Annotated in this window: 83 protein-coding genes, 1 tRNA gene and 7 pseudogenes; 41 read left to right on the forward strand and 50 right to left on the reverse strand. The window is 59.0% G+C overall.

Annotation, left to right across the window (positions count from 1 at the left end; genetic code table 11):
• Nucleotides 1-480: 480 nt before the first annotated feature.
• The gene (locus tag ACZ5IL_RS21080) at nucleotides 481-684 is read right to left on the reverse strand and encodes a cold-shock protein (RefSeq protein WP_464594371.1); all 204 of its coding nucleotides are present in this window, start codon (nucleotides 682-684) and stop codon (nucleotides 481-483) included.
• Between the two features lie 174 nt (nucleotides 685-858).
• On the opposite strand from ACZ5IL_RS21080, the gene ACZ5IL_RS21085 reads away from it, so the two are divergent.
• Nucleotides 859-1,149, forward strand: coding sequence for a hypothetical protein (locus ACZ5IL_RS21085; protein WP_464594372.1), 291 nt, complete (start codon nucleotides 859-861; stop codon nucleotides 1,147-1,149).
• A 239-nt stretch (nucleotides 1,150-1,388) separates the two neighbouring features.
• Here the strand turns inward: ACZ5IL_RS21085 and ACZ5IL_RS21090 are convergent, their stop codons facing one another.
• Entirely contained in the window at nucleotides 1,389-3,008 is a 1,620-nt protein-coding gene (locus tag ACZ5IL_RS21090) for a DUF1254 domain-containing protein (RefSeq protein WP_464594373.1), read from the reverse strand.
• Nucleotides 3,009-3,314: 306 nt separating this feature from the next.
• Here ACZ5IL_RS21090 and ACZ5IL_RS21095 point away from each other — a divergent pair, with 306 nt between their 5' ends.
• The 3 genes from ACZ5IL_RS21095 (at nucleotide 3,315) to ACZ5IL_RS21105 (ending at nucleotide 5,292) form a co-directional block, all read left to right on the forward strand.
• A complete protein-coding gene (locus ACZ5IL_RS21095) occupies nucleotides 3,315-4,055 on the forward strand; it encodes an AraC family transcriptional regulator ligand-binding domain-containing protein (protein WP_464594374.1) in 741 nt (246 codons plus the stop codon).
• Entirely contained in the window at nucleotides 3,938-4,240 is a 303-nt protein-coding gene (locus ACZ5IL_RS21100) for a helix-turn-helix domain-containing protein (RefSeq protein WP_464594375.1), read from the forward strand. The genes ACZ5IL_RS21095 and ACZ5IL_RS21100 overlap by 118 nt, the downstream gene beginning before the upstream one ends.
• 752 nt (nucleotides 4,241-4,992) lie before the next feature.
• Complete coding sequence (locus ACZ5IL_RS21105; protein ID WP_464594376.1) at nucleotides 4,993-5,292, forward strand: hypothetical protein; 300 nt, start codon at nucleotides 4,993-4,995, stop codon at nucleotides 5,290-5,292.
• A gap of 182 nt (nucleotides 5,293-5,474) precedes the next feature.
• Here ACZ5IL_RS21105 and ACZ5IL_RS21110 read toward each other — a convergent pair whose 3' ends face one another.
• The 5 genes and pseudogenes from ACZ5IL_RS21110 to ACZ5IL_RS21130 form a co-directional block, all read right to left on the reverse strand.
• Nucleotides 5,475-5,855, reverse strand: coding sequence for a hypothetical protein (locus ACZ5IL_RS21110; RefSeq protein WP_464594377.1), 381 nt, complete (start codon nucleotides 5,853-5,855; stop codon nucleotides 5,475-5,477).
• A gap of 659 nt (nucleotides 5,856-6,514) precedes the next feature.
• On the reverse strand, nucleotides 6,515-6,736 hold the full coding sequence (locus ACZ5IL_RS21115; protein WP_464594378.1) for a hypothetical protein: 222 nt from the start codon (nucleotides 6,734-6,736) through the stop codon (nucleotides 6,515-6,517).
• A complete protein-coding gene (locus tag ACZ5IL_RS21120) occupies nucleotides 6,717-7,430 on the reverse strand; it encodes a thermonuclease family protein (protein WP_464594379.1) in 714 nt (237 codons plus the stop codon). Before ACZ5IL_RS21120 ends, ACZ5IL_RS21115 begins: the two co-directional genes overlap by 20 nt.
• A 524-nt stretch (nucleotides 7,431-7,954) precedes the next feature.
• Nucleotides 7,955-9,306, reverse strand: a pseudogene (locus ACZ5IL_RS21125) (IS3 family transposase).
• Nucleotides 9,307-9,388: 82 nt separating this feature from the next.
• A pseudogene (locus ACZ5IL_RS21130) lies at nucleotides 9,389-9,673 on the reverse strand (transposase); the annotation flags it as partial.
• 384 nt (nucleotides 9,674-10,057) lie between these two features.
• On the opposite strand from ACZ5IL_RS21130, the gene ACZ5IL_RS21135 reads away from it, so the two are divergent.
• A complete protein-coding gene (locus tag ACZ5IL_RS21135) occupies nucleotides 10,058-11,089 on the forward strand; it encodes a hypothetical protein (protein ID WP_464594380.1) in 1,032 nt (343 codons plus the stop codon).
• A 1,223-nt stretch (nucleotides 11,090-12,312) separates the two neighbouring features.
• On the forward strand, nucleotides 12,313-13,926 hold the full coding sequence (locus ACZ5IL_RS21140; protein WP_464594381.1) for a hypothetical protein: 1,614 nt from the start codon (nucleotides 12,313-12,315) through the stop codon (nucleotides 13,924-13,926).
• A gap of 197 nt (nucleotides 13,927-14,123) precedes the next feature.
• Here ACZ5IL_RS21140 and ACZ5IL_RS21145 read toward each other — a convergent pair whose 3' ends face one another.
• Nucleotides 14,124-14,339: a tyrosine-type recombinase/integrase gene (locus ACZ5IL_RS21145; RefSeq protein ID WP_464596955.1), complete on the reverse strand. Its 216-nt coding sequence runs from the start codon at nucleotides 14,337-14,339 to the stop codon at nucleotides 14,124-14,126.
• Nucleotides 14,340-14,443: 104 nt separating this feature from the next.
• Between ACZ5IL_RS21145 and ACZ5IL_RS21150 the strand changes: the two genes are divergently transcribed.
• Together ACZ5IL_RS21150 and ACZ5IL_RS21155 are read left to right on the forward strand one after the other, a co-directional pair.
• A complete protein-coding gene (locus ACZ5IL_RS21150) occupies nucleotides 14,444-14,845 on the forward strand; it encodes a hypothetical protein (protein ID WP_464594382.1) in 402 nt (133 codons plus the stop codon).
• 173 nt (nucleotides 14,846-15,018) lie between these two features.
• Nucleotides 15,019-17,766 carry a caspase family protein gene (locus tag ACZ5IL_RS21155; protein WP_464594383.1) on the forward strand — a complete coding sequence of 916 codons (2,748 nt, stop codon included), beginning with the start codon at nucleotides 15,019-15,021 and terminating at the stop codon, nucleotides 17,764-17,766.
• Nucleotides 17,767-18,113: 347 nt separating this feature from the next.
• Here ACZ5IL_RS21155 and ACZ5IL_RS21160 read toward each other — a convergent pair.
• The 5 genes and pseudogenes from ACZ5IL_RS21160 to ACZ5IL_RS21180 all read right to left on the reverse strand — a co-directional run.
• Nucleotides 18,114-18,245: pseudogene (locus ACZ5IL_RS21160) on the reverse strand (IS256 family transposase); the annotation flags it as partial.
• Between the two features lie 920 nt (nucleotides 18,246-19,165).
• Nucleotides 19,166-19,552 carry a hypothetical protein gene (locus tag ACZ5IL_RS21165; RefSeq protein WP_464594384.1) on the reverse strand — a complete coding sequence of 129 codons (387 nt, stop codon included), beginning with the start codon at nucleotides 19,550-19,552 and terminating at the stop codon, nucleotides 19,166-19,168.
• A 2-nt stretch (nucleotides 19,553-19,554) separates the two neighbouring features.
• Nucleotides 19,555-19,909, reverse strand: a pseudogene (locus ACZ5IL_RS21170) (ATP-binding protein); the annotation flags it as partial.
• A gap of 46 nt (nucleotides 19,910-19,955) precedes the next feature.
• Nucleotides 19,956-20,336, reverse strand: a complete 381-nt coding sequence (locus ACZ5IL_RS21175; protein ID WP_464594385.1) for a hypothetical protein — start codon at nucleotides 20,334-20,336, stop codon at nucleotides 19,956-19,958.
• A 399-nt stretch (nucleotides 20,337-20,735) separates the two neighbouring features.
• Complete coding sequence (locus ACZ5IL_RS21180) at nucleotides 20,736-20,876, reverse strand: hypothetical protein (protein ID WP_464594386.1); 141 nt, start codon at nucleotides 20,874-20,876, stop codon at nucleotides 20,736-20,738.
• A 689-nt stretch (nucleotides 20,877-21,565) separates the two neighbouring features.
• Here ACZ5IL_RS21180 and ACZ5IL_RS21185 point away from each other — a divergent pair.
• A complete protein-coding gene (locus ACZ5IL_RS21185; protein WP_425907034.1) occupies nucleotides 21,566-22,006 on the forward strand; it encodes a globin family protein in 441 nt (146 codons plus the stop codon).
• Between the two features lie 97 nt (nucleotides 22,007-22,103).
• Here the strand turns inward: ACZ5IL_RS21185 and ACZ5IL_RS21190 are convergent, their stop codons facing one another.
• On the reverse strand, nucleotides 22,104-24,053 hold the full coding sequence (locus ACZ5IL_RS21190) for a 3-hydroxyacyl-CoA dehydrogenase NAD-binding domain-containing protein (RefSeq protein ID WP_464596956.1): 1,950 nt from the start codon (nucleotides 24,051-24,053) through the stop codon (nucleotides 22,104-22,106).
• Between the two features lie 131 nt (nucleotides 24,054-24,184).
• Between ACZ5IL_RS21190 and paaG the strand changes: the two genes are divergently transcribed.
• The 4 genes from paaG to ACZ5IL_RS21210 all read left to right on the forward strand — a co-directional run bounded on the left by paaG (nucleotide 24,185) and on the right by ACZ5IL_RS21210 (nucleotide 27,579).
• A complete protein-coding gene (paaG, locus tag ACZ5IL_RS21195; RefSeq protein ID WP_464594387.1) occupies nucleotides 24,185-24,979 on the forward strand; it encodes a 2-(1,2-epoxy-1,2-dihydrophenyl)acetyl-CoA isomerase PaaG in 795 nt (264 codons plus the stop codon).
• Complete coding sequence (gene paaI / locus ACZ5IL_RS21200; RefSeq protein WP_464594388.1) at nucleotides 24,976-25,425, forward strand: hydroxyphenylacetyl-CoA thioesterase PaaI; 450 nt, start codon at nucleotides 24,976-24,978, stop codon at nucleotides 25,423-25,425. The genes paaG and paaI overlap by 4 nt, the downstream gene beginning before the upstream one ends.
• A 28-nt stretch (nucleotides 25,426-25,453) precedes the next feature.
• Entirely contained in the window at nucleotides 25,454-26,764 is a 1,311-nt protein-coding gene (gene paaK, locus ACZ5IL_RS21205) for a phenylacetate--CoA ligase PaaK (protein WP_464594389.1), read from the forward strand.
• Between the two features lie 215 nt (nucleotides 26,765-26,979).
• On the forward strand, nucleotides 26,980-27,579 hold the full coding sequence (locus tag ACZ5IL_RS21210) for a TetR/AcrR family transcriptional regulator (protein ID WP_464594390.1): 600 nt from the start codon (nucleotides 26,980-26,982) through the stop codon (nucleotides 27,577-27,579).
• A 65-nt stretch (nucleotides 27,580-27,644) separates the two neighbouring features.
• Here ACZ5IL_RS21210 and paaZ read toward each other — a convergent pair whose 3' ends face one another.
• From paaZ to ACZ5IL_RS21270, 12 genes and pseudogenes are all read right to left on the reverse strand, one after another.
• Nucleotides 27,645-29,720, reverse strand: a complete 2,076-nt coding sequence (gene paaZ, locus ACZ5IL_RS21215; protein WP_464594391.1) for a phenylacetic acid degradation bifunctional protein PaaZ — start codon at nucleotides 29,718-29,720, stop codon at nucleotides 27,645-27,647.
• Between the two features lie 67 nt (nucleotides 29,721-29,787).
• Nucleotides 29,788-30,540, reverse strand: a complete 753-nt coding sequence (locus ACZ5IL_RS21220) for a Phenylacetic acid catabolic protein (RefSeq protein ID WP_464594392.1) — start codon at nucleotides 30,538-30,540, stop codon at nucleotides 29,788-29,790.
• Between the two features lie 18 nt (nucleotides 30,541-30,558).
• Nucleotides 30,559-31,635, reverse strand: coding sequence for a 2Fe-2S iron-sulfur cluster-binding protein (locus ACZ5IL_RS21225; RefSeq protein ID WP_464594393.1), 1,077 nt, complete (start codon nucleotides 31,633-31,635; stop codon nucleotides 30,559-30,561).
• A 17-nt stretch (nucleotides 31,636-31,652) separates the two neighbouring features.
• A complete protein-coding gene (paaD, locus tag ACZ5IL_RS21230) occupies nucleotides 31,653-32,177 on the reverse strand; it encodes a 1,2-phenylacetyl-CoA epoxidase subunit PaaD (RefSeq protein ID WP_464594394.1) in 525 nt (174 codons plus the stop codon).
• 9 nt (nucleotides 32,178-32,186) lie between these two features.
• The gene (gene paaC / locus ACZ5IL_RS21235) at nucleotides 32,187-33,038 is read right to left on the reverse strand and encodes a 1,2-phenylacetyl-CoA epoxidase subunit PaaC (RefSeq protein WP_464594395.1); all 852 of its coding nucleotides are present in this window, start codon (nucleotides 33,036-33,038) and stop codon (nucleotides 32,187-32,189) included.
• A complete protein-coding gene (paaB, locus tag ACZ5IL_RS21240; protein WP_309775800.1) occupies nucleotides 33,038-33,322 on the reverse strand; it encodes a 1,2-phenylacetyl-CoA epoxidase subunit PaaB in 285 nt (94 codons plus the stop codon). Before paaB ends, paaC begins: the two co-directional genes overlap by 1 nt.
• 55 nt (nucleotides 33,323-33,377) lie before the next feature.
• Nucleotides 33,378-34,367, reverse strand: a complete 990-nt coding sequence (gene paaA, locus ACZ5IL_RS21245) for a 1,2-phenylacetyl-CoA epoxidase subunit PaaA (protein ID WP_464594396.1) — start codon at nucleotides 34,365-34,367, stop codon at nucleotides 33,378-33,380.
• 61 nt (nucleotides 34,368-34,428) lie between these two features.
• Nucleotides 34,429-34,587 (reverse strand): annotated as a pseudogene (locus ACZ5IL_RS21250) (3-oxoadipyl-CoA thiolase); the annotation flags it as partial.
• Between the two features lie 1,413 nt (nucleotides 34,588-36,000).
• Nucleotides 36,001-39,195: an efflux RND transporter permease subunit gene (locus ACZ5IL_RS21255; protein WP_464594397.1), complete on the reverse strand. Its 3,195-nt coding sequence runs from the start codon at nucleotides 39,193-39,195 to the stop codon at nucleotides 36,001-36,003.
• A gap of 9 nt (nucleotides 39,196-39,204) precedes the next feature.
• Nucleotides 39,205-40,365: an efflux RND transporter periplasmic adaptor subunit gene (locus ACZ5IL_RS21260; protein WP_464594398.1), complete on the reverse strand. Its 1,161-nt coding sequence runs from the start codon at nucleotides 40,363-40,365 to the stop codon at nucleotides 39,205-39,207.
• A 129-nt stretch (nucleotides 40,366-40,494) separates the two neighbouring features.
• Nucleotides 40,495-40,860, reverse strand: a complete 366-nt coding sequence (locus tag ACZ5IL_RS21265) for a ferrichrome ABC transporter substrate-binding protein (protein ID WP_464594399.1) — start codon at nucleotides 40,858-40,860, stop codon at nucleotides 40,495-40,497.
• Between the two features lie 170 nt (nucleotides 40,861-41,030).
• Complete coding sequence (locus ACZ5IL_RS21270; RefSeq protein WP_464596957.1) at nucleotides 41,031-41,585, reverse strand: flavin reductase family protein; 555 nt, start codon at nucleotides 41,583-41,585, stop codon at nucleotides 41,031-41,033.
• A gap of 605 nt (nucleotides 41,586-42,190) precedes the next feature.
• Here ACZ5IL_RS21270 and ACZ5IL_RS21275 point away from each other — a divergent pair.
• Genes ACZ5IL_RS21275 through ACZ5IL_RS21295 form a run of 5 tightly spaced genes read left to right on the forward strand, consistent with a single transcriptional unit; the run spans nucleotide 42,191 to nucleotide 46,789 of the window.
• Entirely contained in the window at nucleotides 42,191-42,763 is a 573-nt protein-coding gene (locus tag ACZ5IL_RS21275; protein WP_464594400.1) for a carboxymuconolactone decarboxylase family protein, read from the forward strand.
• 17 nt (nucleotides 42,764-42,780) lie between these two features.
• Nucleotides 42,781-43,869, forward strand: coding sequence for an acyl-CoA dehydrogenase family protein (locus ACZ5IL_RS21280; RefSeq protein ID WP_464594401.1), 1,089 nt, complete (start codon nucleotides 42,781-42,783; stop codon nucleotides 43,867-43,869).
• The gene (locus ACZ5IL_RS21285) at nucleotides 43,866-44,678 is read left to right on the forward strand and encodes an ABC transporter ATP-binding protein (RefSeq protein WP_464594402.1); all 813 of its coding nucleotides are present in this window, start codon (nucleotides 43,866-43,868) and stop codon (nucleotides 44,676-44,678) included. The genes ACZ5IL_RS21280 and ACZ5IL_RS21285 overlap by 4 nt, the downstream gene beginning before the upstream one ends.
• A gap of 54 nt (nucleotides 44,679-44,732) precedes the next feature.
• Nucleotides 44,733-45,935 carry an ABC transporter substrate-binding protein gene (locus tag ACZ5IL_RS21290; RefSeq protein WP_464594403.1) on the forward strand — a complete coding sequence of 401 codons (1,203 nt, stop codon included), beginning with the start codon at nucleotides 44,733-44,735 and terminating at the stop codon, nucleotides 45,933-45,935.
• Nucleotides 45,932-46,789, forward strand: a complete 858-nt coding sequence (locus ACZ5IL_RS21295) for an ABC transporter permease (RefSeq protein WP_464594404.1) — start codon at nucleotides 45,932-45,934, stop codon at nucleotides 46,787-46,789. The genes ACZ5IL_RS21290 and ACZ5IL_RS21295 overlap by 4 nt, the downstream gene beginning before the upstream one ends.
• A gap of 145 nt (nucleotides 46,790-46,934) precedes the next feature.
• On the opposite strand, the gene ACZ5IL_RS21300 is transcribed toward ACZ5IL_RS21295, so the two are convergent.
• Nucleotides 46,935-47,234: a hypothetical protein gene (locus tag ACZ5IL_RS21300; RefSeq protein ID WP_464594405.1), complete on the reverse strand. Its 300-nt coding sequence runs from the start codon at nucleotides 47,232-47,234 to the stop codon at nucleotides 46,935-46,937.
• A 125-nt stretch (nucleotides 47,235-47,359) separates the two neighbouring features.
• A complete protein-coding gene (locus ACZ5IL_RS21305; protein ID WP_464594406.1) occupies nucleotides 47,360-47,884 on the reverse strand; it encodes a hypothetical protein in 525 nt (174 codons plus the stop codon).
• A gap of 220 nt (nucleotides 47,885-48,104) precedes the next feature.
• Here ACZ5IL_RS21305 and ACZ5IL_RS21310 point away from each other — a divergent pair, with 220 nt between their 5' ends.
• Nucleotides 48,105-48,392, forward strand: coding sequence for a hypothetical protein (locus ACZ5IL_RS21310; RefSeq protein ID WP_464594407.1), 288 nt, complete (start codon nucleotides 48,105-48,107; stop codon nucleotides 48,390-48,392).
• A 126-nt stretch (nucleotides 48,393-48,518) separates the two neighbouring features.
• Here ACZ5IL_RS21310 and ACZ5IL_RS21315 read toward each other — a convergent pair whose 3' ends face one another.
• Both ACZ5IL_RS21315 and ACZ5IL_RS21320 read right to left on the reverse strand, forming a co-directional pair.
• The gene (locus ACZ5IL_RS21315) at nucleotides 48,519-49,595 is read right to left on the reverse strand and encodes a hypothetical protein (protein WP_464594408.1); all 1,077 of its coding nucleotides are present in this window, start codon (nucleotides 49,593-49,595) and stop codon (nucleotides 48,519-48,521) included.
• Complete coding sequence (locus ACZ5IL_RS21320) at nucleotides 49,492-53,070, reverse strand: SpvB/TcaC N-terminal domain-containing protein (protein WP_464594409.1); 3,579 nt, start codon at nucleotides 53,068-53,070, stop codon at nucleotides 49,492-49,494. The genes ACZ5IL_RS21315 and ACZ5IL_RS21320 overlap by 104 nt, the downstream gene beginning before the upstream one ends.
• Before the next feature lie 279 nt (nucleotides 53,071-53,349).
• Here ACZ5IL_RS21320 and ACZ5IL_RS21325 point away from each other — a divergent pair, with 279 nt between their 5' ends.
• The 4 genes and pseudogenes from ACZ5IL_RS21325 to ACZ5IL_RS21340 all read left to right on the forward strand — a co-directional run bounded on the left by ACZ5IL_RS21325 (nucleotide 53,350) and on the right by ACZ5IL_RS21340 (nucleotide 56,705).
• Nucleotides 53,350-53,634, forward strand: a complete 285-nt coding sequence (locus ACZ5IL_RS21325; protein WP_464594410.1) for a hypothetical protein — start codon at nucleotides 53,350-53,352, stop codon at nucleotides 53,632-53,634.
• Between the two features lie 367 nt (nucleotides 53,635-54,001).
• Complete coding sequence (locus ACZ5IL_RS21330; protein ID WP_464594411.1) at nucleotides 54,002-55,021, forward strand: FecCD family ABC transporter permease; 1,020 nt, start codon at nucleotides 54,002-54,004, stop codon at nucleotides 55,019-55,021.
• A gap of 83 nt (nucleotides 55,022-55,104) precedes the next feature.
• A pseudogene (locus ACZ5IL_RS21335) lies at nucleotides 55,105-55,800 on the forward strand (ABC transporter ATP-binding protein); the annotation flags it as partial.
• Nucleotides 55,785-56,705 carry an ABC transporter substrate-binding protein gene (locus ACZ5IL_RS21340; protein ID WP_464594412.1) on the forward strand — a complete coding sequence of 307 codons (921 nt, stop codon included), beginning with the start codon at nucleotides 55,785-55,787 and terminating at the stop codon, nucleotides 56,703-56,705. The pseudogene ACZ5IL_RS21335 and the gene ACZ5IL_RS21340, both read left to right, overlap by 16 nt.
• A 121-nt stretch (nucleotides 56,706-56,826) precedes the next feature.
• Here the strand turns inward: ACZ5IL_RS21340 and ACZ5IL_RS21345 are convergent, their stop codons facing one another.
• From ACZ5IL_RS21345 to ACZ5IL_RS21355, 3 genes are all read right to left on the reverse strand, one after another.
• Complete coding sequence (locus tag ACZ5IL_RS21345; RefSeq protein ID WP_464594413.1) at nucleotides 56,827-58,074, reverse strand: outer membrane beta-barrel protein; 1,248 nt, start codon at nucleotides 58,072-58,074, stop codon at nucleotides 56,827-56,829.
• A gap of 1,346 nt (nucleotides 58,075-59,420) precedes the next feature.
• The gene (locus tag ACZ5IL_RS21350; RefSeq protein WP_464594414.1) at nucleotides 59,421-60,581 is read right to left on the reverse strand and encodes a PD-(D/E)XK nuclease domain-containing protein; all 1,161 of its coding nucleotides are present in this window, start codon (nucleotides 60,579-60,581) and stop codon (nucleotides 59,421-59,423) included.
• Complete coding sequence (locus tag ACZ5IL_RS21355; protein WP_464594415.1) at nucleotides 60,578-61,759, reverse strand: argonaute/piwi family protein; 1,182 nt, start codon at nucleotides 61,757-61,759, stop codon at nucleotides 60,578-60,580. The genes ACZ5IL_RS21350 and ACZ5IL_RS21355 overlap by 4 nt, the downstream gene beginning before the upstream one ends.
• Before the next feature lie 234 nt (nucleotides 61,760-61,993).
• Between ACZ5IL_RS21355 and ACZ5IL_RS21360 the strand changes: the two genes are divergently transcribed.
• Both ACZ5IL_RS21360 and ACZ5IL_RS21365 read left to right on the forward strand, forming a co-directional pair.
• Complete coding sequence (locus ACZ5IL_RS21360) at nucleotides 61,994-62,815, forward strand: type IV toxin-antitoxin system AbiEi family antitoxin domain-containing protein (protein ID WP_464594416.1); 822 nt, start codon at nucleotides 61,994-61,996, stop codon at nucleotides 62,813-62,815.
• Nucleotides 62,802-63,725, forward strand: a complete 924-nt coding sequence (locus tag ACZ5IL_RS21365; protein WP_464594417.1) for a nucleotidyl transferase AbiEii/AbiGii toxin family protein — start codon at nucleotides 62,802-62,804, stop codon at nucleotides 63,723-63,725. Before ACZ5IL_RS21360 ends, ACZ5IL_RS21365 begins: the two co-directional genes overlap by 14 nt.
• A 163-nt stretch (nucleotides 63,726-63,888) precedes the next feature.
• On the opposite strand, the gene ACZ5IL_RS21370 is transcribed toward ACZ5IL_RS21365, so the two are convergent.
• Entirely contained in the window at nucleotides 63,889-64,479 is a 591-nt protein-coding gene (locus tag ACZ5IL_RS21370; protein ID WP_464594418.1) for a hypothetical protein, read from the reverse strand.
• Between the two features lie 635 nt (nucleotides 64,480-65,114).
• Complete coding sequence (locus ACZ5IL_RS21375) at nucleotides 65,115-65,576, reverse strand: hypothetical protein (RefSeq protein WP_464594419.1); 462 nt, start codon at nucleotides 65,574-65,576, stop codon at nucleotides 65,115-65,117.
• 80 nt (nucleotides 65,577-65,656) lie between these two features.
• Between ACZ5IL_RS21375 and ACZ5IL_RS21380 the strand changes: the two genes are divergently transcribed.
• The 7 genes from ACZ5IL_RS21380 to ACZ5IL_RS21410 all read left to right on the forward strand — a co-directional run bounded on the left by ACZ5IL_RS21380 (nucleotide 65,657) and on the right by ACZ5IL_RS21410 (nucleotide 69,300).
• Nucleotides 65,657-66,247, forward strand: a complete 591-nt coding sequence (locus tag ACZ5IL_RS21380; RefSeq protein WP_464594420.1) for a hypothetical protein — start codon at nucleotides 65,657-65,659, stop codon at nucleotides 66,245-66,247.
• A 190-nt stretch (nucleotides 66,248-66,437) separates the two neighbouring features.
• On the forward strand, nucleotides 66,438-66,980 hold the full coding sequence (locus tag ACZ5IL_RS21385; RefSeq protein ID WP_464594421.1) for a hypothetical protein: 543 nt from the start codon (nucleotides 66,438-66,440) through the stop codon (nucleotides 66,978-66,980).
• The gene (locus ACZ5IL_RS21390) at nucleotides 66,980-67,426 is read left to right on the forward strand and encodes a DUF5681 domain-containing protein (protein ID WP_464594422.1); all 447 of its coding nucleotides are present in this window, start codon (nucleotides 66,980-66,982) and stop codon (nucleotides 67,424-67,426) included. Before ACZ5IL_RS21385 ends, ACZ5IL_RS21390 begins: the two co-directional genes overlap by 1 nt.
• A 33-nt stretch (nucleotides 67,427-67,459) precedes the next feature.
• Nucleotides 67,460-67,648: a hypothetical protein gene (locus ACZ5IL_RS21395; protein WP_464594423.1), complete on the forward strand. Its 189-nt coding sequence runs from the start codon at nucleotides 67,460-67,462 to the stop codon at nucleotides 67,646-67,648.
• The gene (locus tag ACZ5IL_RS21400; protein ID WP_464594424.1) at nucleotides 67,645-67,800 is read left to right on the forward strand and encodes a hypothetical protein; all 156 of its coding nucleotides are present in this window, start codon (nucleotides 67,645-67,647) and stop codon (nucleotides 67,798-67,800) included. Before ACZ5IL_RS21395 ends, ACZ5IL_RS21400 begins: the two co-directional genes overlap by 4 nt.
• Nucleotides 67,801-67,850: 50 nt before the next feature.
• Nucleotides 67,851-69,019 (forward strand): IS3 family transposase gene (locus tag ACZ5IL_RS21405; protein ID WP_464593814.1). Its coding sequence is split into 2 segments (ribosomal slippage): nucleotides 67,851-68,115 and nucleotides 68,115-69,019, totalling 1,170 coding nucleotides; the frame shifts between segments, so codons are not numbered across the junction.
• A gap of 134 nt (nucleotides 69,020-69,153) precedes the next feature.
• A complete protein-coding gene (locus ACZ5IL_RS21410) occupies nucleotides 69,154-69,300 on the forward strand; it encodes a hypothetical protein (RefSeq protein WP_464594425.1) in 147 nt (48 codons plus the stop codon).
• Between the two features lie 634 nt (nucleotides 69,301-69,934).
• On the opposite strand, the gene ACZ5IL_RS21415 is transcribed toward ACZ5IL_RS21410, so the two are convergent.
• The gene (locus tag ACZ5IL_RS21415) at nucleotides 69,935-70,225 is read right to left on the reverse strand and encodes a hypothetical protein (RefSeq protein WP_464594426.1); all 291 of its coding nucleotides are present in this window, start codon (nucleotides 70,223-70,225) and stop codon (nucleotides 69,935-69,937) included.
• Nucleotides 70,226-70,440: 215 nt separating this feature from the next.
• The gene (locus ACZ5IL_RS21420; protein ID WP_464594427.1) at nucleotides 70,441-70,605 is read right to left on the reverse strand and encodes a hypothetical protein; all 165 of its coding nucleotides are present in this window, start codon (nucleotides 70,603-70,605) and stop codon (nucleotides 70,441-70,443) included.
• 157 nt (nucleotides 70,606-70,762) lie between these two features.
• Between ACZ5IL_RS21420 and ACZ5IL_RS21425 the strand changes: the two genes are divergently transcribed.
• Nucleotides 70,763-71,041: a hypothetical protein gene (locus ACZ5IL_RS21425; protein WP_464594428.1), complete on the forward strand. Its 279-nt coding sequence runs from the start codon at nucleotides 70,763-70,765 to the stop codon at nucleotides 71,039-71,041.
• Between the two features lie 133 nt (nucleotides 71,042-71,174).
• On the opposite strand, the gene ACZ5IL_RS21430 is transcribed toward ACZ5IL_RS21425, so the two are convergent.
• Together ACZ5IL_RS21430 and ACZ5IL_RS21435 are read right to left on the reverse strand one after the other, a co-directional pair.
• The gene (locus tag ACZ5IL_RS21430; protein WP_464594429.1) at nucleotides 71,175-71,480 is read right to left on the reverse strand and encodes a hypothetical protein; all 306 of its coding nucleotides are present in this window, start codon (nucleotides 71,478-71,480) and stop codon (nucleotides 71,175-71,177) included.
• Nucleotides 71,477-71,794 (reverse strand): hypothetical protein, encoded by a 318-nt coding sequence (locus ACZ5IL_RS21435; RefSeq protein WP_464594430.1) that lies wholly within the window; start codon nucleotides 71,792-71,794, stop codon nucleotides 71,477-71,479. The genes ACZ5IL_RS21430 and ACZ5IL_RS21435 overlap by 4 nt, the downstream gene beginning before the upstream one ends.
• A gap of 217 nt (nucleotides 71,795-72,011) precedes the next feature.
• On the opposite strand from ACZ5IL_RS21435, the gene ACZ5IL_RS21440 reads away from it, so the two are divergent.
• From ACZ5IL_RS21440 to ACZ5IL_RS21455, 4 genes are all read left to right on the forward strand, one after another.
• Nucleotides 72,012-72,986, forward strand: a complete 975-nt coding sequence (locus ACZ5IL_RS21440; RefSeq protein WP_464594431.1) for a hypothetical protein — start codon at nucleotides 72,012-72,014, stop codon at nucleotides 72,984-72,986.
• Between the two features lie 50 nt (nucleotides 72,987-73,036).
• Nucleotides 73,037-74,205 (forward strand): IS3 family transposase gene (locus tag ACZ5IL_RS21445; RefSeq protein ID WP_464592339.1). Its coding sequence is split into 2 segments (ribosomal slippage): nucleotides 73,037-73,301 and nucleotides 73,301-74,205, totalling 1,170 coding nucleotides; the frame shifts between segments, so codons are not numbered across the junction.
• 76 nt (nucleotides 74,206-74,281) lie between these two features.
• Nucleotides 74,282-75,391 (forward strand): hypothetical protein, encoded by a 1,110-nt coding sequence (locus tag ACZ5IL_RS21450; RefSeq protein ID WP_464594432.1) that lies wholly within the window; start codon nucleotides 74,282-74,284, stop codon nucleotides 75,389-75,391.
• 460 nt (nucleotides 75,392-75,851) lie between these two features.
• Nucleotides 75,852-76,706 carry a hypothetical protein gene (locus ACZ5IL_RS21455; RefSeq protein ID WP_464594433.1) on the forward strand — a complete coding sequence of 285 codons (855 nt, stop codon included), beginning with the start codon at nucleotides 75,852-75,854 and terminating at the stop codon, nucleotides 76,704-76,706.
• A 345-nt stretch (nucleotides 76,707-77,051) separates the two neighbouring features.
• Here ACZ5IL_RS21455 and ACZ5IL_RS21460 read toward each other — a convergent pair.
• The 3 genes from ACZ5IL_RS21460 to ACZ5IL_RS21470 form a co-directional block, all read right to left on the reverse strand.
• Nucleotides 77,052-77,128 (reverse strand) — tRNA-Arg (locus tag ACZ5IL_RS21460).
• Nucleotides 77,129-77,237: 109 nt separating this feature from the next.
• The gene (locus tag ACZ5IL_RS21465; protein WP_464594434.1) at nucleotides 77,238-78,902 is read right to left on the reverse strand and encodes a recombinase family protein; all 1,665 of its coding nucleotides are present in this window, start codon (nucleotides 78,900-78,902) and stop codon (nucleotides 77,238-77,240) included.
• A gap of 75 nt (nucleotides 78,903-78,977) precedes the next feature.
• A complete protein-coding gene (locus ACZ5IL_RS21470) occupies nucleotides 78,978-79,181 on the reverse strand; it encodes a hypothetical protein (protein ID WP_464594435.1) in 204 nt (67 codons plus the stop codon).
• Between the two features lie 182 nt (nucleotides 79,182-79,363).
• On the opposite strand from ACZ5IL_RS21470, the gene ACZ5IL_RS21475 reads away from it, so the two are divergent.
• Nucleotides 79,364-80,149 carry a hypothetical protein gene (locus ACZ5IL_RS21475; RefSeq protein WP_464594436.1) on the forward strand — a complete coding sequence of 262 codons (786 nt, stop codon included), beginning with the start codon at nucleotides 79,364-79,366 and terminating at the stop codon, nucleotides 80,147-80,149.
• On the opposite strand, the gene ACZ5IL_RS21480 is transcribed toward ACZ5IL_RS21475, so the two are convergent.
• Nucleotides 80,130-80,660 carry a type I restriction-modification system subunit M N-terminal domain-containing protein gene (locus tag ACZ5IL_RS21480; RefSeq protein WP_464594437.1) on the reverse strand — a complete coding sequence of 177 codons (531 nt, stop codon included), beginning with the start codon at nucleotides 80,658-80,660 and terminating at the stop codon, nucleotides 80,130-80,132. The genes ACZ5IL_RS21475 and ACZ5IL_RS21480 overlap by 20 nt on opposite strands.
• A 447-nt stretch (nucleotides 80,661-81,107) precedes the next feature.
• Between ACZ5IL_RS21480 and ACZ5IL_RS21485 the strand changes: the two genes are divergently transcribed.
• The gene (locus tag ACZ5IL_RS21485; RefSeq protein WP_464594438.1) at nucleotides 81,108-81,323 is read left to right on the forward strand and encodes a hypothetical protein; all 216 of its coding nucleotides are present in this window, start codon (nucleotides 81,108-81,110) and stop codon (nucleotides 81,321-81,323) included.
• A gap of 1,084 nt (nucleotides 81,324-82,407) precedes the next feature.
• Here ACZ5IL_RS21485 and ACZ5IL_RS21490 read toward each other — a convergent pair.
• The 4 genes and pseudogenes from ACZ5IL_RS21490 to ACZ5IL_RS21505 all read right to left on the reverse strand — a co-directional run.
• Nucleotides 82,408-83,406, reverse strand: a complete 999-nt coding sequence (locus ACZ5IL_RS21490) for a hypothetical protein (protein ID WP_464594439.1) — start codon at nucleotides 83,404-83,406, stop codon at nucleotides 82,408-82,410.
• Nucleotides 83,407-84,151: 745 nt separating this feature from the next.
• Nucleotides 84,152-85,141: a tyrosine-type recombinase/integrase gene (locus ACZ5IL_RS21495; RefSeq protein ID WP_464596958.1), complete on the reverse strand. Its 990-nt coding sequence runs from the start codon at nucleotides 85,139-85,141 to the stop codon at nucleotides 84,152-84,154.
• Nucleotides 85,142-85,727: 586 nt separating this feature from the next.
• Nucleotides 85,728-85,853: a hypothetical protein gene (locus ACZ5IL_RS21500; RefSeq protein WP_464596988.1), complete on the reverse strand. Its 126-nt coding sequence runs from the start codon at nucleotides 85,851-85,853 to the stop codon at nucleotides 85,728-85,730.
• Nucleotides 85,831-86,143 (reverse strand): annotated as a pseudogene (locus tag ACZ5IL_RS21505) (transposase); the annotation flags it as partial. The gene ACZ5IL_RS21500 and the pseudogene ACZ5IL_RS21505, both read right to left, overlap by 23 nt.
• Nucleotides 86,144-86,466: 323 nt before the next feature.
• Between ACZ5IL_RS21505 and ACZ5IL_RS21510 the strand changes: the two are divergent.
• On the forward strand, nucleotides 86,467-87,390 hold the full coding sequence (locus tag ACZ5IL_RS21510) for a hypothetical protein (RefSeq protein WP_464594440.1): 924 nt from the start codon (nucleotides 86,467-86,469) through the stop codon (nucleotides 87,388-87,390).
• An 843-nt stretch (nucleotides 87,391-88,233) separates the two neighbouring features.
• Here the strand turns inward: ACZ5IL_RS21510 and ACZ5IL_RS21515 are convergent.
• The 3 genes from ACZ5IL_RS21515 to ACZ5IL_RS21525 all read right to left on the reverse strand — a co-directional run bounded on the left by ACZ5IL_RS21515 (nucleotide 88,234) and on the right by ACZ5IL_RS21525 (nucleotide 91,125).
• On the reverse strand, nucleotides 88,234-89,325 hold the full coding sequence (locus tag ACZ5IL_RS21515) for an HD-GYP domain-containing protein (RefSeq protein ID WP_464594441.1): 1,092 nt from the start codon (nucleotides 89,323-89,325) through the stop codon (nucleotides 88,234-88,236).
• A 756-nt stretch (nucleotides 89,326-90,081) separates the two neighbouring features.
• Nucleotides 90,082-90,708: a polysaccharide biosynthesis/export family protein gene (locus tag ACZ5IL_RS21520; RefSeq protein WP_464594442.1), complete on the reverse strand. Its 627-nt coding sequence runs from the start codon at nucleotides 90,706-90,708 to the stop codon at nucleotides 90,082-90,084.
• A gap of 102 nt (nucleotides 90,709-90,810) precedes the next feature.
• Nucleotides 90,811-91,125, reverse strand: coding sequence for a hypothetical protein (locus tag ACZ5IL_RS21525; RefSeq protein WP_079445286.1), 315 nt, complete (start codon nucleotides 91,123-91,125; stop codon nucleotides 90,811-90,813).
• Nucleotides 91,126-91,477: 352 nt separating this feature from the next.
• On the opposite strand from ACZ5IL_RS21525, the gene rpsT reads away from it, so the two are divergent.
• Nucleotides 91,478-91,744 carry a 30S ribosomal protein S20 gene (gene rpsT / locus ACZ5IL_RS21530; RefSeq protein ID WP_425909832.1) on the forward strand — a complete coding sequence of 89 codons (267 nt, stop codon included), beginning with the start codon at nucleotides 91,478-91,480 and terminating at the stop codon, nucleotides 91,742-91,744.
• The last annotated feature ends 1,358 nt before the right edge of the window (nucleotides 91,745-93,102 follow it).

Here is a 93,102-nt window from a genome sequence, read left to right on the forward strand (position 1 = left end):
TCTTCGGCTGTTGGCGCTTCCTCGCCTGCCAACAAACGCGACGAAATGGGATTGGCACGATGCAGCATTGTTCGACTCCCAAAACGGAAAGTCTTAGCGGGCTACGAGATGCAAACTCAGCGGGGGTGGTTGCTGAGTTGCCTCCTCGCGGCAATCAAAATTTGCTCGCGGATATCAAGCTCATATTGCACATTGAGACGGCGCTCGTCGAAGGACTCAACTTAAAAGAGCCATAAAAACGACGACCGGTTCACGATCGGGTACTGACCCTATCCAATCTATCGGTCGGAACAGGTCTCATGCCCAACCCATGATCCGTCCCGATCAGGCCCGCTGTGCCACAACCGGCGGGCCTTTTTGCATTTTACGCAGACTTTAAAGCGTCCCGCTCCGAAGAAAGTGCAAATGGCCCGGGCATTGCCGTGGGCCATCCACATCGCGAGCGCGCGTACATCCGGCCCGGCTCACTTAATCCAATCCTCAACCCACGCGCAGGTTCTCCGCGCTTTCCTTGCCGCGATTCTGGACGACTTCGTAGCTCACCTTATCGCCTTCGTTGAGCGAACCGAGGCCAGCCCTCTCTACCGCAGAGATATGGACGAACACGTCCTTGCCGCCGCTCTCGGGCTCGATGAAGCCATAGCCCTTTTGTCCGTTGAACCACTTCACAGTACCAATCGCCACTTCCGTAAACTCCGGTTGGAATGATTAGCTGATATGAGCACACGCAGCGATTGTGGCAAGCCCAATGCCTTCTCATTCCGTTAGCTCGCACAAGCGGTCGTGATCCAAACTTTGGAACGCCGCTCCTAGCGTCGAAATTGCCTTCGCATGCCGTCTCTCTGGAGGGAGACAGCCATGCATCACCGTCGTCCCAGTAGGCACGAGAAAAAGTCTCGAGACCTCTCGGGCAAGGCCGAGGACGAAAAGCCCACGAGTGTTGTTCAATTTTCGGAGCGTCGAAAGGCAGATTCGTCTTCGGATGACTTCTTCGGAATTGAAGAGAGTGAGCTTTCGACTAGTGAGCCAGCGGATCAACCAAAACTAGAGCTCCTGCCGCCCGAAAAAATCCTGCTTGGTTTCGCTTTCGTGGTAGCCGCCATCCTGTTGGTTATGCTGCTACTGCTTCTAATCCCTTGGCCCGCTTAGGAGCAAAGCGCGGCGAGCATGCAGTTGGAACGCTTTCTCGTCAGAACCAATGGGTGCTCAGGACGGGTTTTCCTCCGATGTACCGTCCACTCATGGAACCGGCCGGCGAGCCTCAGCGCCGGCGGGGTTTATTTGTGTCCCGTGGTCCTACGCCGGCGGTTTTATGCGCCGTTACGGTGGGCTGGCGGTGATTCCACCAGCCCCCCTTGGGATACCTACCGCCGTCTCGGCATATCAGTTCACTTGACCGGCTCGACTTGCTCAATCTCGCTCGGACGCCAGCTCTTGTCGAAGAATGACGGAAGGGGGCTGTAGAGGCGCAGGAGTGTGAACCAGCCCTTCTTCGGATCGGTCTGAATCCAGTTGCCGCGAGCGACACCTTTCGGTTGGGTGGGGCTGAAAAAAATCGTCGTGACACCGTCGGTTGCTGCCTCGGCGGCAGGCGAAGGATAGTTTTGGCTGCCGGCACGCGGATATTTCTGCGGTGTCTGCAACATCGAGCGTGTCTGGTTGTCATAGAGCGTGAAGGACCAGAACGCCTCAGCTGGAATGCCCTTAGGCAGGGCCACCTTGTAGGTCTTCGCGCCGTCAAACGGTTTTCCATTGGCGTCGAGGAAACCCATCAGATATTGCGAGCCGACGCCGGGGATACGCATGATCATACCCGGCGAGTCCAACGTATAGCCGTAATAGAAGGCCGTGCGGGAATCCAGAGTGCGGGCGCCGGTCGATGGCAGGAGCTTGAACATGCCCTTCTCGAACAGCGGCGGCGGCGTCTCGAAGGAAGCGCCGCCTTCCCACAGCATGTTGCCCCAATGCGAGCCTTCATAGTAGGCCCACTCCGGATGCTTCATCGCAAAACGCCAGTTGAGCGCCCGGCCCGTCGCCTGTCCGACTGCGGCCGCATCTGACAGAATCTTCTTCATCCGATCGTCCGGCTTGAATGGTTTGCCGTGCACGATCCCGATCGCGGCGAGCTGGCCGGCCAGTTCCACGTCGTAGCTAGTGGCGGGCTCGTTCTGAACGTTCTCGTTAATCAGCTCGAAAAAGCGAAAGTCGCTGGGCGGGATCGTGTTGAACGAGCGGCCGGAAGCCTCGATGAACTTCGTCTCGGGAATTTTCGGCTCGCCAGCAATCCGCACGATCCCTTCGAGGGCCTGGGCGATGCTGGTGCCGAAGGCACCAGGCTGGTAGGGATAGACCTTCATGTTGCGCTTGATGTTTTCGACGGCCGGCTTTGGGTCGTTGTCGACCAGATTCGCACGCGAGGCATACAGTACGAAATTCGTCTTCGCACGAGCGATGAAGTAGCCGCCTTCGGGCAGCGGCCCGTTGTAGTCAGGGCCGACGATAAGATACTTCCCGCCGAGGCCGCGATCCGGCCCGGGCGCCCCGATGTCGATGACCCAGGAGAACCACATGTCGTTGATCGTGCCGATGCCGCCCGACGGCTGCTCGATCACCATTGGGCCTTTGCTCAGATCGAGCCCGGTAAAGTAATAGACCGTGTCGGCATTCGCGGTCAGAAACAGCGAACCGGAGTCCATCAAGTCGGAGAAGATGACGACATCGCCGGGCTTGGCGCCGATGTCTTGAACACCCTTGACGATGGCGAGAGCTGACGCCCCCCGGAAACTGTTGTTGTAGACATTGAGCGCGCGGGTGAAGTCCAGCGTGTCGTAGATCTTCTGCGCGGCTTCCTCTGTCGGCACCCCATCGCGAAACTCGAGCTTTCCTGCACGGGTGTCGATCGTGCTTGGCGCTGACAGCGATTTGACGGTCTCGGTCGAGACGTCAGCAAGGGTAGGACTGACCGCGAGAATGAAGGCAACGCTGCTGATCAAAGTTCGGCGGATCATCATTCGATCCCTTTCATAATTTTGTGGCGATTTGAGTGCATTCAACTACCCTTTGGCGTGCATGTTGGTTGGACGGCTGCTCCCCCACCGCTCCCACAATGTTGATCGAAGATATTCGAGACCCTTATGAGTTTGAATTCGGTTTCTCAACTCGCCACCCATTTTGCGCCAACGGTCGGGATCTTATCATCAGGTACCGGGGGCAACGCCCCGCCGGTGATCTCGGTCATGGCGATGGCCGGTGTATCCGCCTTCGTGCGCGAGGCGTTCGGAGATAGGGTTCTGCGACGGGTCAACCAAGCGACGATGCTCGACATCGAATCGATTGAGCACCTCGACTGCTTCATTCCACAGGCCACGGCGACGACCTTTCTCGACGCCGCCGAACGGGGTGCGGGCGAACCGAACCTCGGACTGCTGTTCGTGCCGGACGTGTCGATGTCCAACCTCGGCCTTTGGGGCGAGTACGTCTTGGCAGCCGATACGCTGCACGCCGCCATCGTCCGCGCTGCATCCACGCCGAATCATCACTGTAGCGGCGACCGGATCGAGCTCTCCATCGCCAGCGGGGTGGCGCAGGTTTGTTATGTCAGCGCCGTGCGCGGACGGCCGGGCTACACCCATCTCGCCGGCGGCATCGCGGCCTCGCTGCTCAGTCTACTCCGTTCCTTCCTCTCGCCCGTCTGGCGACCGCGGATGATCGAACTGGACATTCCGCGCCCGCGCTCCTTGACGCCTTTCGAGGACGCCTTTTCCTGCCCTGTCGCGTTCGACGCTGCCGGCGCTTCGATCCATTTCGACGCGCACCTTCTCGGTCGACCTGCGGTGCGGCCTGCCAACGCGCGGCTGATTACGCTCGAAGATGTCGCCCGCGGCCGACTTGCGCCCGCGAATCTCGACAATTTCCTCGACGTGGTCGTCGCGCAGATATGGGCGCAGGTCTTTACCGGTGTGGCATCGGTCGAGAGCGCAGCACGGGCGCTCGACACCAGCGTCCGGTCGCTACAGCGCGCGCTCAACCGAGAAGTGTCGATTTCCGCACGCTGACGAACGTGATCCGCATTCAACGCGCCCGCGAGTTGCTGGAAGGAACCCGGGCTTCGATCACCGAGATTTCCGCCGCGCTCGGCTATTCGGCCCCGGCCCACTTTGCTCGCACATTTCGGAAGGCGACAGGGGTGGCGCCACAGGAATTCCGACAGCACATCTGGTCGGCTGGCGCAGCCAAATGAGGACGAGGAGCGCGAGGCCGCTAGGACAAAGCAGGACAAGCCTTATCCCTCACAATCACGCGTTGGTACTGCGTGCGCGCACTCGCTCCCTCCAACCGGCGATCACGGGAGGACTACAGCGTAGGAGGACTAATGATATTGTTAATACCGTTAAGTAAATTCGTCGCGGTGAGGCCATAGTCACTCTCCAATGTCATTGTACGAACGTACAAGCCCAAAACGTTGTTTCGTCAAGGTGAGACAGCGAGGGCTACCGTTTCAGGCGATCGCCACGTTCACGGCCGGAGAGGCATTCCTTCGCACCCGAGCTGACCATTCCAAACGATCAAGCTGACGAATGTCTGCGAAGGCAATCGCGAGCGGTTCATCGCTGCCAGGCAGCAGAACACGGCGGACCGTTCGTGTTCATGGCGCGTATCGTCTTTTGCTAGGCCGTGTTTGGCGAGTCACCGCCACGATCGGCAACCCGGTGGTAAGAAGCGCCACCGCTGGGAAAGGCATCCAAGCGAGAGCCATTTTGCCGACGATGAAACCAATTACCTGGTCCCATGAAGTCTATCTGAAACATTGAGCGGCTACGCATCTCTCGAAGTATAGGGAAGCCGTCATGTTGGAAGCCGCAGTCGCCGCACTGCTTTTGGTCAGCACCGTCGTATTCGTTGCTCACGCATACGATGCGATGCGCCCGTATTGACGCGCTGCATCATAGTGATGATCGAAAGCCCGCAATCGACAGGAAAGACAGCAATGTGGTGAACTGGTCCCACCGCTTCGCTGATCCGATTCCTATGCCAGATGGCAGCACGATACGGACGATTGGCGAAGCGGCGGAATATGCGATTAGCCGGCCAAAGAAAGAGCGCAACACCGAGCCATGGCAGCGCGCCGCAAGAGTGCTCCACGAGGCTGCCGAGCACGGCGGCCCCTTCGTATTCATGGCACGGATCAACTTCTATCGGGCCGTCTACGGCGACACTCCACCGCCGATCGGCAATCCGGAAGGAAGGAACGGCCATAGGTGGCAAAACGGAAGCTGGTCAAGGGATGAATGATCTACCGTCCACGAAAATCGTGAGGGGCGAAATGACGCATTTTAGGTTCAATTCAGCTAATTTAATGGAACTAACATAAGGGAACTGAGTTGGAAGCGCGCCGGTCAGGCCGCCCTCTGCTGTCGCCTTTCTACTCAGGATCGATAGCTCTCATGTCCATCGACCAAGCCAGTAAGACCTTGCTACCTTTTGCGGATATAAAAGCTGGCTTTGAAGGCACCCGATGGGGATGGCTTCTGATTGCGATAATCGCCGTTATCGCTGCGGACACCCTGCTCGCGACCGGAGCTTGGGTCGCTGTCGGATACCTCATTGGAAAGTAGATTGGTTGCCGGAGTGAATATCTGGACGATTATATAGGCTGCCTGGTTCACGACCAGACACGCGATTATAGTGGCAATGCCGCTCACGGCCCCGAAATCGTTCTTGTGTAGGACGGCGGCAAAGGCGAGAGCGATCAGTATCGCTATGGGCACAAGAGCGAAGACTTTAAAGCGCGATCCTGCGGCCGCACCTATCAATGCGCTGGTAAATAACAAAACAGGGACGATAACCTGGTCCATTGCTTGATGCTGCTCGCCCGTTGAACTAGAAAATATCTTGATCGGGCTTGCGGCTCTCCTATCCGAAGCGTTGCCAGTAACCTAGTGACGTAAATATTAGGACAACAAGTACGCGAATCCGTACCTTGATTTCGCGGAACCGGATTATACTTTAGCGGCCGCCAGGACTTGCTCGATACTTCGTCTTTTTGATGATCCCTGCCTGCCATTCCTCGCGCGAGGCGCAGGAACCAACCTCTTCCGACCGCATTGAATCATCGGAACGGGCTCCACAGCCCCTGTGATACCCGAACCCAAATTGGTCCGCTGTGACCCTCCGTCCGGCGGGCCTTTTTGCAAGCCTCACAGCGCTCCCGCCTTACCTCGGCCCGCTTCCGTCTCACCGCCGCGAGCATTCAGGCGACATTCAGAAGCCCCGTGCTTTCCTGGCGCGGTTGTAAATCTCACCAACGGGGGGCCGGAAGTGAGCAATGCATGAGTATTCCCTCAACCGACCAAGCACGACAGGCCCTTCTTTCTCTTTCACTCGCCCATCTCGCCATTCAACAGCACGAACTATATCTTGAAATGGCAAATATCCGAGAGATGCGGCTTCAACTCCGCAGCGCGCTCAATGCAGTTCCGAAAAGCGACTTATGCATGACTCGTGCATAGATCACCTAAACCCGCACCGCCCTCAAAAGCTGCGCCGGCAGCGACGCCACGTCCAACCCCGGGACGTATGGCGCGTCATCTTCCGCCTCGTCCATGGCCTCAAGCGCAGCCAGATCTTTTTGATATTCCTCGCGCACCGCGGCAACCGCGCCATCGAGGATCGCAGCTCGCAGCCACGATCGCAGCTCGACCGCGAATACCTGAGGATCAGTCGACGCAGCCGGCACCCTTCTTGAGGGCTTCTCCCTGCTTTAGCGTCCTACAGACGTTTTCGCAGGGTATGCCATCACCATCATTATCGGCGCGGCTGTAGCCGCCGCACCATAGGATTACGGCGTCACGACAGGTATGTGCCGACTTGCAGCTAGTGGCTGACGTCGTCGCTTCCGAAGATTCGGAGGCCGCAGCGGCTCCGGCAATCGCGAACAATTGCCCTGCCTTGGCACTATGCCGCCATGTTGCTGGCTCGTCGAAACGTCCCACCCAAAGTCCTCGCTTCGCAGCCTTAGCTTCCGCCTCATCTTGGGCGTAGCGGCCATCCGAATATTTTCTATACTCGACAGCCCAACCCCTCCTGACCATTTCGCGGTTGATATCGACTGCTCCTACAAAGCAAGCCGCAACAATGCGACCGTAACGATCGTGATCCTTTTCGGTGCAAGAAACCCGACCACTACGACCAACAATCTCCGCCAGCGCCGCGGCAGCGCGAGAGCCGCATAGGTATCGCTTGTTGTCCGCATCATAACAAGGTTGGGTACTCTCGGGCGCATCGATATAAGCTAGACGGATACGCGGCGCCGTCCCTTCAACTGCAATCGTATCTCCGTCGATAACTTGCGCTAGGCCCTCGATGGCAGCCTGCTCGGCAAGCGCTGGCGCGGCCAGTAGGATTAAAGCAATCGCGATCCGCCTAATCATTCCGGCCTCCAATTTTTGCAGATAGGAAGGCCTCTACACTGTCAGGTTGTCAATTTCTCAATCTTCAATTCAATCGTTAAGGTTAGCTAACCGGCGAACGCAGCGTCGATCTCTTTCCGCATAGTGATGGTGCTCGCCATCCACCCCAACAGTATCGTTAGATCCAACCGCGCGCCGGACATCCGCGGTCGCACGATGGTTGGTGATGGTAATGTAATGAGCAATCACATCGTCGTGTGACGATGTGACTCAACCTGTCCGAAGTTTAATTCTATCGACTCATCGTCGTCAGAGTTCCGCAGTACAGCCGTCACCGATGCATGATACAGCGCTGCCAAAACGGAGATTCAACATGTTTGATGCAGAGCTAATTGCGGTTATGCGAGGCGCGCTTGCGCAAGCCACACTCGACGTTCGCCCAGATCCATCAACTCAAGCGTTGATGGCCGATGTCCGTCGTCAGATGATTTGAGACTGATTAGGTGGCTCGCGAAGAGAGGCTCTGGTTCATCTGGGGTTAGAGTTTAAGCGGCCTGCAGTCGATGCTGCAAGCGACGGTTTGCGATGGTGTCGCGCTTGATGCGTTGGCGTTCTGCGAGGATCGTCTCAGCTCTGCCGAAGTAGACGTCAGCCGGGGTCAGATTGTCGATGCTCTCGTGATAGCGGGCATGATTGTAATGTTCGACGAAGGCGGCGATCTGCCGCTCGAGATCGCCAGGCAGGTAATAGTTGTCGAGCAGGATGCGGTTCTTTAAGGTCTGATGCCAGCGCTCGATCTTGCCTTGGGTCTGGGGATGATACGGCGCGCCGCGCACATGTTGCATGTCTTTATGTTCGAGCCACCTGGCCAGGTCGTCCGCGACGTAACTTGATCCCTTGTCACTTAGAAGTCGGGGCCGCTGCTTTACATTGATGTGGTCCAGCCCCGAGGCCGCGAGCGCCTAGTCCAGCGTCGCCGTGACGTCGGAAGCGCACATGGTGGGGCCGAGCCGCCAGGCCACGATGTAGCGCGAGAAGTCGTCCAGCACGGTCGAAAGATAGTACCAACCCCAGCCAGTGATCTTGAGGTAGGTGAAGTCGGTCTGCCAGAGCTGGTTTATGGCGGTTGTCTTGTCCTTGAACTGCTCCGCGGCCTTGATGACCACATAGGCCGGACTGGTAATGAGGTCGTGCGCCTTCAGTAGCCGATAGACCGAAGCTTCGGAGACGAAGTACTTTCTCTCATCGGTAAAGCGCACCGCCAGCTCGCGCGGCGACAGCTCCGGAAGCTCCAGCGCTAGTCCAATGATCTGGCCTCGCACATCGTCGGGGATGCGATTCCAGACCCGGTCCGGCCTCGACCGATGATCGACTAACGCCTCAATGCCGCCCGCGCGATAGCGATCGTACCATCTATAAAACGTGGCTCGCGGGATGCTGAGCTTGTCCAGCGTGCGCTTGGCCGGCAGATGTGACTGCTCGACAAGCTCGATGATTTCGGCCTTCTCGGACGCAGGATACCTCATGCCTCGTCCTCCCCATCTCCGTTCAAACTTTTTTTGAGCAGGCGATTCTCCAGGGTGAGGTCAGCGACCACCTCTTTCAAGGCTGTGGCTTCACGACGGAGATCCTTCACCTCGCCGGACGTTGCAGCACGCGCCGTGTCGCCCGCCAGCCGGCGTTTGCCGGCCTCCAGAAACTCCTTGGACCAGCCGTAATACATCGAGGCAGCGATGCCCTCGCGGCGGCAAAGCTCGGAGATATTCTCCTCGCCGCGCAGTCCCTCTAAAACGATGCGGATCTTCTCTTCAGCCGAATACTGCCGACGGGTTTGGCGCCGAATGTCCTTCAGCACTTGTTCTGCCGGCGCTTTGCCCGGCCCCGATTTCTGCTTCATCTTCGCTCCTTACGGCTACGATGAACCAGAAATCCTCCGTTCGTGAAGGCCCTCAATTTGTCTCAGGGGCGCTGATGGCGAACAATCGGCAGAACCAACGATAGGCGAGGCTCAGGTGGACTTCCTCGCACAAACGCCGCTCCGATCTGATGCCGAAGCAGTAGCCGACAATCAGCATCCGGATTAGCAGCTCCGGATCAATCGAGGGGCGACCCGTCGAACTGTAGAACGCTGCCAAGTGCGCCCGCACACCCTGCAGATCGACGAACCGGTCGATCGCCCGCAGCATGTGGTCCGCCGGCACGTGCCGCTCCAGCGAGAATAGATAGAAAAGCGCCGCTTGATCGATTCGCCGTTCACCCATCATGGCTTCGCCCCAGGCTTGGATGCCTGAGTGAATCAGCGCTTCTGACCGTTCACAACCCGGAGTTTTTCAACACAATCGGCCCATAGCAGACCTTTGCCGCCACGGCTCCGACATCAGCTTGTGACCCAAAGGCGGACATGCCTCGCGCCCATGCCGACCTTGGACAACTACGCTACCTTTCTTCCGCCAGCAGACCAACCGCGGATACGATAGTCCGCGGCCGATCATCTGAACTAAAAGCCGAAAGTCGCCTGATCCCGCTCAGATCGGCACTGGGTGTTGCGAAATCAACGGTAAACGTTCGTTAGGTTTACGGGCAGATGTTTGTGGTGATGGGGCAGCAGGCTTGGCATACGTCACTGGAGCATTTTACCGAGAGCCGGCATGTTCTTGCTCGACGACAGCAACGTCGCGACGCTGTACACGCTCGCCTTCCTTGTCGGCCTCGCGCTGCCGGGCTGGCGTTCGCTTCTAATCACGGGCTTCATCGCCCTCATCGTCGCAGCATACGCGAATGCGAGGGCGGACGGTTCCGCCGGTTCGATCATCGGCCTGCTTTTCATACTGACCGGTATTGGGGGGCTATGCTGCGGACTGCTCACGCGCGCGGCAACGCTCTGGATAGCGCCATTGAGCCGGCACCCTTATCGGTTCATAGTAGTCGCTGTGGTTGGCTATATCTTGCCACCCATCGCCTATTCTGGACCTGCGGAGACGATGGCATGGCTCAAGCGGCCCTCCGATCGGGCTTGCGCCGCAGCCGCTTATCGCGTGACCGCGGCGAACATGACGCTGCATGTAAGGGCGACCCCGGTCTTTGCCGTCGATGTACTGCACAAAATCGGATCAACTCACGTTAGCCATTTCAGTTTCGATAGCGAGCATGGTCTCAAGGAAATGTGCGGGCGGGGGCTCCGAGACAATCAAGTGATCGGGCCGGTCGCTGTGAATCTGTATCCTTGGAAGTTCGGCAGCTCACATGTGGAGAGTTGGACGGCAACGACTTGCGCGTCGGCGCGCGATGAGACGCTTATCCTCGTGTGCCAGCTAGCCGACAAGAAGCATCCAGCACGGAAGATAGAACGCGCCACGATTTACGGTCCCGAGATGGACGGTGCCATCCTGAGCGGCGGCAACTACGCGATAGAAAAGCGGCTGCATCAGCGGTTGATCGAATCCAGAGAACCGTTCGTACTCGTCTGCGACGGCAATGAAGCGTCCACCGCCGATGCCGCGTTGTCCTGCGGCGCGCAAGAAATCGATCCCAGCGGGCTGCGTATCAAGTTTCTATTTCGCACGAACGGCGCCCGGCTAGCGGCAGATACAGTTGCTATCAGGACGTATCTGCGCGAACTGGTCGCGAGCTTTTCCGCGGGCGCGCCCTCATCGCCGGCGTCCCACAAGGTGATCGATTGATGTCGCCTGCTGGTCCTTGTCGGACACAACCGGTTACGAAAATGCACCGCGAAACATTTCCATAATCAGTTGCGGGAGCCCGTTCTAAGCGAGCGGAAGAATTATAATAGCTAGCCAATTGCTTATGAGAACTGATGATAGAATGGACCAAATATCATCAATACTTTGAGTACCATCGCTCTATGTAGACAGCGGACGATCACACCGCTCGGACTGTCGGAATAGTAGACTTTTCTGCCCGCCATCAAGCGACACCGACGAGACATCGGGGTTTGTCGTTAGTGCACGAATGATGGTCTTCAGCTGGTTCTTGGTTGGGCTTTTGTCGGAAAGATTTCCGTCGCCGTCGTTGGTCCAGCAGAGTGCAGCGAAGGAGCCTCCTGCCCGGTGCAGTCATTTATCGGAGGTGTTCCCTCTGGTGGTGGCGTTCTCTGACGCTTTTCCACCTCTCGTGCAGACTTTTTATGCTGACCTCGTCTGCTCTGGCCATTTGTATAAAGCTCGCCAGCTCACCAGTGTCTCAGTCCACCGGATTAATAACCGCATTGCCCCGAACTCTCTTTAGTCCGACGTTACGGGACGCGCACTGAGCGTCGATCCTGAGATTTCAGGAATATTTATAGAACCGTGACAGCTCAATTTGACTCATCGGGAAGGCTTTTTTCCGATCAGCGCAATCTGGCATCAATGGGCTTTATGCCGTTGCATCGTAAAATCCGCACAATCAGCACTTCCCAGATTACCCCATAACCGGACATGTTGTGGACATGCCAAAATCGTCGTGAATGACCCGGAGGGAGAATTAGCGCATGCCAAAGCAAGGAGCCCCTCATGCGGCTTGCAGCTGTCATTAGCCATTCCGGTGCCACACGAAGATTTGTGCAGCACCGTGGCGATATCGCTTTAGCCATACACGAACATCATCCCTCATTCATTGACGCTACAGAAGCTTCATGCTGCTGGTTGGCTTCAGCTTTGTCTTTGTTACGCAGGAGGTTGTCATGAACCGCAGTCCGAGGGCGTCCAGGGTCATTTTACTCTCTTGGCTCTCAACACATGCGCTTGCACGCTCGTGCTCTCCGCAACAGGAGAGACGAGGAGACAGTCTCAAGATCAAAAAAAGAATCACCGGGTTACTGCTTGGGATGGTGTTCGGAGCATCCCAAATCGCGATTGTCCCGGCTCACGCCGATGAAGCACAATTACAGCGACAGATCGACGACATGAAGCGGCAAATGGAAGCAATGCAGCGGGAGCTGGCGCAGAACAGGAAGCAGTTGGCTCAGCAGCGTGTAGGCACGGCGCATCCCCAGGCAGGCGCAGCGCATACGAACGCACGCGCGGCGCCATCGCAGATCGTTACGGCGCGCAATGGCAATGAAATCATTATCCCGCCGCCGCAACCTGTGGCATCGATGCCGATCAAGGGTCTACCTTACTGGTTCGATGGCATTCACGTCTCAATGGCCGGGTCCTTTATCGCGCTCGAAGGAGCGTGGCGCCAACATAACGAAGTATCGAATGGCGCGAGCGATCCGCCGTTCGCAAATCCGGGAATCCCGCTGCAAAATTCGGCGCTCTGGAACCAAAGGGAGTTTCGGATGAGCGCACAGCAGAGTCGGATTGCCCTGAATGTGAATGGCGACATCGATCCGAACCAGCACTTGAAAGCCTACTACGAAATGGATTTTCTCGGCGCCTCAACGGATGCGAACAACCGCGAGAGTAACAGTTTTACTCCCCGCATACGTCAGTTATATGCCCAGTACGACAACGACATTTACCACATTCACGCTGTTGCGGGACAAGCATGGAGTCTCCTGACTCAAAATAAGGTCGGTATGCTTCCGGGCACCGAAAACGCGCCGGTGACCATCAACGCTCAGTACGTCCCGGGCTTCGATTGGTTGCGCACCCCTCAGGTCCGGTTGGTCTACGATTGGGACAATCTTGCCTGGTTCGGTTTGTCGATCGAGGAGCCGGCAATCACGTTCCCGGGTGGCGTCAGCGCCGGGACCGTTGCGCCGCCCGCGCCGATTGTCACAAGCATCAACAACAATTGCAACGGTGCGTCGCATCTCAACGGTACGGCGACCTGCTCGAACGATATCGCGCCTGATGTCATCGAGAAGTTTGCGCTCGATCCGGGCTTCGGTCACTACGAAGTCTTCGGCTTGCAACGGTGGTTCAGCGATCAGGTCGCAATTTCGACCATTCCAAACAGCTGGTCGCAGAAGACCACGTTCGCATGGGGAGTTGGCGGTAGCGTGTTGTTGCCCGTGATTTCGAAGGTTCTCGATCTGCAAGGCAGTGTCATGTACGGTCAGGGCGTCGGCCGTTACATGTCGAGCCAGTTGCCCGACGCCGTTATTGGACCGAACGGGTCGCTGACGCCAGTCACCGGTCTGTCATTCCTCGTGGGGGCGGTAGCCCATCCGATCAAAGGCAATGACATTTATGTCTATTATGGCCAGGACCGGAGCTACGCCAATTCGTGGACCGTCGCGGCCACACAGGGCGGTTGGGGAAATCCGAATTTCATCAACGACGGGTGCTTCAGTCAGAATCTGACTGGCGGCACGCTTGGTACCTTCAACACGCCCATCGCCGGTTTCACCTGTACCTTCCACGTTCAGAAGGCACAGGAGTTCACAATTGGATTCTGGCAGGACCTTTACAAGGGCGATTTGGGGCGCGTCAGGACCGGGCTGCAGTACGAATACGTGAAGTTGACCGCATTCCCGGGGCTCCCTACTGGGACAGGCACGCCAAACGTGGGGCTTACTCCCAGCAACAACATCGCCTTCTTCTCGCTTCGTTATTATCCGTTCAACTGAGCTTGGGCATCTTCAAGGGCACTACCGTCACCGTCGCGACGGTAACCGAGCACGCGTGTCAGTCCCCGATGGCGTGATTGATCATGACCGCTCCTGGCGCTTTTCGGACTTAACGCAATGTCGAGCTTGAGTCCGTATGCACACAATAGCGAAAGATGCGGAGTCGCCCTACCTAGTCAAACCACCGACGCATGAAGTCATATCAGCTCAACGATCTTCCGTTGGGCATCTTGATCGGCATCGATGTATCTCTGTGTAACCCGCAGGCTAGTATGCCCAGCTAACATCTGCACATCCCTGAGAGAGCCACCGACGAGTGAAATCTTTCTCGCTGCATTGGTGATGAACGTGCGTCGCCCGCTGTGGCTTGAACACCCGTCGAAACCGATCTGCTCGTACCATCGGGAAAACATGTTCACGATGACCTGAGGCGATGGTAGCCACCATTTCTCGCGTCTCCTCAGTAACAAAGCCCTCTCTTGTTGAGAGGATGGATCTGTGGTTTTCGAAAAGCCGCGTGATCGATGGTCTTTGGATCGGAAGTGCGTATTCGGATGATCCCGAGCGAGCCTTGCAACGCGTTGAAGCCGCCCTTCGGTTGATCGAACGCTTTTCTCCACTTCACTATCGACGTATCAAGAGTTCTCTTGCTCGAATCTGGGTGCAGTTGGTTCCGCACGGAGCCGGTTGCTATCTGCATTCCTCGAACGCCTGCCTGCTTGACGAGCGGGTCGTCGCTTCTGAAACCACCACGATTGAATGGATCGCATCCGCCATCGTGCATGAAGCGACCCACGCAAGGATCGAGAAGTGGGGCGTCCGCTATGACGAGGCGGTACGCCCCCGAATCGAACGGATAGCCGCACCTCCGCACGTCGGGTTCAACTCCAACAACGGGAGGCCTGATCGTCGCCTTTGACTTGGCTCCTGATCCCTCGGCTACTTTAAAGCTGGAATACCAATTTTCGGATCGGTTGCAGTCCGCACGACAACCAAAACCTCGCCATAATTTAGGGCGATTTCGTTCAGACGCCATTCACGGCATCTTCGATGAAATGCACAATCGGTACGGTCATTGCCGGGGCAACACTCATGCGTTTTTTGGCTTGCATTGCGCTCGCGCTTGTCGCGGTCACATCGCTATCCCCGGTTAACGCGCAACAAGCGGAAAAGCGTATCGCTCTGGTGATCGGCAACGCCGCCTATCAGCCAGAAGCATTACCCACGCCAGCGAACGATGCTGGCCTGATTGCTCAGACATTGCAGGCTGCCGGCTTTGACGTGGTCGGTGCGCGTGATCTCGACCAGGACACGCTGCGCCGTACGTTCCGTGAGTTTCTCGACAAGGTCAGCGCATCGGGACCAGACAGCGTCGCCGTCATCTATCTCGGTGGCTACGGCGTACAACTCGAAGGCGAGAATTACTTCGTACCCGTCGATGCGAAGCTCGCGCACGATACCGATGTGCCGCTCGAAACGCTGCGGCTATCCGACTATATCCGGCCGCTGGCAGCGCTGAAGATCAAAGCGGGTATTGTCATCCTCGATGCGGCACGCGCGAATCCGTTCGCCAGATCGGGCCAGCCGTTGGCCAGCGGCCTCGCGCTGGTGGAGCCCGAACCGCACATGTTGATCGCCTTCAATGCGGCTCCCGGTACGGTGGCGCCGCAGGAGACGGGGCCGTACGGCGCTTATGCGCAGGCGCTCGCCGAAATGATCCGTACCGGCGGCCTGCCGCTCGCCGAGGTGTTCGATCGAACCCGTCTGCGCGTCAATGAAATGACCAAGGGTGGCGAAGTGCCTTGGAGCGCATCGAAGATCGAGGCGCCTTTTATGTTCTTCGACCGCGCGCCTGACGCTCCACCACCGACCGCATCAAATGAACAAATTGCCTCGATGCGTGCGAGACCCATCCGCGATCTCGACGCGCAGGATGCGTATGTCGCTGCGCTGGAACGCGATACGTTACGAGGCTACCTTGATTTTCTCGCCGCCTATCCGAACGATCCGATGGCGAGGCGCGTCCGCGCCATTGTCGCCGCGCGCCGGGAAGCGATCACCTGGCGGCACACACGTAGTGTTGACACACCACAGGCCTACTGGTCGTATCTGCGCCGCTATCCCCACGGGCCGCACGTCGGCGACGCCCATCGCCGCCTCGCCTATCTCGCCGCAGCATTTGAGCCGCCCCCGACGTTCACCGCAATCAGCTACGATATCCCGCCGCCGCCCGAAGACGAGGTCGTATATTTCCGTCAGCCGGTGCTGGTCTTTGACGATCCGGACTATGGATTCGCGCCACCGCCGCCACCGCCGGTGTTCTTCCTGCCACCGCCACCACCAGATTTCGTCGTGCTGGCACCGCCGCCGCCCGTATTCGCGGCGTTCGTGCTGCCGGTCCCCGATTATGTGCCAATGCCCGCATATTACAGCCCGCCGCCCTACGTGGCGCCGCCGCCGCCGAACGTCATCTACAACAACATTCACAATACGGTGGTGATCAACAACACCACCAATATGGTCACGATCACCAGGCCGGGTGGCGAGGCGCAGACGGTGACGCCGGCACAGGCGCTCGCACCGCAACTGGTATCCGCAACTCCGGCAGCAACGCCAAGCGCCACACAGCAACCTGCCGCGCAGCAGCCTGCTACGCCTGCATCGGGCGCGCCTACCACGCCGACCGCTCCCGGTATCGCAGCTACACCGCCGCACGGCGTATCTCCCGGCGTCGCTGCCGCCGGAGCGGCCGTCGCTGGCGCCGCTCTCCTCGCACCGGCATTGCCGAAAACGGTAGCGAAAAAAGCGGCGGTGACCGCGCCGCACCAGGGCCCGCAAGTACCGGTGCAACAGACCAAGCCTCCGGCACCGGAACCACAACCCGCAACCACGCAGCCTGGCCACACGCCTACCGCGCAAGAACAGGCCATGCCCACCTCGCCTGACCGCAAATCGACAACAGCGCCGCTACCGGGCACGCCTGGTGGGCAGCCGCTGCCTTCGGCGAACGGCACGCCGCCGATTTCCGGTCAGCCCCAGCATCCGACCACGCCAGCTTCGCCCACCCCGTCAGGCAAAGCGGCTGTGCAGCCTCTACCAAGTCCCGGCGGTCAGCCGGGTTCACCGACACAGCCTCCGAAGCAGGACGCCGGCGCAAAACCTGCTGTGGTCACCCCGCCGCAGTCACCGGCATCGCCCGGTCAGAAGTCAGCTGTACAACCATTGTCCGGCGTTCCCGGTGCACAATCGCCGCCTTCAGTGAATGGCAAGCCGCCGATTCCTGGTCAGCCCCAACATCCGCAAACGCAGCAACATACGCCGGCGCTACCAGCTGTGTCGCCTGCGCAATCGGGCGGCAAAGCTGCCGTACAGCCGTTGCCGAGCCCACATAACCAAAGCAGTCGGCCGGTTTCACCGGCGCAGGCACCGCAACAAAGGCCGATTATCTCACAGCCTCCGGCACCAGCCGCGTCGCCGCAGATCGCACGCCCGACTCCGCCACCGGCTGCACACTCAGCCCCTCCACCGGCCACACGGCCAGTTCCTCCACCACCTCAAATCGCGCATCCAGCTCCGCCCGCCGCACGCGCTGCCCCACCCTCAGCCGCAGTTGCGCGGCCAGCGCCTCCAGCAATGGCCCGACCTGCTCCTCCGCCACCACCTCAAATGGCGCGGCCTACTCCACCACCCGTTGCGCGCCCTGCCTCACCTCCAGTTACAGCAGCGCGGCCAGCTTCTCCCCCACCAGTTGCTCGTCCGGCTCCGCCACCCGCAGCCCATCCGGCACCGCAAGCTGCCAAACCTTGCGTCCAGCCAAACGGACAGCCCTGTAAAAAGTAGGTCGATTTTCAATCTGATGCGGTAGCGTGAGCTGCTGGTCAGACTCGAAACATATGAGAAGGATCGCATTCACGGTGCAGCCCGCGCCCAAGTGAGCAGACATACGGGCGGTTTTTTGCATCCTGCAACAAATCCATAAACGCTCGCTGGTCCATCAGGGCACAAGCATCCGTACCACATCTGCATCGGGAAGGACTGCGAACGATACCGAAAGCCGGTCCGTCGCAACGACAAATGCTCAAACGGATGATGCGTGCCCCAAGCTCGTCGAACTTGCGAAGGTGCTTGGGGCACGCATCGCGCAGATGGCACACGGAGCTATGCGGGGTTTTGGGTGACGAGGTTGATCAGGCGGCGTGGTGAGCCGTCATTTCAGTGACCTCGATTCCGTTTTTGAATTTGACGCCTTGAACGACCTTTGGCAACTGGTTCTCGCCGTTCAATCGACGCCATGTTTTCGCGGCGGCATTGACGAGTTTGAGTTTCGAAAATGCATTGCTAACAAGAACGACTGCATCGCCCGTACCGACCTTCGTCGTCGGATGCAACTCGCTCAAAGCAGGAGTGAGCTTCCTCCGCTCGACCATCCAATAGCGCTTGCCAACACTGCAGCATGGGTTCGCCCCAGCGGAGTCCCAATACTTTCATTGTGCTCGCTAGGGTCACATGGCCATGGCTGATTAGCCGCTTTGCTGAACGACTCCGCCAGGTCACAATGCTACAAAGACCTGTTCGAACTGCGAAGCCGCTTCGTTCATGGCCGCGCAGGCTTGCGGAGGGTGTCGACAGCCTCGCGGGTGAGCGCGCGCAGCCTCGCGAGCGATGTTGCCCGTGCTTTCGTCAATGTAGCGGTGCAACCTGCTGATACCCGCGCCGTTGTCCTGACCAATCTCCTAGACAAGGGCGTTCGCTTCGATTGATCGCCTCGAAGGGCTATCGCGAGCGTTTTGAATTTGGTGTCGACAAGTCGAAGGATTGATGGTGCTTGTGCGCTTGGATTATTTCCAGCCGCCCCCAACCTTCCGTCGAACGTTTTCGCCCATACTCCGGCCCATATTTCCGCGACGATTGGACGCGAATTAGGACGAACGCGCGGGAGCCCCGGCGCACAGTTCGCGCCTATTGCGCATGTGTTTCTTGAATATCGGCGAACGTGTGCGATTGAGGGCGATATATACAGATTTGGACACTCTCTCCGCCAAAAAATAGCACTTAACTTATTGTTATACTAGAAACTTTTTGAAAGCTGGTTTGCGCCAGCCCTACCATCTACCCGCCCATCGCCAAAGCCTCAGAGTCGGCCGCCGAAGGGACTACCGACCGCCCGGGCCGAAGTGCCGGAGGCGCACAGCGATTTGCGTCGTGCATCGATCACGTCAAACCGTGGTTTCGCAAAGCTTTACCACCACGGAGGCAAGAGGAAAAACGATCCGTGCTTAAGAGTATGCCCTAAGCTTACCGAGCGAACTTGATTGCCAACTATCAACGCGATTAGTCCTGTTGGAATCCATCCCCACAAGAGACCCCAATTCCCCACAACCGCAATGAAGATCAAATCGAGGATAACGAACGTGATCACGGTGACCGCTAGCGCGGAGTATTGCCGAAGGTGTTCTTCTTCATCCGCTGTTGCACTTCGCTTCGCCTCGATCAACTTGCCGTCTTCAAAAATCTCATAGCTGATGACTTTATCCCGAAAGAACGGTTGCCCTTCGGCTGCCCAACGATATGCACTGGCTGAGTCTTCAAACGTTCTTTCATAAGCCGCACCGCCTAACGATCGCATCAAAACTCTGAAGGCCAATATATCCCGCACGTGGTGAGGATGACGGATATGTGCGCTCGTAAAGCCGGCTAATGAGGTGGAGCAGAAGCTGGTCGCCGGATTGAGTGAACGGTAGGCCAATTCGTCGAGAACGATGAAGTCCATCCAAGTTAGATGTTCGGCGAACCTGCCCTGACGTCCGTTGCGGGTCTCGCTTTCGAGACGGTTGACGAGGTCGACCATGTTGTAGACGCGACCGCGCGCGCCGGAGTGGATGCAGCTTCTGGCGATTGCGATGGCCAGATTGGTCTTTCCGGTACCGGTACCGCCGACCAGGACGGCGATGCATTGCTGGGCGATGAAGCCGCCGCCGGATACAATGCAACGTGATCGGAAAATGCTCTAGACGACAGCGTGCTCGCCTTCATTGAGCTTTGCTCCTGTGTTTGCGCTCGGAAACCTCGATGCAGCGCTTGCGGTCCACTATGATGCCAGGAAGCCCATCGAGATAATCCGGCAACCAGCAGCTCCCGGTGCCTCGCCCATGATGGTTCCGAAACAACACGGCGGCGGCATCCGCCTTGCTGTGGCAGTTGGCGATGTCGCGCACCAGAACCTGCACGATCACGCTCGTTGCTTCGTCCACGGCATGCCCGCGCTTTTTCCAGCCGATTAGGAACGGGCGCCTGCGTCGCTCGGTCTCGTCATCCGTCAGCTTCCGTAGAACATCAAGGCGAAGATCAGCGGGAACGCAAGCAAGCGCGGTTTCCATGGCTATGGTCCAAGTGTCGACAGTCTCTGTCATCGAGTCATTCCTCTACATTGCCGGCTGGCTGAGCGGTCGTGAGGGTGGTTCCTCGACCGTCTATAGACGATTGAGGATAGGCGCACGCACCTACGTATGATTACGACGAACCCGTCATACCCGTCAGGTTTAATTTGGACCATTGTGGTAAGCTGATTGACAATTAGACTCGACCGAGGAGCATTCGTATTCCGCCCTATCGCCAAAAGGCGCTGATCTCCGAAACTATTGCCTAATGTCCACCTTCGCAACGCTCCTCCTAGTCTCAGTTTTCGCGAGCAACTTTGCGCCAGCACGTGCCGAGGCGCCTCGTCACTTCAGTATGATTGCAAGAAAAAACCTCTTCCCGCTTGGAGCAATACACTTCTCGCCGAAAGAGCGATGCGTGCTCGCATGGCGTCATGTCTGCGCCTGCAATATCAAGCTCGAAAAAAACTTCTGAGCCTTATCCGCCTTCTTGCATTTGTCTGTGCCATCGTCGGAAAGTAGCATCATATTTGGGCTGTCTGGCATTGCAAACACCGCTTCAATGGTGCGCATGGCAGCCCGTACTCACCTCCGGCGCCTTTACCTACACCGTCCATGGTCGCTTCCACTGCTCCCGCTTGAAAATCCTAACAACCCGCAGCTAGCTGGCGCGCTTGATGGCATCTGCATCTAGCGCGACCGTCACAGTTCGTGGTAAATTTGGTAAGGGGGAGCGCGAGAGCCATCGGCAAGTGCGCGCACCGTCACTCGTCGGACCTCCGCGCTACCCTCGGGCCTTCATTGAGGGAGGCGCCGCGCAATGGCCATCGATTTCAGGCTGACGACAGAACAGCAGAATCTGCGGGAGACCGCGCGTGACTTCGCGCAGAACTTGCTTGCACCGCAAGTTCCCGATGCAGACGCAACGCGAAGCCCGCACGAGGCCTTTGCCAAGATCAAGCCGGTAATGCCGAGTCTTATAAGCTTGAGTTCGCTATGGGCTTCCTCCCCAAGGAGTACGGTAGCGGCAGCAAGTTCGACCTCCAGTTGGCCGCCAAGGAGATTTGCACCGTCGACCCGGACTTCGCGACGAACGGCACAACGTGATGGCCTAGCGTGCGGGCCGGAGCGGGCAGACGATTCGCGGGCGGAGCGAAGGTCGAGGCCCAGCGATGGGCCGTCGCGGCCTCTGACGGCTGCGGGCCGGTGGGTAAGGGGGACTGGCTGCCAAGCCAAAATCCTGAACTGTCTTGGAGCATACAATGTCCCCTGAACAGAAGGCACTCGTGAAAGAAACGTGGCAGAAAGTTGAGCCAATGGCAGACGCGGCGACGCGCCTGTTCTACGACCGGCTTTTTGAGATCGACGCAACAACGCGGCAGCTCTTCAAGACAACCGACCTAACGGAGCAGCGCCGGAAGCTCTTTCAAACCCTCACGATGATCGTAGGGGGGCTCGATCATCTCGAGACGCTTGTTCCTACCATTGAAGATCTGGGCCGCCGCCATGCCCAATTCGGAGTCACCGACGCTCATTACGAAACGGTCGGTGCGGCTCTGTTGTGGACGCTGGAGCAAGGGCTCGGATCGGGGTGGACGCCGGAGGTGAAAGGCGCCTGGTCTAGCGCTTATGCCCTGCTGGCCGATATCATGCGCGCAGCTGCTGCTCGATCCACTGCCTCAACGGCGACAGCAAACACTTAATCGACGTCAGGCTCGATAACAGGTTAGGTTAGGTTAGGTTAGGTCAACATCATCGTCTTCCGAAACCCCGCACGTTTCCTGGGCCGTCCTGCCCAGTTCAAACGTCGTGCTGCCTATGGCTGTGAGCACGCGCAAACATCGGTCCGCCCCTCCAGCGCGGAAAGCCGTAACCGTGGATCTCAACGAGATCAATGTCAGACGGTTGCCCGGCAACGCCCTCGGCTAGAATCGCGTCGCCCTCCGCGGCCATTTCGCCAACCAAGTGGCATGCTATGGTGGAATGCGCCGTCATGCGGGCGATCTTCCCGGCCAACAGCTCCGCTACCACCGCAGACGGCTGCGGCTTGCGGTCCCCGGCATAGTCGTACCAGCCGCCGCCTGTCTTCTGGCCCTTGCGACCGGCGCGCACGAGAATGTCGCCAAGCGTCTCGGGCACATCCTGTCCGTTGGCGCGAGCACCTTCACGCTGCAGGTAGGCGATGTCGAGGCCACCGAGATCCTGTGCTTCGAAGGGTCCCATGGCGAAGCCGAAATCGCGCATGGCCGCATCGATCTCGGCGATGGGCACGCCGTCGTACACCAGTGCCTCGGCTGCGGTGCGGTAGCGCTTGAGGATGCGGTTGCCGATGAACCCTTCGCAGATACCTGCCTGCACCGGGATCTTGTCCAGCGCCCGCGCCAGCGCAAAGCCGGTTGCCAGTGTCCGCGGCGCGGTTTGCGGGATCGGTACGATCTCCAGCAGCCTCATGATGTTTGCCGGACTAAAGAAATGCAGGCCGATGAAGCGCGACGGATCGGGAACACCTTCCGCAATGAGGCGCGGATCGAGATAGGACGTGTTGGTGGCAATGATGGAGTCGGGCCGACAGAGCCTGCCAAGCTGGTTGAATACGGCACGCTTAACGCCGAGTTCCTCGAACACGGCCTCAATCACCATATCGGCGTCGGCGAGAAGACCGCAGTCCGTGGAAGCCGTCACGCCGGCCAGCTTCGCTTCGGCCTGTGACTTGGTCAGCTTGGCGCGCTTCACGCCGCCTTCGAAGATGGTACGGACGTTGGCGAGGCCGCGCGCCACGGCTTCCGCGTCGCGTTCGATCAGCACAACGGGAATGCCGGCGTCCCGCAACGCGGCCGTGATGCCAGCGCCCATCGTGCCGCCGCCCACGACACCCGTTTTACGCAGCGGCAGGGGCTCCACGCCCTTCAGGCCCGCCGGGCGCCGCGCGGCGCGTTCTGCGAAGAACACCGCGCGCAGCGCCGCGGCCTGTTCCGAACCGCGTAGGTCGAGGAAGGTCTTGCGCTCGAAGGCGAGCGCCTCATCGAATGACAACTCCACCGCCATGCGCACGCATTCCAATGCGGCGAGCGGTGCGGTTTCGCCCTTCGCCCGTTTGGCAATCGTCCCCTTCTTGTCCTCCCAAAATGTGGACGCAGGTGCCGCGACCGTGCGCTGCGACAACGGAACGGGCAGCGGCCGGGCCACAGCGTCGCTCGCAAACGCAAGAACGCTTTGTAAAAAGTCGCCTTGCACGACGGCATCGACCAGACCCATGGAGAGTGCTTTGGCTGCCTTCACCGGCTTGCCGCCCGTCACCAGCTCGACCGCCGCCTCGGCACCGACTAGCCGCGGCGTGCGTACGGTTCCCGATGCGCCCGGCACGATGCCGAGCGTCACCTCGGGCAGGCCGATCGCGGCGTCTGGCACAGTAACCCGGAACCGACAGCCCAGCGCGATCTCGAAGCCACCACCCAGCGCTGTTCCATGGATCGCGGCGATCCAGGGTTTTACCGAAGCCTCGATGCGGTTCACGAGATCGGGCAGATGCGGCTCCATCGGCGTCTTGCCGAATTCGGATAGGTCAGTACCGGCGATGAAGGTCCGGCCGGCACAGGCCAACACCACGGCCTTCACTTCGTCGTCGGCGTCCAGTTCGGTGGTCGCATCGAACAAGGCCCGGCGAACAGCCTGGCTGAGTGCATTGACCGGCGGGTTGTCGACGGTGACGACGGCGATCTCGCCCTCGCGGGAGACGGAGACGACGGGCATAGCAGACTCCCTTGCTCCGGCATCCAAATCCTCTCTTCGACTCCTCGCTCTCGTTTATCATTGACCGACCGGACGGTCTATGCGTTTTATATGCTGGACGGAGAAAGCGATCGTCGAGCAAGGAAGAAGAAATGCCGGCTTCCGAAACTGTGCTCTCGGCGCTGTCCGACGGCGTGCTGTCGCTGTCATTAAACCGCCCGGACAAACTGAACTCGTTTAACGGAGAGATGCACCTGGCGCTGCGGGCCGGCATTCAGCGAGCGCATGATGATCCGACTGTCCGCGCCGTCCTGCTGACCGGCTCAGGTCGCGGGTTCTGCGCGGGGCAGGATCTGGGCGATCGGGATCCGCGCAAGGGCGGCCCCGCGCCGGACCTCGGCCATACGCTCGAGACCTACTACAATCCGACGCTGCGTCTGATGCGTTCGCTGGAGAAGCCGATCGTTTGCGCGGTCAACGGCGTGGCGGCCGGTGCTGGCGCCAACATCGCCTTTGCCTGTGACATCGTACTCGCGGCGAAATCCGCCAAGTTCATCCAGGCTTTCGCCAGGATCGGCCTCGTACCCGATGCCGGCGGCACATGGAGTCTCGCCCGCATTATCGGAGAGCCCCGCGCCAAGGCGCTGACCATGACCGCCGAGCCCTTGCCGGCCGAGAGGGCCGCCGAATGGGGGCTGATCTGGAAGGCGGTCGAGGACGCGGATCTCATGAATGAGGCACGGTCGCTCGCCATATCGCTGGCTGCGGGCCCCACACTCGGTCTTGGCCTCACAAAGCGCCTTATTCAGGCGGCTGCGACCAACAGTCTCGACGAACAACTCGACATGGAGCGCGATTGCCAGCGAACCGCCGGCCGCAGCGCCGATTATGCCGAGGGCGTCATCGCCTTCCTGGAAAAGCGCAAGGCGGAGTTCAAGGGCGAATGAAACCCGCTTCCCAGATGACACCTCAGGAACTGGCGGAGGCATCCGCCAGGGCGATGTGGAACGACGATTCCACAAGCCAGCGGCTCGGTATGACGCTCGACCGCATCGCGCCCGGTGAAGCCACACTTTCGATGACGATCCTCGAGGCCATGTCGAACGGACATGGCAACTGCCACGGCGGCTACATATTCACCCTGGCTGACTCCGCCTTTGCCTTCGCATGCAATAGCTACAACCAGTTGGCCGTCGCGCAACATTGCTCGATCACATACCTGATCCCTGGCCGCCTCGGCGACCGCCTGACAGCGACCGCCAGAGAGGTTTCGCGGCACGGCAGGTCTGGCATCTACGACATCCGCGTCACCAATCAGTCGGGCGAGCATGTGGCCGAATTCCGTGGCCACTCGCGCCTAGTGAAAGGCACGCATCTGCCAGTCGAGGATTGAACCGACGGATTTCCGCAGAGAGAACACCGTGGAGAATCTGACGCCCCGCAGAGAAGACCTTGAGCCGATCGAGTATGCCTCGCGCGACGAAATCTCGGCGCTACAACTCAAGCGCATGAAGCAGTCGATCAGGCACGCCTGCGAGAACTCGCCCTTTTTCTGTAAGCTCTTCGACGAAACGGGCATCCATCCGAACGACCTGAACTCGCTTTCCGACCTGTCGAAATTTCCCTTCACCCACAAGCAGGATCTGCGCGACACCTATCCGTTCGGCATGTTCGCCGTCCCGCAGAACAAGCTCGCGCGCATCCATGGCTCCTCGGGTACGACCGGCAAGCCGACGGTCGTGGGCTACACCAAGGGCGATATCGACACTTGGGCGGACCTGATCGCCCGCTCGATACGAGCCGGCGGCGGCCGTCCGGGCGATATCCTGCACAATGCCTATGGCTACGGCCTGTTCACCGGCGGCTTGGGCGCGCACTACGGCGCCGAGCGCTTCGGCTGCACCGTCGTTCCGATTTCCAGCGGCATGATCGAACGCCAGGTCACCCTCATCAACGATTTCAAGCCGTCGATCATCATGGTGACGCCGTCCTACATGCTGTCCATCCTGGACGAATTCAGGCGGCAAGGCCTCGACCCGCGCAAAAGTTCGCTCAAGGTCGGCCTCTTCGGGGCCGAGCCATGGACCAACGCCATGCGCCTCGAAATCGAGGAGGCCTTCGACATGCACGCGGTCGATATCTATGGCCTGTCGGAGATCATGGGGCCGGGTGTTGCGCAGGAGTGCGTCGAGACCAAAGATGGCCTGCACGTCTGGGAAGATCATTTCTATCCGGAAATCATCGACCCGGTCACCGGCGAGGTCCTGCCAGATGGCAAAATGGGCGAGCTTGTTTTCACGACGCTCACCAAGGAAGCGCTGCCGATGGTCCGCTATCGCACGCGCGACCTGACGCGCCTGCTGCCGGGAACGGCGCGCTCGATGCGCCGGATCGAGAAGATCACCGGCCGTTCAGACGACATGATGATTCTGCGCGGCGTCAATGTTTTCCCGACGCAAATTGAGGAGCAGATCCTGAAATGCAAGGGCCTCGCACCCCACTTCTACATCGAAGTGACGCGCGCGGGCCGTATGGACAACATGGCCGTGCATGTCGAATGCACCGAGGACATGACTGACGCCGATGCCCGCGCCGAATCCGCCAAGGAGCTCGCGCACCACATCAAGAGCATTGTCGGTGTCTTGACGAAAATCGAGGTGCGCGATCCGAACTCGGTGGCTCGCTCGGAGGGCAAGGCCAAGCGTGTGGTGGACAACAGGCCGAAGGAATAACGATCAAGAATCGGGAATGTTTCTTCGCCCACGTCCGGTTGCTAGAGCATTTTTGCTTCTGATTGAATCAGAAGCGAAGCTCTAGATTGTTGTTTTGACGCGTTTTCTTCACGCGAACCGGTATCCACTTCGCTCGAAAACGCTATAGAACGTGTCATGTTCAGCTTCTGACGATCACGGATTGATCGCCCGGAGCATCAGAAGGTTGGATTGATATGGCTCGGACGCGAGCGCAGGATTTCGAAGAAAAACAACTCGCCATATTGGACTATGCGGCGAATGTGCTGGCCACGCTGGGAGTCGACAAGGCGTCCATGTCTCAGATCGCCGGTCAGGCGCGGATATCGAAAGCCTTGCTCTATCACTATTACCCAAGCAAGGACGCGCTCGTCTTCGCGATCATCTTCACTCACCTGGAGGAACTCGACTCGGATCTGGAAGCGTCCGACGATCCGGCCATGGAGCCTTCAGTGCGATTGAAGTTTCTCGTGGGCGTCGTGCTCGAGCACTATCGCGGAGCCGGCGACCGGCACAAGGTCCAGTTGAACGCGATGAGCCTGCTGACCGACGAGCAGAAACAGGCGATCACCGAAGTTGAAAGGCGGATCGTGCGCCGGTTCGCGGGCGTCGTGCACCAGATCAGTCCGCGCCTGGACGACCACGAGCGCCCCTTGGTCATGCCGGTGACCATGTCGCTTTTTGGCATGATGAACTGGATGGACATGTGGTTCAAGGACGGCGGCCGCATCAGCCGCGAGGATTATGCCGAGGTTCTCACCACGCTCATCCTCGGAGGCATTAAGGCAGTGCGTTGAGAGAAGGCTGCCACGGCGGTCGAGCCGAACAGACTCCATCTCTCCCGACGCAGCCGTTGGATCTGTCATTCGGCCGCCTCTTGTGTTTGTGCCGGCGGCCAGATCTTTGCCACCATCGTCAGCACATCGTACTGCGCAACGATCTCACCCTTCTGGTTGGTGACTTGGCAATCCCAGCGCACCTCGCCATGGTTGGCGTTTTCGCGCGGGTTGATTTCCTTGCAGGTCAATCGCACCTGCACCGTGTCACCGAAATAAACCGGGGTGAGGAAGCGCATATTGTCCACGCCGTAGTTGGCTAGTACCGGGCCGGGATTGGGCTCAACGAAAAGGCCGGCGGCGAAGGAGGCGATGAGGTAGCCATGGGCCACGCGGTCGTCGAAGAACGGGTTGGCCTTGGCCGCCGCCTCGTCCATGTGGGCGTAGAAAGTATCGCCGGTGAAATGTGCGAAGTGCTCGACATCGTCCAAGGTGATCTGCCGCTTCGCGGTCATTAGCTGATCGCCGATCTTCAGTTCCGCCAGCGACTTGCGGAAGGGATGCTCACCGTGCTGCACGTCAGCGCCCTCGATCCAGCGTCCGGTGACGGCCGACAAGAGACGCGGCGTGCCCTGCACGGCGGTGCGTTGCATGTAATGCTTCACGCCGCGCATACCGCCCATTTCCTCGCCGCCGCCGGCGCGGCCCGGACCGCCATGGACAAGCCCTGCGAGCGGTGAGCCGTGGCCCGTCGATGTCTTGGCGGAGCGGCGGTTGCCGACAAGCACCCGGCCATGGAACGGCGCGACGCCGATGACGACCTGCTCTGCCACCTTCGGGTCGTCGGTGAAGACAGATGAAACCAGCGAACCCTTGCCGAGCCTGGCCAGTTCGACGGCCTCCTCGATCGAGTCATAGGGCAGCACGGTCGAAACCGGACCGAACGCCTCCACATCGTGGATCTTGAAGGCGCCGAAAGGATCGTCGGCATAAAGCAGGACCGGATTGAGGAATGCTCCCTTCTCCGCATCACCGGACGCAACCCGTACGTTATCCGGATTGCCGGCAACGATCTCGGCGTCCGACAGCAGATCCTGAATGCGTTCGCGCACTTCGGCGCGCTGGTGGAGCGACGCAAGCGGCCCCATGCGGGTCGTCTCGTCGTCCGGCAGGCCGAGCGCGGTCTTGCCCAGCATGTCGCCCAGTGCCTTGACCAGCGCATCGACATGGTCGCGCGGTGTGATCACGCGGCGGATCGCGGTGCATTTCTGGCCGGCCTTCACCGTCATCTCGCGCGCCACTTCCTTCACGAACAGGTCGAACTCCGGCGTGCCAGGCGTGGCATCCGGACCGAGGATCGAGGCGTTCAAGCTGTCCGCCTCCATCGTGAAGCGCACCGAATTGGCGATCACGGCCGGATGCGCTTTCAGCTTGCGGCCGGTCCAGGCCGAACCGGTGAAGGTCACCACGTCCTGTCCGGTGACGTGGTCGAGGAGGTCGCCGACCGAACCGGAAATCAGTTGCAGCGCTCCCTCCGGCAGGAGGCCGGTCTCGATGATCCGCCGCACCATCAATTCGGTCAGGTAGGCCGTCTGCGAAGCAGGCTTCACCACCGCCGGCACGCCGGCAAGCAAGGTCGGCGAAATCTTCTCCAGCATACCCCAGATCGGAAAATTGAAAGCGTTGATGTGGACCGCGACGCCCTGCAGCGGCGCGTAGATGTGTTGCGCACTGAAGCTGTTGTCCTTCGACAGCGGCTCCACATTGCCGTCGGTCAGGATACGCGTGTTCGGCAGTTCGCGCCGGCCCTTCGAAGCGAAGGCCAGCATCGTGCCGATACCGCCCTCGATGTCCACCCAACCGTCGGCGCGGGTGGCGCCGGTGCGGAAGCTTTCGGCGTAGAACTCTTCCTTCTTTTCCATCAGCGCAAGACCGAGCGCCTTCAGCATCGCCGCGCGCTCGTGGAACGACATGGCACGCAGCTTCGGGCCCGCGACAGTACGCCCGTAGTGCAGCACTTCCGCGAAATCGAGGCCCTTGGAGTCGATCAGAGCCACCGGCTCGCCGGTGCCTGCGTCGAGCAACGGTAAGCCGTCACCCTTGCCGGCTGTCCACGCCCCATAGACATAGCTCTCCAGTCGACGGGGGGCTGCGCTTGCCATGATGACCTCCTTGATCTGGTGGAACGGACGAGGCGCGAGTGCTGGGCTTGAAGAATATCGACTAGCTCTAGAGACCCAGCACGCCGAGCTTTTCGTCTCTTACGTTTGCCCACTGCGCCAGCAATTCCTCGTTGGAGGTATGGCGCAGGCCGAATTTTCTTAGCGTATCGAAACGGCTCGAGCCCGCGACACCGAAAGTGGTCGCAACGCGCGGGTTCCAGTAGGCGATGGCTTCCCGTGCGGCCTTCTTGCCCTCTGGTGTCGAGGCAATCCGTTGCAGACCCTCGTAGCCCAGTTCGGCATGACGCCGTTCGCGCGGTGCGATCTCGCGGAAGACGTCCGCCAGCGGAACATAAGAGACGCGCGTCAGTTCATTCATCTGGATGCCGGTCGCCAGCCCTTGCAGCACGTTCATCACCACCGCATCGGTCCAGTTCTCGATCGGATAGTGGAAGACGGCGAGTCGCATGTCGTCGCCGAGGCGCGCCGCGCCGAGATCGGTGTTGCGCTCGACCCGCGCGCTCCAGTCGTGCTGCGCCTGGTAGCGGTCGGCATCGGTGCCGAAGTCGCTCATGATGTTCAGAACGCGCTCGGCATGGTCCGCCTTTTCGAGCGTGATGCGGCTTGCCGCGATGCGCTCCTTGATGCCAGGTGCGAAGTTGATCGCTCCGGCGAAACCGGCAGAGGCCGCCAGTTCGCTGTCGACGAAAGACGACATCAGCCGCATCAACTCGCCGCGATAGCGCGCCGGCGCGTTGTCAGGCGCGGTCAGCACACCGCCCCGGGCGAGGTAGTCTTCGATATTCATCGTATCGGCCATGCGCTCCTCTCCTCAACGCTATTCGTCGTAGGTCACGACGAGGCGGCCAGTCAGTGGAAACGCCTGGCAGCTCAGCGCATAGCCCGCGCGCACTTCATAGTCCTCCAGCGCATGGTTCACCGCCATTTCCACTTCGCCTTCCAGCACCTTGCAGCGGCAGGTCGAGCACACTCCCGCCTTGCAGGAGTAGGGCGCATCCATATTGGCGGCGAGCGCGGCATCGAGCACGCTCTTACCCTCGCGCGGCATGATGAAGCTGCGGGTCGCTCCATCCAAAGTCACCGTCGCTTCAACCCCAGTGCCGGGTACGACGGCCGTCCTGGACACGGCCTTGACCTTGGCCCGGCCCGGCTGGCCGGAGGCAAACAGCTCGAACTTGATCTGCGTGTCGTTCAACCCGTGCCCGCGCAGCGCCGCGGCAATCGCCAGCATCATCGGCTGGGGGCCGCAGATGAAAGCCGTGTCGATAGAGCCAGCATCGATCCAGTGCCTGAACAGGGCCTTCACCTTGTCGCCGTCAACGCGGCCGGTGAAGAGATCGATGTCTTGCGCCTCGGCTTCGAGAACATGGATCACGGAGAACCTGCCGAGATGCTGGTTTTTCAGATCCTCCAGTTCCTCGCGGAACATGATCGAGCTGATCTTGCGGTTTGCGTAGACGAGCGTGAAGCTTGCGTAAGGCTCCCGGGCGAGCACGGTCTTGATGATGGAAAGCACCGGTGTGATGCCCGAGCCGCTGGCGAATCCTATGTAGTTCCTCCGCGCATCCGGTTTGATCGGCGTGAAGAAATGTCCCATCGGCGGCATGGCTTCGATCTCGTCGCCGGCTGCAAGGGCCTCATTCGCCCACGTCGAGAACGTGCCGCCATCGACGCGCTTGATGCCGACCTTGAGAACACCTTCGTCGCACCCGGCGCAGATCGAATAGGAGCGGCGCAGCTCATCGCCGTCGAAGTTACGGCGGAAAGTCAGGTACTGACCGTGCGTGAACGCGAACAAAGCGCTGTCTTCCGCACGCGGCATCAGCGTCACCACGACGGCATCGCGCGTCTCGCGCCGCACGTCCGTGACTTTCAAGGGATGGAAGCGAGCCATTCGAGATGCTCCCGCTCTCAAATGCATTTGAAATAGTCGAATGGCTCAAGACAGTCCTTGCAACGGTAGCTCGCCTTGCAGGGCGTCGAACCGAACTGACTTACTTTTTCCGTTTGCTTTGACCCGCAGCGGGGGCATGCGATGATCAGGTCCGATCGTCCCGCGAGTCTGAAGGCGCGACCGGTGAGGCGGCCATCCGCAGCGGTTCCGTCGATCGGCGGCACAATGCCGTAATCGTGCAGCTTTTCTCGGCCCTCGCGGCTAATCCAGTCGGTCGTCCAAGGCGGAGAAAGCTGGCGCTCGAGTCTGATCTTCTCAACGCCACGGTCACGCAGCGCGCGCTCGATATCCAGGCTAATGATGCTGGTGGCGGGGCATCCCGTATAGGTCGGGGTCACCGTCACCACCAAAGTGTCGTCGTCCCATGCGACATCGCGGATGATGCCGAGATCGGTCAAAGAGATGACAGGGATCTCAGGGTCGGGAATCTGGCCGAGCCAGTCCCATACCTGATCGGTGCGGGGCAGCGTGCTCGTCTGCATGGCCGGACCTCACCAGCTTGCACCAGGATAGGCGCGCTGCAGGAACTGCATATCGGCGAGGATGTAGCCGAGATGCTCGGTGTGGATGCCGCGTTTGCCGCCCTTATGGGCGAACTTGCTCTCCGGAATCGTCAACGTCGCCGCAGCAAGCACGTCGCGCACCGTCGTCTCCCATGCCGCGCGCAGGCTTGCGGGCTTCGGTGCGATACCCACAGCGGCGACCGCCTCGTCCTTCTCGTCGGCCATGAACATTTCGCCGACATAGGGCCACAGCGCATCGAGCGCGGCCTGCATGCGGCGATGGCTCTCGTCATTTCCATCGCCGAGACGCACGATCAGATTGGACGTTCGCTCGACATGATAAGCCACTTCCTTGTAGGCCTTGGCGGCAATCTCGGCGACCCGCCGGTCGGACGACGTCGCCAGCGCCTGAAGCAGGGCAAGGTGATAGATGTCGAACAGGAAATGCCGCATCAGCGTATGGCCGAAATCGCCGTTGGGCCGTTCGACGAGCAGCAGGTTGCGGAAGTCCCAGGCGTCCCGCAGATAAGCGAGATCGTCCGCTGTCCGGCCCTTGCCCTCCACCTCGGCGGCGAGGCCGAGCCAGAGCTGGGTCTGGCCGATCAGATCCAGCGCCATGTTGGCCAGCGCGATATCCTCCTCCAGCGTGGGCGAATGTCCGCACCATTCCGAGTCCCGGTGCCCCAGGATCAGGGTCGTGTCTCCGATCCGCAGCAGGACTTCGAAAAAGGCGGCCTGGTTGGCACCGGGCGAAAGGGCATGCAGCCCCTGACCATGCGCGACGGCCTCGCGGGCGAGGTCTGCTGTGTCGGCTTGGGCGACATCGGGAAGCGATGGCATCACATATGCCCCACTTCTTCAGGTATCTCGTAAAAGGTCGGATGGCGGTAGATCTTCGCGTTCGCGGGATCGAACAAGGGCCCCTTGTTGGAGGGGCTCGATGCGGCGATGTCGGACGAACGCACCACCCAGATCGAAACGCCTTCGTTGCGGCGAGTATAGACGTCGCGGGCGTGCAGGACCGCCATTTCAGCGTCGGCGGCGTGCAGGCTGCCTACATGACGGTGGCTCAGACCATGCTGGCCCCGAATGAACACTTCCCAGAGCGGCCATTCTCTGGACATGCTTTCTCTCCCGTGACTGGGTCGGAGCCAGCCGAACGGCGGCCTGACCCGGTTGCTACTCGTGGGCGACGGCGTATGGGCGCGCGGCCTTCTTGTCGGCATGCGCCACCAGCGCCTCGCGGAACCACGCGCCGTCCTCCCACGCCTTCACCCGCGCGCCGAGACGGTCCTTGTTGCAGGGCCCATTGCCGGCGAGCACATCGTAGAACTCGTTCCAGTCCGGCTCAGAGAAGTCGTAGCCGCCCTTTTCCTCGTTCCACTTCAGGTTCGGGTCGGGAACCGTCAGGCCGATGAGCTCGGCCTGCGGCACTGTTTGGTCGACGAACTTCTGGCGCAGTTCGTCATTGGTGTTCATCTTGATTTTCCAGGCCATGGACTGGGCGGAATGGACCGAATCCTTGTCCGACGGACCGAACATCATCAGCGTCGGGTACCAGAGACGGTTCAACGCATCCTGCGCCATGCGCTTCTGCTCAGGCGTGCCGGCGGCCATCTTCATCATGATCGCGTAGCCCTGCCGCTGGTGAAAGCTCTCCTCTTTGCAGATACGGATCATGGCGCGGCCGTAGGGGCCGAAGGAGGTGCGCTGTAGCGGCACCTGGTTGATGATCGCGGCGCCGTCCACCAGCCAGCCGACGGCGCCCATATCCGCCCAAGTCAGCGTTGGATAGTTGAAGATCGAAGAGTACTTCATGTCGCCCGAATGCAGGCGCTCCATCAGTTCGTCGCGCGAAATGCCGAGCGTCTCGGCGACGCAGTAGAGGTAGAGGCCATGGCCGGCCTCATCCTGAACTTTGGCCAGCAGGATCGCCTTGCGTTCCAGCGTCGGCGCGCGGGTGATCCAGTTGCCTTCCGGCAATTGCCCGACGATCTCGGAATGCGCATGCTGGCCAATCTGGCGGACCAGCATTTTGCGGTAGCCTTCCGGCATCCACTCTTTAGGCTCGATCTTTTCGCCGCGGTCGATGCGCGTCTGAAATGCGATCTCTTCCGGCGTCATGTCGTCTTTCAACCTGCCTTCCGATTTCACGAGCTGCGCATACATGGCTCGGTTCTCCTCAGACGCGTTCGACGATGATGGCGATGCCCTGTCCTACGCCGATGCATATGAGGTCATCTACCGCCGACCAATCAACGTTGGGATTGCGAGCCATCAAACCCCTTAGCGGTACGGCCGCCAGATCGTCGACCCGAACCGAACTCAAAACACCGCCATACCTCCCGATGGGCGTGCTGAGCGCATCGCAGACCAATGCCTCCAGCACCCAAACCCTCCAATTAATTAACCGACCGGACGGTTTATATCATTATTACGCTGACCCTGAAAGGGCGGTCCTGATTTTTTGTCGCTTGCTGCTGAACGCCTCCCGCGCGTTGAGGTCATTTTCACACTCGGAGCCGTGAATCCGGGCGGTAACACCACCTGACGTTGACTGATACTTGCAGAGACGCGGAAGGGATCGGCTGGGCACACAGCGTTTGCAATCCACGCCTCCGCCGACCTCTTGCACCCATACTCCAGCCCATACATTGCGACGCAATTGGCGCGGCGAATAGTGAACTGACGCGACCTAAAACGACCAGCTTGCGGTTATGGCAGAGGACTATGTTGAACATCGACGAACGTGTGCGAAAGGCAATCTATGCTGATTTGAACACTCTCTCCGCCATAGCGCGTCAGAAGTCATTCTACACTCCAGTAGTTTCCGGATCTGGCTGTGCGTGCTGGAGGACTCCGTCATGATGCAGCTGAAGGATGGACAACAGATGACACTGACACCAGCAGAAGGCCTGCTGATGTTCATGTCGTTGACCGGAACGCCAGCGGCACCCAACCGACGAAATTCCTCCTGCTCTTGATCAAGGACAGTGGTGTTCCGGCGCTCGCGTGCGCGCAGCGACCGTTACGGTAACTAAGGACACGAAAGGCAAGGCGGTCAAAACGAGGAGTATCATGTCGTGTCTGCAACGAACCCGCCTGCGGCAGGGACGCGACATCATTGGCCCGCGGTGCCGTTCCATCTCCTCGCAAATGTCACGATTTCGGAGCCACTATGCTGCAATCGTATCGCAGGTATGCTGATTTCGCACTGCACGGGAAGTCGAAGTCCTGTTAACCGTTGCCCTGCTTCGCGGAGGGGGTGCCAAAACTTCCGGCTCATCCCGATGACTATCACGCGCCTGTGTTCGGCCGCCTTTGGACCGGTAACAGACCGTTAGGGTTTCTCGCTGTTAAAGAAGGGTCGATAGGGTATGCACATGCAAGTCTGGAACCCTGGGAATTTTACGAAGGCACCGGATAACAACCGGGCCGGCTGGGCTATGGCAGGCGCGGTCGTGGCGCTGATGGCCAGCCTCGTGTACTTCACGAACGGGCGCAGCGGCCATGCGGCGCCTCACGAGCAGCATGCCGCTGTTCACTTTCAACTACACAAATAAGCTTGAGCCGCACAGGCGGAAAACCGTCGGCCTTACGCGAACCAGAGGCTGCCCAGCTCGGTTTCGAGGGATAGTCGAAAGTTTGCTTGAACCTTTTATCGAGTTCGAGCGCCTTATCATTGCTGGGGATTTCAGGGCCCAGTGCGTATTAGCCAACGCCGGCAGCGAACATACTCCGCTGTCCGGCGTTGTGCGTTTTTGGGTCATTGGTGCCGCCAGGACTAGTTGATGGTGCGCGATCATTCTGCGGCCCTCCGTGTGAGTTCGAAGTTGACCACTTGCTCCGAACGCTTGCGTCCAAATAAGACATAAAGCGCGGGCAGCACGAACAACGTCAGCAGTGTCGCGCTGATCAGCCCGCCTATCACTACGGAGGCGATTGGCTTTTGAACCTCCGCGCCCGTGCCAGTGGCCAACGCCATCGGGACGAAGCCAAGTGAAGCCACCAGAGCCGTCATTACGACCGGCCTCAGTCGGGTCAGCGCTCCTTCATAAATCGCATCCAATTTTGCCAGGCCTTGCGCCATGAGCTGCTTGATGAATGTGAGCAGCACCAAACCGTTGAGGACTGCGATCCCGGATAGGGCGATGAATCCTACCGCCGCCGAGACGGAGAACGGCAAGCCGCGCAGCCAGAGAGCCAGTACGCCTCCGGTCAGGGCAAGAGGCACGGCACTAAATACCAGCAAGGCATCGCGCGCCGAGCCGAGAGCACTCATCAACAGCAAGAAGATCATCAGGAAGCACGCGGGAACCACGATCGACAAACGCCAACGAGCCGCCTCCAGGTTCTCGAACTGCCCGCCCCATGTCATCCAGTAGCCGGCAGGCAGTTTCACCTGCGCATCGATTTGCACGCGCGCATCGTTCACCACGGAAGCGATGTCGCGATCGCGCACGTTGGCGGTCACCACGACGCGGCGCTTGCCATTCTCGCGGCTGACCTGATTGGGGCCTTCGCCAAATGTAAAAGTCGCCACTTGGTCCAGGGGAATGGTCATGGCGACAGCGCCCATCGCGGGAAGGGATACGGGCAAACTTTTCAAGGCATCGAGATCGTGGCGGATTGTTTCGGGCAACCGCACGACAATCTCAAAATGCCGGTCACCCTCAAACACGACGCCCGCATCCCGCCCGCCGATTGCGGCGCCGATAACCTCCTGCACCGCCGCGAGGCTCAGACCTCGCCGGGCGATCTCAGCCTTGTCCACCGCGATGTCCAGAACCGACAGGCCGCTGGCTTGCTCGACTTTGACATCCTTGGCGCCCTTGGTGGCCCTTAGAACGCTCGTGACCTGGTCGGCGGCGCGCAGCAAGGGTTTGAAATCATCGCCAAAGATCTTGACCGCGACGTCGCCACGCACTCCTGCCAGCAGTTCGTTGAAACGCATCTGGATGGGTTGAGTGAACTCGTAATTGTTACCAGGCAGCTCACGCACTGCCGACTCGATTTGTTGGATCAATGCCTCCTTGGAGAGATTTGGATTAGGCCATTGCTCCTCTGGCCTGAAGATAATGAACGTATCGGCGGCATTCGGTGGCATCGGGTCCGTTGCAATTTCGGCCGTGCCGGTCTTCGAAAAAACAAAGGCGACCTCCGGTAATGCGCTAACCGTCTTTTCAATCTCGATTTGCATGGCCTGCGATTGCGCCAGGCTGGTGCTTGGAATGCGCAGTGCGTGCATGGCGACGTTTTTTTCGTCTAGGGTCGGGATGAACACCTGGCCCAGGCGGACGAACACCAGCAACGCGACGACAAACATGAGGGCCGCACCTACCATCACCGGCAGCGGATGTTTGATCGTGCGCATCAGCAAGGGTGCGTAGGATTTCTTCAGCCGCCGAACGATGCCATTGTCGCCTTCGGCGACACGACTCGTAATGAATATGGCAATCAACGCCGGCACGAACGTCAGCGACAGGACGAACGCTGCGGCCAGGGCGAGGATGACGGTCAACGCCATCGGCTCAAACATTTTACCCTCGATCCCGCTGAAGCTCAGCAACGGTACATAGACCAGGATGATGATTGCTTGGCCGTACACAGTAGGGCCGATCATTTCCTCTGCGGCGCCACGCACGGTGTCCAGACGTTCGAAAAGAGAGAGCGCGCGGTCTGAGGTGGCCTGGCGTTCGGTGAGGTGCCGCAGTGTGTTTTCGACGATGATGACCGCGCCATCGACAATCAGACCGAAATCCAGTGCGCCCAGGCTCATCAGGTTAGCGCTGATGCCCCCCTGCAACATGCCGGCTGCCGTCATTAACATGGCGACGGGGATGACAAGGGCGGTGATGAGCGCCGCGCGGAAGTTCCCGAGCAGCACAAACAGCACGAGGATCACCAAAAGAGCGCCTTCAACGAGGTTGGTGGCGACTGTCCTCATCGTGGCGTCCACAAGCTGAGTACGGTCGAGCGCTGTTTTGAGTTCAATGCCGGCCGGCAGAGTGCGGCGTACCTGGTCGATCTTGGCGTCGACAGCTGCCGCCACGGTGCGGCTATTGCTGCCAATCAGCAGGAGCGCCGTGCCGACAACGACCTCGTGGCCGTTCTCGCTGGCGCTGCCAGTGCGGATTTCACCGCCAATCGCCACTTGGGCAACGTCGCGGACACGTACCGGCACCGAACCTCGCGTGCTGATAACAACATCGCCAATGTCCCTGAGATTTTCGAGTCTTCCACCGGTACGCACGGCGATGCCTTCGCCGTTGCGCTCGATGACGCTGGCGCCGCGGCTGACGTTATTGGCTTCAATGGCGCGAGCGACATCACCGAAGGACAGGCCCAGCGAGGTCAACTTCAAGGGATCAGGTCGGACGTGGTATTGCTTGACATAACCGCCGATGGAATCGACGCCGGCTACGCCCACCACGCTCTTGATCTGCGGCCGAACCATCCAATCCTGCACGGTACGCAAATACGCGGCGCGCTCCACATCCGTGTCGAGTCGTTCGCCTTCCGGCGTGACGTAAGCACCGGCACCGGGCGATGTGGGAGCAAAGCCGATCGACCACATGTAGATTTCACCCAGGCCGGTGGAGATAGGCCCCATCTTCGGATCGACACCGGGCGGCAGGTTCGGACGCAATTCCAGCAACCGTTCGCCGACTTGCTGGCGCGCGAAATAGATGTCCGTTTTTTCCGTGAAAACGGCTGTTACCTGGGAGAAGCCATTGCGCGAAATTGAACGGGTGCTTTCCAGGCCGGGTATGCCGGCAAGCGCGGTCTCGATGCGAAACGTCACCTGTTTTTCGATTTCGACCGGCGACAACGCGAACGCCGTAGTGTTGACCTGAACCTGCTTGTTGGTGATGTCGGGGACGGCATCGATGGGAAGCCGGATTAACGACCACAGGCCCAACGCCACGGCACCCACGCTGAGGAACACCACAACCCACCGGTACTGAATCGATAGCGCGAGAATGCGACTGATCATGGTCGCCCCCTAGTCTTCATGCTCGGCCTCGGCCTTGCCGAGGTCAGCCCTGAGGGTGAAGGTGTTGGCGACGGCGATGCACTCCCCGGCCGACAGGCCGGCGGTTACCTCGGCCAGGCGCCCGTCCTGCCGGCCAATGGACACTTTGCGCGCCTCAAAACCTTTAGCCGTGCGGACGAACACGACGGTATCGCCCTTGAAGGATTGCAAAGCTGTTTTCGGCACCGTTATAGCTGCTGGTGTTGCATCCGTCGGGATCTCGGCGGTGATGAAAGAGCCCGGCCGCCATTTAAGTGCAGTGTTGTCGACCGAGGCGACCACGCGGGCGGTACGCGTGTCCTTATCGAGTAGCGGGCTGACAAACATGATGGTCGCCGGGGATGGCTCACCTCCGGTACCGGCCGCGATGTTGATTTTCTGGCCTTCGTGGACGCTCGCCAAGTCAGAAGACGGTACCGCAAGCTCGGCCCAAACGACGTCCAGATTGACGATGACGTACAGCTCGCTCTCCTGGCCTTCGCGGCCGACCAGCGACCCAAGCTCGACACGGCGTTCCGCAATACGTCCGGCAATCGGCGCCCTCAGCTCCTGTAGTCGCAGCGTCTCGACGGGCTGTTGAGGCAGGGCTTCAATTTGTTCAGCAGTCAAGCTGAGCGCGAAGAGCTTTTGGCGGGCGATCTCGATTTTAACGCGAGCGTCTTCAAACGTGGTACGAGCCCGCAGGAAATCGTTTTCGCTGAGAATCTTGCCTTCAAACAACCTGGTCGAACGATTGAACAGGGTTTGCTGCAGATCAAACACCAACCGCGCGGCCAGGTATTCGCTCTTGGCGTCGGCAACCTCGCGGCTTTCGATCACGGCGACAACTTCGCCCGCCCGCACGGTATCACCCAGCCGCTTGCGCAGCTCCGCCACTGTGCCGAGCAGCCGAACCGCGACCCGCGCGATATGGTCGCCGCTGGGCACGATGGAGCCAGGCACTACAATGCGTTTGCCCAGCATGCCGCCTTGCACTTCGCTGACGGCGAACTTGCCGGCATCCACCTGCTTCTCGCTGACCGTAACCACGAGTTCATCGTGTTTTTCCCCGCCCGGCTTTTCGCCGTGCGCCGCGAGGGGAAATGCCGCGCCGAGCACAAGCACAGCCGCGAGCAACCACATCCGGACCATTCCCAATATCCCGTGAACGAGCCTCGACCGCTCGTGATTTCGCCAAACCGTTTCCTGAACGCACGCAAGCCCTCGCATTGCCTGCGCAACGGGACGTGCCAACGGGGGCCTAGACGGCCGCCTGGGAGGTTAGGCGCGGGGTGGTTTGAACAGAGGAAGGCCGGCAAGCGCGGCAGGGAATTGCTCCCGACCGGACGCCACCAGGCGCACGACGGGATCCGCCGGGGTCATCGCTACCGTCGCATGCTGGGCGGTAACGTGGGAGAAACAGTGCCCGCTGTGGCACGGCAACTGTTGTTCTGGGGTATCCGGCGAAGAGTCCGGGTTGGCGCTCGTCATCACGACCGCGGAATCGGCGTTGGCAAACGTCGGACCACATCCGGCACAGTGAACCAGCGAAAACAACAGGCCGACGGTGAGCAGCAAAACGAACGGCAGCCGGCAAAGCCGACTTCCGATTTCCTCATTTAACGCCATGCCGCCGAACCGGGTCATCGTCTATTCAGTCAACTCCTCTCGTGGGATCTTTTCAAGGTCCAACTCGTTAAAAAATTATGATCAAAAGCGCGGGCGCAGGCAGAATCGGATAGCCTCAATTGAGGCTGGCATAATGAATGCCGCAATTGCGGTCGCGGTGGTAGTGGGCCAACAATCTGTGGCGAATATCACGTAGTCGAAAAAACTGAGTCAGGAATAGTGCCGGCACCGGAATTCTGAGTCACTTCCAGATACTCCCCATGCCAGTACGCCAGCGCGCTGCGGTTGCTGGAGAGATGCACATAACGCACGCGGCCAATGACAATGTCGTGAGAATGGCGCTCGATGATGTCGTCGACCTCGCAATCCAGCGCAGCGAGCGCATCCGTCAGAAGCCGCACGCCGGTTATTCTCGTCATCCATTTCGCGCCGAGATAGCGGCCCGCCCCTTTCACGCCGCCGCGCCCTGAAAACCTTTCGGCAATCTCGGCCTGGCGAGCGTTCAGCACGTTTACGCCGAACACGCCATGCCGCACCAGTATCGGCCAAGCGGATGACTTCCGATTGATGCCGAAGATGACGGTCTCGGGTTCGATGGAAAGCGACGATACTGACGTTACGGTCAGGCCAGATACGTCACTGCCTTGTCCAACGGTGATTACACTTACCCCACTGGGAAGCCTTCGCATCGCATGGCGAAAACTTTCGGTTGCGTTAACCGTGTCTACTTCCAGTGTACTCATTCGGTGGGCCGTCGGAACGCCGGATTCAGAAGTTAAGTCAGTTGCTGCCATTTTTGATTTCAATGACCTTCATAATTCTGAACAGAACTCATGGGCGATGACACGGCGCGATGTCGAGTGGCTCCGAAAAATAGCAATGCACGCATCGCGAACGCGATATGCGCGAAAAAGTTATTTCTCGATTTGCTGCATCGGAACGCCAAACATTCCCTCACCACGTCGACGTCTTGTGACGAAGCTCGATAGATTCACCTATCACTTCCGATGATCGAGAAGGCAGATACCAACGTCTATCAAAATTCAATTGCTCGAGAAACGAAGAGCGGAGAATGCCATACGCCGTTAGCGAGCAGCATTACGTATTAGAACCCGCACACGACGCCCCGCCTGATCTTGAAATAATCTCCTTATTGGTTTGCAGGCCAGAATAGCAGCATGCTCTTGGGCGCCGGCTAAGAAGGTCGTTTCTTGTTATTTTTCCAAACGGGTTGTCGTGGCTGGACGCCTGTTTCACCATCATCATATCGAAGGTCTCATAACCTGACTGAGTTGGTCGTCGCTCTTCGCGCCGGTCCACTTGGGTCGATGCCACCGATAGGATGCACATGACACGCTTGCCAATTCATACCGCTACCACAGCCCCTGAAGCTGCCAGGGAACGGGTCCAGAATGCCGAGACGGCGAATGGTTTTCTACCTAACCTGATCGGACTTTTAGCCAATGCGCCAACAGCGTTGGAGACCTATCAAACCGTGAGCGGCATCAACGCGCGCAGCGGCCTAACGCTAGCGGAGCGAGAGGCAGTGCAGATCACCGCTGCCGCGATCCATGGCTGCGGCTTCTGCGTCGCCGGTCACACCGCTATCGCTTATAAAAAAGCTGACCTGAAGGACGCTACCGTCAACGCGCTACGCGATGGCACGCGTGGGCCGGATGCACGCCTCAATGCCGTAGCGGACTTCACCCGCGCCGTGATCCGCAGCCGCGGCCGTGTCGAGGATTCCGAATTGAAGGCGTTCCGCAACGCCGGCTTCAACGACGCCAACGTGCTGGAAGTGGTGCTCGGCGTCAGTCTCGCGACGCTGTGCAACTTCGCCAACAACCTCGGACAAACGGACCTCAATCCGCAGCTTAAGCCTTACGCATGGAACAACTCGGCCGCCGTCGCTGCCGAGTGACGGATGAAGGTATCGCCATGACGCACTTAATCTCTGATCTTGGGGCATGGCTTGACGCCAGCGCCTCTCATCTCGACACCACTGCCGGCACAGCCGCAGCGGTTCTTCCCAAGCTCGCGGACGCTGGTCTGTTTGGGCTGGGCGTGCCAGTGCAATGGGGTGGCAACGGCGGCCATGTCGCTGATGCGGTCAACGCCATCGCCGAGGTCTCGGCGCACTCGCTGACCGCAGGCTTCGTGTTCTGGGGCCATCGCACATTCATTGAATATCTGCTGCAGAGCCCCAACGCCGCTTTGCGCGAAACGCTACTGCCGGATCTATTAGCCGGCCGGCGCGGCGGCGCTACCGGCCTGTCCAACGCGATGAAATTCCTTTCAGGCATTGAGGAATTGTCGGTGCAGTCCCAGCGTAGCGGCACTGCGCTACAGCTCGACGGTTATCTGCCGTGGGTGACCAACCTGCCCGCGACAGGCTTTGATGTTGCGATGGCTGTCAAGGGTGCGAATGGTGCTCCTGCCTTTATCGCCGCACTGACTTCCGACGATTCCGGCCTCGAACGCTCGCCTGATCTCGATCTGATGGCAATGCGCGGATCAAACACCGCGGCGCTCAAGATCGACGGTGTACGTATTGGCGAGGATCGCGTTATCCATCACAATGCTACCGAATGGCTGCCGAAGGTAAGGCCCGCATTTCTGGCGATGCAATCCGCGTTGTCTGTCGGCTTGGCGCGTCGCGCACTTGCGGAAGCGACCGCCAGACTTCGCAATGATCGCGACATCCTGAGTGAACCGGTCGCTGCGCTTTCCGCCGAACTCACTTCCACCGAAACTGCGCTGCATGAAGGGCTGCGTGGAGGCCGCTTCATCGAGCACCCGGCAAGCCTGTTCCGCCTGCGCATCCGTCTCGCTGAGATTGCGGTGCAGGCCGTACAGTTCGAGCTGTCGGCCTCTGGCGGCCGGGCCTATCTGTCTCAGCCCGGCGCAGGCTTCCAGCGCCGGCTGCGCGAGGCCGCTTTCATTCCGGTCGTCACGCCCAGCCTCGTGCAACTGAAGCTCGCGCTTCGCGTTCAGGAATTGCCAGCCGCAGTCGGCGCGACAGCATGACCGCGGCCGCACAAACCGCTTCCCCGGCACCGGATCGTCAGGCTGCTATTCTTGAAGCCGCCGGCGTGGTGCTGCGCTATCCCGACCAACCGCAACCGGTTGTCGGGGCATTCGATTTTGAGTTGGCCGCGGGCGAGTCCGTCAGCGTGCTCGGTCCGAGCGGCGTCGGAAAATCGAGCTTGTTGCGCGTGCTTGGCGGGCTGCAAAAGCCAACCGACGGCACGGTGACGATGAATGGCAAGCCACTGCAGGGCGTGTCACCGCGCGTTTCCATCGCCTTTCAGAACGCAAGCCTGCTGCCATGGCTGTCGCTGGAGAAGAACGTTGCATTCGGGCTCAACTTCAAGCACCAGCCGCGTCTGACGCCGGAGGAAAGCAAAGTCCGCGTCGATGTTGCGATCCGTGAAGTCGGACTGACGCACGCACGGCACTACTTTCCCGAGCAACTGTCCGGCGGCATGGCGCAGCGCGCCGCGCTGGCGCGGTGCCTGGCGCGCAAGCCGGAAATCCTGCTGCTCGACGAACCCTTCGGCGCGCTCGACGAAGTGACCCGCACCGAGATGCAGCATCTGCTTCTGAAGGTGATGCGCGATTTCCAAACCGCGGCGATCCTGATCACTCACGACATCGATGAGGCCCTGTTGGTCTCTGATCGCATCCTGCTGCTCGGCGGGACACCGGCGCGAGTGATCGGCCAATGGTGCATCGACCTGCCGACACCGCGCGAAAACTACATCGCAGAGCTTGGCGTCATCCGCGTTGAAATTCTCTCACGACTGCGCCACGCGACTCAGCGACGCATCAACTAAACCGGTCACGCAGCGGCGCCGCGCGCGACCAGATGACGATTCAAAGGACCCGCCATGTCGATCGACGAATTTTCCCGTTATGACGTCTCCCGCCGTCAGATTCTGCGCCTGTCGGCGCTGCTGACCGCCAGTGGCGCGCTGCCGCTCCTGAAGGCATACGAGGCGCGCGCCGAGGTCGCGGATGTGCCGCTGCGCATCGGCTATCTACCGATCACCGATGCGACGCCGCTTCTGGTCGCGCATGGCAAGGGGTTTTTCGAGGAGGCAGGCATCAAGGCCGAGAAGCCGGTGCGCCTGCGAAGCTGGGCGCAGGTGCTGGAAGCCTTTATCTCTGGACAAGTGAACGCCGTCCACCTGCTGTCGCCGATGACAGTTTGGGCACGCTTCGCCAGCAAGGCTCCGGCTAAGGTGGTCGCCTGGAATCACACCAGCGGCTCCGGCCTCAGCGTTCTGCCGCACATCAACAGCGTCAAGGATCTTGGCGGTACCACGGTCGCCATTCCGTTCTGGTACTCGATTCACAATGTGGTGCTGCAAGTCCTGCTGCGCGAGAACGGATTGAAGCCGGTGTCGAAACGCACAGGCACCCCCGCCGCCAACGAGGTCAATCTCGTTGTCATGGCGCCGGCTGACATGGTGCCAGCGCTCGCCTCAAAGCAGATCAGTGGCTACATCGTCGCCGAGCCGTTCAACGCAGCGAGCGAGGCGCTTGGTGTCGGAAAGATCCTGCGCTTCACCGGAGATGTCTGGAAGGATCACGCCTGCTGCCTGGTGTTCATGCATGAACGCGATATCCAGCAGCGCCCGGAATGGGTGCAGCGCGCAGTCAACGCAATGGTCAAAGCGCAGCTCTGGACGCGTGACCATCGTGCCGAAACGGCGGCGCTGCTCTCCAAGGACAATCCCAATCAATACACTCCGCATAGTGTCGAGGTTCTCAGCAAAGTGCTGGCGCCGCCGGAGGCCGACGATGCCGCCTACATCAAGGCCGGCGCGATCCAGCATCCGGACTGGCGCGAGCGCCGGATCGATTTCCAGCCCTATCCCTATCCGAGCTACACCGAGGAACTGATCCGGCGCCTGCGGGAAACGCTGGTCGAGGGTGATCGCGCGTTCCTCGATACGCTCGATCCAGCGGCCGCCGGCCGCGAGCTTGTCGACGATCGTTTCGTCAAGAAGGCGGTGATCGCGGCAGGCGGCATGGCGGCGTTCGGTCTGCCGGAATCCTTTACCCGCACCGAGGTCGTGGCGGCATGAGCACAAGCTGGCCAAGCGACAGCCTGAGCCGCCCCGCATCTCCGCGGCTCGCTACGTTTGCGGGCCGTTTTGGCGGCAAGCCGTTGTTGACGCTGCCAGCATTGGCCAACAGCCTGCTCGGCATCGGCGGACTGATCATGCTGCTGTTGCTATGGTGGCTCGGCACCGATGTCCTGGCTTCATCTGAAGGATTTATCCGGCAGTTCTCGCCGACCGCGGCGATCCCCAAGCTCGTAACGATGCTGGCGCAGGCTGATCTGTCAGTGCATATTTTCGCCAGTCTGCGCCGGGTGCTGATCGGTCTCGCTTTCGCGTTGCTGATCGGCGTGCCCGTCGGGCTCGCAGTCGGCAGTTATAACCACCTCAATACCGCGACCTCGCCGGCGTTTCAGTTTCTGCGCATGATCTCACCTCTGTCGTGGATGCCGATTGCGGTGATGATGTTCGGCGTCGGCGACCAGCCAATCTATTTCATGCTGGCGTTCGCCGCGGTGTGGCCAATCCTGCTCAACACCGCCGAAGGTGTGCGGCGGCTGCAGCCGAGCTGGCTCAGTCTTGCCGACAGCCTCGCCGCGACGCGCTGGGAAACACTATGGTACGTGATTCTGCCCGGCGTGCTTGGCCATGTGCTGACCGGATTGCGGCTTTCCGTCGGTATCGTTTGGATCGTGCTAGTGCCGTGCGAGATGCTCGGGGTCTCGGCCGGTCTCGGCTATTTCATTCTCGATACCCGCGATCGCCTCGCTTATTCGGAGCTGATGGCCACGGTGCTGATGATCGGCATACTCGGCTTGCTGCTCGATGTCGGAGCGCGGATGCTGTATCAAGCTGTCACCCGCAGTCGCGCCGCCTGAGGGATCGTCTCGCTCTCCTATAGCGTTGGCTCAACGTTTCGACCGGCCTTGGCCGTGACTCCCTCACCCGAGTGGCGCAATCGAGCCATCGCTAGCACTTGGCTTTGGTAACGCCATGCACCTGATCAGGTAGATCGCGAGGGAATCAGGATCGACTCAGTTTCGCAGGCTTTTCCGGGCGTTTTTCCTGCCGGAGCCGCACCGGCGGGCGCGGGTCTTTACCGGTGACCGCCATGAACTCCTCAAGAGTGAGATTGAGCTTGTCGCCGTTCGAAAGCTGCATCACCGCGTAGGTCTCGTCCCCCTGCTGTGGCAAGACCCGCACGGTGACGATCTGGTCCGCGTTGAGGAAGAAGCCGAACCTCAGCTCGATGAGTTCCACCGCGCTGGCTCTCGGCTTCGGAGCAGGCTTTTTCTCTTCATCGCGCGTGCTCTTCTTGACCATAGGCCCTCCCTCCACTGCTATAGCGTTTTCGAGCGAAGTGGATACCGGTTCGCGTGAAGAAAACGCGTTACATCATAGAGCTTCGCTTCCGACTCCGTCAGAAGCGGAAAAGCTCTAAGCTCGTCTCAACACAGTGCCGCACAGTCGTTGTCGCAAGCGGGCTGCCTCGGCAAGCATCGCTCAGGTGGACTGGCCTCGAACGAGCACACCAAGTAGGCGCGGTAAACGACGCTGACGCTTTCAGGAAACAAGAAATGGCCAATCGTGATCGGATGGTCGTCTCGCAAGAACGGGAACGGATACTCGATCACGCCGTGGAACAAGCAAGGCCAGTCTTCGCTCGCCACGCAGGTGAAAAAGTAACGGTCGCAGCACTTCTCCTCCGCGCCGTCCTGATGCTCCGGCAGAAACTCGATCTCGTGGTTGCGTACGTCTTGACACGGGCGCGCCTCGAACCAGAGCTCGACTCGTCGCATGCGAACAGGCCGCTCGCCCGGCAGGTACGGGAACATGCTGCGGCTCATGCGCAATGCGAGCGCGCGTGCGCAACCCGGCTCCTCAACAACCGGCCCAAGGCCCTTGAACCGTTGCCACGCGTCCGAAAAGTCCTGCCGCCAGTCGAAGAAGCGTAGTCCGGCGCCCGGCAGCATGCAGGATACCTTCGCCGTATTCGCTGCGCTCGATCAGAATATCGCGATCCAAGGTACGAGGATCCGATTCGGCGCTTGTGCCGCGCACCGTCGTCTCGATCAGGCGTCGCAGGGCATCGTACGCGGTCACGTAGACATGTCCACGGCTGTCCCACGCTCGAATTGAGTTACCGAGTACGTCCTGGAGTTTCCAGCGCGCGCCAGCCTCCATGCTGGACTGGTGAATGCGGTTGCCGGAAACGTCGTAGACGTAGCGCATCATGATTCGGCCGAGCGAACCGTCGCCTTGCTGAACTGCATCGCGAACGACGCGCTGATTGCCTTCGATGTCCAGCTCGACACGAGTTGCAAAAGCATCTTCGCGGCCGTCGAGGTCGTGGCCAGCACAGACGACATGATTCCTTGCTACCGTCAGGAAGGGACGACCGAGCACGTCGAGATGCGCCGTGCTCGGGGTGTCGGCGTGAGCTGCGGCACGCTGGGCGGCAACGCGCTCTTCCTTCCCTAGATCGCCGCCGATACGTTGTTCATGCCACGTCCTCCACAGCGGAGCTGAAGAGGATTGCAGCGTCTTGAAGTACGCGGCTACAAATCCGCCGATATCCTCATCAGTCCGTGGATCGCCCGTCTGCGATTAACGCGGCGCGCAAGTATCGTTCGTATCGTACGTCGTCTGGCGCCAGGCATCGAACACAACCTTCTCATAGGTATGGTTCGGATGCAGTGTAGCGATCACCCGCCCGATCGGATCATAGAAGAGCACGGGACTTACACCGACGCGAACACCAAACTCGTGGCTGTGCGTGGCGCTGAAGAATGGCTCGAACTGGCGAACCGGCTTGCCTTTGTTGTTGAAGATCGTCCAGCCCGTGGTGACCCAGCGTCGATTGACGAAGGGCGCGCGCGGATCGTTGGCGTCGAGCGGCCCCGGTTCCGCCTGAACCTTCCGCTGAATCTCGCGGCCGAAACCATCGGAGTAAGCAAAGGTGAGTTGAATCTTCAGATCCTGCCGTGGCAACGGCGCGTTGACATGCGTCTCGCGAGCGAACGTCGCACTACAATTCGGCTGCCACTGTGTCGGGTCGTCTGGGTAGGCCGCTTGCGTACGTCGAAAGCGATCTACGTCGTAGACGACACGCGTGGTGGCGCCTTTAAGGAGCGTCTTCGCGATAGCGTGAGGATCGACACTCCCGAACAGGCCGTCGAGCTGCGCTTGATCGAGATCGGCAATGAACTCAGCTAACGAATCGCCTTCGGCCGGCGACGGCAGCGGTTTGCCCATGACAGCGGTGCCCACGACCATGCCGAGCGTGTCGAAGATGACTTCCGTCCGGTTGCGGTTAGCATCGCTGACGGTGGTCGGCTGCATTACGATATAGTCGTAACTATCGACCGAGATGCGATTTCCGAGCGCATCTCGCGTCCCCGTGATCAGAAGATCGTAGGCATCGAAATCGACGATCGAGCCCTGGCCGAAAGGACCGCGGTAGCGGCGCGACATGAAAAAGTGAGCGCCAGCTTCTGCGAGTTCCTCCGCCGCAGAAACGTCCTCCACGTGAAAGAACGAACGTCCCGAGGGCACCCACCAGTGACCGTTCCCGTCGAGGTCAACGTAGCCTCCGGTCGAAGCATCCTGTCCGCCCAGCACGACTGCGGGATCTGGCAGCAGCTTCGAGGCTCTGTCCTGGGCGGCGGCGCTGGAACGTTTCATCAAGGAGACCCGGCGTGAACGCAAGCTTGTAACTCTCGCCGGGCAGGCAAAGCGATTGAATTTCGCCCAGCGGCAGCAGTCCGCCAAGATCGTTGCGACGATAGAGCGTTCGCGCCCATTCAAATGGCCGCCGCCGCTGACTCCCCGTGGCTATCGCTTCGTAAGCGATATCGGGGCCTGATCGCTTGTGGCGCAGACGGCCTGCGCACATCGGATCGGGCTCGACAAAATCCGATGCCTGGAACCGACCGCTCTTCGCTGTCTGTGTATAGCCGGTCAGCTCGAAGGTAATCGTCTCATAGGGAAGTGGATTGCGTTGGGCATCAGGCAGCGTGATGGCGTTGGTGAAGCGTGTCTCGACATAGGTCAGCAGTGGAGATGTTTGCCGTGTGCGATCCCATCGCGTCGACAGCGGAGAGGCGCGGCGTCCATAGGCAATCGCAACCTGTTTGAGCACATTTCCATAGTCATCGACTTCCAGCGTCAGTTTGTGCTGAACACGCGGATCTTCTGGATTGCGTTCGTAATGATAGGTGATCGATTCACGTTCGTGCGTGAAGAATACCGCGTAGCGATTGAGGCCTCGATGCTGCAGCATCCGGATGCTGAAGTTCTGTTCTGTAATCGTGTAAGGCGTACATGCTCGTCGGGTCCATGCAAGTGTCGCACGCGGACCCTCAGCGTCGTCCGCATAAACCTCCTGGCGCAGCAGCGTACCTTTCAGAGATCGGCAGGCCTCGCGCTCTTCTTCCGGTGTCAAACCGGGCGGCACGATGGTGTCGTCGAGAAGCTGGGTGCGGGCAGCCGCGAGCGTCAATCTGGGCTCGCGAAAATACTCACGCTCGAACAGACGAGAGACGCGGTCCGCGCCGAGGTAAATGCCAGTGTGGAACCAGCTCTTGGTATGCACAGGCGGCACGTGCGATTCGGCAGCGATATTGTCTGTCGGCAAGCCGTTGCCGTCGAACGCTGCAAACCGCTCGGTATCCCACTGCTCGACCATGCCGAAGCCGCGGAACTCGCGCTCCTCGCCATCATAGTGGCCATGATGGTATGCGAAACGCGTCACGAATCGATTTCGACTGATGTGGTCGGTCGCTTCCACCCGTTCAACGACGTGTACCGGGAACGGCAAACGCGTCACCCATGGCCGCCCTGCTTCTCGATCGGCAAGATAGAACTCGGTGGAGAATTTGTACGTCAGCCGTGTCTCCGCACCGAGCTGATTGTCGTAGCGCGCCAGCAGATGCGGCTTGGTGCCGCGCGCAAGATCGATGAACTCCACCGGACGCCATGCGATGCTCGGAAGCGCGGTCGACCACACAAGGCACGCTGTCCCACGGCCGAGTAGATCGATGACATCGAGCGACACACCGTCGGTCAGCACCATTTCGGAGATCGTGCGCGGCTGGCTCAGTCCATTGCCGCTTTCATTGAGGAAGATCTTTACGCCATTGCGTCCGGCATAGATGACGTCGGCCGGACCGGAGCCATCAACGTCAGCGAAACGGATCCGGCGCGCATCGAAGACGCCGTCCTCGTCGAAGTAAGGCGCGCCCTCCATCGTAACCTTCACGCCGAACCGGCCGTGGCCAAGATTGGGCCAGTAACAGACCTCACCGTTGCGAACACGAACGAGATCGGACAGTCCGTCACCCGACATGTCGGCAATGAACACCGCCTGATCCGCCTGCCCGAACAGCACGCGAGGACCACGCTCCTCGTTCCATGGCACGCGCACGCGCACCGCTTCGCCGAAACCGAGGTCGCCCAGGGAGGGATGCCAGGTGATGGCCTGATCATCCATGATCAGAATGTCCGCGAGCCCGTCACCCGACAAATCGGTCAGACGAACGTTCGGACTGCTGAAGTCGACGAGCGGAAACGCGCGGAACGGCCGAAATGGTGTCCAGCCTTCCTCGTCGGTCCGATCGAAATATCCGCCCGTGCCCTGCACGAGCGTTGCAAGCTCAAGTCGGCCGTCCGAATCGAGGTCGATAAGCTGCGATCGGCCGCCCTCGCCGATGGGCCTTGAGCGGATCACCTGAACGGAACCGAACTGGCCGTGCCCCCGATTCGACTTGTAGTACCAAGCGCCCGCCTCCTCCGCGAGCACACCCGCGATTCCTTCGCCGTCAAGGTCGATCCACTGATAGCCATGGCCGGCGACGCCCGTGGGAAGATTCTCGAGGCTTTCGCGTGGAAGCTGCTCGACTTTCCATTTTTGAGGCGTCGGATCGTCGAGTGGACTGGGGGTGTAGCTCAGCAGCAACGGGGGCAGCGACCGACGCCGATACAATCCTTCTTCGAGCGGCCGATATCCGGATTGCGTGACGCGCGCCAGACGTGTGCCGAGCGATCTGGCGTCGTAATCGAGCTGAATGTCACGCACGAGCGTTCGCGCGGTCCCAAGCCGCTCCGGCATGCGATGCGCGACGAGAATTCGCTGGCATAATCGATGCGTGCGGATCTCGAAACCGGCGCGCGTTCTCGAAAACGGATCGCAACGCGCGTGCCTTGGAAGCGACCGATCGTCCGTCCAGCGCACACGTTCGAATCCCTCCGCCTCGGGTTCATGCGCAAATGGCTCGTCGCAATAGTCGAGCACGACTTCGAACAGCCATCCGGTTTGCGGATCGACCTGCGGCCGTGGAAGATGATTGCGGCGCGCCGAATCGAGTGAAACATCGAGCAGCACCGGCCTGCGGTTTCCATACCTGATACGCTTCAGATACCGGTTCGCGCTCCGGGATCGGAGGCGCTCGCTGGCGCGGGTGACATCGACGCCATCGTCGCCTTCGGCTGCGTATTCATACTCAATAGCGTTTCCGCGATCGTCGTAGCTGCGGCAGATAAGCCACTCGAAAATGCACTGTGCATTTTCAGGATCTGCAATGCGCGACGCAAGCGTTTCGCCGTATACGGTGAGAACGTTGTCTCGGGAAATGGTGCGCCAGTGGGTGTCGCCGTCGGCGATGCGGGTCCAGCTCTCTATCCGCGAAAAGGTTCCTTCGATGCGAGGTCGAAAGGCTCGCACAAAGTAGTCGCTCACCTCCCGATACGCTGTCCACGGCGCGTCTGCTGCGGTGATCGGCACGAGATCTTCCGATCCGGACAACAGGAAGATATCTGCCGCAACATCGGCTGCCGCAACATTTTCGGCACGGCGCGCGAAAGGCACGTAACGCGGAACGCCCTTGTCCGTCCGCCTGGAGATAGAAGGAAGTCCGAGCGTCCAACCCAGTCCGAAAGGGCCATTGCCCGACCCGGAACTGTAAGACAAAGCGAGTGCAGGTTGAAATTCGCTGCGACTCTTGCTCAGCGGAATTGGAACGGAGAGGGTTGCTGTGCCATTCACCGGATTGGTTTGAAATTTCTCACCCAATCCGCGAATAGCTCCGCCGCCTTTCGGAACGCTCACCTGCGGTGCCGCAAATGACGACGGCGTCTCGGGCGATTGCTCCGTTTGCGACATGTGTCTTTCGCCTTATCGATAGCTTTCCGTCTTTTGCTGATACACAGAGGTTCAATCTCGAGAGACAATCGAGAGCGCGAAACGCGGGAACAGACTCTGTTGATTTATCAAGTGGTACTAACCAAGCTCGCTATTTAGTATTTAGCCTTTTGCGAGAGTTCTACCGGTTCAGAGAGGCTTGATCTCCCAAGCAGAGCGATAGATCGGCCGATGCCGTATTGCGCGATACCAGGACGATGAGGCTGAGACGAGACGAGCAGTGGTGAATAGGAGCAACCTATGATCGAGGTTCGGCGAGTGGACGACGGCGGCGCGCTTAGCTTCGAAGTTTTGGTGCGCGAAGGAAAGGGCGAGACTCGTCACCGCGTTACAATGTCTGAAGTCAAGAGCCAGCAGCTGACCGCCGGAAAGCACACGCCCGAGCGCTGCATCGAGGCCGCCTTTCGCTTCCTGCTTGAACGGGAGCCCAAGGAGTCGATCCTCGCCCGCTTCGACATTTCCGTGATTTCACACTACTTCCCGGAATTCGAGCGCGAACTGCCCAGCTATCTCGCGCGATTCTAAAATCAATTACACTCTCTTTATATTAGCTGCGATGCAGAAGAACGTTCGCGGTTGCGCAGGGTCTTCCGCTGTGCTTGTTTGGACCGCATCAAGCTCGCCAAGCGGTGAAACGGCAACGCGGCGCGGGGATGTCCTCAATCCCACTGCTGGTGCGCGAGCGTTGGCGGCCATTCGTGTCCATCAGGACGCTAACATGGATGCATGCGTGGAAGCGGATAAAGACCGCAAAGCGATCAGCCGGTGATGCATTCCAGCGCACGATGGCGGGTCAGAAAATGACAGGGCAGAAATAAAGGGCCGTCATGGGTTTCGCGAAATGCGCTGCCGAGCCAGCCGGACCCGCGGCGTGCCGTGCTTACAACGTCACATGGTGACCGTCGCCGGTCGCCAGCGAGCGATCGTGACGCTCGCCCTGTGCGCGAGTGTCACGTTGTTGACGCTGATGTCGCTGGGGATAGGCCCTGTAGCGTTGTCGCCGGCAACGATTCTCCATGCCTTGTTTGGTGGCGGTAGCGAAGTTCAGCGGATCATTGTGCTGGAGATCCGCTTGCCGCGTACGATCCTCGCGATAGCCATCGGCGCGATTCTCGGTTTGTCGGGCGCCGCCCTGCAGGGACTTCTGCGCAATCCCCTGGCATCGCCCTCGCTGTTCGGCGCGCCGCAGGCGGCGGCGCTCGGCGCGGTGCTGGTGATCGCGCTGGGATTGGCCGACATTCATTCCTTTGTATTGCCGATGGCGGCGATCCTGGCTGCGTTTACTTCAGTGTTCGTGCTGCTCGTGATCGCGGGGCGCGAGACGAGTCTGCTGATCCTGATCCTCGCCGGGCTGGCGATCTCCGCTCTTGCAGGCGCGGCGACGTCGCTGACGATGAACCTGTCAAGCAACCCTTTCGCGGCGTTGGAAATTGCATTTTGGCTGCTGGGATCGCTGGAAGACCGCAGCTTTCGGCATGTGGCGCTGGCGCTGCCGTTCATCGTTGCGGGAGCGGCGGCACTGATGAGCCAGCGTCATGCGTTTCGCACGCTCAGTCTCGGTGAAGAGGCCGCCTTCAGCCTGGGGGTCAACGTCGGCCGGCTTCGGTTGTGGACGATCCTCGGCGTTGCCCTTGGCGTTGGCGGTGCAGTCGCAGTGGCCGGCGCCATCGGCTTCATTGGACTGGTCGCCCCACACCTGATGCGCCCTCTGATCGGCTACGATCCGGCAAGGCTGCTGGTACCGAGCGCACTGACCGGCGCGGCGCTACTGCTCGCGGCCGATATCGCGGTGCGCGTCATTCCCTCGACCTCGGACATCAAGGTTGGCGTCCTGACCGCGCTGATCGGAGTGCCGTTCTTCCTCTACCTGATCGTGCGCGAGCGGCGGGCGCTGGGTGGAGGAGTGGCATGAGCGAGACGGCTATTCTCGTCGCATCATCGCTGTCGGCGAGCCTCGGAAAGAGAGTCGTCCTGCGCGACATTTCGCTGGCACTCCCCGGTCGGCACCTTGTCGCGCTGGTCGGGCCGAATGGCGCAGGCAAGACCACATTGCTGCGGGTGTTGGCGGGACTGCTGCCCTCGAAAGGCAGGATCGAAGTTTGCGGCGACGCGCTATCATCTCTAAGCCTTCAGGAACGCGCGCGCCGTTTTTCCTATCTGCCGCAGGGTCACCAGATACATTGGCCGCTGCCGACAAAGGATGTCGTGGCGCTTGGACGATACCCGCACGGTGCGATCGATCCCGGGAGGCTGACCGACCACGATGCCGCGGCCGTGAAGCGGGCGATGCAGATGGCTGACGTGATAGATTTGAGCGATCGTCGCGTGACGGAATTGTCGGGCGGCGAGCGTTGTCGGGTCGCGCTGGCGCGGGTGCTGGCGGTGGAAGCGCCAGTGCTTTTGGCCGATGAACCGACTGCATCGCTCGATCCACGCTATCAGATCGAGATCCTGATCAAACTGCGGGCAACGGCCGATAGCGGCACGCTGGTTGTCGTGGTGACGCATGATCTCGGGCTCGCCGCGCGTTTCGCCGATATTATTCTGGTGATGTCCGAAGGGCGCCTGGTATCGCAGGGACCACCTGCCGACGCGCTTTCGGAGGCCATCATGTCCGAGGTCTTTCGTATCAGAACCTATCGTGCCGACCATGAACGCGAAATCGTCCTCGTGCCGTGGGCGGAAGTTTGATCGCGATGTTGCGGCGTACGAGATTGCATCGCTTTCGCAAGGCGATCCGGGCCGGTATCGCCGCACTGAGAAACGGTGATCTTGTCGCCGTCACCCTGGCCTTGACCGTCGGCATCGTCACGCCCGCGCACGCCGCGGATCTGCCGCGTGTTGCGTCGATTAATCTGTGCACCGATCAGCTTCTGATGACGCTCGCCGACCCGGTACAGATCGTCGGCCTTAGCCCTTATTCGCGCGATGCCGCACGCTCCTACGCCGCGGACAAGGCAAAGAAGTATCGGCGGCTCTCCGGCGAGGCGGAGGACGTGCTGATGCTCAGACCCGACGTCGTTGTTGCCACCCAGTACACCAAGCGCGCGACGCGGGAGCTGCTGAAGCAGCAAGGGATGCACGTGGTCGAGTTCGATGTCGCAACATCGATCGATGACGTGAAGGAACAGATTCGTCGGATGGGCGATCTTGTCCGGCATCCGGATCGCGCGCAGATCCAGATCGCACGACTCGATACCGCGGTGGCCCGCGCAAAGGAGGCAGCGGCGCGCAGGCCTTATCGGGTGCTGGCGCTGTCGCGGCGTGGCTGGGTGTCGGGCGATGACAGCCTCACGAGTGCACTGCTCTCGGTCACTGGGCTGTCGAACGCGGCACCCGGTCTTGGCATTACGCACGGCGGGTTTGCAAAGCTTGAAGCCATTGTTGCCGCTCGACCGGATCTTATCCTGATATCGGACGGCAGCGATGTCGCCGAAGACGAAGGCAGCGCGCTTTTGCTGCACCCGGCGCTGGAAAAGATGTATCCGCCATCGCGGCGCATCGTGATTCCTGAAGATCTCACGGTGTGCGGCGGGCCGATGCTTGCCGACGCGCTGGACCGGTTGATCGCGGAGCTGAAGCGAATCGGAGACTAGGCTCAGGACTCATAAACGCCGTCCGGTATCTGCGCCGGGTTCCAACGCTTAGCGCGGAAGGCGCGTCCATACGCCCTTGCCGGAGCGGCGCGATCCCTCGACCGCGCCGCTCCGATAGCCGTCAGAAGAGAATGCCGGTCTCCACCAACGCTCGGACCTGATCGCGTTGGTTGAGATCGCGGCCGAAGCCGTAGCCGGCTTCGAGATGGCCAACTCGGACATAGGACAACTCTCCACGCACGAAGAATAAGCCCTTCTCGTAAGTCGGAGTAATGGTAAGCGACCAGGCGTCGCTCTTTGCCCCATAGAGCAAATTTGTCGGCGTGCAGTTAGGGTCGGCGCCACACGTTCCGCCGGTCGCTTTTATATATTCGGCGCGGGCGCCGACGGACCACTCCTTGTCCAGCGCGTATTTGGCGAGGAGGGCACCTCCAAAGGTGCCGGCCGCGCGATCAATTCCGAGTCGGTCATCACGCCCAACGTGATTGTATTGCAAGTAGGGCGTGAGTGTTAGCGGGCCGCTGGTGTATGTGTAGATCAGGTTGAAGATGCTGCTATTATTCTGCAATAGCGGCGTTGCAGTTGAAGATTTGTCGTTTGGCGACAGGCTGCCTGCACCCACGAAGGCGATCGAATGCGACGAATCGATCGCATAGGTCAGCGCGCCCGAAAGCCAGTTCAATGTGCCTGAGAAAAAGCCATCGTTCAGCGACACCGACGCGCTGAGCGGGCCGTGCCCATAATTGATCTGAACACCGCGGTTGACTGCGTTCTCCTGATTCCAAAGCAGCCCGCGCGCGATGTTGATGTTCTGGAAGGTGAAGGTCGACTCGGCCCCCACCAAAGTTGGCAGGTGGCCCGCTACAACTGACAGCTCAGGATTGATCACCGCCTTGGCATAAGCAACAGAAACTGGACCGTATAGCTGGCCTGTCGCCTTTGTCGCTTGCAGATAGGAGGAGCCGAGGACTGGCACAGAATATGCGCCACCCTGAATGTAGAACTGCACCGGCCCCTTGGTCGTTTGAAGCTCGATCTGAGCGCTGGTCACATCGACGAAACTGCCCTCATTGCCAGTACCCCCGGCGTGGGTGGGATGAGTTTGGACTGCGCCGATTCCGATCAGTTGGCCGCCGACGAAAACCGAACCAAGCGAACCCGCATCTATCGAGAAGGGATCGGAATTTGGCACAAGCGGGCCAGAAAAGCTGGGCGTGGAAAGAGGCTCGGCGTGCGCGACTCCTACATCGAAGAGTGCGCTGCAGCCGCCCAGCGTGAGGGCGAATTGCAAGATCCCCAGGTCGAATCGACGACGCGCGGTGCGCCCGGACGTCTGAAGTGTTTGCGAATATGGCGATTGTGATGTCATCGGTGCATTCCCCTCCTTGGAAGGGTCAATGCGCGCGAGAACTAAGAGGGGTCGCGGAAAAGCGACGCCTTATCTTTCGGCAGCACGTAAGACGCCGCGACCGTTTCGCGTGTATTCGGTTGTCCTCTTGAGCGTTGGACATGATCCTCACCAAACTAAGAAAGCGACGAAGGGGCGGGTTATCGTTTCCTGGGACCAGATCCCGTAGAGCGATCACCAGGGGACAGCTCCTGAACGTGTCCCGCGCCACACAAAGCAAAACATGTGCCAGCCTATCGGCACTCGCTATTGCTACGGTCTGCTTCGCACTTAGCCTTTGGCAGCACCTAAGACCGGCTGCCAAAGCGGGGATGCCCGTTCATGCTCGCTTAGCCCCTCACGTCAGCGATTTCCGTCGATTGAATTCCGAGGGAAGGAGTGAGGCTGGAGTTATTGACGATGAGCACTGCATAAAATTTCATCGATCGGCGCAGGAACGCCATAAGCCGACCCCAGACGGCCTCATTGGAGATCTGAAAATGCAGGACTTTTCGGAGGACGGCGCCTCGCCTGGGTGAGCAGGCGAACTGGGACGAGTGATGCTTGCAAGCCGCTCTAACGAGATATTCCAGAAAACATAAACCAAGAACTAAATTTGGCGGCGGCCGCATTTCGCTGCCCGCGCGGGGATTTTCGCGTGCCTATCTTTCCCGCTCCGGATTGCCTGCCGACAACGGATGCTGAGCTCCGGTTATCCTTCCATCGCTTGTGCACCCGTTTAGTGCATGCACGGCGTTAAATTTGGGCAGTGATCTGCGTGGATTCTGGGCAAGGCGATGCTGTGGCCATCTCATTCAAGATGAGCTGAGCCATCCTACTCGCCGGGAGTTATGCGCGATGCAATCGGAAAAATTGAACAGAATAAAGCGCGCGGAAGCTATTCTGCTACTCTCTTAGGCACCTATGTCGGCGTCAGCTTAGCTATCCGGCCGCTTACCCGGTGCTTACTCAGTCCAAAGCTGGAATTGGGTCAATGCAGATCAGCATTTAATTGGCGCACCGCCTCAGGTGATGATGCGAACTATGTCTACTCCATAGTCCTCTAAGGCCCTCCTTTGGTGAGAAACGAGGCCTACCGCTCCCCGGATATGGAAGCTATCGCGCGCACTGGGTGGCTAGGGCATTGTTGGAGCAGACCTCCGATTAAGCAGGTACGATCCTCTGACCAAAAGCGAGCCATCAACGCGCCAGTGAACCGTATCGCAGATTCATCCCTCGTCAGGAGACTCTCCGAGATTCCGTGGTCAACCTTCCGCCGGTTAGATGTCGCCAGCGTCTTGTTGGATCGAAACGCAGGCAAGGCCCGCCTATGCCGTCCGCGCCATTTTTGCGGGTCGCGGGATAATCACGGCCGCAATAATGCCGGAGATCGCTTCAAGACCCATTTTGATCTCGTGATGTTGATCGGTCTGCGCGGCATCGTCCCAGATATACGCAATAATACCGTCGTAATCGGTTGTTTTGCTCAAATAGAGGCTCGCGTCGGCTGCAACCTCCTCGATCAACTGAGCCCGATCCGCCTGCCGATCGCGCCGCAGGAACTTGACCTCAATAATCGTGCGTAAGCGTGGAATACCCAAATCAACGCGGGGATGCTTCGGCCCCAGCGAGGGCAGACTTTCTTCGTCCTCAAGGTCCGGAAACAGCGGCGCCAGAACGGCCCAAAGCATATCCTGCACATTATATTCGTTCGCGATCTCCCAGAGCGCCGGCATCGAACGGAGCGTCTTCTCTCCGTATGGCCAGCGCTTGAGTGAACGGCTCGTTCCTTCGAGGATTGCAACCAAATCGCCGCGCGTCGCGGTGCGCGGCACAATTTGAGCTGCGCGTGCCGTCAGTTCCTGTAATGCCACCAAGCGCGCGGCGGCCCGGTCAGGTGTCTCAGGCCGTGTGAAAGCCATTGCTGATGCCCACGCAGCCGCTAGATCGGCTGGCATCTGACCTATGCCTCGGGATGCCGTGGCAATGCAGAGATCCGTGGGAGAGATGGTCAAACCTGTCCCGCCCAGTACAAGCTTTGCCGTTTCCACCAGACCTCGATTCCATTCATCGTCGAGTAATGACAACGAGCGATCGAGCACATGCGTAAGCCAGCTACTGTTCCCAGCAAGACTTGATTGCGACGCGCCAAGCGCAACCCCGAGGAGCGCAACGCCATCGATCTCGAAGCGCAGCGGCCGTCCGCTCGCAAAGTATGATCGGCCTGCGAGCTGAGCCACGTCTTCTCGCAGCAGCGCAGTGGTCTCGCCAGGAAGCTGGCCGGAGACAGCAGCATACCCCAGAACCGCGACATGTTCCGGATGCCGCTGCTGGCCATTTTCAGTGGCTGCTTCCACCAGTGTCCGCAGCGCATTCGTGTCTTTCAGCAGCCAGGCGCAGAATGCCCGCACATGCAGTGGGCCTGTCGCAATAGCGGCGTGCGCTCTCAGGTCTTCAGCAAAGTCATAGAGCCCGATTTGTCCCGTCATAAGAACCACAACGTTCTACCGATCTGCCCAAACTGAATGGTATCCGGGTCCCAACCGGAAACAGCGCTTAGTCCGGCCAGTCGCTCGGCGATCAGGTCAGAATAGCGGATTGTGATCGGGAACGGCTCGGGCGCGAGCATACGCCACGAATTACCTGCGAACTCATACGCCTGCCGTGCAAGGTATGTCATGTCGCTGAAAGTCGAGAGCCGATGCAGTTTCAGGAGGCAGGGTCGCGGCGTGCCATCACTCGCCTGTTTCAGCTCCGACGCTCCCGAAAATACAATGAGGGACTCGAAGTCGCCGAGTTTCCTCGCGATGGACCAAGAATGCCCTTCTTCGCGTTGCCGTAGCCGATGCCGTCCTGCGTGTTGTCGAACACAAGATAGGGGTTGATCCTGGGCGATGTGCACGAATGCAAAGGTTACCTCGCTGAGGCCCTGGTCTTCGACCGCGCGTTTGATCGCCTCTGCTTCCGCATCCTTAAGAGGTTTGAAAACGTGGAACACCAGCCGGACCTTGTCCGTGCTGCGCCAATTGTCGTCTGTGCGGACTTTGGCAATCGACCGCTTCACAGTCTCGAACAGAGCCTGAGGATATTCATCGTAGGGTACGGCGGAAGTCCTATCGCTCAACAGATAGCTGGCGTCGCTTGAGAATACGGTGGTAATGCCAACATAACGTTGCCGCGAGCCAATGCGGCTGTTGCTGAAGTTACGGGTGCGTGTCTCGACGATCAAACCCGCAGTGGCGCTGTCGCGGCCAGAGAAGATGGTGCGCGTCTCGAATTGAAGCGAAGTCCGCCGCTGCATCCAGGCCGGCAAGGACCGATGGTGGATCAGTCCCTTACTGACCGATCCGATCACGGTAACGGGATAGTCCGAATAAATATCCCTTTGTCCTGCGAAGACGCGCAGAAGCGTTGCCTGCATCAGACCGGCCCACAGCTTGCGCTCTTTCGCAAGATCTACTTGCTGCGTGACGTTACCCAACGGCTTCGCGCCTACCGCGATTGGAATATCGAGCACCGTATCGCCATCGCGGCGGAACACATGCGTCGTACGGAATGAGCTGCGCAAGTCTGCCAGACGTTCCGCATCGTATGCATGGCTTCCAATCAGGACCGTGGTAGCCCCTTCCAGAGACAGGGGCGCAAAGTTCAAAGTGAGTTTTGCCATTGATGACGCTTTGAGTGTTAATCCATCAACTTACGGGTGTTTCGCGTATTTTCGATCACTTAGCCCATCATGCGAAGTCCTGTTCACAGCTTGTTCCAAACCGGTCGAGTTTGCCCGCGCGGCCCGATGACCAGCCTTGTTTGACATATGTGATGGATATCAAACTAGCATTTGGTTTGGAATCGTGCCATAATGTCAAGCATGGCTGGACCAAATGCGACCAAAATAAACCGATTGGAAAACGAGCTGCCTGAAGGGCTCGTTGTCGATGGTCCGTGGCTGGAAGGCCATGGCGTTACGCGTCAGCTGCGAAACTACTACGTCCATAGCAGTTGGCTGGAGCAGCCCGCCCGCAACGTGTTCGCCCGTTCGCGCGGCCCCCTCAAATGGCAACAGATCGTCATATCGCTCCAGACGATCCTGCAATACTCGCCGCTCATAGTGGGTGGCCAGACCGCGCTCGATCTCCATGGCTTGTCCCATTACCTGAGTCAGCAACCCGCCGAAGTTCATCTCTACGGTCCCAAGGGACCGCCAGCGTGGGTCAACAAACTCGGGCTGGAGCAGCGATTCATATATCACAACGATACGCGCCTGTTCCGCAACGATCCCGTCCATTACGGACTCACCAGCCTTGCGTGGAACGTCAAATCCAACAGTGGCCGCAACCTGATGAAACTTCAGGGCGGCAACACCGTCTCCATGGCCTGGGGCCAATGGGACTGGCCTTTGACGCTTTCGACGCCGGAGCGGGCGATCCTTGAATTCCTGGATGAGTTGCCCAACCGGGCCAGCTTCGACAATGCCGACAAGATCGTGCAGGGCCTCTCCAATCTCAGCCCCCGGCGCATGGAGAAACTGCTCGCCGACTGCGCCAGCGTAAAGGTCAAGCGCCTGTTCTTCTTCTTCGCTGACCGTCACGGTCATTCCTGGCTCAAGCGAATAGACCGCAGCCGGATCGATCTCGGCTCCGGCAAGCGCATGATCGCGCGTGGCGGGCGCCTTGATCCTGTCTACCAGATCACCGTTCCGAAAGACCTCGATGCCAACGAGTGAAATCTATCGCAGACAGGTCATCCTGCTGTTACGCATCATTCCGTTCGTGGCGGCGGAAGAGGTGTTTGCGCTCAAAGGCGGCACGGCCATCAACCTGTTCCTGCGCGACATGCCAAGGCTCTCGGTCGATATCGACCTGATGTTCCTGCCCGTGATGCCGCGCGCGGACTCGCTCGTCCGGATCGATGCCGCGATGAAGCGCATCGAGGCGGCCATTCTCGCCAATATCGCGAAAGCGAAAGTGAGGCAGGGTTTCACCGACGAAGCTGTCACCAAGCTGTTCATCAGCGCCGACCAGGCTCAGGTGAAAATAGAACTGTCTCCTGTCACGCGGGGAACAGTCTTTGACCCGGAACTGCGGCCTGTCGCGCAGAGGGTCGAAGAAGAGTTCGGATACGCCGAAATGCCTGTAGTCTCGTTCGCGGACCTGTTCGCCGGCAAGCTCGTGGCGGCGCTCGATCGTCAGCACCCCCGCGACCTCTTCGATGTGCGCAACCTGTTGGCCAGTGAGGGCATAACTGACGACCTCCGCGAAGCCTTCCTCGTCTATCTCATTAGCCACAACCGGCCGATGTATGAGGTGCTATCCGGAAAGAAGAAAGACCTCACGCAGGAATACAGGGCGGGTTTCGTCGGCATGACCGATGAGCCTGTAGAGATTGCGGATCTCATTAAAGCGCAGGACGAGATGATCGCAATCCTGATCGGCGGCATGCCGGATCGACACAAGACTTTCCTTCTTGGCTTTGAGCGCGGCGAGCCGGACTGGTCCCTGCTCCATGTTCCTCATGCCTCTTCGCTTCCTGCGATTCGATGGCGGCAGCAGAATCTCGATACCCGCACTCCTGAACAGCGGGCAGCGCTTGTCGATGGACTGGAGCGCGCTCTTGGCGTCCGTAGCGACAATTGAGCGTTATCTCTGACGGGCTGAAGACTGCATTTTGAGCAACTGCGATCAGGGCCCCGCAGCGGCCCTTTCAGGATTTATTGAATACGCGCTGATCGCGCGCGAAGACAGACGGCGATTTTTGTCATAGGCGCTCGGCGCTAGCCAAAGGTTCAGGCTCGGCGCATCACTCAAGATGGTGAAACTGATCGGCCACCAAGCGCATATGAGAAATATGCCGAACAATCCAATATCTGTGTTCGCTGACATCCGGGATGCGCTTGCGTGCCGATAGCTTCTTTAGCGCGGCCACATCCGAACGAACGCCTCCTACCGCGATAGAATCGATACGGGCCAATATGCCGTCGAACTCCTGCGTACCCCACGATTCCTTTTCGAGCTGCTCGCAGAGAGCGATGATCTTCTCGCCGCGCGTTTCCCGCCGGTCAGAGACATTCGGATGACCGTTCGGACCGTTGCGTTTGAGAGCGGGATCGGCATGGGCAGCCGCAACGTGCCCGCGCAATTCCTCGACAAGTTTGCGCCAAGCCTCCGCCCAGCGGTCAGCCTGCATCCGAAAATGCGAGTCACCCAGAAAATAGTATCCCGTGAAATGAGCCGCTGCGGCTTTTGGCAGGGCGCGTATCGATTCCATCACGCCCGTCAGCCAGCCATGCATTTGCTCGGCATCTCCATCAAAACGGTCAAACGATGCGAAGTGGTTCAGGCGGTTCAGATTGTGGTCGGTCGGATGATCACCGGTGTCGAAATAAAGCATGGCTTGCGTTCCTAACGGCGGCTGTCGCGCGTACGAATCTTTCCTCGGCACATTAGCACGCCCTGCGGAAATGTTCCCGTTTGGTTCTTTACCGGATCAGGGCGCGTGCTATCATTTGAGTCGGGCACTTTCTGGCGAATGGCGGCACCAATGACTGACGACTTTCTGAGTACCGTGGATCAGGAAGCGATTGCGGAGGCGATCGCGCATCAGAATGCGATTGATCGCGGAAGCCGGTCCCAAGGCACCTCACGGCGCGATCCCCTATAAAGGGGTCATTATCGATAGCCGATGGGATGTCTTGTCCGAATACCGTCTCATGCGGGCAGTCGTGGATACTCTTCCAGACCTCATGCGCGTGCGGATTGAATCCATCTGGTGCGATTCAAATTGCACCGCCAATTACATTGTCACGGTAAAGCCTGGTCGTTTTGCGCGTGACCTTCCCTATGCCGTTGAAGAGACCGTTAACGGCATCCATATGTTGACGGCAAGCCGAGCGCGTTTGCTCTCACAGAAGGTGGACGCAGCCTTTTCACGAGGCTTATTGCCCAGCTTGCCAAGTTCGAAGCCGAGCAACTCAGCGGCATCCCTCAGCAAGACCTTGCAGTCATGCGAAGCGTGCTTGAGAAACTCTACAACCGCTTGAGACCTTCGTAGCGGCGCGCCGGGTGGAACGACAGGCCGATGGCGCGACCACTGATCCACGGATCGACGCCGTATTGAAGGCCCTGCACGTCGCCGTATTCGAGCACGATCTGCGACATGACCTCCTTCCATCCCGACGAGCGCTCTCGGATGTCAGGGCCCTTCTCGGTCTCCATCACCGATTGGATCTCAAAGGCAAGGATCTTCTCAGCCGGGACGATCTGGTAGATCGGGTTCTGGCAAGCCGCATCCTCGTCAAGTTGTCCGGCGCCTTCGACCAGGTTCAGCCCGCTCTCGAGGCTCTGGAGAACCTCGTAGACGGGATGGAAGAATTGCGACGAACCCGCCGTCGCCTCAAGCTGGCACGGCAACAGTCCCGTCTTGGATTCGTATCGGCGTAACGCGCGGCGCGGCGGCGTCTCGGCCGACAGAGGCGACGAAGCCCACACCGCCTCCGATCGATCTAAACGCGGCTCCGACGTTCCCTCGTCGCACCTCGCCGGATCAGGGTGGCAAGCCGCGTTTCGTGGTGGCTGGCGACGAGGGTCCGCGCATCCGGGACGATGAGAAGCGGCGTCACATCTACTGCATCGGCGGCATCCCGGTTCGGATTAAGATCATGCGGAAGGACGGCAACGCGATGAACGTCTATCGCGTGACGGACACCGTCGGCGCGACGGGCTGGCAGTACCGCAAGCCGGAAGGCTTTACCGCCACCCCATACTTCGCCGGTGGTAATCCGTTCGAGGGTGAGCAGGAGCACTTCATTTACTGGCCCGAAGGCGAGAAGGATGTGGATACGCTCGGGCGGATCGGCTTGGCGAACAACGCGGCGCAGATTATCGCTACTGGTGGGTTCAAGTGGCCTCAGAAGGCAATGCAGGCGATCCAGAATTGGAATGTTGGGCGCAATCTCGACGACCTCGCCCGACTCTTAACCGATCCGGCGGCTACCGATCAGTTTCGGGCCATCGCCACCGCTCCTCGAGGGAGCAGCAAGGCGCTGGCGCTCACTGCCAGGCTCGCCATCACCGGAGCCAATAGCCGGAATGTCGAGGGCCGTCCCCGCGTCGAGATCGATACCACCGGTTGGCGTGGCGCGACGGGACCGCCACGCTAACACCTTGTCACGAACGATGACGATTGCCGCCGTGACGAGAAACGCCGTCAAGATGCCAAACGCAAAGGCGGTGCCGTAGTCAGGTTCTTTGCCGAGCTGACGACCGACATCGAACTCTGAAATTACAAACGCCGCAACAATCGCGGCCTGCAATGTCATCCAGGCAAGAGCTTTCATGAAGGGAGCTTACATGACCGGCCTTGAAGAAGCACCCCTCGGGCTCCCGAGCTTTGTCCGGGAACGGCCGGAGCCGTTTCAATCCGACAGCATCTTTGGGCAATTCGTGTTCTGGCGCCCTGACAAGACAGGCAATGATGTATTGGACCACGCGTTGGGACGGCAGCATTTTGAAACCGCCCTCTCGTTCGCGCGCGGCATCCATTCCAACACATTCTTGGCTTTCGTGCTCGGTGGCATCTGTCAGGCCGGGCCAGGATTGATGGAGAGCGGATTTATCGAGGCCCTATCCACGAAAGCGACCTATGGCAGCTTGCCTAACATGATCACGGATGCCGAGGCATTCGAACTGTTCAGCGCGACCGGGACGACCGACGACGAGGTGAGGTTTGGCGAGACCGAAGCTCGGGACTATTTGACCCTAGCGCAGGAGACGCAATGCCCGGAGGTGGTTGCCGCATTGATGGAGTCGATCGTCCGTTGTGAAATGCGCCACGGCTCCCTTTCATTTTTCTGGACCGTCTGTGGCGCAGCGTACCTAGGAGGACTGAATTGATGGCCGGCGCTGATGATACAGTCGGGAAGCAGCGCGGGAGGCCATTCGAAAAGGGGCAGTCTGGCAACCCTGCCGGGCGCCCGAAGGGATCGCGTAACGCGACCACGGTTGCGCTGGAAAACCTGCTGGACGGGCAAGCCGAGGCGTTGACGAACAAGGCGGTAGAGATGGCGCTGAACGGTGACATGGCGGCGCTGAGACTATGCATGGACCGCATCCTCCCGCCTCGGAAGGATCGCCCGGTCACCTTCGATCTGCCTTCCATCAATAGCGCTGGCGATGCGGCGACCGTGACTTCTGCTGTTCTCTCGGCGGTGGCAAATGGCGAAATTACTCCCGCCGATGCCGGCGAGATCGGCAAACTCGTTGAAGCCTATGTGAAGGCATTCGAAACGGCCGAATTGGCGGAGCGTCTTGAGCGGCTGGAAAGGATGACAGCGCAATGAGTATCGGCTGCCACAAGCCCTGGGGATACTGACATGACCAGAAGCATTGAAGCGCGATTGAAGGATATCGAGGTCAGACTGTCGCCAGCATCTTTCCGGACATGTCATCGTATCGTCGGCGACTCTGTGGCCGAGTGCGAGTCAGTGACGGCGGCCTTGATCGCCAATGGCCGGGCCTCACCCTCAGACAGGTTCATCCATCGGGTGATGGTGTCACCATGACGACGCGCAATCTACAATCCCGGCTTGTGAAGCTGGAAACGAGAACGACGCGGCCCAACGAATTGTTGGTGATCTGGCGGCGGCCGGGGTCGGACATTTGTACCGCTGTCGCCGGCCAGCAGTTTGCCAGCAGCGACTGGTCTGCCCCCTGAAAAGTGGTCCTCCCTGAATTAGGCTATTAGCCGTTAGAGAGGACATTGGAATGCCCCAGAAGAAGCACAAGGCGGAAGAGATCGTCGCGAAGCTGCGCCAGGTCGATGTTTTGCTTTCACAAGGCAGATCGGTTGGCGAAGCGGTTCGTTCGATCGGCGTGACGCAGTTCACGTATTACCGGTGGCGCAAGGAGTTTGGTGGCCTGAAGGGCGATCAGGTAAAGCGCTTGAAAGAGCTTGAGAAAGAGAACGACCGGCTGCGCAAGGCAGTGTCGGACCTGACGCTCGAGAAGCTGATCCTGAAAGAGGCTGCCTCGGGAAACTTCTGAGCCCTTCCCGCCGTCGCCGCTGCGTCGACCATGTCATGGTGAAGTTCTCCGTCTCGGAGCGCTTTGCCTGCAAGGTTCTGGGCCAGCATCGCTCGACCCAGCGCAAGAAGCCGCAAAGCCGACCGGATGAAGAGGCATTGACGACCGACATCATCAGTCTGGCCTTACGCTACGGCCGCTATGGCTATCGCAGGATCACGGCGATGCTGCGGTCCGAGGGTTGGACGGTGAATGCCAAGCGTGTCGAGCGTATCTGGCGGCGGGAGGGGCTGAAGGTTCCTCAGAAACAACCGAAGAGAGGCAGACTCTGGCTGAATGACGGATCGTGCGTCCGGCTTCGGCCCGAGCATCCAAACCATGTTTGGTCCTATGACTTCGTCGAGGGCCGGACCCACAATGGCAGGAAGTTCCGCATGCTCAACATCATCGACGAGTTCACCAGAGAATGTCTGGCGATCCGGATTGATCGCAAGCTCAACTCGACCGACGTCATCGACGTCTTGTCGGACCTGTTCATCCTACGCGGCGTGCCCGGCCACGTTCGTTCTGATAACGGGCCGGAGTTCATCGCCAAGGCAGTGCGAGAGTGGATTGCAGCTGTCGGCGCCAAGACCGCGTTCATCGAGCCCGGAAGCCCTTGGGAGAACGGCTACTGCGAGAGCTTCAACTCGAAGCTTCGCGACGAACTGCTCAACGGTGAGATCTTCTACAGCCTCGCCGAGGCCAAGGTCATCATCGAGGCATGGCGGCGCTACTACAACACCGAGCGACCACACTCATCGCTCGGATATAAACCGCCGGCGCCAGAGGCCATCGCCTGGCCTTCAAAGCCAGCCGGATCGCTTCCGCCAGCAGCGCAAGCAATGGCCGAAAAGCCGATTATGCATTAAGACTGAAACCGGACCACCTCATAGGGGCAGGCCAATCTTGCCCGGAGTGGATCGGCGACGGTGAACTGCCTTCGGCGAAATGGCATCGCGACCGGTTATCAGCATCGATGACGGATCAGGAATACGATTGCGTCATGCAATCCATGTTACGAGCGGTCGCCATCGAAGATGCTGACCGGGAAGACCAGGGCCATATCCCGTTCCCGCGCATGTCAGAGGAGACCATGAAGGCAATGCCGGACAACGAACTGGTCCACGCTGTCATGGGAGTGCAAACATGAAAGCCGCCCTTTCCCGTCGTCTGGCATTGCTGGAAGCGCGGCGGGGTAATACAGCCCGCCGCATACATATTGTTATGGCGACCAATGAGGATGATCGGCAGCGACAGGTAGCAGCGTTGGTCGCGGCGGGAGCCGTTGGCTCATGGGATGGCTTTTTGTGCCTGACAGGTCGGCCTTGTTCTCGTTGAAGGCTGCCTGAAAATACAGATCTTTATCAGAAGGCGGCCTGGTCCGGTGAACGCGCGCGGCGGACTTTTCCTCAAAAGTGGGGAAAAGTCCCAATTCTTAGCTCGCTTGCGAATATCCCGAAGATAGACGCTGGATAAAAGGCGAATGCGCACGATCTGGCCGAAGCAGTTTAGCGACACTAGATTAGTGGTGGGACACCCTTGTCCCTCCATTGACTTAGGCCGCCGGCAAGGCATCCCCCACCTTTGGCGGCCTCTTTCTGGGCGTTCCTAGCGACCGCGCCATTCGACGCGCTGGTAGGTGAGCGCTCAGCCTTTACTTTGCATTCACCCGACTGTGAGAATCTGAACTCAACCCGAGAGGGCCAGTATTCGTGCGTACAAAGCCCGCTGCCGACTGGCGGCGGGTTTTTTGTTGCCATCACCAGCGGCCCCGCCCATCCGCTCTATTTACCCACTAGGCGTGTGAGCTTCGCATCGCAGGCGACTTCGGCCTCGTCGAAAGACTTAAATGGTGAACCTGTGATTTCGGCTGCGCCATAGCCTCCGTAAAGCGGGCGCCAGGATGCTACGTAACCTGGTCTTCCGTGAAAGCCGGGACCGGCAAAGCTTTTGAAGTAACTGATGGTGAAGGAAAAACCGTCGCTATTCGCACTCCAAATTTCCATCTCCTCGACGGCACGCTGGAATTGGAGCGCCGCCATTCGATAGGGCAGGTCTCTCAAGGTGCTGGACATCGCGATACTCCACATGCGATGCGGGAAATGTAAGCTCGGTTCGGAATTTGGGGAGTCTAGTTGACCTGCCATCTGGCGCCACCGCCGGGGAACCTTTAAGAAATCTCCAACATATTGAAGCAGTTGGGAGCCGATCCCAAGCTGTAGCGGCTGGGCTCCCATCGGGAGGCGGCGTGATACCGATCCGGACGGCGCTGCCCCCAAGCTGATCGAGATCACCTATCGGTCGGATCGCGTAGCCGCTTCATCGTGAATTCGATCTCGCCGCCGGGAAGCTCCCGCCAGATTTCGACTTCAGTCATGCAAGCCGCGGCGGGCCAGAGATTCAGAAACGCCCGCGCCCCTAACATCGTATCCCCAACGGCCCTTGTCAGGTCCATTGGGCCCAGTCCGCTATTGGATTGCCTGCTGTTAACGGAATTAACCATAAAGAATCTATTAAGAATACGCGTCAAACTTTTCCGGAGGTCGTGGCTTATCTTACCTACAGACGATGCACCGCGCGATGCACCCGAAAGCATGACGTTGGGGGTAGGTATGACACCAGACATCTTAAGAAGCGGGGGAAGTTTCTCAGTTGTCAGCGCGAAGGAAGGAGTACGAAATACCAACGCTGATGTGCTCGCCAAGGTGATTTTAGACATCAAGGTGATTTTAGAGATTGAGAGCGCGCTGGCGGACGACTTAGACTTCGGAGAGACTCGAAGCTCACGACCATTGCAGGATCAGCTGCTCCTGCTTATGGACCGAGCCGGTGCTGTCGGCGCGGCCAAGATAATACAGGCGGGATATAACGAGCTGAGGGTAGTGAAGTAACAATAGGCCACTAAGCAGGAGGACTAACGGTTCTCCACCTGCGCCATATCGGCAGGAACGGACTCCGCACCCTCATGATCCCCGAGCCAGAATTGGCCCGCTGTGGGTTCAGCCGGCGGGCTGTCTCTCGCATTCATCCATCTTGCATCCAAGCGATCTGCCGCCGAATGGCATCTAACGTCAGGCTGCGCACATCCTGATCGCATTCAAGCGCATCCCACGCCTCGCCTGGAAGGCCAGCAAGGTAATCGATCTGGCATTGTAGGTCGGCAACCTCTGGCGTCCGCGCCAGGATGACAGCTTGGAGCGCAAACCCGCCTAATGATTGGGCTGCGGATCGGTGCGCTTCTATTGCCACCTCCATACTGACGTTGACCGGAACGCCCCACTCGCAGCGTTTCAAAACCTCATCCACATTCAGCTCTCGGTTCGCCTTCATCGTGCTGCGTCTTTCGCCGCCAATTCCAAAACAGCATCGACGAGGTTTCTCAGGACTAGATGATCCCAGTCAGCGTCTTCGTCGGACTCATCCCAGATGTGTGAAGCGCCAAACTTTGCGAGCCGCGCCTTTACCGCAAGTCCGGCTAATGTCGTGGCCGGGATCGCTAAGATGGCGCGGCTAGGGGCGTCAGAGCGGTTCAGGATGTCGTCCGGATGCTCGCCTTGCTCATCGAGCGCTTTCAGACCGACTTCGTCATAGAGTCGCTCGTGAAGAGTTACGCCGTCCTCGCTTTTGTGGAGTTCATCGTGCAAGCGAGAGCTTAGCTCGTTCCACAAAGGGCGATATTTCGCGCATGTGGTTTTGTAATCATGGATGCAAAGGTCCAATTCCCGACCGTATGCCAGAAGTGCATCGTCCGAATGCCTGGCTTTTGCGGGCAGGACTGTTGGGATCGCGGCAGCCGCTGCGACTGCGAGCAACCCCCGTCGAGACGTGACAGCAGTAGTGCTCATCCGCGACCAAAACGACGTGAGCTCGCACGTATTCGAACTGGAGAAGAAAGACGGCTATCTCGCGACGAACAGCCTCATCTTCGACTCGGCTCTGATCGCAAGAGCCTACGGCGAACTCGATCGCGGCGGCACGAAGGAAGCCTTCAGAGTTTCCGATATCACGATGGATGGGCTACCGCTGAGCGACTGGCTGGCAACTTCGAAAACGTTCGCCAGCGCCGCCGCGCGTCGTGGAAATCTAATCGTCGTCTTCTCCCCGAACTTGCGGCCAGTGGCCGAAGATCTCGAATCTCGTTTTTCCGAAGCGGCGTTGCTGTTCACTCAGCTCGCCGATTTCCGCTCCTTCGCTCACGGACGACACCTGTGGCTGACAGAGCGGTCATCCGACGTCGCTCTGCTCGGCCTGATCGAGCCAGATGTACGACAGCTTTGGGAAAACATGCATCCCCAAGTGCCTGCCACGGTTCCAAAATTCTGTATCCCGCTCGAGGGCGCGAAACCTCGAGACCTCCTCACGGGATTGATCGCAGAGATGCATCTCGTTTCTGAAATCGCGAACGCCGCCGATAGGAATATAGCGAAGCCGGAGGTATCCGAGTTCGGACGAAAGCTATATTACGCGGACCTTGCATCACTAATCCCTCCGCCGTTGGATGACGCGATCAGAGGAGAGCACGCCAAGTACGAGGTGCTTGGAGCGCACTGGCCCTCACCACGCAAAAGCGGCAAGATCCGCCGAGCGCTTGAGGCCGTCGAACAGGAATTCGAATCTCGCGCATTCCGTGCGCTTGTCTTCGACTACGACGGAACGCTCTGCAGCTCCAACGCGCTGGATCTGCCACCTCCAGACTCAATCATAGAACAACTCACTAGACTGGCTCGGGGCGGCATCGTGATTGGCGTCGCCTCCGGCCGAGGCGATTCCGTCGCCGAACATCTGCGTAACCGCATAGATTCTTCTTTATGGCCCCTATTCTGGTCTGCCCCCTGAAAAGTGGTCCTCCCTGAATTAGGCTATTAGCCGTTAGAGAGGACATTGGAATGCCCCAGAAGAAGCACAAGGCGGAAGAGATCGTCGCGAAGCTGCGCCAGGTCGATGTTTTGCTTTCACAAGGCAGATCGGTTGGCGAAGCGGTTCGTTCGATCGGCGTGACGCAGTTCACGTATTACCGGTGGCGCAAGGAGTTTGGTGGCCTGAAGGGCGATCAGGTAAAGCGCTTGAAAGAGCTTGAGAAAGAGAACGACCGGCTGCGCAAGGCAGTGTCGGACCTGACGCTCGAGAAGCTGATCCTGAAAGAGGCTGCCTCGGGAAACTTCTGAGCCCTTCCCGCCGTCGCCGCTGCGTCGACCATGTCATGGTGAAGTTCTCCGTCTCGGAGCGCTTTGCCTGCAAGGTTCTGGGCCAGCATCGCTCGACCCAGCGCAAGAAGCCGCAAAGCCGACCGGATGAAGAGGCATTGACGACCGACATCATCAGTCTGGCCTTACGCTACGGCCGCTATGGCTATCGCAGGATCACGGCGATGCTGCGGTCCGAGGGTTGGACGGTGAATGCCAAGCGTGTCGAGCGTATCTGGCGGCGGGAGGGGCTGAAGGTTCCTCAGAAACAACCGAAGAGAGGCAGACTCTGGCTGAATGACGGATCGTGCGTCCGGCTTCGGCCCGAGCATCCAAACCATGTTTGGTCCTATGACTTCGTCGAGGGCCGGACCCACAATGGCAGGAAGTTCCGCATGCTCAACATCATCGACGAGTTCACCAGAGAATGTCTGGCGATCCGGATTGATCGCAAGCTCAACTCGACCGACGTCATCGACGTCTTGTCGGACCTGTTCATCCTACGCGGCGTGCCCGGCCACGTTCGTTCTGATAACGGGCCGGAGTTCATCGCCAAGGCAGTGCGAGAGTGGATTGCAGCTGTCGGCGCCAAGACCGCGTTCATCGAGCCCGGAAGCCCTTGGGAGAACGGCTACTGCGAGAGCTTCAACTCGAAGCTTCGCGACGAACTGCTCAACAGTGAGATCTTCTACAGCCTCGCCGAGGCCAAGGTCATCATCGAGGCATGGCGGCGCTACTACAACACCGAGCGACCACACTCATCGCTCGGATATAAACCGCCGGCGCCAGAGGCCATCGCCTGGCCTTCAAAGCCAGCCGGATCGCTTCCGCCAGCAGCGCAAGCAATGGCCGAAAAGCCGATTATGCATTAAGACTGAAACCGGACCACCTCATAGGGGCAGGCCACAGACCTTTGAGGACAAAAAGTTCGATGGACGGAACCTAAAGTTGCTTTACGTCACCGGCCGAGGGTTCGACGTCCGTGCGGGAATCGTTCTTTCTCGGTACGTGGAACGATTGAAGGCTTCGGAGTGCACGATAGACAGCGCCGAACTGCTTCTGGTCGGATTTGCGGACTATCAGATGTCTGACGAACTCAACGCGTTGACGGAGCGTAACGAAGTTGAAATTCAGGAGCTTTTTGCCGAGATTGGATCATCGAAGAAGGTCTGGATCGGAAGCGACGTCGACGGAGAGGACGATATAAACTCCACCATCTCGTTGAAGCGTGCCGCCGCCGAAATCGTTAATGCGATTGGGGACCACACCGATGTCGTGTTGGACGTTAGCTCTTTGCCACGGCTCGCCTATCTGACAATCATGCTGGCTTTGCTGGCGCGGATAGTTCCACGTGGCACCGGCGGAACATCGCTGTTTGCCAATGGTCTCACGTTCCAAGTCCTCGCCGCAGAGGACGCCATGCTGGATAGCCAGATCCATTCGGATGATCCTAGCAGCGACCTCACATTTGTGCCGAGCTACTCAGAGGCGCTTCAATCCGAGGCGCAAAGAGACGATCCCCTTGTTTGGTTTCCGATGCTCGGAGAGGACCGTTTGGGTCAATTGAGCAAGGTCGAAGAAGCGATACCTGCATGGGCCGAGATTTGTCCCGTCTTACCTCATCCGTCTCGCAATCCGCGTCGCGGAGACAAACTGCTCGTCGAGTACGACGGCATCCTGTTCGGAAGAAGGGAAACGCCGACCAGCAACATCATGCTAGTCAACGAATCGCATCCCTTCGAAGTCTATCGCCAACTCCTCGGCGCAATGATGCGCTTCCGGAAGACCATGGGCGTGCTGGGAACATGTAGGTTCGTTATAACGCCCTTAGCCAGCAAGCTGATGACCGTCGGGAGCGACTTGGCATGCTTCGAGATGAAAATGCATTCGGCAGACTATCTCTCAAGCGTCGCTATCCCGTATGCCGATCGAAGCCGACGATTTCAGCTTTGGTTCTCACGGGCAATGCATACGATAACAGATAGGTTATCTAGGATGCGATCGGATCATGGGGACCGCGTTCAGAGCTTCTGCGACAGAACGCCCTTTGTCAGGTAGTCGAGGAAATCCGGATCGGCAAGAACGGAGCTGTAGAACGCGTAGTCCCAGCTGTTCGGGCTTGGCCAAGCCGCGTGGAGACGGCCCTGCGAAACGTCGTGGCCCGATGACCGCATCAGATGCGTCGAGATAATAATGCCGCTAAAACGAAAGACACGCGATCTCGAGTTAGCCCGCCGACGTCTCAATGCCGCACGACAACGCTGCGCAGGGCAGCGAGCGCGCATCGCGCGCCAGTCATCGGAAGGACGTCCTACGATGCGGGCAGAGGCGCTTCTTACTGTTCTGGACGGACGCGAACTGCGCGCGCGGGCACCTTGAAGCGTTACAGGGCTGGCACCGCAAGCACCCATACGTGCACGTTCCGAAATCCGTAAAAAACCGCTTGCTGAAAAGGAGCCCCCGGGACAGGACGAACCCAGACAAGGCCTCCAGATGGGACGAGGATGTTCGAGCGGCGTTGGACAAGCAATTCCTTGATGCACCGCACTACAAGGCCTACGTACTCGAGCTCTGGACAAAATATCTCACGCTCGGACTTCCAAACCATCACTTCGTGCGAGAGATCTCCAGCGGCGGCGACGGCAAGGTCACGCAGCGCATTTGGGAGATGATGCTGGCAACGCATTTTGATGCGCTCGGCTTTGTCATGACGAGCGCGGATGAAGGTCCGGATCTGCGTATCGAGCATGACGGGCACGTCATTTGGATCGAAGCTATCTGCCCTACGCCGGCCGGTATTCCGGACCAATGGATGCTGCCACTGAGCGCTGGCGAGTTCGTCGTAGGCGACGTGCCGCACAACGAGGTGCTCCTCCGCTGGACGGCTGCTATCAAAGAGAAGCGAGAAAAACTGGACGTATATCGCACGAAAGGAATCGTCGGCCCAGACGATTGCTTCGTAATCGCCGTGAACGGCGGCCAGCTCGGCAGATTTCCTCTCAACGAAGGCATTTCGCAGACGCCCTACTCGTTCGAAGCCGTCTACCCTGCCGGACCAACAACGCTCGAGATTGACCGCAAAACAAACCGGATCGTGCGTTCATATAAATCGCTGCGATCTTACGTGGAGAACGCCAACGGCGAGCCGGTCCCGACCACTGCCTTCATCGACGGTTCGAACGCCGGTGTGAGCGCCATTCTCGGATACTCCGCGGATCGGTCGCAGGCACCCGTGCTGACTGCAGACATTATACACAATCACCTCGCCGCTCAGCCGATTAGACGGCAGCTCTTGGGCCCAGATAACACCGAATGGGGTAAGATTTCAGAAGTTGGCGGAGAGATCGAGGTCGGCAAGATCAACAGGATCTAGTCACCTCGAGATGCCATTGCGCTCGTCCGACCCGGGCGCAAGTAAGTGCCAACCGTGACGATCAATCAGCAGAAATCCAAATGAACATAACCTTGCAAACGGCCTCGGCACCGGTCGATCGTTGCTCCGCGCTCGGCTGAAGGGCACGCAGACCAAGATTGTCGGACCAAGATCGGTAGGCTTGTCTGATGTGAGGACCACTGCACGTAACGCCGTTGCAACCGAATGCACCTTCTTGCCCTGGCAGCAGCTCGGAACGATGACTGTAACCGTGTCAGCGTTTGCTATGGGTTTGCTATGAGCTCGCCAAGTAGCATGGACCAGAACGTAAGACATTGAAATTATTGGCGCACCCGACACGATTCGAACGTGTGACCTTTGCCTTCGGAGGGCAACGCTCTATCCAGCTGAGCTACGGGTGCGAAGGCATTCCATTTAGCCGATTGACGCGAGGCGGGCAACGGCCGGCATGGCCGGTTTTGAGCTTAAAACGCTCGGCTGGAGGGTGCGTAACCCCTCCTCAGGCAACGGTCACACGTTCGAATCGTGTCGGGTGCGCCACTTGGTACTCATCTGCGAACTTAGGTCGGTCCCCGATTTACTGGCAAGAACTGCCTTTTCCAGCACATCTTTACTGCCCTTGATGCGAATTTGCGCGTCGTCAACCTCGATGACGTCGATCAACGACCGAAGGTAGGCTTTTCGGAATGGCGTCGATCCGGTCGTCAGGTTTTCGCGCATGGTCCGGCCAAAGCTCTCAATAAGTGCCGGGTCGATGCGGATATCGGCTCTATGCCTTGATTTGGTTGCTTCAAGCGCCGCCTTTGCGCGGTCCCGATCCGCTTTTAGGTTAGTCAGTCGGCCCTGCAAGACCTCATCGAGATCGGTGACGCCGTCTTCGACAAGTCGGTAGAGGCGTTTGAGCCGCTCGTCTGCTTCCGAAACCTCGCGCTGAAGAGCCATTATGCGCTTATTCTCGCTCTCGGCTTTTGCAGCGCGCCGGGCCTTCAGGGAGGACAGCATTACCGCAAGACGTTCCGGCTGGAGCAGACGCTCGACAAGATGTTCGGTGACAAGGCCATCCAGCTTGTCCATCGGGATCGAGCGACCCTTACACACGGACTTTCCCTTTCGGGCGCAGGTCGAGCAGGTATAATAGCGATGAACTGCGCCGGTCGATGATGTCCCAGTGCGAAGCGTCATCGCGCCCTGACAGGTCGCACATACCGCAAGCCCTGTGAGCAGAATGGGTCCGGTGGTGAGCCGAGGAGCCACAACTCGCGGGCTGCGAGCTCGAAGCTGCGCTTGAACCTGTTCGAAAACGTGTGGCTCGATGATGCTAGGAACAGCTATCTTGACGATCTCAGCATCTGGCTTGCGCTGCCGGGTTCGAGAGGAAGTTACATTGAACTGCCACTCGCCGATGTAGACGGTGTTGGTGAGAATCTTGTGAACGCCGGCGACCCCAAAAGTCTGGCCCCGGCGAGTTCGATAACCATTGCGGTTGAGCCATTTGACAACTTCCTTGACGCCAAGGGCACCCGAACTCCCGTCACCGTAAAGATAGAGCTTGTAGATGAGACGGACGTATTCCGCTTCGACGGCATCGACATCCAGCTTTTTCTTGATTTTGGTGCCACGCTTGTCAGCTTCGATGAGCTTGTAGCCCAACGGAGCCGTGGCGCCGTTCCAGAAGCCCTGCCGGGCATTTTCCTTCATCGAGCGAATGACGTGCTTCGCGTTCTCTCGTGACTGATATTCATCGAACAGCGCAATCACCTTGCGCATCATGGCGTGGACTGGTTCGTTCTCATCGCCGACCGGTTGGGTGACCGAGACCACCCTAACCTTGTGCCGAGCCAGCTTCCGCAGATAGAATTCCTGTTCGAATGCTTCACGGAAGAAGCGGCTGTAACTGTGTACAATGATGACGTCGAAGGCGTTTTCTCCATCGCAGGCCCGCTCGATCATTTGCTGAAAGATCGGTCGCCGATCGTCGGTCGCAGAAGCACCAGCTTCGACAAACTCTGCTACAGACTCGTAGCCGTGAGCGTGACACCAGGATTGCAGTTGATGGCGCTGGTCGGGAATCGACAAATCGTGCTCAGCCTGCCGCCCTGTCGAAACTCGCATATAAAGAGCTGCCCGAGGCATCGATGGCAGCGTCTGCGTCTTCGCGCCTTTGTGAGCGTTCATGGGAAATACCAATTTGTGAGGCTGCCATTCTTGCACCCCAGAGAGGCACCGCCAAGGCGTCCGAGCAATTATCGCTCAACCTTTCAGGATGTCCCCGATCAGCTGGCCAAGGTAGGTCTCGGTGATATCGAGCTCTCGCTCCGTCACCGGAGGAGTTGCCGTCCAATCGTCAATAACTTCCGGGTGGCTCGATGGCTCCCGCGGAAGGGTGTCCGCGACAATGCAAGGATCGTCATTAGCGACGATCACTAGTGCTACAGAACCGCGCTTCCGACTCATTTCTACGGGCATCCGTCAAGCTTCGCGGGCCTTTGGACGGGGCCGCGCTTGACGGTGCGTAACAGGGCAAACAAGCCCGACTGCCGTAATCGCTCGAAACTGGAGTAGTCTCGGAAGTACGCGGAGGGCGACGCCCGATTCGCTCAGACGGTATCAATCAAGATCGATTCCGAGGTCTCGACATGCGCGTCATGGACATCCCGTCGTTCCCGAGACCGATCAAAATCCTTGATCTTGAAACTCTTTTCTCAGCCCGCCTCAACGAGACGGTCGTGATGTGGCCCCGCCAGGCGATCCCGCTCTTGGGTTACATGCGCCACCCGAACGACGAGGCAGAGCGCCATGGCTTCGTGAGCCTGCTTCGCAGTTGGCCGAACTACGAAAGACCGGGACAGCCACCGGTTCCCGAAAGGCTCTCCCGAATCCAGGGCAATTGGCTGAGAGTCGCTGATATTTTTCATTTATACTGTGACCTGGTCGATGGTCAGCACCAGGAGCGGCGGGGCGGGCCCAGCATCGGAAAGACCATTTCGCTGGCCGCGGCCAAGACAGAGAGCCGAGGCACCGGCGAGGCCAATCTCTGGAAGCTTTGGAGCGACTACAAGGACGTTGCACACCTTGTGACGGCGGCCAGCTTGGTTCGGCGCGAAGTGCGCAAAAGATTTGCTGGAAGCCCGCCAAGACTGAACCCCACTCAGTTTTTGCCGTTTCAGATGGCGCTTTTGATGCCTGATCTGGTGTTGGCGGTGGCGCTGGAATTTGAGCGGTTCGGCCGCGCAAAGGGAGAAGATCCGCGGTCAGAGCCGGCGCTTGACCCCGATACGCACTGGCGAATCCCAAACGACATCAATGTCGCGCCGCTCCCCCCGCCGTTTCGCGAGATTCGGCCGCAGGACATTAAAATCCTGAACGAACGCCGCGCGGGCAATCGCGGGCGTGCCAACAAGACTACTCCAGTTTCTGACTGATGCATGGGATGGACGTCGAAGTCCGGGATATCTCCACGGTGTAACGCTGTCGGAGCGATGTCTGGCGGCGCCGAACCAGAGAGGTTGCCGTCATGGAATTGCAGTCGCCAAAATCGTCTCCGAACACTCCGACCGCGGAAGGCATGCTGACGCCTAAGGAGTTTGCGAAGGCGCAGAAGGTCAGCCTGTCGTGGCTCGCCAAGACGTGCTCGGAGACGAGCGCGAACATGGTCGCTGGATCGCAATTCTTCAGCCGAGACCAGCGCATGTCCTCGTAGGCGACGCCGCCGCCCTTGCCGATGTCGTCCTTGCCCGCCGGGAAAATGCGCCGCGCGATCGGCCGCTTCAGCCGGTTGGCCTTGTTCTCCTCGCGGGTGTGGGCCTCGTCGAGACCACGAATGAACAGGAGGTAGGTGATCTGTTCGATGACCTCGATCGGGTTGGCGATGCCGCCTGCCCAGAAGGCATTCCAAACATTGTCGATTTTAGATCGAAGCTCGCCCGTCAGCATTCCAGCCCCCCCAATCAGAGTGAATTTAGATGGCGGGGGACCGGGAGGGAAGGCACATGATACAGCGAGGGAAAGCTCCTGGTGGACGTTCTTTACCAGCCGTTATCCCTGATGGGCGCTTTACCGGAACGGCCGGCTTTGACAAGGCTTAGCTCCGAGGGAGTTAGGCGATGGATGAAATGGCAAAAATCGACCACATCCTGGACGAGTTGCTCGTGAGCGTAGACGAAATGGTCTTGCGACTGTCGCACCCCACCGTGACAAAGACGTCGGACGAGCGCGAAGCATTGGCTCGATCGGTCGCCCGATACTCAGTCTGTGCATCTCGCTCGGCCGAGCCGCGAGTGCACAAACTTAAAGCCGAACTCGAAGATGACCTGAAACGTCGACTGAGGCTAGTCGTCAGCAGATAAGCCGGCCAACTATGCGGCGCCGAAGCGGGCGGCGGTGCCGAAGATCAAGGACGAATGGAATTATCTTCGACGGCAAACCAAAGATCCGTCGATGCCAACCATCGTCCAGATACCCGCCAATGTATTTCTTTGCCCGATGATTCTCGTCGCTTTCGACCGCCGTCGCCTCAGCGACCCGAGCATGTGCCGGGACTCTTGTCGCGCTGATGAGCGCTTTGCGCTGCTCGAAAAATATATATTCATCCTTTAAAATAGCGGCTTTCTTTGATTTGATCAGATCCGCAGCGGGCATTTGAAGGCAGCTTTTTCGCACCTATTCGCCGGAATGACGCGCCCTCAAAGCTTCTCTCATTTTTTTCTGAGCTATTTTTGGCTAGTGGCACGAAAAACTGCAGCAAAAACAAAGAACCTAGTTTCTATTCAGAGCTATTCGACAACAATCGTAGGGTCTAAATTTCTATTTTCGAGCGGAAGGGCATCGCTAAGTTTCGCTTTTAGTTTCTACTTGAGGCTCGTTTGTTTCTATTCGAGGCGTGTTAGTTTCGGTTTTTGCCATTTTGTTTCTATCGAAGCGCTCGATGACGTGCTGGTCAACCAGGGGCCGAGTTCAAAACTGGACGACGTGTCGAGCGAAGTCGGAACCAACCGGTCGGCGCCAGTGCTGAAGCCGTCATTGACGATCGCTCCGACTGACTCAATCCATCAGCGCGAGCGACCACCGAGGTTGGGGCGCCGACACCCAGAACGCCATAGGTCGTAGAATGCATTTAGACGCTCGCCAGTGAGTCGGTATGCTTGGCGCCACCCAAATGCCGCCGGCGCGGAAAAACGAATCAGCGACTCTCTGGGCCTATTCTGGAGCCGACGCTACGGGCGACGAATAGGTCGTCGTTTACCCACCGCAAGCAAGACGCTTAGAAGGCTCGTCGACAAGTCTCGCTGACGATTACTCAGGATCCGGACCGGCGATGAGGCAAAAGACCAAGCCTGTTAATCATCGGCGGCGCCACTGACTGGGCTAGTCGAACAGAGCCTCGCCGGCGGCGCCGTCAATTTGATCACCGACAAACTCCGTTCGACTCAAGGACGACGGAGGAAGCCCTGGTTGAGTCTCCTGGTGAGTCCTCATTTCGGAGCTATGTCTCCGGGTGTAATCTTCATCGCCGCGGCACCGGGAGCGGAGCGACCCGGAAGCCGCAAGACAAAGATACAAGCCGCGAGGTCCCACTGTAACGCTTCCCAAACAACTCTCTTTCTTTCTTACTTAAGTTTATTAAATATATGGGAAGCGTTACATCTCCGGAGACAAGGACCTCCGGTCAGAGATACAACTATTAACAAGCAATTGAGGATTTCGCAGCCTCCGCGGCTGCTCTCTTCCTTACCCGGTGTTGATTGACACGTTCCCTACCCTTGATGCGCTTCCTGGCCAGGATTGGGTCGTCCCCACCAAAATGGCCAACAATGTGCATGGAAAGCGTGTCCGTCACGGACTTGCAGTGTCTGCTGAACACGCAGTTCTCACACGCAGATGCCGCTCCGTCGTAGGCGTGCAAGATCCCGAAGCAGCTTGGGCGCAGCTCATACATATCGACGGGAGTTGCGATGGCTATCGGTTGCGCCATATTCGCTGCCTCCTCGCGGGCCCTTTCAAACCTGGCCGGTCCAAACTCAAATAGTGCTCGCGCGGCCGGCAATACGTTGTCTTCCAGGCACGCCTTCACTATGGCGCCAATCCTCATATGCCGCGCACGAATCTGCTCAACTACCCAATCCTGGTGGGCGTGCTGTGCTGGTTGGCTTCGGAAGTTCTCTAGGTGGTAATGGGGGAGCTTCGAGGTCATGAATTCCACGTCGGAACAGTGTTCACGCCACGCGTCCATTACATGCTCTGCAAGGGCTTGCTTGTTTTTCTCGGCATAAAGCTGGTTGGGACGAGCCGGCCTCGTGTAACCCTTGCGGAGGAGAAACTCCAAGGCGTGATTGCAAAATAGGCCATAAGGAACTCCCAGTTCGTCCGCGAACTGGCGTGCCCTCCAGAAGGAGATGAATTCGGTTTGGCTGCTACGCCAATGTCCACCCCGTATCGCCAACTTGTGCGAGGCTTCCTCGGTCGAGAAATTTGTGCCCCATTTCTTCCGATAGGCGGCAACATAATTGCGGACAAACTCGTCAGTCGCGGTGAGCGGAGACATAAACCTGTAATCGAACCATTTTGTCCTCATGAGACCGCGCTCAGCGATTCCATCCTCCTTTGAGATCCGTCTCGCAATGGTCGCACACTTGTTGATGATAATACGGTTGGCTTTCTCTCGACAATTGGCCTCAGACATGCGCTTTCGTTCAGCCTGTAATGGCTGCTCCTCAATTTTCCAGATTCAGGTCGAGACTTAATATAGCGCTTCTGAGGAGGATTTACCGAGGTTCAGGTCAGTGCCCTTTGTGAACTCGTCGAAGACTTGGTAGATACATCAACTAGATGGGGTTGATTTTCGATGAGTAAGAAGCGAGACGCAGCCTATTACGAAGGACGCCTTAAGCGAGAATTTCCAGCAATCTACGCGGACTTGCGCTCTGGCAAGCTAAAGAGTGTCCGTCAAGCCGCTGCTAAAGCAGGGTTGATACATCTACCGGATCGCCTAACCGCGATGAAAAGAGACTGGAAGCTATCGTCCCCGCATCAGCGGTCAGAGTTTCTTAAATGGGTAAGATCAAGCGGTATCGGCGTCAGATCCCGCTCCGCGGGATCGATTGCTTATGCAAATGGTCGATTGACGCCGCGGGTAATAGCTTTCCTCAACGATTGGATACGGAAGGAACACGTAACGCCGGGGAAAATCATGAAACAAATGGGCTACAGTAACTTCGACTATCGCTTAGCACAGTCGCTAAAGGGCAAGGTCGGCCTACCGTCGGATGTCTTGGCCGCGCTGCGACAATGGCTAGCCAAACACGGGTTTTAGCTCTGCATGGCCCGTTGGGCATTGGCCAAGGCTAAGTGGAAAAAATCTCTGCCGACCCATTACGCATGGGATTGGATCCTTCAGATTGGTTCTAGGACTTCCATGTTTTCGGACGTTACCCCAGTCGTGATACCAAATCGACGGCTCGCAAGTGCGTGTATCTCGCCAGCATTTTAAGTTCCCGATGCCCACTGATCGCGGAGACTTCTGCGATGTTGAGTCCTTTCTCAAAAAGCCGGGAGATCGCTTCGTGGCGCAGGTCGTGAAAATGGAAGTCTGACATGCCGGCTCTGACGCGCAGATGCTCGAACGCCAGCCGCACAGAATTGCCGGTCATAGGAAACACACGCTCCTGCTTGACGCCGGCGGTGCGGAGTTCTTGCAGAGTGCGGACTGTACAACGCGATAGGGGAACGTCCCGGCTGTCCCCGTTCTTGGTCAGCGGCAGATGTGCAACGCCCCGCTTGAGGTCGACGTGCTCCCAGCGCAGGTCGAGCAGTTCGCCGCGCCGCATCCCGGTTTCGATAGCTATAATAATGAGTGGCTTGAGCAGCGGTGTCCGTCCGCGATCACAGGCATCGAGCAGGCGCCGCTCCTCACCCTCTTTCAGGCGCCGAGTGCGCCCACGTGGGACTGGTGGTCGTCGCACCAACTTGACTGGGTTGCGCGGGATCCAGAGCCCCCACTCGCGACTGGCGATTTCGATGGCATGGGAGATCGTATTGAGCTCCCGGACGACCGTCGCCGGCGCCACGGTTTTGAGACGGTCGTCGCGATAGGTCGCGACATCGGAGCTGGTGAGCTTGGCGAGCGTGCGGTGCGCTATGGGGCAACGCACAATCGAGTTGATCCGAGCTTTTTCGGACACGGCCCCGCGCTTGGTAGGCGTCACCTCAGCGCAGTATCGCGTCAACAGCTCACCCAGCGTCGTTCTTTCAGCAGCGCTTGTATCAGCGACCCAGCCAGTCCTGTCAGCTTCGGCTTCAAGATCGCGAGCCCAGCGTTCTGCATCAGAACGCTTATCGAAGGACTTGGCTCTGGCAGGAACGCCACGACGGCGCACCTGCGCCTGCCATCGACCTCGTAGTTTGCGGATTGTCGCCATTGTCTGCTGCACAAATCACTCGTGTTTACTGAGTGAAGGACACCAGCGACTCGGTGCCAAGAACAATCCCATAGCGGTGCTGAGATATCTGGCTGTGCCGCTTCTGTGCCTATTTCCAGCCACACCCCGAGCGATGGCTCGGAAAGACCTATCGGATCAATAGGGGACGAGCAGCGCTAGCGAATTGCCGAAGAGGACCGCGTTGCCGTGCAGAGGCAGAGCTCTTTTCTCGAGCCCAATTCGGCCCTGCACTCTCGTTGCCGTGCTCTTCGCGTTCGAGTGTGTGACTGGATCAGATGCCGGTGGACGGCTAACGTGGTGAACCTCACGTCGTCAATCGAAGATTCTTGAGAAAACAATTCTTGCTCGCTCTTGCGACAGTTCCCGAGCGCACCAAATAGCTGCGCGTGGGGGTCACCACCCTTTTGATTTCATCCCATAATCCAACACTTGATGGAACGGCCACCCCGTAAGGTAGCCGGTTGAAGGAGCATGCCTTGCCATACGAGATTGATATTCTACGCGCAGGTGAAAGCAATGGAGATGCCATTGTTGTGAAGTGGGGTGATACTAAAGACGGCGACTTCTACCTTAACGTCATCGACGACGGATCACTGATACCGGCGATCCGATCATCGAACACATCAAGCGCTATTAAGCCATGAATGCCGTTATCGCCAACGTCGTCCTGACGCACGTCGACAACGACCATGATGGGTGGCGTCGATCATTAACCGCTTCGGAGCGCCGCCCTTACGAGCCAATTCGGCAAATATCTTGTTGAACACACCAAGACGGCTCCAACGCACGAAGCGATTATAGACGGTCATGTGCGGACAATATTCATGCGGCGCGTCGCGCCAGCTGCAGACCCTTCCTGATGACGAAAATGATGCCGCTGATCACCCGTTGGTCATCAACCCTCGCAACCCCGTGTGACAAAGGAAAATACGATTCGATCCGGCGCATCTGCGCCTCGGTGAGCAGAAACAAATCGGACATTGCGGCGTCTCCCAGCAACGCCAATAAGTCTAAACACCTCTCTGCTAGAAAATTAATGGGTGCTGATCCCAGATGTCGCCACTGGCAGATCCTCTTGATCTGGATCAAATGCCACGGGCCGGAACGTGGCATCGGTTTGAACAGCGATCTCGGCGGCGGCCGATGCCGCGGCCCGAGAATCAAGGATATCCTAATGGCTATTGGCGCGACCAAGACGAAAAATTTCGCAGTGGGGACGCTGGCCGCTTTGGCTGCATCGGCAGCGTCCATCGGTATTGCTCGTGAGCCCGACTTCAAATTCGAATCAACACGAGGGAATTGCGATGAAACATTTGCGCCTTGCTAAACTCTCGTCGGCGCTGTTGGGATTAGCCTATTGGCTCGGCCCCGCGGGCGCCGATCCTTCGCTCGCGCAGGCGACGAAACCCGAGGTCATAAAGACCCAATATCAATACGCCGCCAAAGTCGTTTGCTCCTTGATGCTCCCGCACCAGGACGGAACGCTTGCGAAGGGCACGTATCGCACCATCGTCAACATGCACAATCCCGGCAATAAGCCGCTCACAATCGCCGCGAAAGTCGCGCTCTCCGCGGATTTCGGCTCCGATCCAGGCCCATTCAGCGTCACGCCGTTCAAGAAGGCCAAGCTGGCGCCGGACGGGGCCATGAAATTGAGTTGCTTCGACATTGCGAGTTACTTCTGCCCGATCAATGGCGTGTGCATCGATTTCGCTTTTCTAGAAGGCTTCGTGGTGATCAAGAGCCCCGAGCCGCTGGACGTGGTCTCCGTTTACTCCGCAAGGCACAGCGACGGCGAAGTGGAGACCATGGACGTCGATGCGGTCCAGCCGCGCCAGATACACGAAGCCGTGGAGATCGTTCCCGCCCAACCCAAGCCCGAGATCAAGGAACGCAAAGAATATCCGTCCAAGGAAAGCCCGGCTTATGGCAAAGATTATTCGAAGCAGATGTGCGGCGGCATCGCCAGCATTCCCTGTCCGAAAGACAAGAAGTGCGTGGACGATCCGTCGGATACGTGCGATCCCGCCAAGGGCGGTGCCGACTGCCCCGGCATTTGCGTGAGCGATTATTCGAAGCAGACGTGCGGCGGCATCGCCGGCATTCCCTGCCCGAAAGACAAGAAGTGCGTGGACGATCCGTCGGATACGTGCGATCCCGCCAAGGGCGGCGCCGACTGCCCCGGCATTTGCGTGAGCGAACCCGCACAAAAGCAATTGCGGCCCTGAGGCTTCGTCATAAATACTCCGAACGAGGGCGCGTTTTTCCGCGCCCTCGCGCGCTAGGCGACCAGCTTGAATACCACCTCACGCTATTCGTGATGATGGTCTCATCGATTCTGCCGACGCCCAACCGATGAGCGGGATCGCGTTTCGCAAACTCACATTGGCAGGACACGCTTCCTCGACACGGTTCGCTATCCGAAAATTTGGGCGAAGACGAAGAAGGGAGCAGAAGCGCCTGGAGGCTTCACCTTTGAATTGCCGAAGGACTGGCCAAGGGCTCGCCAAAAAGGCGATTGAGGGTAAGCGCACGAGGACATCCTTGGTCCCGCGACGCCGGAGGGGTTAAACTTTTTTCCGGTATCTGCTCGGCATCCAGAACTAGATAGAGCGTGTCGCCTCAGGGCGTCCTTTATCAATTGCTTATCTGCCGATGTGACTGGATCGTTCGAGACCGCCTCGGCTGGTCCCCGGGGTCGCTCAATCGTCGCCAACCCTCCACGTCGCCGATGTCGAGACCTCAGACCCTGCTTAGAAAGTCATTTCCATGCGAGCCGGATTATCACCGCTAAGCGTATAAGGTGGCCCAAGTGTGCCTTTTAGGTCGAAAACACGTCGGGGACGCGACAATAAGATCAGTTTAAAAGGGATTTGTTGCGACTCCGGTCCAGCTTCGGAGGGCAACGCTCTATCCAGCTGAGCTACGGGTGCAAGGCATTCCATTTAGCCGATTGACGCGAGGCGGGCAACGCCCAGACGCGCCGTCCTTCGAAAATCACCGTGGCTGCTCGGAGACTGCCCGGATATGGAGACTGTCCGGATGATGGGCACGCGCCCCGGCGCGACAGGTCAACAACCCAGCGCCACCGGACGAAACGCCTGCAGCAAATGCTGATCGAGCTTGCCGCCCATTTCTTCCATGGTCGCAAAGGATTTGGCGTGCGTGAAAGGAAGGCGATAGGCCCGCTTCTCGACCAACGCGGCATGAATGTCCACGATCGTGGTGAGGCGCACGATGTCGCTAATCTGATCGCCACGCAGGCCATCCGGATAGCCCGAGCCATCAAGCATCTCATGATGGTGCAGAACAACGTCGAGCATCTCGGACGGAAAGCCGCCCTGCCTCAGCAAGGCTTCGTAGCCAAGGCGCGCATGCCGACGAATTTCATTCTTCTCCTCGTTGTCGAGCTTGCCTGGCTTGTCGAGGATCGCGACGGGAATGAAGGCCTTACCCACATCATGGAGCAAGGCGGCGCGAGCAAGCCGGCGCTGATCTTCCTCGCGCATTCCGAGCTGCTGCGCGAAGGCGGCGGCGAAGCCTGTGACAAACAGACAGTGACGGTAGGTATGAGTATGGTGGCGGCCGACGGTGGCTAACCAGTCACGCAACGAGGAGAGCTTGATCGCCATCAAAATCTCTTGCTCCGCCTCCATGACATCGCTGAATGAGAGCGGAACGCCGGCTGGAAGATTCTCGAAGATCTTCACCAGCACAGCATGAGCTGCGGCAATACCGCGATTCAGAGCGTTGGCGTTCGCCGCCGCGCCACTATCGTTGTCGTCCGGAAATGCGGCACGGACACGCTGTAGAACGACTTGCGCATCCAACGGGCGCGATATGGTATCGGTGGCGCCGAGCGCCCACGCCTGCATCGATTCGTGATGAAGGGCCTCTGCAAGAACGAACAGCCGCGGCATCGATCGATAGGCCTCGGCGCAGAGCTTGCTGCGCACCTGCAGCACGCTTTCGGGGGAACGCAGATTGACATCGACGACGATGCCCGAAAATCGACCGTCCGGCCTGTCCGGGATCCCGGAAGTCAGTGTGGTATCAACGTCGGCTGCGCATTGCAGAATGGCCCACAGATCGCTGCTGCGGTCGGTCCGGTCGGACGCCAGAAGGAGGCGGCGCCTTGTGCGCGATCCGGTTGTGAGCGTCATCGGTCCTCATTGGTGTCAGCCCAACGCTTCGTCACTTTAGCCGATAAGTAGATTCGCGAAGATTAAAGGGTAGTGTTAACGCTGCGTAAGTTGCTCGCCGGGAATTCAACGGACCGGTGAGAATGATCACTAATCCTGCCAACACGCGTGGAGACAAAGCGCGAATGTGTTAGAACCCAGCATCAAAGCTTTTTCGCGAGTTGCGAGTCGCGAACTTCTGACGATTTCCATTTGTGCCAGCTAGGCGGCATCATGAAACAGCGGACATTGGTCTTTGGGTCGAGATGGGTCTTCGGGTCGACATGCCTTGTTGCATTTTTAACCGCATGGACCGCTCCGGGACACGCGCAGCCGACGGTCGTGGGGCCGACATCTTCCCCGCCATTCACGGCAACGCTTTCAAACAACATCCCATTGGCTATCGGTATGGATGAAATAACTGCCGCATATGCGCTCGGCGGGTCACTGAACTACATTGAAGGCCCTCCCGGCGACGAAGTATTTCTAGCGCTCCGAAACTTCAGCGCCAGCGGCTTCTTCAACCAAAAGCATAGACTCTATTTGCAGTTCCGCAGAGGGCGTCTCGTGGGCTGGAAGGGCGATTGGGGCCATAACTGGATGTGGCGATAACTGCGGCTATCGTCGAGAGGAAATAGCAATTGGCTTGCATCCCGCCGTAAGGTCAGATGTCGCGGCCCATCGATCTGGTCGGCGTGCGCCTCGCCTTCTTCGCCGGACATCTCAGGAGTAAGCGCCTCAGAACCAGCGTTCGTCGACGAGGACGGTGTCGCCGGGGCTGAGCGGCGCGGCGGTGGGGACGATGATGCGGACGGTTCCGCGGGCATCGGTGTGGGTGACGATGACGAGGTCGCGTCTGGCGCGGGGCGAGAAGCCGCCGGCGATGGCGACGGCGCTTTCGACCGTCATGTTGGGCACGAACGGATACTGGCCGGGAGCCGCCACCTCGCCGAGAATGAAGAACGGCCGGTAGGCCTCGACCTCGGCGGCGACGTAAGGCTGGCGGATGTAGCCGTTGCGCAGCCGTGCGGCGATGGCGGCGGACAGTTCAGCCGGCGTACGGCCGCGCGCGGTGACGGCGCCGATCAGCGGCATGGTGATGCTGCCGCCGGCACCGACCAGATAGGTATTGGTGAGGCCCTCCTGGCCGTAGACCACGATGCGCAGCCAGTCGCCGGCATCGAGACGGTAGGCGGGATCGTGCACAACGGGCGGCGGCGCGGACGCGGTCCGTCCTCCATAGGCCAGCGCATCGAGAGCGTTATGCGGACGAACCATCGCCGTCGGCTGCTGCATGCATCCCGACAACGCCAGCGCGGTTAGCGCAGCAACCAAAGATATTGGAAATGCGCGCGAGAGCCGCACCGGGGCCTGTTCCTTGTCACGAGATCACCCGATTCTGCACCCGCTATGGTTAACAGAAGGTAACCTCTTCTTCGTGGCGAGATTGGCACCGACGTCCGGCGATTATTCCCGTGAGTAGCCGATCAGGGGCGGTCGTGGCCGGAATAGCAGCATCAGAAGAATGCCCACACCCCCGAGCACTGCGAAGGCGGGCTGATTCAAAACCAGCTTGACGAGATCCCACATCCAGGGTGCCGAGGCTTCGATCTGCGTACGAACCGCTTGCTGGCTGGCTTGATGAATATCGTTCCAGAATTCGCCGAGTTTGGTCAGCCGCAGGGTCTGGTCGGCGATTGACCGAGCGCCATCATAAACCAGAAAAATGAAGCCGCCGGCCAGCAGCAGCAACCCGATGAAACGAAAAATCGCCCGGATCATGCCCGTACCAGCTCCTTGTCCGCAGTTACAGCTCGCCCCTTAGTCCTCAAAGGCACGAAATTCAACCTCGCCAGCGTCTCTTTCGAGTCCTTGCGAAGACCCTTCTTTGCCCACCCACCCGGACGCCGGACCTGCCGGGAGGCGTTGACGCTCGAAAACAGGGGCTCTATAAGACCGCTGATGGCGGTGGGGTAATCCTGCCGCCGCTGTTCTTTGAAAAAGGCCCCTCGCAAGTTTTGAGGACGGCATTTTCGAGAACACCGGAAAACACATTCAGGCTCATCCGCGCAATCGAATGACCGGCCACTGGCTGGCCTCTCGCGAGAGCACTGCCGAAGGATACTTCGAGACCATGGCCAATACGACATCCGCAAAGAAAGCGACACGCAAGATTGCCCGCCGGACCGCCATCAACAGGTCGCGGCGCACCCTGATGCGCGGCTCGGTCCGGATCGTCGAGGAAGCAATCGCGAAGGGCGATCGCGACGCTGCGATCCAGGCGATGAAGCGCGCAGAGCCGGAATTGATGCGGGCTGGCCAGCAAAACATCATTCATAAGAACAATGCGAGCCGCAAGGTTTCCCGGCTGACGCATCGAATCGCCAAGCTTGCAAAATGAACTGATCGAAGACGTTATTCGTTAGAATATCTCAAAGGGCCTGGCGAATCGCCAGGCCCTTTTTTGCGCGGACGTGCCAGAATCTTTTATTCACCAGATCAAGTGGTGAAAGAACACTTCAACACGTTACGCCGCATCGCCTTGCGACGACATCAGGCATCGATTGTCACGGCCATTCGATTCGCTCACGTTCCACGATGCGAATACGAGGCACGACGACAAACACCACGATCTGGTCGATTGGACCCATCACAATAGCCATCCGGTTGAGTTCGGCGGCCTACTCTCATTCAGGGTCGACGCTTTCGCACGACTCCCATTTCGATATTTCCATCCTGATATAACCGGAAACTTCGCAAGGGTTCAAATGACGGCCAAATGAGCGCACGGCTGACGCGGGTTACCCACAAAAACAGCCAGAAAAAAATGCGCCAAGCTAATCACTTATCTCCATAGTGTGACAGAACACTTCCAAAACGACCTCGCGCTTCGCCCCGCTTCATCCTTTCTTAAAATATTTTAGACAACGCGGCGGATTTGTAACACCTCACGAAGGAGATCGAATCCGCGCGCAGATTCAAACCGTTGCTGATTGGACGCGCTGGAGGTGGAGCAGGTCCCGTGTCCTCATTCGATTTGCGCGACGCAGCCGCGACGCGAAAGACGTTGCGAGAATCGAGGCGTGGTGTATTTCTCTGAGTGTTCGCGACACTCGCGGCTCTTCAGATAGTGCTGTTTAAGAGAGCCTTGGGTGGACGTGCATATCGGCGGCGATATTCACGTTAGTGACGCTTTCCATGTGATAGCGAATGGCAACTCATAGCAACATGAGAACGGATGTTCTGTGCCGAAATTTCTCGACTGAGACGTTTACGTCAAGCGTTTGCCAGCGAGGGAATACGCTTAGGCCATGCCGCATCTCCGCCACGGGGAGCGGGCGAGTTGACTTGGTGAGTTAGAGTGCGCGCGTAGCGATCCGACAATATGGCGTCGGGTTTCGCAGACTGAATTTGAAATTGATGTGAGAAAATGTCTCGGCGCGGTCCGTCGCAGCGAGGAGGGGGTTTATGTCAAACAAAAACAACGCCACCAGATTTCATTCATTGGATTATCTTACGGACGTTTTCACGAACACGACGACATTTTTGCGCGCGCTTAGTCAATCTTCGGGCGGACCCTCTAGCCGCTACTGACATCGCTTTCGCTCCGTTCTCAGCCATCTAAATCGCTCGCGGTGCTTTGCCGAACGATTGTTTATGGCCGAAACGAAGCGCCTCGAAGGATCACGGCGAATGCGTGGCCTTCCAGAGAAGCAGCCGCATCCGAACATCATCAAACCAGAAAAGTCGTCACGAGAA

The sequence above is a fragment of the Nitrobacter sp. CN101 genome, assembly GCF_055390255.1.

Bases quoted from the DNA above. Each gene is read 5' to 3' on its own strand.
- ACZ5IL_RS21085 (WP_464594372.1), top strand. From the start codon at position 859: ATGCATCACCGTCGTCCCAGTAGGCACGAGAAAAAGTCTCGAGACCTC.
- ACZ5IL_RS21090 (WP_464594373.1), bottom strand. From the start codon at position 3,008: ATGATCCGCCGAACTTTGATCAGCAGCGTTGCCTTCATTCTCGCGGTC.
- ACZ5IL_RS21095 (WP_464594374.1), top strand. From the start codon at position 3,315: ATGCTCGACATCGAATCGATTGAGCACCTCGACTGCTTCATTCCACAG.
- ACZ5IL_RS21100 (WP_464594375.1), top strand. From the start codon at position 3,938: ATGGGCGCAGGTCTTTACCGGTGTGGCATCGGTCGAGAGCGCAGCACG.
- ACZ5IL_RS21110 (WP_464594377.1), bottom strand. From the start codon at position 5,855: ATGGACCAGGTTATCGTCCCTGTTTTGTTATTTACCAGCGCATTGATA.
- ACZ5IL_RS21120 (WP_464594379.1), bottom strand. From the start codon at position 7,430: ATGATTAGGCGGATCGCGATTGCTTTAATCCTACTGGCCGCGCCAGCG.
- ACZ5IL_RS21135 (WP_464594380.1), top strand. From the start codon at position 10,058: ATGTTCTTGCTCGACGACAGCAACGTCGCGACGCTGTACACGCTCGCC.
- ACZ5IL_RS21140 (WP_464594381.1), top strand. From the start codon at position 12,313: ATGAAGCGGCAAATGGAAGCAATGCAGCGGGAGCTGGCGCAGAACAGG.
- ACZ5IL_RS21145 (WP_464596955.1), bottom strand. From the start codon at position 14,339: ATGTTTTCCCGATGGTACGAGCAGATCGGTTTCGACGGGTGTTCAAGC.
- ACZ5IL_RS21155 (WP_464594383.1), top strand. From the start codon at position 15,019: ATGCGTTTTTTGGCTTGCATTGCGCTCGCGCTTGTCGCGGTCACATCG.
- ACZ5IL_RS21165 (WP_464594384.1), bottom strand. From the start codon at position 19,552: ATGCGATCGTTAGGCGGTGCGGCTTATGAAAGAACGTTTGAAGACTCA.
- ACZ5IL_RS21175 (WP_464594385.1), bottom strand. From the start codon at position 20,336: ATGACAGAGACTGTCGACACTTGGACCATAGCCATGGAAACCGCGCTT.
- ACZ5IL_RS21180 (WP_464594386.1), bottom strand. From the start codon at position 20,876: ATGCGCACCATTGAAGCGGTGTTTGCAATGCCAGACAGCCCAAATATG.
- ACZ5IL_RS21185 (WP_425907034.1), top strand. From the start codon at position 21,566: ATGTCCCCTGAACAGAAGGCACTCGTGAAAGAAACGTGGCAGAAAGTT.
- ACZ5IL_RS21190 (WP_464596956.1), bottom strand. From the start codon at position 24,053: ATGCCCGTCGTCTCCGTCTCCCGCGAGGGCGAGATCGCCGTCGTCACC.
- paaG (WP_464594387.1), top strand. From the start codon at position 24,185: ATGCCGGCTTCCGAAACTGTGCTCTCGGCGCTGTCCGACGGCGTGCTG.
- paaI (WP_464594388.1), top strand. From the start codon at position 24,976: ATGAAACCCGCTTCCCAGATGACACCTCAGGAACTGGCGGAGGCATCC.
- ACZ5IL_RS21210 (WP_464594390.1), top strand. From the start codon at position 26,980: ATGGCTCGGACGCGAGCGCAGGATTTCGAAGAAAAACAACTCGCCATA.
- paaZ (WP_464594391.1), bottom strand. From the start codon at position 29,720: ATGGCAAGCGCAGCCCCCCGTCGACTGGAGAGCTATGTCTATGGGGCG.
- ACZ5IL_RS21220 (WP_464594392.1), bottom strand. From the start codon at position 30,540: ATGGCCGATACGATGAATATCGAAGACTACCTCGCCCGGGGCGGTGTG.
- ACZ5IL_RS21225 (WP_464594393.1), bottom strand. From the start codon at position 31,635: ATGGCTCGCTTCCATCCCTTGAAAGTCACGGACGTGCGGCGCGAGACG.
- paaD (WP_464594394.1), bottom strand. From the start codon at position 32,177: ATGCAGACGAGCACGCTGCCCCGCACCGATCAGGTATGGGACTGGCTC.
- paaC (WP_464594395.1), bottom strand. From the start codon at position 33,038: ATGCCATCGCTTCCCGATGTCGCCCAAGCCGACACAGCAGACCTCGCC.
- paaB (WP_309775800.1), bottom strand. From the start codon at position 33,322: ATGTCCAGAGAATGGCCGCTCTGGGAAGTGTTCATTCGGGGCCAGCAT.
- paaA (WP_464594396.1), bottom strand. From the start codon at position 34,367: ATGTATGCGCAGCTCGTGAAATCGGAAGGCAGGTTGAAAGACGACATG.
- ACZ5IL_RS21255 (WP_464594397.1), bottom strand. From the start codon at position 39,195: ATGATCAGTCGCATTCTCGCGCTATCGATTCAGTACCGGTGGGTTGTG.
- ACZ5IL_RS21260 (WP_464594398.1), bottom strand. From the start codon at position 40,365: ATGGTCCGGATGTGGTTGCTCGCGGCTGTGCTTGTGCTCGGCGCGGCA.
- ACZ5IL_RS21265 (WP_464594399.1), bottom strand. From the start codon at position 40,860: ATGACCCGGTTCGGCGGCATGGCGTTAAATGAGGAAATCGGAAGTCGG.
- ACZ5IL_RS21270 (WP_464596957.1), bottom strand. From the start codon at position 41,585: ATGAGTACACTGGAAGTAGACACGGTTAACGCAACCGAAAGTTTTCGC.
- ACZ5IL_RS21275 (WP_464594400.1), top strand. From the start codon at position 42,191: ATGACACGCTTGCCAATTCATACCGCTACCACAGCCCCTGAAGCTGCC.
- ACZ5IL_RS21280 (WP_464594401.1), top strand. From the start codon at position 42,781: ATGACGCACTTAATCTCTGATCTTGGGGCATGGCTTGACGCCAGCGCC.
- ACZ5IL_RS21285 (WP_464594402.1), top strand. From the start codon at position 43,866: ATGACCGCGGCCGCACAAACCGCTTCCCCGGCACCGGATCGTCAGGCT.
- ACZ5IL_RS21290 (WP_464594403.1), top strand. From the start codon at position 44,733: ATGTCGATCGACGAATTTTCCCGTTATGACGTCTCCCGCCGTCAGATT.
- ACZ5IL_RS21295 (WP_464594404.1), top strand. From the start codon at position 45,932: ATGAGCACAAGCTGGCCAAGCGACAGCCTGAGCCGCCCCGCATCTCCG.
- ACZ5IL_RS21300 (WP_464594405.1), bottom strand. From the start codon at position 47,234: ATGGTCAAGAAGAGCACGCGCGATGAAGAGAAAAAGCCTGCTCCGAAG.
- ACZ5IL_RS21305 (WP_464594406.1), bottom strand. From the start codon at position 47,884: ATGCTGCCGGGCGCCGGACTACGCTTCTTCGACTGGCGGCAGGACTTT.
- ACZ5IL_RS21315 (WP_464594408.1), bottom strand. From the start codon at position 49,595: ATGAAACGTTCCAGCGCCGCCGCCCAGGACAGAGCCTCGAAGCTGCTG.
- ACZ5IL_RS21320 (WP_464594409.1), bottom strand. From the start codon at position 53,070: ATGTCGCAAACGGAGCAATCGCCCGAGACGCCGTCGTCATTTGCGGCA.
- ACZ5IL_RS21325 (WP_464594410.1), top strand. From the start codon at position 53,350: ATGATCGAGGTTCGGCGAGTGGACGACGGCGGCGCGCTTAGCTTCGAA.
- ACZ5IL_RS21330 (WP_464594411.1), top strand. From the start codon at position 54,002: ATGGTGACCGTCGCCGGTCGCCAGCGAGCGATCGTGACGCTCGCCCTG.
- ACZ5IL_RS21345 (WP_464594413.1), bottom strand. From the start codon at position 58,074: ATGACATCACAATCGCCATATTCGCAAACACTTCAGACGTCCGGGCGC.
- ACZ5IL_RS21350 (WP_464594414.1), bottom strand. From the start codon at position 60,581: ATGACGGGACAAATCGGGCTCTATGACTTTGCTGAAGACCTGAGAGCG.
- ACZ5IL_RS21355 (WP_464594415.1), bottom strand. From the start codon at position 61,759: ATGGCAAAACTCACTTTGAACTTTGCGCCCCTGTCTCTGGAAGGGGCT.
- ACZ5IL_RS21365 (WP_464594417.1), top strand. From the start codon at position 62,802: ATGCCAACGAGTGAAATCTATCGCAGACAGGTCATCCTGCTGTTACGC.
- ACZ5IL_RS21370 (WP_464594418.1), bottom strand. From the start codon at position 64,479: ATGCTTTATTTCGACACCGGTGATCATCCGACCGACCACAATCTGAAC.
- ACZ5IL_RS21385 (WP_464594421.1), top strand. From the start codon at position 66,438: ATGACCGGCCTTGAAGAAGCACCCCTCGGGCTCCCGAGCTTTGTCCGG.
- ACZ5IL_RS21390 (WP_464594422.1), top strand. From the start codon at position 66,980: ATGGCCGGCGCTGATGATACAGTCGGGAAGCAGCGCGGGAGGCCATTC.
- ACZ5IL_RS21395 (WP_464594423.1), top strand. From the start codon at position 67,460: ATGACCAGAAGCATTGAAGCGCGATTGAAGGATATCGAGGTCAGACTG.
- ACZ5IL_RS21400 (WP_464594424.1), top strand. From the start codon at position 67,645: ATGACGACGCGCAATCTACAATCCCGGCTTGTGAAGCTGGAAACGAGA.
- ACZ5IL_RS21410 (WP_464594425.1), top strand. From the start codon at position 69,154: ATGCAATCCATGTTACGAGCGGTCGCCATCGAAGATGCTGACCGGGAA.
- ACZ5IL_RS21415 (WP_464594426.1), bottom strand. From the start codon at position 70,225: ATGTCCAGCACCTTGAGAGACCTGCCCTATCGAATGGCGGCGCTCCAA.
- ACZ5IL_RS21420 (WP_464594427.1), bottom strand. From the start codon at position 70,605: ATGGACCTGACAAGGGCCGTTGGGGATACGATGTTAGGGGCGCGGGCG.
- ACZ5IL_RS21425 (WP_464594428.1), top strand. From the start codon at position 70,763: ATGACACCAGACATCTTAAGAAGCGGGGGAAGTTTCTCAGTTGTCAGC.
- ACZ5IL_RS21430 (WP_464594429.1), bottom strand. From the start codon at position 71,480: ATGAAGGCGAACCGAGAGCTGAATGTGGATGAGGTTTTGAAACGCTGC.
- ACZ5IL_RS21465 (WP_464594434.1), bottom strand. From the start codon at position 78,902: ATGAACGCTCACAAAGGCGCGAAGACGCAGACGCTGCCATCGATGCCT.
- ACZ5IL_RS21470 (WP_464594435.1), bottom strand. From the start codon at position 79,181: ATGAGTCGGAAGCGCGGTTCTGTAGCACTAGTGATCGTCGCTAATGAC.
- ACZ5IL_RS21475 (WP_464594436.1), top strand. From the start codon at position 79,364: ATGCGCGTCATGGACATCCCGTCGTTCCCGAGACCGATCAAAATCCTT.
- ACZ5IL_RS21480 (WP_464594437.1), bottom strand. From the start codon at position 80,660: ATGCTGACGGGCGAGCTTCGATCTAAAATCGACAATGTTTGGAATGCC.
- ACZ5IL_RS21490 (WP_464594439.1), bottom strand. From the start codon at position 83,406: ATGTCTGAGGCCAATTGTCGAGAGAAAGCCAACCGTATTATCATCAAC.
- ACZ5IL_RS21495 (WP_464596958.1), bottom strand. From the start codon at position 85,141: ATGGCGACAATCCGCAAACTACGAGGTCGATGGCAGGCGCAGGTGCGC.
- ACZ5IL_RS21500 (WP_464596988.1), bottom strand. From the start codon at position 85,853: ATGGTCGTTGTCGACGTGCGTCAGGACGACGTTGGCGATAACGGCATT.
- ACZ5IL_RS21510 (WP_464594440.1), top strand. From the start codon at position 86,467: ATGAAACATTTGCGCCTTGCTAAACTCTCGTCGGCGCTGTTGGGATTA.
- ACZ5IL_RS21515 (WP_464594441.1), bottom strand. From the start codon at position 89,325: ATGACGCTCACAACCGGATCGCGCACAAGGCGCCGCCTCCTTCTGGCG.
- ACZ5IL_RS21525 (WP_079445286.1), bottom strand. From the start codon at position 91,125: ATGATCCGGGCGATTTTTCGTTTCATCGGGTTGCTGCTGCTGGCCGGC.
- rpsT (WP_425909832.1), top strand. From the start codon at position 91,478: ATGGCCAATACGACATCCGCAAAGAAAGCGACACGCAAGATTGCCCGC.